78 protein-coding genes, 5 pseudogenes and 2 riboswitches (1 of these 85 running past the window's edge) are annotated in these 91,192 nt (G+C 46.9%); of the genes and pseudogenes, 61 read left to right on the top strand and 22 right to left on the bottom strand.

Annotation, left to right across the window (positions count from 1 at the left end):
* Positions 1 to 255: 255 nt before the first annotated feature.
* From thiL to tsaD, 5 genes are read left to right on the top strand one after another with little or no spacing between them, the layout of a single operon-like run.
* On the top strand, positions 256 to 1,233 hold the full coding sequence (gene thiL, locus SB847_RS18965; RefSeq protein ID WP_410578320.1) for a thiamine-phosphate kinase: 978 nt from the start codon (positions 256 to 258) through the stop codon (positions 1,231 to 1,233).
* A 15-nt stretch (positions 1,234 to 1,248) separates the two neighbouring features.
* Positions 1,249 to 1,725: a tRNA (adenosine(37)-N6)-threonylcarbamoyltransferase complex ATPase subunit type 1 TsaE gene (tsaE, locus tag SB847_RS18960; protein ID WP_045206903.1), complete on the top strand. Its 477-nt coding sequence runs from the start codon at positions 1,249 to 1,251 to the stop codon at positions 1,723 to 1,725.
* The gene (gene tsaB, locus SB847_RS18955) at positions 1,706 to 2,395 is read left to right on the top strand and encodes a tRNA (adenosine(37)-N6)-threonylcarbamoyltransferase complex dimerization subunit type 1 TsaB (protein ID WP_045206904.1); all 690 of its coding nucleotides are present in this window, start codon (positions 1,706 to 1,708) and stop codon (positions 2,393 to 2,395) included. The genes tsaE and tsaB overlap by 20 nt, the downstream gene beginning before the upstream one ends.
* A gap of 10 nt (positions 2,396 to 2,405) precedes the next feature.
* A complete protein-coding gene (gene rimI, locus SB847_RS18950; protein WP_045206905.1) occupies positions 2,406 to 2,861 on the top strand; it encodes a ribosomal protein S18-alanine N-acetyltransferase in 456 nt (151 codons plus the stop codon).
* Positions 2,854 to 3,894, top strand: coding sequence for a tRNA (adenosine(37)-N6)-threonylcarbamoyltransferase complex transferase subunit TsaD (tsaD, locus tag SB847_RS18945; RefSeq protein ID WP_410578317.1), 1,041 nt, complete (start codon positions 2,854 to 2,856; stop codon positions 3,892 to 3,894). Before rimI ends, tsaD begins: the two co-directional genes overlap by 8 nt.
* 222 nt (positions 3,895 to 4,116) lie before the next feature.
* Here tsaD and SB847_RS18940 read toward each other — a convergent pair whose 3' ends face one another.
* Positions 4,117 to 6,045 carry an ABC-F family ATP-binding cassette domain-containing protein gene (locus tag SB847_RS18940; RefSeq protein ID WP_410578315.1) on the bottom strand — a complete coding sequence of 643 codons (1,929 nt, stop codon included), beginning with the start codon at positions 6,043 to 6,045 and terminating at the stop codon, positions 4,117 to 4,119.
* Positions 6,046 to 6,184: 139 nt separating this feature from the next.
* Here SB847_RS18940 and moaC point away from each other — a divergent pair, with 139 nt between their 5' ends.
* Genes moaC through tatC form a run of 4 tightly spaced genes read left to right on the top strand, consistent with a single transcriptional unit; the run spans position 6,185 to position 8,295 of the window.
* Positions 6,185 to 6,697, top strand: coding sequence for a cyclic pyranopterin monophosphate synthase MoaC (gene moaC / locus SB847_RS18935; protein WP_003155986.1), 513 nt, complete (start codon positions 6,185 to 6,187; stop codon positions 6,695 to 6,697).
* Positions 6,694 to 7,341: a redox-sensing transcriptional repressor Rex gene (locus SB847_RS18930; protein ID WP_003155984.1), complete on the top strand. Its 648-nt coding sequence runs from the start codon at positions 6,694 to 6,696 to the stop codon at positions 7,339 to 7,341. The genes moaC and SB847_RS18930 overlap by 4 nt, the downstream gene beginning before the upstream one ends.
* 18 nt (positions 7,342 to 7,359) lie before the next feature.
* Positions 7,360 to 7,530, top strand: coding sequence for a twin-arginine translocase TatA/TatE family subunit (locus tag SB847_RS18925; protein WP_003155981.1), 171 nt, complete (start codon positions 7,360 to 7,362; stop codon positions 7,528 to 7,530).
* 6 nt (positions 7,531 to 7,536) lie between these two features.
* Entirely contained in the window at positions 7,537 to 8,295 is a 759-nt protein-coding gene (gene tatC / locus SB847_RS18920) for a twin-arginine translocase subunit TatC (RefSeq protein WP_007609791.1), read from the top strand.
* Between the two features lie 38 nt (positions 8,296 to 8,333).
* Here the strand turns inward: tatC and SB847_RS18915 are convergent, their stop codons facing one another.
* Entirely contained in the window at positions 8,334 to 8,525 is a 192-nt protein-coding gene (locus tag SB847_RS18915; RefSeq protein ID WP_003155975.1) for a YdiK family protein, read from the bottom strand.
* The gene (locus tag SB847_RS18910; RefSeq protein ID WP_045206906.1) at positions 8,522 to 9,256 is read right to left on the bottom strand and encodes a CPBP family intramembrane glutamic endopeptidase; all 735 of its coding nucleotides are present in this window, start codon (positions 9,254 to 9,256) and stop codon (positions 8,522 to 8,524) included. The genes SB847_RS18915 and SB847_RS18910 overlap by 4 nt, the downstream gene beginning before the upstream one ends.
* 236 nt (positions 9,257 to 9,492) lie before the next feature.
* On the opposite strand from SB847_RS18910, the gene groES reads away from it, so the two are divergent.
* Both groES and groL read left to right on the top strand, forming a co-directional pair.
* A complete protein-coding gene (gene groES, locus SB847_RS18905; RefSeq protein ID WP_003155970.1) occupies positions 9,493 to 9,777 on the top strand; it encodes a co-chaperone GroES in 285 nt (94 codons plus the stop codon).
* Between the two features lie 41 nt (positions 9,778 to 9,818).
* Positions 9,819 to 11,453 (top strand): chaperonin GroEL, encoded by a 1,635-nt coding sequence (gene groL / locus SB847_RS18900; RefSeq protein ID WP_003155941.1) that lies wholly within the window; start codon positions 9,819 to 9,821, stop codon positions 11,451 to 11,453.
* Between the two features lie 104 nt (positions 11,454 to 11,557).
* Here the strand turns inward: groL and SB847_RS18895 are convergent.
* From SB847_RS18895 to SB847_RS18885, 3 genes and pseudogenes are all read right to left on the bottom strand, one after another.
* Positions 11,558 to 11,756, bottom strand: a pseudogene (locus SB847_RS18895) (tyrosine-type recombinase/integrase); the annotation flags it as partial.
* Positions 11,757 to 11,933: 177 nt separating this feature from the next.
* A complete protein-coding gene (locus tag SB847_RS18890; protein WP_410578313.1) occupies positions 11,934 to 13,724 on the bottom strand; it encodes a response regulator in 1,791 nt (596 codons plus the stop codon).
* Between the two features lie 4 nt (positions 13,725 to 13,728).
* A complete protein-coding gene (locus SB847_RS18885; RefSeq protein WP_032872586.1) occupies positions 13,729 to 14,319 on the bottom strand; it encodes a sensor domain-containing protein in 591 nt (196 codons plus the stop codon).
* Positions 14,320 to 14,598: 279 nt separating this feature from the next.
* Here SB847_RS18885 and SB847_RS18880 point away from each other — a divergent pair, with 279 nt between their 5' ends.
* Positions 14,599 to 16,626, top strand: coding sequence for a serine hydrolase domain-containing protein (locus tag SB847_RS18880; protein ID WP_032872584.1), 2,028 nt, complete (start codon positions 14,599 to 14,601; stop codon positions 16,624 to 16,626).
* Positions 16,627 to 16,720: 94 nt separating this feature from the next.
* On the opposite strand, the pseudogene SB847_RS18875 reads toward SB847_RS18880, so the two are convergent.
* From SB847_RS18875 to SB847_RS18865, 3 genes and pseudogenes are all read right to left on the bottom strand, one after another.
* Positions 16,721 to 16,798, bottom strand: a pseudogene (locus tag SB847_RS18875) (recombinase family protein); the annotation flags it as partial.
* Between the two features lie 465 nt (positions 16,799 to 17,263).
* A pseudogene (locus tag SB847_RS18870) lies at positions 17,264 to 17,743 on the bottom strand (LuxR C-terminal-related transcriptional regulator); the annotation flags it as partial.
* A complete protein-coding gene (locus SB847_RS18865; RefSeq protein WP_410578310.1) occupies positions 17,718 to 20,222 on the bottom strand; it encodes an NB-ARC domain-containing protein in 2,505 nt (834 codons plus the stop codon). The gene SB847_RS18865 and the pseudogene SB847_RS18870, both read right to left, overlap by 26 nt.
* A 201-nt stretch (positions 20,223 to 20,423) precedes the next feature.
* Here SB847_RS18865 and gutB point away from each other — a divergent pair, with 201 nt between their 5' ends.
* The 8 genes and pseudogenes from gutB to SB847_RS18825 all read left to right on the top strand — a co-directional run bounded on the left by gutB (position 20,424) and on the right by SB847_RS18825 (position 28,217).
* Positions 20,424 to 21,485: a sorbitol dehydrogenase gene (gene gutB / locus SB847_RS18860; protein ID WP_088461572.1), complete on the top strand. Its 1,062-nt coding sequence runs from the start codon at positions 20,424 to 20,426 to the stop codon at positions 21,483 to 21,485.
* A 73-nt stretch (positions 21,486 to 21,558) separates the two neighbouring features.
* A complete protein-coding gene (locus SB847_RS18855) occupies positions 21,559 to 22,935 on the top strand; it encodes an MFS transporter (protein WP_020861281.1) in 1,377 nt (458 codons plus the stop codon).
* 101 nt (positions 22,936 to 23,036) lie between these two features.
* Positions 23,037 to 23,999 carry a carbohydrate kinase family protein gene (locus SB847_RS18850; protein WP_410578307.1) on the top strand — a complete coding sequence of 321 codons (963 nt, stop codon included), beginning with the start codon at positions 23,037 to 23,039 and terminating at the stop codon, positions 23,997 to 23,999.
* A gap of 233 nt (positions 24,000 to 24,232) precedes the next feature.
* Positions 24,233 to 24,549: pseudogene (locus SB847_RS18845) on the top strand (DUF4306 domain-containing protein).
* A 113-nt stretch (positions 24,550 to 24,662) separates the two neighbouring features.
* Positions 24,663 to 25,349: a PspA/IM30 family protein gene (locus tag SB847_RS18840; protein ID WP_015239300.1), complete on the top strand. Its 687-nt coding sequence runs from the start codon at positions 24,663 to 24,665 to the stop codon at positions 25,347 to 25,349.
* A 50-nt stretch (positions 25,350 to 25,399) separates the two neighbouring features.
* A complete protein-coding gene (locus SB847_RS18835; RefSeq protein WP_410578305.1) occupies positions 25,400 to 26,425 on the top strand; it encodes a TFIIB-type zinc ribbon-containing protein in 1,026 nt (341 codons plus the stop codon).
* Complete coding sequence (locus tag SB847_RS18830; protein ID WP_224224343.1) at positions 26,425 to 27,186, top strand: TPM domain-containing protein; 762 nt, start codon at positions 26,425 to 26,427, stop codon at positions 27,184 to 27,186. Before SB847_RS18835 ends, SB847_RS18830 begins: the two co-directional genes overlap by 1 nt.
* A 26-nt stretch (positions 27,187 to 27,212) precedes the next feature.
* Positions 27,213 to 28,217 (top strand): SPFH domain-containing protein, encoded by a 1,005-nt coding sequence (locus tag SB847_RS18825; protein WP_029973761.1) that lies wholly within the window; start codon positions 27,213 to 27,215, stop codon positions 28,215 to 28,217.
* 41 nt (positions 28,218 to 28,258) lie between these two features.
* On the opposite strand, the gene SB847_RS18820 is transcribed toward SB847_RS18825, so the two are convergent.
* The 4 genes from SB847_RS18820 to SB847_RS18805 all read right to left on the bottom strand — a co-directional run bounded on the left by SB847_RS18820 (position 28,259) and on the right by SB847_RS18805 (position 33,047).
* Positions 28,259 to 30,190, bottom strand: a complete 1,932-nt coding sequence (locus SB847_RS18820; RefSeq protein ID WP_410578302.1) for an acyltransferase family protein — start codon at positions 30,188 to 30,190, stop codon at positions 28,259 to 28,261.
* Between the two features lie 271 nt (positions 30,191 to 30,461).
* On the bottom strand, positions 30,462 to 31,322 hold the full coding sequence (rsiV, locus tag SB847_RS18815) for an anti-sigma-V factor RsiV (RefSeq protein WP_007609813.1): 861 nt from the start codon (positions 31,320 to 31,322) through the stop codon (positions 30,462 to 30,464).
* Complete coding sequence (gene sigV / locus SB847_RS18810) at positions 31,322 to 31,819, bottom strand: RNA polymerase sigma factor SigV (RefSeq protein WP_003155802.1); 498 nt, start codon at positions 31,817 to 31,819, stop codon at positions 31,322 to 31,324. Before sigV ends, rsiV begins: the two co-directional genes overlap by 1 nt.
* Positions 31,820 to 32,006: 187 nt before the next feature.
* A complete protein-coding gene (locus SB847_RS18805) occupies positions 32,007 to 33,047 on the bottom strand; it encodes a 2,3-butanediol dehydrogenase (protein ID WP_007408876.1) in 1,041 nt (346 codons plus the stop codon).
* A 363-nt stretch (positions 33,048 to 33,410) separates the two neighbouring features.
* On the opposite strand from SB847_RS18805, the gene SB847_RS18800 reads away from it, so the two are divergent.
* Positions 33,411 to 33,779, top strand: a complete 369-nt coding sequence (locus SB847_RS18800; RefSeq protein ID WP_014417081.1) for a septal ring lytic transglycosylase RlpA family protein — start codon at positions 33,411 to 33,413, stop codon at positions 33,777 to 33,779.
* Between the two features lie 65 nt (positions 33,780 to 33,844).
* Positions 33,845 to 34,891, top strand: a complete 1,047-nt coding sequence (locus tag SB847_RS18795; RefSeq protein WP_088461575.1) for a TolB family protein — start codon at positions 33,845 to 33,847, stop codon at positions 34,889 to 34,891.
* A gap of 30 nt (positions 34,892 to 34,921) precedes the next feature.
* Here SB847_RS18795 and SB847_RS18790 read toward each other — a convergent pair whose 3' ends face one another.
* From SB847_RS18790 to gabP, 4 genes are all read right to left on the bottom strand, one after another.
* Complete coding sequence (locus SB847_RS18790) at positions 34,922 to 35,080, bottom strand: hypothetical protein (protein ID WP_003155794.1); 159 nt, start codon at positions 35,078 to 35,080, stop codon at positions 34,922 to 34,924.
* 98 nt (positions 35,081 to 35,178) lie between these two features.
* Positions 35,179 to 35,388 carry a cold-shock protein gene (locus tag SB847_RS18785; protein ID WP_007408879.1) on the bottom strand — a complete coding sequence of 70 codons (210 nt, stop codon included), beginning with the start codon at positions 35,386 to 35,388 and terminating at the stop codon, positions 35,179 to 35,181.
* 204 nt (positions 35,389 to 35,592) lie between these two features.
* Positions 35,593 to 37,131 carry an outer spore coat copper-dependent laccase CotA gene (gene cotA, locus SB847_RS18780; protein WP_101670698.1) on the bottom strand — a complete coding sequence of 513 codons (1,539 nt, stop codon included), beginning with the start codon at positions 37,129 to 37,131 and terminating at the stop codon, positions 35,593 to 35,595.
* Between the two features lie 109 nt (positions 37,132 to 37,240).
* Entirely contained in the window at positions 37,241 to 38,626 is a 1,386-nt protein-coding gene (gene gabP, locus SB847_RS18775) for a GABA permease (protein WP_044802060.1), read from the bottom strand.
* A gap of 386 nt (positions 38,627 to 39,012) precedes the next feature.
* Here gabP and SB847_RS18770 point away from each other — a divergent pair.
* The 24 genes and pseudogenes from SB847_RS18770 to purD all read left to right on the top strand — a co-directional run bounded on the left by SB847_RS18770 (position 39,013) and on the right by purD (position 65,111).
* A pseudogene (locus tag SB847_RS18770) lies at positions 39,013 to 39,885 on the top strand (cation diffusion facilitator family transporter).
* Between the two features lie 138 nt (positions 39,886 to 40,023).
* A complete protein-coding gene (locus SB847_RS18765; RefSeq protein ID WP_007609822.1) occupies positions 40,024 to 40,986 on the top strand; it encodes an AAA family ATPase in 963 nt (320 codons plus the stop codon).
* Complete coding sequence (locus SB847_RS18760; protein ID WP_088461578.1) at positions 40,986 to 42,170, top strand: DUF58 domain-containing protein; 1,185 nt, start codon at positions 40,986 to 40,988, stop codon at positions 42,168 to 42,170. The genes SB847_RS18765 and SB847_RS18760 overlap by 1 nt, the downstream gene beginning before the upstream one ends.
* Before the next feature lie 18 nt (positions 42,171 to 42,188).
* Positions 42,189 to 44,396: a DUF4129 domain-containing transglutaminase family protein gene (locus SB847_RS18755; protein ID WP_410565003.1), complete on the top strand. Its 2,208-nt coding sequence runs from the start codon at positions 42,189 to 42,191 to the stop codon at positions 44,394 to 44,396.
* A gap of 163 nt (positions 44,397 to 44,559) precedes the next feature.
* Positions 44,560 to 46,101, top strand: a complete 1,542-nt coding sequence (gene guaA / locus SB847_RS18750; RefSeq protein WP_007408887.1) for a glutamine-hydrolyzing GMP synthase — start codon at positions 44,560 to 44,562, stop codon at positions 46,099 to 46,101.
* 103 nt (positions 46,102 to 46,204) lie between these two features.
* The gene (locus SB847_RS18745; RefSeq protein ID WP_239033864.1) at positions 46,205 to 46,738 is read left to right on the top strand and encodes a sigma-70 family RNA polymerase sigma factor; all 534 of its coding nucleotides are present in this window, start codon (positions 46,205 to 46,207) and stop codon (positions 46,736 to 46,738) included.
* A complete protein-coding gene (locus SB847_RS18740) occupies positions 46,720 to 48,162 on the top strand; it encodes a DUF4179 domain-containing protein (RefSeq protein ID WP_410578299.1) in 1,443 nt (480 codons plus the stop codon). Before SB847_RS18745 ends, SB847_RS18740 begins: the two co-directional genes overlap by 19 nt.
* A gap of 123 nt (positions 48,163 to 48,285) precedes the next feature.
* Positions 48,286 to 48,387, top strand: a riboswitch (purine riboswitch).
* 131 nt (positions 48,388 to 48,518) lie between these two features.
* Positions 48,519 to 49,841, top strand: coding sequence for an NCS2 family permease (locus SB847_RS18735; protein ID WP_007408891.1), 1,323 nt, complete (start codon positions 48,519 to 48,521; stop codon positions 49,839 to 49,841).
* A gap of 196 nt (positions 49,842 to 50,037) precedes the next feature.
* Positions 50,038 to 50,820, top strand: a complete 783-nt coding sequence (locus SB847_RS18730) for a hypothetical protein (protein ID WP_410578297.1) — start codon at positions 50,038 to 50,040, stop codon at positions 50,818 to 50,820.
* 138 nt (positions 50,821 to 50,958) lie between these two features.
* A complete protein-coding gene (locus tag SB847_RS18725) occupies positions 50,959 to 51,132 on the top strand; it encodes a Fur-regulated basic protein FbpA (RefSeq protein WP_003155777.1) in 174 nt (57 codons plus the stop codon).
* A gap of 121 nt (positions 51,133 to 51,253) precedes the next feature.
* On the top strand, positions 51,254 to 51,808 hold the full coding sequence (locus SB847_RS18720) for a DUF2179 domain-containing protein (RefSeq protein WP_007609840.1): 555 nt from the start codon (positions 51,254 to 51,256) through the stop codon (positions 51,806 to 51,808).
* Complete coding sequence (locus SB847_RS18715; protein ID WP_007609843.1) at positions 51,805 to 52,002, top strand: NETI motif-containing protein; 198 nt, start codon at positions 51,805 to 51,807, stop codon at positions 52,000 to 52,002. Before SB847_RS18720 ends, SB847_RS18715 begins: the two co-directional genes overlap by 4 nt.
* 78 nt (positions 52,003 to 52,080) lie before the next feature.
* Positions 52,081 to 52,182: riboswitch (purine riboswitch) on the top strand.
* 131 nt (positions 52,183 to 52,313) lie between these two features.
* A complete protein-coding gene (gene purE, locus SB847_RS18710; RefSeq protein WP_007609846.1) occupies positions 52,314 to 52,802 on the top strand; it encodes a 5-(carboxyamino)imidazole ribonucleotide mutase in 489 nt (162 codons plus the stop codon).
* Positions 52,756 to 53,937, top strand: a complete 1,182-nt coding sequence (purK, locus tag SB847_RS18705; RefSeq protein WP_410578295.1) for a 5-(carboxyamino)imidazole ribonucleotide synthase — start codon at positions 52,756 to 52,758, stop codon at positions 53,935 to 53,937. Before purE ends, purK begins: the two co-directional genes overlap by 47 nt.
* Positions 53,937 to 55,229: an adenylosuccinate lyase gene (purB, locus tag SB847_RS18700; protein ID WP_007408896.1), complete on the top strand. Its 1,293-nt coding sequence runs from the start codon at positions 53,937 to 53,939 to the stop codon at positions 55,227 to 55,229. The genes purK and purB overlap by 1 nt, the downstream gene beginning before the upstream one ends.
* Positions 55,230 to 55,304: 75 nt before the next feature.
* Positions 55,305 to 56,024, top strand: a complete 720-nt coding sequence (gene purC / locus SB847_RS18695) for a phosphoribosylaminoimidazolesuccinocarboxamide synthase (protein WP_375005017.1) — start codon at positions 55,305 to 55,307, stop codon at positions 56,022 to 56,024.
* Positions 56,024 to 56,278: a phosphoribosylformylglycinamidine synthase subunit PurS gene (gene purS, locus SB847_RS18690; protein ID WP_003155758.1), complete on the top strand. Its 255-nt coding sequence runs from the start codon at positions 56,024 to 56,026 to the stop codon at positions 56,276 to 56,278. Before purC ends, purS begins: the two co-directional genes overlap by 1 nt.
* Positions 56,275 to 56,958, top strand: a complete 684-nt coding sequence (gene purQ / locus SB847_RS18685; RefSeq protein ID WP_105938008.1) for a phosphoribosylformylglycinamidine synthase subunit PurQ — start codon at positions 56,275 to 56,277, stop codon at positions 56,956 to 56,958. The genes purS and purQ overlap by 4 nt, the downstream gene beginning before the upstream one ends.
* Positions 56,942 to 59,170, top strand: coding sequence for a phosphoribosylformylglycinamidine synthase subunit PurL (gene purL / locus SB847_RS18680; protein ID WP_105938007.1), 2,229 nt, complete (start codon positions 56,942 to 56,944; stop codon positions 59,168 to 59,170). The genes purQ and purL overlap by 17 nt, the downstream gene beginning before the upstream one ends.
* Complete coding sequence (gene purF, locus SB847_RS18675) at positions 59,146 to 60,576, top strand: amidophosphoribosyltransferase (protein ID WP_007609856.1); 1,431 nt, start codon at positions 59,146 to 59,148, stop codon at positions 60,574 to 60,576. The genes purL and purF overlap by 25 nt, the downstream gene beginning before the upstream one ends.
* A gap of 91 nt (positions 60,577 to 60,667) precedes the next feature.
* Entirely contained in the window at positions 60,668 to 61,708 is a 1,041-nt protein-coding gene (gene purM, locus SB847_RS18670; RefSeq protein WP_410564977.1) for a phosphoribosylformylglycinamidine cyclo-ligase, read from the top strand.
* A complete protein-coding gene (gene purN, locus SB847_RS18665) occupies positions 61,705 to 62,292 on the top strand; it encodes a phosphoribosylglycinamide formyltransferase (RefSeq protein WP_007408902.1) in 588 nt (195 codons plus the stop codon). The genes purM and purN overlap by 4 nt, the downstream gene beginning before the upstream one ends.
* Complete coding sequence (gene purH / locus SB847_RS18660) at positions 62,289 to 63,827, top strand: bifunctional phosphoribosylaminoimidazolecarboxamide formyltransferase/IMP cyclohydrolase (RefSeq protein ID WP_410564972.1); 1,539 nt, start codon at positions 62,289 to 62,291, stop codon at positions 63,825 to 63,827. The genes purN and purH overlap by 4 nt, the downstream gene beginning before the upstream one ends.
* Before the next feature lie 15 nt (positions 63,828 to 63,842).
* Positions 63,843 to 65,111, top strand: a complete 1,269-nt coding sequence (gene purD, locus SB847_RS18655) for a phosphoribosylamine--glycine ligase (protein ID WP_032871756.1) — start codon at positions 63,843 to 63,845, stop codon at positions 65,109 to 65,111.
* 169 nt (positions 65,112 to 65,280) lie between these two features.
* Here the strand turns inward: purD and SB847_RS18650 are convergent, their stop codons facing one another.
* Positions 65,281 to 65,511, bottom strand: a complete 231-nt coding sequence (locus tag SB847_RS18650; RefSeq protein ID WP_017419030.1) for a YgaP family membrane protein — start codon at positions 65,509 to 65,511, stop codon at positions 65,281 to 65,283.
* Positions 65,512 to 65,632: 121 nt separating this feature from the next.
* Between SB847_RS18650 and SB847_RS18645 the strand changes: the two genes are divergently transcribed.
* Genes SB847_RS18645 through SB847_RS18635 form a run of 3 tightly spaced genes read left to right on the top strand, consistent with a single transcriptional unit; the run spans position 65,633 to position 68,709 of the window.
* Positions 65,633 to 67,375: an adenine deaminase gene (locus SB847_RS18645; RefSeq protein WP_410564968.1), complete on the top strand. Its 1,743-nt coding sequence runs from the start codon at positions 65,633 to 65,635 to the stop codon at positions 67,373 to 67,375.
* Positions 67,376 to 67,399: 24 nt separating this feature from the next.
* Positions 67,400 to 68,395, top strand: coding sequence for a DUF3048 domain-containing protein (locus tag SB847_RS18640; protein WP_410564965.1), 996 nt, complete (start codon positions 67,400 to 67,402; stop codon positions 68,393 to 68,395).
* Between the two features lie 2 nt (positions 68,396 to 68,397).
* On the top strand, positions 68,398 to 68,709 hold the full coding sequence (locus SB847_RS18635) for a YerC/YecD family TrpR-related protein (protein WP_029326169.1): 312 nt from the start codon (positions 68,398 to 68,400) through the stop codon (positions 68,707 to 68,709).
* Positions 68,710 to 68,744: 35 nt separating this feature from the next.
* On the opposite strand, the gene SB847_RS18630 is transcribed toward SB847_RS18635, so the two are convergent.
* Positions 68,745 to 70,319 (bottom strand): FMN-binding glutamate synthase family protein, encoded by a 1,575-nt coding sequence (locus SB847_RS18630; protein WP_410564962.1) that lies wholly within the window; start codon positions 70,317 to 70,319, stop codon positions 68,745 to 68,747.
* Positions 70,320 to 70,514: 195 nt separating this feature from the next.
* On the opposite strand from SB847_RS18630, the gene pcrB reads away from it, so the two are divergent.
* From pcrB to SB847_RS18605, 5 genes are all read left to right on the top strand, one after another.
* Positions 70,515 to 71,204: a heptaprenylglyceryl phosphate synthase gene (gene pcrB / locus SB847_RS18625; RefSeq protein WP_003155740.1), complete on the top strand. Its 690-nt coding sequence runs from the start codon at positions 70,515 to 70,517 to the stop codon at positions 71,202 to 71,204.
* Positions 71,205 to 71,261: 57 nt separating this feature from the next.
* Complete coding sequence (pcrA, locus tag SB847_RS18620; RefSeq protein WP_105938001.1) at positions 71,262 to 73,481, top strand: DNA helicase PcrA; 2,220 nt, start codon at positions 71,262 to 71,264, stop codon at positions 73,479 to 73,481.
* Between the two features lie 24 nt (positions 73,482 to 73,505).
* Positions 73,506 to 75,512, top strand: coding sequence for an NAD-dependent DNA ligase LigA (gene ligA / locus SB847_RS18615; RefSeq protein ID WP_410564957.1), 2,007 nt, complete (start codon positions 73,506 to 73,508; stop codon positions 75,510 to 75,512).
* 15 nt (positions 75,513 to 75,527) lie between these two features.
* On the top strand, positions 75,528 to 76,724 hold the full coding sequence (locus tag SB847_RS18610; RefSeq protein ID WP_007609871.1) for a CamS family sex pheromone protein: 1,197 nt from the start codon (positions 75,528 to 75,530) through the stop codon (positions 76,722 to 76,724).
* 236 nt (positions 76,725 to 76,960) lie between these two features.
* Positions 76,961 to 77,956, top strand: a complete 996-nt coding sequence (locus tag SB847_RS18605) for a phosphotransferase enzyme family protein (RefSeq protein ID WP_410564953.1) — start codon at positions 76,961 to 76,963, stop codon at positions 77,954 to 77,956.
* A 38-nt stretch (positions 77,957 to 77,994) separates the two neighbouring features.
* Here SB847_RS18605 and SB847_RS18600 read toward each other — a convergent pair whose 3' ends face one another.
* Positions 77,995 to 78,687 (bottom strand): MgtC/SapB family protein, encoded by a 693-nt coding sequence (locus SB847_RS18600; RefSeq protein WP_007609875.1) that lies wholly within the window; start codon positions 78,685 to 78,687, stop codon positions 77,995 to 77,997.
* Between the two features lie 120 nt (positions 78,688 to 78,807).
* Positions 78,808 to 80,286: a sodium/proline symporter PutP gene (putP, locus tag SB847_RS18595; protein ID WP_071391410.1), complete on the bottom strand. Its 1,479-nt coding sequence runs from the start codon at positions 80,284 to 80,286 to the stop codon at positions 78,808 to 78,810.
* 421 nt (positions 80,287 to 80,707) lie between these two features.
* Between putP and gatC the strand changes: the two genes are divergently transcribed.
* Genes gatC through gatB form a run of 3 tightly spaced genes read left to right on the top strand, consistent with a single transcriptional unit; the run spans position 80,708 to position 83,914 of the window.
* Positions 80,708 to 80,998 (top strand): Asp-tRNA(Asn)/Glu-tRNA(Gln) amidotransferase subunit GatC, encoded by a 291-nt coding sequence (gene gatC, locus SB847_RS18590; protein WP_003155732.1) that lies wholly within the window; start codon positions 80,708 to 80,710, stop codon positions 80,996 to 80,998.
* Between the two features lie 14 nt (positions 80,999 to 81,012).
* Positions 81,013 to 82,470 (top strand): Asp-tRNA(Asn)/Glu-tRNA(Gln) amidotransferase subunit GatA, encoded by a 1,458-nt coding sequence (gene gatA, locus SB847_RS18585; RefSeq protein WP_060674468.1) that lies wholly within the window; start codon positions 81,013 to 81,015, stop codon positions 82,468 to 82,470.
* Between the two features lie 13 nt (positions 82,471 to 82,483).
* Positions 82,484 to 83,914, top strand: a complete 1,431-nt coding sequence (gene gatB / locus SB847_RS18580) for an Asp-tRNA(Asn)/Glu-tRNA(Gln) amidotransferase subunit GatB (RefSeq protein WP_003155730.1) — start codon at positions 82,484 to 82,486, stop codon at positions 83,912 to 83,914.
* Positions 83,915 to 83,977: 63 nt separating this feature from the next.
* Here the strand turns inward: gatB and SB847_RS18575 are convergent, their stop codons facing one another.
* Complete coding sequence (locus tag SB847_RS18575) at positions 83,978 to 84,826, bottom strand: TetR/AcrR family transcriptional regulator (RefSeq protein WP_410564945.1); 849 nt, start codon at positions 84,824 to 84,826, stop codon at positions 83,978 to 83,980.
* A 128-nt stretch (positions 84,827 to 84,954) separates the two neighbouring features.
* Here SB847_RS18575 and SB847_RS18570 point away from each other — a divergent pair, with 128 nt between their 5' ends.
* The 4 genes from SB847_RS18570 to SB847_RS18555 all read left to right on the top strand — a co-directional run.
* Positions 84,955 to 88,098, top strand: coding sequence for an efflux RND transporter permease subunit (locus SB847_RS18570; RefSeq protein WP_014417121.1), 3,144 nt, complete (start codon positions 84,955 to 84,957; stop codon positions 88,096 to 88,098).
* A gap of 152 nt (positions 88,099 to 88,250) precedes the next feature.
* Positions 88,251 to 89,162, top strand: coding sequence for a diacylglycerol kinase (locus SB847_RS18565; RefSeq protein WP_007609891.1), 912 nt, complete (start codon positions 88,251 to 88,253; stop codon positions 89,160 to 89,162).
* Between the two features lie 147 nt (positions 89,163 to 89,309).
* Positions 89,310 to 90,686 (top strand): 23S rRNA (uracil(1939)-C(5))-methyltransferase RlmD, encoded by a 1,377-nt coding sequence (gene rlmD, locus SB847_RS18560; RefSeq protein WP_410564938.1) that lies wholly within the window; start codon positions 89,310 to 89,312, stop codon positions 90,684 to 90,686.
* 193 nt (positions 90,687 to 90,879) lie between these two features.
* Positions 90,880 to 91,192, top strand: the start of a protein-coding gene (locus SB847_RS18555) for a DNA/RNA helicase domain-containing protein (protein WP_410564935.1). Its footprint extends 1,640 nt past the window's final position; the window shows 313 of its 1,953 coding nt (coding positions 1–313); the start codon lies at positions 90,880 to 90,882; the stop codon falls past the right edge of the window.

The raw sequence follows: 91,192 nt of genomic DNA, 5'->3' as shown, positions 1-91,192 counted from the left end.
CGGTAGTTCAGTTGGTTAGAATGCCTGCCTGTCACGCAGGAGGTCGCGGGTTCGAGTCCCGTCCGGACCGCCATTTTTATTGTAAACGAAACGATCATGTTTTCGTTTTTTTTGTGTTTTCTTTTAAATGCTGGCAGCTTGGTATCTAACCAAGCTTTCTTTTATATCGTTAAAGTCTTGGATATTGAAACATAATCCGATACACTAGAAAGAGCTGTATTTCACAAGAGCGTCAGAAAGGGAGACGGGAGATATATGGATGAGTTTGATTTGATTCACAGTATTACGCCGCATTCGCATTATCATCCTTCCGTCGATGTAGGGATCGGTGATGATGGTGCGGTTTATACAGCGTCACCCCATATGCAGCAAATTGTCTGCCTTGATACAATGGTGGAGAATGTCCATTTTAAATTAGAGTATTCCTCTCCTCATGATATCGGTTATAAAGCGCTTGCTGTTAACATTAGTGACGTGGCGGCGATGGGAGGCATTCCGAAGTTTTATTTGGTGTCTCTAGCGGTTCCTTCTTGCTGGCAGAAAGCTGACGTCCAGGCAATGTATGAAGGAATGGCGGAACTGGCGAAACTATATCAAATGGATTTGATCGGGGGAGATACCGTCTCCGCTTCCGGTCAAGCTGTTATTACCGTTACTGTCATCGGAGAAATTGAGAAGGATCGCGCTTGTCTGCGAAGCTCGGCAAGACCCGGGGATGTTGTGTTTGTTACGGGGGATATCGGTTCGTCTGCAGCAGGACTGTATCTTTTATTGGGAGAAACACTCCCTTCTGCTTTTCATACGAGTGATTATTTTATCCGAAAACATAAACGGCCCGTTCCGAGAGTTCAGGTCGGCCGCTTCTGCTCTCAGCTTCAGCGCGCGGCTCTGAATGATATCAGTGACGGATTGGCCAGTGAGCTGCATGAAATAGCTGCGGCAAGTTCAGTTACGATAGAAATTGAAGAACAACTTCTGCCGGTGCATCCGGATTTGCCTGAGGCAGATTCTGAGTGGGAAAAATGGGTGTTATTCGGCGGTGAAGATTTTGAATTGGTTGGAACGGTTTCTCAGCAAGAGTGGACCTCCCTGCTTGATTACTGCACTCAATCGGGCATTCCGATTGCGAAGATAGGAGCGGTATCTGAACGGAAGGAAGCCTGTGTTCTTTTGACAGCCAATGATCAGAGACAAATCGTCCTTGAGAAAAAAGGATACAATCATTTTAAATAAGACGGGTGACTCACTTTGAAGACATTACAATGGAGAACGAAAAACCCTGAAGAAACGAAAGCCGTAGCCAAGCTTGCCGCTTCTTTGGCAAAGCCGGGAGACATTTTGACACTGGAAGGCGACTTAGGCGCGGGAAAAACGACTTTTACAAAGGGTTTTGCCGAAGGACTGGGAATCACGAGAGTGGTAAACAGCCCGACTTTTACAATTATAAAAGAATACCATGACGGTTCGCTTCCTCTATATCATATGGATGTGTATCGTATGGAGGATGAAAGCGAAGACTTAGGGCTTGAAGAATATTTTGAGGGACAAGGCGTCTGTTTAATTGAATGGGCTCATTTAATTCAGGATCAGCTGCCTGCTGAACGGCTGCAGATCGTCATCACAAGAGCCGGTGATGAGGCAAGGGACATTACCTTTACGGCTTGCGGAACACGGTATGAAACGCTTTGTGAGGAGATAAATAAACATGACATTACTGGCAATTGATACGTCAAATTACACGCTGGGTGCCGCGCTCGTTCGTGACAAAACGGTGATGGCGGAGTATATTACATATTTAAAAAAGAACCATTCCGTGCGGGCCATGCCTGCTGTCAATTCATTGCTGCAGGATTGCGGCCTAACACCGCAGGACCTTACGAAAATAGCGGTGGCGAAAGGACCGGGATCGTACACAGGTGTCAGAATCGGTGTGACACTGGCAAAAACATTAGCATGGTCGCTGAAGCTTCCGGTTTCCGCTGTCTCGAGTCTGGAGGTGCTGGCGGCTAACGGACGGCACTTTCAAGGACTGATCTGCCCGTTATTTGATGCCCGGCGCGGACAAGTATATACGGGACTTTATGAATATCAGGACGGCCGATTACAATCTGTTCTTCCAGATCAGAATGTCCTTTTGACTGATTGGCTCGGCATGCTGAAAGAAAAAGCGTCTCCGATTTTATTTTTAGGGCACGATACAGCCATTCATGAAGAAACCATTCTGCATGAGCTGACATCTCAAGCAGTGATAGGAACGGCTGCACAGCATAATCCGCGGCCGTCAGAGCTGGCGTTTTTAGGCTTGGAAAAAGAAGAAGCGGATGTCCACAGCCTTGTTCCGGATTATTTGCGTCTGGCAGAAGCTGAAGCGAAATGGATGGAATCTCAAAAATAGGGTGATAGGGATGAAAACGAAAACGGCGATTCGAAGCATGCGGCCGGAAGATATTGATCAAATTTATGAAATTGAAACAGCATCCTTTACTTCTCCGTGGACGAAGGATTCATTTTATCATGAGCTTTTGGAAAATCCGTATGCCCACTACCTTGTCATTGAAGAGGACGGCTGTCTGGCAGGGTATTGCGGAATCTGGATTATTATAGATGACGCGCAGATTACGAACATAGCCATTAAGCCGGAATATCGGGGCCAATCATTGGGAGAAGCGCTGTTTCGCTCTGCGATAGAATTGTGCAGAGAAAAAAAGGCAAGAAGGCTCTCTCTCGAAGTCAGGGTCTCAAATCATCCCGCCCAATCCTTATATAAAAAATTCGGTCTTCAGGCCGGAGGAATCAGAAAACAATACTATACAGATAACGGGGAAGATGCGTTATTAATGTGGGTGACATTACATGAGTGAAAAACAAGATATTTATGTATTAGGAATCGAAACAAGCTGTGATGAAACAGCGGCCTCAGTCGTAAAAAACGGGAATGAAATTATTTCAAACGTTGTCGCTTCTCAAATTGAAAGCCATAAACGTTTCGGCGGGGTCGTGCCTGAAATAGCGTCCAGACATCATGTGGAGCAGATTACCCTTGTGATTGAGGAAGCTCTTTCAAAAGCGGAGATGGGCTTTGATGATCTTGATGCGATTGCCGTAACGGAAGGACCCGGACTTGTCGGAGCCCTGTTAATCGGAGTCAATGCGGCAAAGGCTTTAAGCTTTGCCCATCAAATACCGTTAGTCGGCGTCCATCACATCGCGGGCCATATTTATGCAAACAGGCTGATAGGAGAGCTTCAATTCCCGGCGCTTGCTTTGGTTGTGTCAGGCGGACATACGGAATTGGTTTATATGAAAGAGCACGGTTCATTCGAGGTTATCGGTGAAACGCTGGATGATGCCGCAGGCGAAGCTTACGACAAAGTGGCAAGAACGATGGGGCTTCCTTATCCGGGAGGGCCGCAGATTGATAAGCTGGCTGCTGTGGGAACGGATTCCATTCCGCTTCCGCGTGCGTGGCTGGAAGAAGGGTCTTACAATTTTAGTTTCAGCGGCCTAAAGTCAGCTGTGATTAACACACTTCATAACGCCTCGCAAAAAAATGAGGTGATTCCTCCGGAGGATCTGGCCGCAAGCTTTCAGCAGAGTGTCATTGATGTACTGACGGCAAAAACCTCTAAGGCCGCGAAAGAATACGGGGTTAAACAAGTGCTGCTGGCAGGGGGCGTAGCCGCTAACAAAGGGCTGAGAGCCGCACTGCAGCAGGAATTCAGTCATTCGGGATATCCCGAGCTTGTCATCCCGCCGCTTTCTTTATGCACGGACAATGCAGCGATGATTGCGGCTGCCGGAACCGTTGCTTTTGAAAAGGGGATTCGGGGCTCATATGATATGAACGGACAGCCCGGTTTGGAATTAACATCCTTTGATCGTCTCACGTTGTAAAACGTGAGGCTTTTTTTACTTATTAACAGACAATTCTAACATATCCACAGGATTGTGAATATATCCAGAAATCCAGGCTGGATAAGGGACTATAAGTTGTTAGTAAAGTGGATAAAGTCAGAAAATTTTGTGGATAGTGTGTATAAAACGCTTACTTACATGGCTGACAAGGAGGATAGTTGTGGATAAAAAAGCACCCCTTAAAGAGGTGCTTGACTTTTTCTATTCTTCTGAGGAGAGTTCCTCCCATTCTGCTAATAAGCTTTCGAGCTCTTGATTCAGAGCTTCATTCTCCGCGTGAATGGTCTGTACTTTTTCATGATCCTGATACACGTCAGGATCGCACAGCAGCTCCTCATTGGCGCTGATTTTCTCTTCGGCGGATGAGACGGCCGCTTCGATTTCTTCAATGCGTCTCAGGCGCTGCCGTTCTTTCTTCTTCCATTCTTTTTCTTCCTCGTAAGTTCTTTTCGTATCCTGTTTGACCTTGCCGGCAGGCTGAGCCTGCTCCTTTTCCTGCCGCTTCATTTCTTCCAGTTCCAGCTGCTGGGCTTTTTTCTCAGTGTAATAGTCATAGTCTCCCAAATATTCTTCTGCATGATCAGGTGACAGCTCCAGCACTCTTGTGGCGATCCTGTTAATAAAGTAGCGGTCATGCGATACAAATAACAGTGTTCCCGGGTAGTCGATCAGGGCGTTTTCCAGCACCTCTTTACTGTCCAGGTCAAGGTGGTTTGTCGGTTCATCAAGGATGAGAAAGTTTGCTTTTTGAAGCATCAGCTTGGCAAGCGCGACTCTTGCTTTCTCCCCGCCGCTTAACGAGCGGACCGGTTTCAGGACATCGTCTCCGCTGAACAGGAAGTTGCCGAGGCATGTCCTGATCTCTTTTTCCGGCATGTCCGGATATTCATCCCACAGCTCGTCCAGCACGCGTTTGGACGAGGTCAGTTCAGCCTGCTCCTGATCGTAATAGCCGATTGTGACATTGGAACCGTACGTGATCGATCCGGATTCCGGACTGATTGTATTCATAATGGTTTTCAGCAAGGTTGATTTGCCGATTCCGTTCGGTCCGACGAGGGCGGCGCTTTCGCCTCTTGTAATGCCGAAGGTCAGGTTTTTCAAGAGCGGAGGCTGGCCGTCATAGCTGATAGAAACATCCTGTACGCGCAGGACGTCGTTTCCGCTCTGTTTTGTAATGTCAAAACGGAAGGCGGCTGATTTTTCATCCCCGAGCGGCTTTGCCATGACGTCCATCCGTTCAAGCTGTTTTCGTCTGCTTTGGGCTCTTTTCGTTGTAGAAGCTCTGGCCAGATTGCGGTCGACAAAATCTTGAAGCTTGGCGATTTCGTCCTGCTGTTTTTCATACAGCTTCAGGTCTTTCTCATACTGCTCGGCTTTTTGTTCTAAATAGGCGCTGTAGTTGCCGAGGTATTTTTTGCTTTCTGTCCGTGAGACCTCGTACACTTGGCTGACGACTTTATCAAGAAAGTATCTGTCGTGGGAAACGATCAGGATTGCGCCTGAATATCCCTGTAAATAATGCTCAAGCCATGTAAGCGTGTCGATGTCGAGATGGTTCGTCGGTTCATCCAGAATAAGCAGATCAGGCTGGGTCAGCAGCAGCTTTCCGAGCGCAAGCCTTGTTTTCTGACCGCCGCTCAGGCTTTTCACTTTCACGGAATCGTCAAATTTTCCGAAGCCGAGGCCGTGAAGGATAGATCGGACATCCGCTTCATATTGATAGCCGCCTTTATCCTTGAAATCCTGCTGAAGCCTGTCATAGGTTTTCATCAGCGTCTCAAGCTCCGCCGGGGCGGCCGTGGCCATCTTTTCTTCAATAGAGCGCATCTCTTTTTCCATTGCTTTCAGGAAATCAAAAACGCTCAGCAGTTCTTCTTTTATGGTAAGCTGGGATTCCAAGCCTGTGTGCTGGGCAAGATATCCCATCGTTAATTCTTTCGGTTTGATTAATTCACCCTTTTCATATGAAAGGTGACCTGCGATAATTTTAAGGAGAGTTGATTTGCCGGCTCCGTTTCTGCCTACTATGGCGATGCGATCCCGAGATCTGACTTCAAGCTTTATATTGTTTAAAATAGGATCAGCGCCAAAAGATTTGGATAGCTGATTAATTTGTAAGATCATCATATTATTTCACCTCTGTTATAATAAGTTAAGTGTAGCTTATCAACCTGCTGTCAGCAAACAATACATCAGAATTGGAACATTATAGGATAAGACATCAGGGAGAAAATAGTGTATGATCAGAAGTAAGGAGAGTTTAAATATGAATGGATTTTCTCATTTTAATGAAGAAGGCCGTGCCCGCATGGTGGATATAAGCGATAAATCTTCAACAGTCCGTACTGCCGCTGCGATATCCAGCGTACACATGAAGCATGACGTGTACAGCAGAATCAAAAACCGCGAGATCGGAAAAGGAGACGTGCTGGCTGTCGCACAGGTGGCAGGAATTATGGCCGCAAAGCAGACGTCAGCGATTATCCCGATGTGCCACCCGCTTTCTTTAAGCAGCGTTGACATTTCATTCGGCTGGGAGGAAAAGGATTCCGAAGCCGTTCTTCATATACAGGCAAGCGTAAAAACGAAAGGGAGTACAGGTGTGGAAATGGAAGCGCTAACTTCCGCTTCAGTCTGCGCTTTGACCGTTTATGACATGTGCAAGGCGCTGGATAAAGGAATGGTCATCGGCCCGACCTGCCTCATGGAAAAAACAGGAGGCAAAAACGGTGATTTTAAAAGAGATGCATCTGAGTATAAAGTGGAGGACCAATCATGAACAAGGATCAATCAAAAATTCCACAGGCGACGGCAAAACGGCTGCCGCTTTATTATCGCTTTTTAAAGAATTTACACGCGTCAGGAAAGCAGCGCGTTTCATCAGCTGAACTGAGCGACGCGGTAAAAGTCGATTCGGCCACGATCCGCCGGGATTTTTCCTATTTTGGGGCGCTCGGCAAAAAAGGATACGGCTATAATGTGGATTACCTGCTGTCATTTTTCAGAAAAACACTGGATCAGGATGAAACGACGAACGTCATTTTGATCGGTGTCGGGAATTTAGGGACGGCGTTTCTTCACTATAATTTCACAAAAAATAATAACACAAAAATATCTATGGCTTTTGATGTGAATCAGAGTAAAATAGGAACTGAGGTAGGCGGTGTGCCTGTCTTTGATCTTAATGATTTAGAGCTTCACATTAAGGATGAACCCGTGGCGATTCTTACCGTTCCGGCGGTTGCCGCCCAGTCAATCACCGACCGGCTCGTGTCGCTCGGAATCAAGGGAATCCTTAACTTTACGCCGGCCCGTTTGAATGTGCCGGATCACATTCGAATTCATCATATAGATTTAGCTGTAGAGCTTCAATCATTGGTTTATTTCTTAAAGCATTATTCTGTTTTGGAAGAAATTGAATAGCGAAAGGAGGAGCTGCACATGATTGGTCCTGGAAGCCTGGCGGTTATCGGTGTGGTGGCGGTGATTATTTTCGGTCCGAAGAAGCTTCCCGAATTAGGAAAAGCGGCGGGGGACACGCTTCGTGAATTTAAGAACGCTACTAAGGGATTAGCCGGTGAAGAAGAGGAAAAAAAGAAAGAAGAACAGTAAGATAGGATGACGCGTATGAGAGTGAATCAAATGACGCTTGTGGAGCATATTGCCGAACTTCGGAAACGATTGCTGATTGTGGCGTTATCCTTTACGGTTTTCTTTATTGCCGGCTTTTTTCTGGCAAAACCTATCATTGTGTATCTTCAAAAAGCCGATGAAGTAAAAGAGCTCACCCTTAATGCTTTTAACCTGACGGATCCGCTGTTTATCTTTTTGCAGTTCGCGTTTATCATCGGCATCATTTTGACTTCGCCGATTATTCTCTATCAGATTTGGGCGTTTGTCAGCCCGGGTCTGTATGAGAAGGAACGCAAAGTAACACTCAGCTATATTCCGATTTCGATCGTGCTGTTTGTCGGCGGTGTGTCGTTTTCTTATTATATTTTATTTCCGCTGGTCGTTGATTTTATGAAGCGGGTCTCGAATGACCTCGATGTCAACCAGGTGATCGGGATTACCGAGTACTTTCATTTTCTGCTCCAGCTGACGATTCCGTTCGGGCTGCTGTTTCAGATGCCGGTGCTGATCATGTTTTTAACGAGACTCGGTGTTATCACGCCGAGGTTTTTATCAAAGATCAGGAAGTACGCGTATTTTGTGCTGCTTGTGATCGCCGCGATGATTGCGCCGCCTGAGCTGCTGTCTCACTTGATGATTACCATTCCGCTTTGCATTTTATACGAGATCAGTATCCTGATCTCAAAAGCGGCGTATCGAAAAAGGCAGACCGGCAGTGAATCTGATCAGGACGTATCAGCATAAAAAAAGCCATTTCTCAATGATGAGAAATGGCTTTTCTTTTATTTTTGATTTTTTTTCACTTTAAATGAGAAGGCGAACATTTTAAACGAGATGCTGATATTATAAGCGGCGAAAACCATCAGCAGTATGGAATAAAAAGACCACATGCTTCCCGGAGAGCTTGCGGCCAAATACGTAAAGATACAGCCGACTGCGAAATAAATCAAGCCCCAAGTCATTGGGTTCCTCATACAAACAATCCTCCAATAATTAATTGCATTTGCTCACTATGCTGTTCAATATATTTTTGGGCGGGGCCGAGCTGCATGACCACGACAATGGTATTCATCATGACATGGGCGAATATCGGCACAATAATCCGTTTCGTCTGCACATACAAGAACGCAAAGGTAAAGCCCATGGCCGTATACAGCAGCAGGTGCGTGAGGTCTTGATGCACAATGCCGAAAATGACGGAACTGATCAGTCCGGCGATAAAGAAATTCGTTTTTTCATATAATACACCGAAGATGATCTTCCGGAAAATGATTTCTTCAAGAATCGGTCCGACGATAGAAGAAACGATAATCATGAGCGGCATGGCTTTAATAATGTTGAGAATGGCTTTCGTGTTTTCGGAACCGCTGCCCACATGAAAGACATACTGCTCAATCATCCCGGCGATTCCCTGAGAAAATAAAGCGAGCCATATTCCCGCGACCGCCCAGAGAACGGACATGCCGGCGGATGCTTTCTTCCCGTTTCTTAATGTCTGCTTCGGCGCGGTTCTCAAAATCAAGAGAACGATAATCAGGCAGATAAAAAAGCTTACGACGGAATAAATCCCCTGAGCCATGGTGAGATTCGCATTCGTAGGTTGCCCGCCCGCATAGCCGAATTTGTACATTAAAGGAATGCCGATCAATGCGGAAAGCTGCATGATAACATATGTCAAAATGATATACCAATACTGTTTTCTCAAATGATATGTACTCCTTTATCCTATAAAATCAACTTATTTGTTCTTATTGTAACACAAGTGAACTTGACGTGAAAAAAGGAGAAAATCAGTGTGAGAGAGAATCATGTAAGCGTGAAAATTTTTTATTCTTATGACTTGAAATTGGAAGTGAGATTCTTTATTATAATAACTGTGTTAGCACTCTTTAGAGCTGAGTGCTAAAATTACATATTCATACTATTGAGGAGGTTATTACATTGTTAAAGCCATTAGGTGATCGCGTTGTCATTGAACTCGTAGAATCTGAAGAAAAAACTGCCAGCGGAATCGTATTACCGGATTCTGCAAAAGAAAAGCCGCAAGAAGGCAAAATCGTGGCAGCCGGTTCAGGTCGCGTGTTGGAAAGCGGAGAGCGCGTTGCTTTAGAAGTAAAAGAGGGCGACCGCATTATCTTCTCAAAATACGCCGGTACTGAAGTGAAATACGAAGGTACTGAATACTTAATCTTACGTGAAAGCGACATTTTAGCTGTAATCGGCTAAGCAAATAAATATTTTTAAAAATTCGAGGAGGTTTCGTTAACATGGCAAAAGATATTAAGTTTAGTGAAGAAGCACGCCGCGCTATGCTTCGCGGTGTCGATGCGCTTGCTGACGCTGTAAAAGTAACTTTAGGGCCAAAAGGACGCAACGTGGTTCTGGAGAAAAAATTCGGTTCTCCGTTAATTACAAATGACGGTGTGACAATCGCAAAAGAAATTGAACTTGAAGATGCGTTTGAAAACATGGGTGCGAAGCTTGTAGCTGAAGTAGCCAGCAAAACAAACGACGTTGCCGGTGACGGTACGACGACTGCGACTGTACTTGCGCAGGCTATGATCCGCGAAGGCCTTAAAAACGTAACTGCGGGGGCTAACCCTGTCGGCGTGCGTAAAGGTATGGAACAAGCCGTGACTGTAGCAATCGAAAACTTAAAAGAAATTTCTAAGCCGATCGAAGGCAAAGAGTCTATCGCTCAGGTTGCTGCGATCTCTGCTGCTGATGAGGAAGTCGGAAGCCTTATCGCTGAAGCAATGGAGCGCGTAGGAAACGACGGCGTCATCACAATCGAAGAGTCTAAAGGATTCACAACTGAGCTTGAAGTTGTTGAAGGTATGCAATTCGACCGCGGATATGCGTCTCCTTACATGGTGACTGACTCTGATAAGATGGAAGCGGTTCTTGACAATCCTTACATCTTAATCACAGACAAAAAAATCACAAACATTCAAGAAATCCTTCCTGTGCTTGAGCAAGTTGTACAGCAAGGCAAACCATTGCTTCTGATCGCTGAAGATGTTGAAGGGGAAGCTCTTGCTACACTCGTTGTCAACAAACTTCGCGGCACATTCAACGCTGTTGCCGTTAAAGCTCCTGGCTTCGGTGACCGCCGTAAAGCAATGCTTGAAGACATCTCTGTTCTTACAGGCGGAGAAGTGATCACAGAAGATTTAGGTCTTGACCTGAAATCTACTGAAATCGGACAATTGGGACGCGCTTCTAAAGTTGTAGTAACGAAAGAAAACACAACAATCGTAGAAGGCGCTGGCGACACTGAAAAAATCGCTGCACGCGTCAACCAAATCCGCGCTCAAGTGGAAGAAACAACTTCTGAATTCGACAGAGAAAAATTACAAGAGCGTCTTGCGAAACTTGCCGGCGGCGTAGCTGTCATCAAAGTCGGCGCTGCGACTGAAACTGAGCTGAAAGAGCGTAAACTTCGCATCGAAGACGCCCTCAACTCAACTCGCGCAGCTGTTGAAGAAGGCATCGTATCCGGCGGTGGTACAGCGCTTGTCAACGTATACAACAAAGTCGCTGCAGTTGAAGCTGAAGGAGATGCGCAAACAGGTATCAACATCGTGCTTCGCGCACTTGAAGAGCCGATCCGTCAAATCGCACACAATGCAGGTCTTGAAGGATCTGTCATCGTTGAGCGCCTGAAAAACGAAAAAATCGGCGTAGGCTTCAACGCTGCAACCGGCGAATGGGTAAACATGATCGAAAAAGGTATCGTTGACCCGACAAAAGTTACACGTTCTGCTCTGCAAAACGCAGCTTCTGTAGCAGCAATGCTCTTAACAACTGAAGCCGTTGTCGCTGACAAACCGGAAGAAAACGCCGGCGGCGCAGGAATGCCTGACATGGGCGGCATGGGCGGTATGGGCGGCATGATGTAATCATCGCCTAGAACCCTTGATATATAGGGGTTTGGAAGGTGGAGATTAGTGAAATGCTAACTTTTTGCTAACTTTCAGTTTTTGAAACAAATTTACTTCACCAATTAGAGAAGACCTTTCGTAAGTTCACTGAACTTATGGGAGGTCTTTTCTTCGATATTTTTTGTCATATGAGCGTAAATATTCATCGTCGTGTTGATGTCTGAATGCCCTAATCTTTCTTGAATCTCCTTTACGCCTGCACCAGCTTCAATGAGAAGGGGATGTATGAGTATGTCTAAAGCTATGGGGTGTAATATGCTTGTCTTTATATCTTTATATGATTCATTGAAAATTAAACATGAATTACTTAAAAACTTATAACAAAAACAAAACATTATTTATAGAAGCTGTAAAATCGCCTATAACACATATTTTTGACATGTGGTCCCCTGAAACCTTGAACGTTCACACACCCCTAGCAGATGAAAGTAATCCCTCTTATGAAAGTAATCCTGTATCTCTTGCCTTTTGCACGGCTTCTTCTCGATTTTTGACTCCCAATTTATCATAGAGAGTGGAAGCGTAATTTCTTACAGTGCCGTTTGATAAGTAAAGTTCCGAAGCAATTGTTTTATAACGAATTCCTTGAGACAAAAGATTCAAAACCTCTAGTTCGCGTTTCGTTAAGCCATACTCTTTTCCATCTAACTTCAATCCGGCTGGCTCTGCCTCATCATTTCCATCCCACATTCTATGGAACAAATCTTGGTCAATCATAGTGGCTCCCCGATAGACGAGGCGAATCGATTCAGCTAGTTCACGTGACTCTATGGATTTTAGCAGATAGCCGTCAGCGCCGCTTCGTATGATTTCCTTCGCCCTTTCTATATCCTGAAACGTTGACAGGATGAGGACACGAATGTCAGGCCACTTCCCCTTGATTATTTTGGTGGTACGAATCCCATCCTGATTGGGCATCTCCAAATCCATTAATACCAAATCTGGATTCAGCCTTCCACACAATTCTACAGCTTGCTCTCCATCTTCAGCCATGCCCACTACCTGCAAGTCCTTCTGTTCATCCAAGATTGTATAGAGACTTTCTCGAATAAACGAATGATCATCGACGATACACAAGCGGATTCGTTCATTGGATAATTGTTCCAACCTAGGTAACGCACATGAGATGAGCGTCCCCTCGCCTTTTTCGGAGTATATAGTGACTCTACCTTGTAATTGTGCCGTACGTTCTTTCATCGCAGTTAACCCGAAGCCATCTTTCCATTCCTCCACTCCGCAGCCATTATCTTGCACATCCAATCTCGTCTGTTGCGGCTCAAAATGCAGTGACACAATGATTTCGGTGGATTGTCCGTGTCGCACAGCATTAGTCAGTGCTTCCTGCAAGCTCCGATACAGTGTCATTTTCACTTGTTTGGGGACCGTGTACTCTTCCCCTATTATTCGAGTGCGTACATTTACTTTTGCATGTTTCTGAAACTCTTCCGCTAATTGTTTCAAGGTAACAATTAGCGGAAGTGCTTCCTGTTGTGAATCCATTTGATGTAAATACGTTCTCACTTCTGCCATACTGTTACGGGCCAATTTCAATAATGAGTCAAGCTTTTGTTCCCCATCTTTTGTCTTTAATTCCGTACGTAATGTTTCCATCCCCATAATGATTGAGGTATAGGAATGTCCCATCGTATCGTGCAAATCTTTTGAGAGTCTATCACGCTCCTCTAGCAAAGTAATTCGTTCAATCTGGGATAAATACTGTTCCAATACACGCTTCTGGTTACGAATAATTTCATTGTTACGGTAATTAACAACGAGTAAACGAAAGGAAAATCCCATTGCAAAAGCCAGACCCATTTGTAGGATAATCACCCATACATCTATTTCACGGGAAAATATTGCAATGAGAAACGGAAACAAAACAATTGTGATAGAACCCGACCAACGGTATGATTTATGGGCACTATTTGCCGCGATCATGAAAGTCGGCATTAAAAAAGCAAGATAAGCCGCTGGAAATAATAAGATTAAGTAGAAGCAAACTCCACCAAACAAAATTATCTCAGTAAACAGATAATAGCGATAACTGAACATTAAACAAATCCAAGGTACTGAAAATGAGGCTACTTCCCAAAGAATGATGATCCAAAGTGGCACAGTCAAATGGTCTTGATGTTGGATAGTAGTTAACATCATTGAGAGCCAGATGACAAAACGTATACAAAGTAATATCCAGTCATACCAAAACCATTGTTTCAAAATCCCAAACAAATTATCACCCCTTAATAGCTTTGAACATGGAAATCGTGTACTTTCCAATCATTTGAACTAAACTGTTTCCAATACAAGTACGTATCCAGGAGAGAATACCCCCAGCGATCATGACACATATAGATTCCTTCCATGAATTCACAGTTATTCCTAATAAATATACATCAAGATATTGAAAAAGTAACGGTGTAACGATAAATACAAGCGGAGCTACATACAATATAACGGCACATAAGAGGCTAATTACCCCAATAAGAAACTTCTGCATGAGCCAAAAAATAGCCCTCCAATTGTTACTATTAAGAATTGCTTCTTTCGCTTCAATCCATTTATCCCCTCCACTTTTTGTCCTTGGTAGGATTGGCTCTATCGATATATCCGTATAAACCTTCGTCTGAATACGTTCATACTGGACAAACGTGTGAGTTGTCCGCAACACACTCGCTAACAAGGGAATACCTACGAAGATAACTGTCATCACGAGTGCAAATGTAATGCTGGCCAAATAGAAGCAAAAGTAAAACAATCCAGATCCGAAGGTAAACAAAAAAAAGTAGAAATCTTGCAAACTTTTTTGAGCTGCTTCTTTCGACATTAGAGTTTCTCCTCCTTTTTCTTTACTAATACGTTATGAGCCGCTCTTCGATTCTAACTTTTCGCCTGTCACATACGGTAGTGTCAAAGTGTCATGATTTATAGGTCATGACTATAAAACTATCCGTACTACGCTCTATTTTTTATGTCATGCATGAAGATGACGAAAGGTCACTAGCTACTATGACTTTCCGATTGCTACACTCGGTTTATACACTGACGAGCTGACTACTCGTTGTGCTGACAAGAAAATTTCAGTCAAACAAAGGAGAGTCCGAAAATGAAAAAAGCAATCAATACACTCAGTCTCGCAATTCTTCTCACTTCTACTAGCATGATTTCTGCATGTTCCCCACAATCATCAGAAGTTGGAGAATCAAAACCATCGACATCCACGCCCGATGTCCAAATGACGAAAGCTCCCAATAATGCAAAAGAAATAGAATCTTTTGCTGATCCGTTATTTGAGGAAAAAATGAAGGAGTACAATGTAAACGGTTCAAGTTTTGTCGTCGTCCATGATGGAAAGGTCGTCATCAATAAAGGGTACGGTTATGCAGATAAAGAAAAGAAGATTCCCGTCAATAAGGAAACGGTCTTCCAAATTGCTTCAGTCTCGAAAACTTTTACTGCCTTGGCCGTGATGCAACAAGTCGATAAAGGAAAGCTTAAACTAGATCAAGATGTACAACAATATCTCGGTGGATTGAAAATACCCAATAAAACAGGAAAACCCCTCACCCTGTTTGATATGCTGACCTATACCAGCGGCGTGGATTTTCCCGATATCACTACAATAACCGGACCAGAATACGTTAATCAAGATATCCCGATGAAGGAGTTTTTCTCTAAACATATGCCGACGGTGGTACGGCCGCCCGGTGAAGCTTATACGTATGACAACTTCGCATTTGCACTCGCAGGATATGCAGTGGAGAATGTTACGGGCTCATCTTTCTCACGATATATGGAAAAGAATATTTTCAAACCATTAGGCATGAAGTCTACAAGTGTACGTTTTACGCCTGATCTTCTCAAGAGAATGGCTACACATTACGGTCCCACTGGCGATCCTATTCCAACAAGTGGGCATGGTCTAACAGATGCACCACAAGGAAGCATTTTGTCCACTGGAGAAGACATGTCAAAGTACATGATTATGCAGCTACAGAATGGAAAGTTTGGAGGTAAAGAAATCGTAAGTAAAAGAAGCATGGATATGATGCATGACTACCAAGTTTTCGCAGATAAGACGATTCCTGTTGCAACAATTGGATTTGAAACGCCTTTTAATGAATTTGCTAACGGTCAACACGTTGTAATAAAAGGGGGAAGCATGCCTGGACATCAATCAATGCTGATTTTAGTGCCTGAACAAAAAACAGCATTCTTCATGTCTTACAATAATGATTCAATGATGAGTATAGACATATATGAAACTCTCATGGATCACTATTTCCCTGCTAAGAAGAATGAAGTAAAAACAAGTTATCTCCCGTTAGAGGAAAAAGAAGCTCATAAATACTTGGGCTTATTCCAAAATACGCGTTTCGCTGCAATTCGCACTCATTTTACTTATGAAAATGGGAATTTGGTCATGGAGGGTGGAACAACTGGAAAACAAGTTCTCAAAATGATTCATCCGTTGTTATTTGAAGATTCGAAAGGCAACAAAGTTGCTTTCAAAAAGAATTCAGCTGGAGAAATCGCATATTTTCACTACAACTCTCCTAAAAGCCTTGATTTTGTAGCAGATGCCCAGAGAATTAACAACAAACCACCTTTTGATGACGTTCCACAAAAGAGTAACTATAGAAGTCACATTGATAATCTTCATGCTCTAAATATTATGGGTGCTAAAACAGGTAATCTATTCAATCCGATGGACATCATGACACAAGGAGAGTTTGCGGATACGTTGTTACTTGCTTATGGATGGAACGGTTTTCCAGACGACTCCAAGGAGGCAAGGGAAAAAATTATGAAAGGAATTCCAGGGTATGACCGTGCTACTCCGATTACCCGACAGGTCGCAGCAACCATGATTCAAAACTTAAAGCAAATTCATGACATGAAACCGATTCAGCCTGACAAAGCTATTAAAGTAAAATTGCTTGATGCTGCGGATGACTGGGGGGTCCAAGCCATTCAAGCACTTGCCTCACAAGGAATCGTAGACCCTGATACTACCATCCACGCCGACGGATCCTTTACCTTCCGTCCGAAGGATCTGTTACTACGTCAAGAAGCGAGTGCCTTACTCGATTTGGCTTTTGGTTATCATGCTTTGCCTATTAAGCAGAAGTAAGGATTCATCCAAACATGAATCATAGCAAATATTTAAGGGGAGTACCATCATTCTTACAATAGGAGGAAAAATAGCATTTCCTATAGGAGAGATGCTACTTTTCTTCTAACATTTCCATAAACATAACAGCTGTTATTTCTCCATTCCTCCATTTTGAATGAGTTTCTTCTATGTTTAATCAATTCAGAAAGACTTAGTATATGATTATGGAAAAAACGCATGCTAAGCCCTCCAAATTAACTGGAGGGCTTTTTGTAGCTTTGAAATAAAGTCACGATGTTTATAAAAAAGATGCGATATCAATACTTGATTTTGGACTTCCGTAATGAACTATCGGGGCAGGATAGCATTCCTGTAGTTAATCTATTAAACATTCTGACTAAGATACATATAAAAAGGGTTTAATAAGAAACGTGTTAAAAATAAAAAAACATATAAGGAGCTTATAAATTTAACTAGTGTGTTGATCCAAGAAGGACTAATGCACTTTTTTTGTTGAAAAACAGTTTAAATTTCTATAATGGTTCAAACTACTATTATGTGACTTTAGCTTGTTAAGGTTGATAAACGATTTGATTATTATGGGGAAGAAGCATTTGAAAAAAACAAGAGAAATATCGAAAAAGTTCTCCTGCTCCTACACAATATTCTCCGTTCGCGCCATTTTTATTGCTTCTTCACGGTTGTTGACGTCGAGCTTCGAGCAGTAATTGCGGACCGTTCCCTCCGATAAAAATAGCTTTGCGGCGATTGACTTGTAGCGCAGGCCGTTTGACAGATGCTCCAGAATCTCCATTTCTCGTTTCGTAAGCCTGTACGGGTAGCTGTCCTTACTTGAGCCGATCTTCTCCAACTGCTCGCGTTGACGCTTTATCTCTTCGAAAACTCGCGTAGCGACCGATTGGTCGATCCAGGTTCCACCGTTATAAATAAGTTTCAAGGCTTCCTTCATCTCCCGCGGATGAATCGACTTCAGCATGTAGCCTTCCGCCCCGTTCTCCAATGCAGTTGACGCCTGCAAGGTATCCTCAAACGTTGTCATGAGCACAATCTTCATATCAGGCCATCGTTGTTTCATCTCAAGTAAAGCCTCAAGCCCGTCCATTTCCTTCAAGCGCCTCACCCAATTGTTCCACCTCTCCTCGAATCCCAATCGCAGGCTCCCACGAATCAATCAAAAGAATTGCCTTCTGATTAAATTCCATCGCTTTCGTATGCTCGCCTTTACGGAACAGCAGGAGTGCCATCCCGTAATAATAATAAATCAACTCAACCTGATTCGCGTTATGTTTGTCATAAAGCATCTGCTCAAAAGCTTCTTCCGCTTTCTCAAACAGATCACACTTCACGTAAGCTATACCCAAATTGAAATAGGCTTCTATCGTTTTTTCGCCCCCATACATGGAGCTGATCTCATTTGCCGCTTCGTATAATTGAATGGCTTCTTCATTATGACCTTTCACAAAGCTCAGATCTCCGCGAACCAATAGAACTCTGTGCTGAATCGCAGGGGAAATCGGTTGATCTTTGATATCGATTAAAATCACTTCTGCTTTTTCATGACTTCCGGCTTTTAAAAACAGCCTCGATTGCAGTGCGAGTCCCCATACCTTTAGATCGTGAACGTCTTGCTCTTCAGTGTCTGATTGTTCCAGATTCTTCAGTCCGTCTTCAATTTGTTGAAGTGCCCCGTCTAAATCATTGACTTCCATGAGTGCCCAGCCTGCTGTGTCGATTCGGAAGAACGCTTCTAGCGTGTGTTTGCCTAATTGATGGGCGGCGTCGGCGGCTTTACGGCCGTATTCGATTCGTAAGGGCAGATTGATTCTGCTTAGAAAATGGCTGATGCGAGTGATGAGTTCAATTAGGATTTCATTTTGTCTGGTTTCGCTTGACCATTTGATCACCTTTAGGATGTTTGGCCATTCTGTTTTGATTTGGTCTAAATCACGTCCAAGGAGATAGCTCCAATAAATAGAGTTTGGCTGTTCCCGCTTTAAATGGGTTTCCGCATAATGAATATAATAATGCGCCCACCGCCTGCGCGCCTCATTTTCAAAGTCCTGTTTTTCAGATAAGTGCTGTTCTCCGTATGCGACAACGGTTTGATGCACTAAGTACTGTGTTCTTCCTTTGCTTCGTTCCGGCTGAATCAAAGCGTATGACCGCATTTGTTCAACAGCGTAATGAAAACGGCGAGCGTCTAATCCAGCTGCTGCCGCCAGACTTTTTTCATCTGGCGGCTTGCTGAAAAAGCATAGCACCTGCCATAGTTTCCGGGTGTCTTCATTGCATCTGTGCCATGTGCGCCCAAATAGAAAATCAAACAGATCTAATAGTGAGTAGCCTGCTTTTCCGAGCTCATGAATCAGCTGTTGAGCGGGAATGTCATCGTCTGACATATAGGCGATGCTGAGTGCCATGGCTTTCGGGTTTCCGGCAGTCGCTGAAATGAACTCGCTCTTCAATTCAGGAGATAGTTCCAGCAGCTGCGCTAGCTTTGCTTGTTTAGTTGGGTCGTTGCATATTTGCAGGCAGCGGTGCACTTCTTGATGAAAATACTCCAGGGCATCCGTTACTTCAAGTCCGCTCAGTTGAATGGTCACCATTTCTCCAAAGCCTTCTCTGAATGTTTGCTTCAAGTTCTCCCGAGCTGTAAGGAGGATTTTCACACCTTGGGGCAGGCTGGTGATGAATTCGAGAATGTCGCTTTCTGCGGTATCAGCGCTGTCAACGATAAGTAATACTGGTTCTTCCCTGGTGTAATTGGCTAACGCATTGCGGACGACAAACCGTTTTTCATTGATTGACTTATCAATTTGTTCCGTTCGACCCAGCTGATATGCAATCGTATTTAAAAAATCGCTGAAGCTTAATCCTTTCCAGTCAGCACTGAGCCAGATGATGCTGTTGAATGCGGGCCAATCCGAGGAATCGCCGATACAGGAATAGGCTGCTTCTAGAGCAGTTGTCGTTTTTCCCATGCCTGCCCATCCGGTAATTAAACAGACGGGTGATGGGGAAAGCATCCATTGCTGTATCGCCTCGATGTCAAATCTTCGTCCTATAAAGTGACCCGACCAGCGTGACGGTAAATTGTGTGTCAAAGGGATCTGTTCTGTAAGCGTATTCGTTTTATGGTCGGGAACCTCAGGAAATAAACGTTTGACTGTTTTTTCAATATCTTCGTCAAGCGGTGAACCGAATGATCCGTCTTTTCTTAACGTTTTTGCTTTTTTAAGGCAAGATGCTGCCCATACAGGCAATGCAGGTTTGATGACAGGTATGGTTGTGGTTTCAAGCAGGTCGGTAAACCACTGTATATTCATATCGGTTTTTTCAAGAATGATCCAGATCATTCCGAACAGTTTTCCGTCGTCAATTCTTCCGGGAACATAGTTCACACCCATCTGTCCGATCCAGCTTTTAATCGTGTTTGGGGAAACTCCCAGCTGGTGTGAAATGTTATCTAAATAAGACTGTCCTGTTTTTTCGTTCTTTTTCCTTCTGACTTTATAATCAGGATGAAGTTTTAATGACTTGACGCCCGGTGCCAGCAATTCCGCAAATTGTTTTTGATCTTCAAGTTCAGCCATAAAACCTGCACCTCCTATTAGTACTATTTTATCAATTCAGTGTTTTTTGTATATGAAAAAATAAAAAGTACAGTGCCGCTGTCCTTTTATACAGCAGGAAAGGCTGTTGTACGTCTTGAAAAGCAGATAAAATAGGGGCAGTAATAGAGAAAACAAAAATGTATGCACTTACATTTCAAAGCAGAGAAAGGATTTTGCCAAATGACTCACACAGTGCCTCAAAATATGAAAGCGGCGGTTATGCACAACACGAGAGAAATCAAAATCGAAACATTGCCCGTGCCTGAGATCAATCATGATGAAGTGTTGATTAAGGTGATGGCTGTCGGAATTTGCGGATCTGATCTGCATTACTATACAAATGGCAGAATAGGCAATTATGTAGTGGAAAAACCATTTATCCTCGGTCATGAATGCGCGGGAGAAATTGCCGCTGTCGGATCGTCTGTCGATCAATTCAAGGTGGGAGACCGTGTCGCCGTCGAACCCGGTGTCACATGCGGACGCTGTGAGGCGTGTAAGGAGGGGCGTTATAATCTTTGCCCGGATGTACAGTTTTTGGCGACACCGCCGGTTGACGGCGCGTTTGTCCAATATATCAAAATGCGTCAGGACTTTGTTTTCTCGATTCCGGATTCACTATCCTATGAAGATGCGGCTTTGATCGAACCGTTTTCTGTCGGCATTCATGCGGCCGCGAGAACAAAGCTTCAGCCCGGATCAACAATTGCGATTATGGGAATGGGGCCTGTAGGATTAATGGCTGTTGCGGCAGCGAAAGCATACGGGGCAGGCACAATCATTGTGACCGACTTGGAGCCGCTGCGGTTAGATGCCGCGAAAAAAATGGGAGCGACTCATGTCATCAATGTCCGGGAACAGGATGCCGGTGAAGAAATCACAACGATCACGAATGGCAGAGGCGTTGATGCCGCCTGGGAAACAGCGGGGAATCCGGCGGCATTGCAATCCGCACTGGCTTCCGTGCGCCGGGGCGGAAAACTGGCGATTGTCGGTTTGCCTTCTCAGAACGAGATTCCGCTCAATGTGCCGTTTATTGCAGATAACGAGATTGATATATACGGAATCTTCCGTTATGCGAATACGTATCCGAAGGGAATTGAATTTCTCGCTTCCGGCATAGTGGACACGAAGCACCTTATAACGGACCAATATCCGCTGGAGCAGACGCAAGAGGCGATGGAACGGGCCTTTCAATACAAAAATGAATGCTTAAAAGTGATGGTGTATCCAAATCGCTGAGTGAACGGGGAGGATCTTTGCATTCTCCCTCTTGCTTATCAAAAATGAAAACGGATTCTTGGGGTGGGAAATGATGATTGAAACAGAAAAAGCAGCGGCAGTAAAGACGAAATATCGCGGCCTGTCCTGGATGGAACGGATCGGCTACGGATTCGGCGATATGTCGTACAATATTATCTTTCAGTTTGTAAACGCATACTTATTATTCTATTATACAGACGTCGGCGGCATTAAGCCTGCGGTCATTGCAGCTTTGTTTCTTATCGTAAGGGTGCTGGACGCTATTTTTGACCCGATTATGGGCGTGATTTTAGACAAGACGAATACAAGATGGGGAAAGGCAAGGCCGTATCTTTTGTGGGTAGCATTTCCTTTTGCGCTATTTACGTTCTTATGCTTCACGACCCCTCATTTCGGCGAGACGGGGAACATGGTTTATGCGTACATCACTTATATTCTGCTTGGGATGTCCTTCAGCATGCAGACGATTCCGGTCAACAGCTTAACGGGGCGGATGACGAATTCCGTGGAGGAACGGACGGTTCTGACGACGACCCGGATGATTTTGGTTTATATCGGAATTCTGTTATCGATTTCCTGTGCGACACCGCTTGCAGATCTGATCGGCGGGAAAGATCAGGCGTTTGGATTCCAGATGACGGCGCTTATCTATGCGGCGGTGAGCATCGCATTGAATCTGTTCAGTTTCTTTACTGTGCGGGAACGGATTCAGCCTGAAAAAAGAAAAAAACAAGGAATGAAAAAGACGTTGTCTGTTTTGTTCCGAAACAAGCCTTTGCTCATTTTGGTTTCTGCATTTTTGGCGTTTGCGATTGGGTTTAACATTAAGCTCAGCACGATGGTGTACTATTTTACGTATAACGTCAGCCATAAGGAATTTGTGTTTTTAGGAACCGTATTGTTTTTCGGCGCAGCGCTGATCAGCAATCTGTTTATTCCTTTCTTTTCTGAGAAGCGGGGCCGGAAGCAGGTTATGATCATCACGGCGGCGCTGTCGCTAATTTCTTATGCGGGCCTTCAGTTTACATCGTATTCTTCGCTGCCGCTTATTTTCTTTTGGCTTTTCGTTTCGGGATTTTTTACGACGCCTTTAAATACGCTTGCTTGGGGAATGGTTGCCGATTGTGTCGATTATGCGGAATGGAAAACCGGAGTCCGGGCTGATGGCGTGGTGATTTCGAGCATGAGTTTCATCAATAAGCTCGGAGTTGCGTTAGCCGGGTCATTTTCGGCCGTTTATCTCGGAATCGCCGGATATGCCGCGAATACCGATCAGACGGCCTCGTCATTGAATGCGATTAAAAATATGAATGCGCTCATTCCGGGATTGTTCATTCTGCTGTCTATTATTCTTATTTCTTTTTATCCTTTAACTGAAAAAAAATATCAGCAGATGATGTCTGATCTGGAGCAAAGAGCTGCAAGATGAGTATACGTAAAATTTAAAATATTCTATGTAAACGGTTGTATTTATGACAGAAAGCACTATACTGAAACTATAATCGAGAATTGATAAATGAGTGTGATAATGTGGGAAGCCAATCTGTTATTTGTATTGGAGAATTGTTAATTGATTTCTTTTGTACCGATGTGGATGTTGATTTGACGAAAGGACGTAATTTCTTAAAAAGTGCCGGCGGGGCACCGGCGAATGTGTCGGCAGCGATTGCTAAGCTGGGCGGAGACGCGGCTTTCAGCGGAAAAACAGGCAAAGATCCGTTCGGGTATTTTCTGAAGCAGACATTGGACGCCGTACACGTCGATACCTCTATGCTCGTCATGGATGAGAAAGCGCCTACAACGCTTGCGTTTGTTTCATTAAAACAAAATGGGGAGCGCGACTTTGTGTTTAACAGAGGAGCGGACGCTTTGTTTACGCTGGAGGATATTGATCTGGAAAAGGTAAACGATGCGAAAATCCTTCATTTCGGATCAGCGACAGCATTGTTATCTGATCCGTTTTGCTCAGCCTATTTACGGCTGATGTCGATTGCGAAAGACAATGGACAGTTTATTTCCTTCGATCCTAACTACCGTGAGGATTTATGGAAAGGAAGAGTTTCAGAGTTTATAAATACCGCAAAAAAAGCCGTTGCCATAAGTGATTTTGTGAAAGTCAGTGACGAGGAGCTTGAGATCATCAGCGGTGCGAAGGATCATAAAGAAGGTGTTGCGGTTCTTCATGAGCTCGGGGCCGGCATTGTGGCGGTGACACTCGGGAAAAGCGGGACCCTTCTTTCAAATGGGAAGGATATTGACATCATTCCGAGCATTCCGGTGACATCAATAGACTCAACGGGAGCGGGAGATGCGTTTGTCGGCGCGGCGCTGTATCAGTTGGCACGCACCGATGAGATTCAGACAGCAGCCGAAGATTTTGCGAAGCTGCGTGATATTGTCTCATTTGCCAATAAGGTGGGGGCGCTCGTGTGCACCAAAATCGGTGCGATCGATGCTTTGCCGAGTTTAAAAGAGGTTGAAGTATCACTGTAAAATATCGAGGATGCTTCTTGAAAGTCATCGGACTTCGGGAAGCATCCTCTTTTATTTAGGTCTGAAACCCTTTTCGATATACGGTATACTTTAGAAAGGCATCCAGTAAATTGAACCGCTGTGAAGTACATACAATAACTTTTTTATCAGTTCTGAGTAAAACCAAGTTTCTGCTGCTGCCGTCATGTATAGTGTGACGGCCTGTGATATTGAACCGCGGAGGAATGTTTTTCATGAAACATGTTTTTCTTATTGTGCAATGCGCGTTTTCTGTTTTTTGTTTTCTTTGTCTCGCCGCTGTCAATTGGTATCAGGGGAGTGAGCTTGTATCTGATTCGTTTGATTGGAATTATACGGCTAAATTCTCAAAGCTTTTGAATGGGACGGATACGATTACAAGTCCGGAACAGATTTCGCAGCTGGATTCTTTGTGTATGCGGCGAAGCATTACCCGTTAGTGAGCGGGTTGATGATCGGGCTTTTTATTTATTTTTTGTTCTCACTGTATCTGGTCATAAAGAATTTCCGCCGGCACAAATGGGCTGAATGAGACTATTTTCATATAAAATACATAAATTCATGAGAAAATGAAACTTTTTTTGAAAAAAACAGTATATATAACTATGAACTTGTTACTATTTAATTTTGGGAGGAAAATGAAAAATGAGTATTTTAGGAAGATTTAAAGACATCATGTCAAGCAATATCAATGCGCTGCTGGATAAAGCTGAAAACCCTGAAAAAATGGTTGATCAATATTTGCGGAATCTGAACAGTGATTTAGGAAAAGTGAAAGCGGAGACGGCTTCTGTCATGGCTGAGGAACAGCGGGCGAAAAGAGCGTTAACAGAATGCCAGGCTGATGCCGAAAAGATGGAAAGTTATGCGATGAAAGCGTTGCAGGCCGGCAATGAAGCCGATGCGCGGACGTTTTTGGAAAGAAAAGCGGCTGTTGAATCAAGACTGACTGAGCTGCAGACGGCTTATCAGCTCGCTTCTTCCAACGCGTCTCAAATGCGCAAAATGCATGACAAGCTTGTCGCTGATATCGGAGAGCTTGAGTCGCGCCGAAATGCCATCAAAGCGAAGTGGTCTGTGGCAAAAACGCAGGAGAGAATGAACAAATTGGGGTCCTCTGTGTCAAATGCGGGCCAATCGATGACAGCTTTTGGCAGAATGGAAGACAAGGTCAACCAAGCGCTTGATCATGCCAATGCGATGGCTGAGCTGAACGCGTCTCCGAAAGACGATATTGACGATCTGACGGCTAAATATGACAGCAATCAAAGCAGTGTCGATGATGAATTGGCGGCGCTCAAGCAGAAAATGCTTTTCAGTAAAGATCAATAGACAGCGGGCTGCAGCTTTGTCCGATATAAAGAGAAAGTGAGAGAAACAGAATGATCATTTCTTATAAATGCCCGAACTGCGGCGATGATATGGTCTTTGACAGTTCATCCGGCATGCTGACATGTCACAGCTGCGGGCGGCAGGATCAGATTGAGAGCCTGCCAAAAGAGTATATAACGACGAGATTTTCCGAAAATGAGGCGAACGAGTACCGGTGTGAGAATTGCGGCGCGGTATTAATGACTGAGGCGGAAACGACGGCCACGACGTGCGGGTTTTGCGGAGGAGCCGCCGTTCTCGCCGACCGATTATCGGGAAGTCTCGCGCCTTCGATGGTGATTCCTTTTACGATCAGTAAAGAAGAGGCCATGAGCGCTTTTAAAAAGTGGTGCCGAAACGGCCGTCTGACACCGAAAGGATTTATGTCTGCCGATCGGGTGAAGAGCATAACGGGCATGTACGTGCCATTTTGGATGTTTGATTTAAACAGCAAGGTTCAGGTCAATGCCGTTTGTACGAGAGTGCATCACTATGATGATGGAGAATACCGGGTGACGGAGACCGAGTATTACAACGCGTACCGCGATATCAATCTTGATTATCTCAAAATTCCGGTCGACGCTTCAGAAAAAATGAGTGATGAATTAATGGACAAATTGGAGCCTTACTCATACAGTGAGCTGAAGGAGTTTAATACGGCCTATTTAGCGGGATATATAGCGGAAAAGTACAATTATACCGATGACGATCTCTTTCCGCGGGCGAAGGATAAAATCAGCCATTATATTGATTCTTATATCAGATCCACCTTCTCCGGATATACGACGGCTGACATTACGGATGAGCAGATTCAGACCGATAAAATCAGCAGCTTTTACGTACTGCTTCCGGTCTGGATGGTCAGCTACGACTATGAGCGGGCTGAACACATTTTTGCGATGAACGGGCAGACGGGCAAGGTTGTCGGCAAACCGCCGATCAGTGCCGGAAAAGTGGCCGCGTGGTTCGGCGGCATAACCGCCGGTGCGTTTTTAGCATTAAGACTCGTCTCACTTATGATAGGAGGCGGTTTTTGATGAAAGTATCGATGAAAAAAGCGTGTCTCTTCTGCTTCGTCCTTTTTCTGATGCTGTCTTTTGGTTTACATACATCGGCGTCTGCCGCGGAACAGAAGCAATATGTTTATGACAATGCTCATTTATTAACGAAGGATGAAACGAAGAAACTTGAGGAATTGGCCGGGAAGCTCGGGGCAAAGCGCCATACCGATTTTATCATTCTGACCGCAAACGGAACGGGCGGTAAGGACATCGAGCAGTACGCCGGTGATTTTTATGACAGTCATTTTAGCGGAAGCACGGCGATTTTGACAATTGATATGAAAAATCGGGAAGTATTTATCTCCGGATATAAAAAGGCGGAGACGTATTTGAATAACAGCCGGCTGAATACGATCAGAAATACGATCTCGTCAGATATTTCCGCAGGCCATTATGAAAAGGCGCTTCAGACCTACATCAAGTTGGCTTATAAAGATATGGGGAAAAGCCCGGACGACAAGTCTGACAATCTGCTGCTCACATGGTGGTTTCAGCTCATTATTGCCGCAGCCGCGGCCGGAATCGCCGTCACTGTGATGGTGTACAATTCCGGCGGCAAGGTCACCGTCACCGGCAGCACGTATATGGATCACGATACGTCTGAAGTGCTGAGCCAGCACGACACATATATCCGAACCGACGTTACAAGAGAAAAAAAGCCTGATAAAGATAATGACAATGACGGCGGAGTCACGAGGGGCGGCACGAGTTACAGCGGAAGCAAGGGTAGTTTTTAAATTATATGTAAAGGATTTGAGCATACATGGGTTTTTTCAGAAATCAGTTAGCAAATGTGGTGGAATGGGAAGAATTCAGAGACGACATGGTTTTCTATAAATGGAACAACCGTGAAATTAAAAAAGGCAGCCGTCTGATTATCCGGCCGGGACAGGATGCCATCTTTTTATACAACGGGAAGATTGAAGGGATTTTCCGTGATGACGGCGATTATGATATCGAATCAGAAATCATTCCGTTTCTATCTACACTAAAAGGGTTTAAGTTTGGCTTTAACAGCGGCATGCGGGCTGAAGTGCTGTTTGTGAATACGAAGGAGTTCACCGTGAAATGGGGCACAAAAAACGCTATCAACATTCCGGCGGCAGGTATGCCGGGCGGTATGCCGATCCGCGCAAACGGCACATTTAACTTCAAGGTCATTGACTACATCGGATTGATTGATAAGATTGCGGGTGTCAAAGACAGCTATTTAGTGGAGGACATTAAAATCCGGATTACGTCTATTCTCGATCAGCTTTTGATGAAATGGATCACCAGAGAAGGAAAAGACATGTTCAATCTGCAGTCGAATTCCTTTGAAATCGGAAAAGGGATTCAAGAAGATCTTGATATGCAGCTGATCGGAGACGGCATGTCGATTACGGGCTTCAATATTATGAGCTTTAACTATCCGCAGGAAGTTCAGGATATGATTACGAAAAACGCTTCTTACGGCATGGTGGGCGATGTGAACCGCTATCAGCAGATTTCCATGACGGACGGAATGTCATCCGGCAAAATGAACGGAAGCGGCGCTGCCTCCGACATGGCGGGCATGATGATGGGAATGAATGTGGCAAATCAAATGATGAACCAAATGAACCAAAATCAGCAGAACCAGCCGCAGCAAGATCAAAGTCAGCAGAATCAGGGGACGGCACCGGCAAACGGCTCGGAAGGAGCGGCTAAGCCGAAATTCTGTCCGAACTGCGGAACGAAAACGGAAGGCGCGAATTTTTGTCCGAATTGCGGACAGAAGCTTGCCTGACGATATGCGAAAAAGAGGCCTTTTTTGGGCCTCTTTTTTTGTCATGATTTCATTGTTTGGACGATGAGGGATGTCAGCGCTTTTGATCCCTCAGGTATGAGATGGACGCCGTCCGGTGTGAAGTATTCAGGGTGCTGCAATGCTTTTGCGTGCCAATCGACAAGCGTCACATTTTTGCGTGACTCGGCCTGCCGGCGCAATGATTCGTTTACTTTGCTTTCCCACTGCCGCGGCACACGTGTGTTGACAAGATAGATATCGGCTTTTGAAAAGGAGCTGATCAGTGATTCAATTTGGCTGTTTGTGAAATAGCCGTTCGTCCCTAACTCGATGATGACCGCTTTGTCCGGCTGATTAAATGACGCATATTCCGAAGTGAGCTGGAGTGCTTGAGAGACTTGTCTTCCTACCTTTCCGTCGATGGTGACATGAGGGAGGGACTGCCGCAGGTATGACGCAATGTCCAGCATCACCGAGTCACCGATGGCCAGTACGTCTTGCTGAGGCTGTGTTTGTTTTGAATCAGCCGCTTTTTGAGATGACCGTTCCTTTTTCTCTTCATTTTTCTTTGTTTTTGATTTGTCTGCTGGTTCTTTCTTGTTTTTGTCTGACGCGGTATCCGTTTTTTCGCCGCCGTGTTTTTTCTTGCTGTCTTCTTCTTTTGCAGGCTGATCGTGATCGGCCGTTTTGTGCGAAGAGGCGGCGGTTTCTTGCTGATCATTTTGCGCGTACGTCCATTGCGGCTGTTTTTTCTCTTCGGCTATCCCTGACAGCCCGCCCGCAAATACGAGAATGGCGGCAAGAATAAGGCCGAGCGACATTCTGCTGATGACAGAGGACGTCTTCCATTCCAGAAAGCGGTTCAGAAACACGCGGCGTAAAAATGGCCGGAAGCCCGCAGTGCGGATCGGCTGTTCAATGAAATGGTAAGACAGCTCGGCAAGAATGAAAGTGGCGCCGATTCTGACGGCGCAGTGCCAATAAACCGGATTTCCGATTTCCTGTACGGGTGTGCTCAGCACGATAACCGGGTAATGCCAAAGATAGATTCCGTATGATCTCGTTCCGATCCAGCGAAGCGGCTTCCATGAAAGGACATGTCCCAAAAAGCTGCTCGGATGGCATAAACATGCGACAAGAACCGCTGCGGTGATGCTGATCAAAAGCATGCCGCCCTTGTACAGGAAGGGTTCATATTCATCTGTGTAAAAGACGCAAAGCAGCAGCGCGGCAAAAGCAGCAAGCTCCGTCCCGTGAAGCAGGTGTTTCATGCTGCTCGGCAGCCGTTTGGAAGATAATCGTTTCATCGGCCACACTAAAGCTAAAGCGCAGCCGATCAGCAATTCAAATGAGCGGGTATCCGTCCCGTAATAAACGCGGCTCGGATCTCCGCCGGGCACATACATCATACTCATTACGACTGCCGAACATAACGCGAGGAACATGACCGCGGCCGCAAGCCGGGCCCGTGTTTTACATATGTACATTCCCGCAAGCAGCAGGAAGGGCCATATGATATAAAACTGTTCTTCAATCGCCAGCGACCAAAGGTTTTTTAATGGCGAAGGGGAGCCGAAGCTGTCGAAATAAGAAAGTTGATGAAAGATAAACCACCAATTGCTTATGTAAAAAAGTGAGGAGACCGCATCCCCGCGTACGGTATGCAGGAGCTCGCTGTTAAACAATACGACCCAAATGACCGTCGTGATAATCATGAGATAAGCCGCCGGCAGAAGCCGCCTGATCCGGCGCACCCAAAAATCACGCAAATCAAGGGTGATGGCATTGCCTTGGGCAGGCAATATAATAGATGTAATTAAATACCCCGATAAAACAAAAAAGATATCAACACCAATGAAACCGCCGTCGGCCCAGTTGAAATTCAGATGATATGCGATAACTGCGAGGACGGCAAAGGCGCGAAGTCCATCCAGTCCGGGAATATAGCGGTGATGCAGTGACTTGTCTGACATGGTATTCCTCCAATAATGTGTGCGGAAATTCTCGCTGTTTTGCGGATGGCTATGGCAGATTTCTGTACAGTCTTCCATTTGTTCCGTTAATTAGACGCATTCGGAAGGGGATTTTGTTTCAGAAAAAATGAATGAAATGCTGTGATTTTCTTAAACTTTTCAGCCCCCGTCCGGCGTCTGTTATATGAAAAGGGTCCCTTATGCATCTTGGCTGTTGCGGGACGAAAGAAAAAATCCATGATCTGCGGATATCATGGATTTTTTTCTTTCTTTATCTGATGTAGCGGTCTCCGACAAGCAGCTTGGAGATGACGGAGGTCGGTATTGTAAACTCTGTAACGCCCATATATCCGGGTGCCGCTTCGTATTCATCAAATGAAATAACAAGTTTGTGCTTATCTGTAATATAAAAATTCTGGTCGGCGCGGATGGCTTTAAAAGGCTCCGTCATATCATCATCTTCGACCCAGTATATTTTATTCGGATCTTCTTTCATCTGTTTTTTCATTTGTTCTTTAATATTCTGGCTGATGACTTTAATATAACGGTCATCTTTAAATAAACTCTTTAATGTAAGCACGGCCTCATTCTTTTTATCAATCGTGATGTAACGGCTTTGCGTATAAGAGGAAGCTTGCGTTTTTTCGATATCACGGCGGATTGAGATCAAATCCGCTGTGTCAGTAACGGTCTCATAATCGCTGTAAATACTGAGGTGGCCTTTTTTGCTTTTTGAGGTCGCCTTCATAAATTCCTGATACAGCTCTTTGCTTTCTTTCATATAATGCCGGTTGATGCTGTCTTCGAGTTTATGATCGGAAAGGCCGGACAGAGCGGGCGTTTTCACATCAATGCTTGATTGGTTCTTTTCTTCCTTCATCTCCGTGAATGTGATGGCTTGGACGACTTTGCCGATGACGGGGATTTTAGACATGGCTTGTGCGGCATCCGGGTTGATATTGACAACGGCGGTAAATAAGACGGCCGCAGCGACTGCCGCGGATGTCGGCCACATCACGATTCGTTTTTTCTTCGGTTTTTGCTGAAGGGCTTTTTCGACAATGCTGTCCAGTTCCTTAGGAATGGGCACACTTTTATACTCTTCTCTTAATTGTTCTAATCTCTTTTCCATTAAGAAAGATCCTCCTTCGTCAGCTGAATGCGCATGAGCTTCAGCCCCCTGTAAAGGCGTGTTTTGACGGTGTTGATGTTTTCCCCCGTGATGTCCGCGATTTCTTCTAATTTCAGGTCTTCAAAGAAACGCAGAATGATAATGGTTTTATATTGATGCGGCAGGTCATCAAGCGCTTCGTGAAGGTCTGTGTCCTTGTAGTGATCTTCCTTTCCGCGGCTTAAAAACTCGATCGTTTCATCGTCCATCACTTTCAGTTTTTTCTGTTTGCGGAGAAAATCAATGGCCGTGCGCACTAAAATTTTATAAAACCAGCTTTTGATCACATCGGGGTTTTTGACGGATTCGACCGATGTCAGCGCTTTTTGAATTGATTCCTGAACAATATCTAACGCGTCATCCTTGTTCTTTACGTAACTGTACGCAAGCCGGTAAAAGTCTTCCTTGCGCTCAGTTATGCACGTCACAAGCGACGCTTTGGCTGTTTCGTTCTTCATTGCTTCAAAGGGCTCCTTTTTTAAAAATACGTATCATAGGCTGCTGCCTAAGGATAGACGGGACAGGGTGAAAAATAGTTTGCGCAGAGGGGATCATTTTTAAAAGGAAAAGGAAGGAAAGACGAAGAGATGAAAAAAAGAGCCGGAACGGCTCTTTTTCGGATGTGTCTGATATTCAGCGAACGGTTTAGTTCGGTTTGACTAAGATTTTCACTTGGTTTTTCTCTTTGATTAAAGCGCCGAAGCCTTCTTCAATCAGATCGTCGAGCACGATTTTTTTCGTGACGAGCTTATCTGCTGAGAAGTAGCCCTCTTTCATCAGTGCAAGAACGGAAGGGAAGATGTCACGGTATCCGATAATGCCTTTTACGGTCCGTTCTTTGATGACGATATCGTTCGGATGAATTTCCGCTCCTTTTTCCCAGATGCTGACGATAACCGTTTCACCGGCAATGTTTGTTGACTGGATCGCCTGGCGGAGAACGACAGGAACGCCTGTTACTTCATAAGAAACATCAACGCCGCCGTTTGTCCGTTTAGCGATTTCTTCAACGACATCGTCCGTTTTTGACGGATCAATGATGATAGCGCCGAGTTCTTTCGCTTTTTCCTGACGTTCCGGTGAAAGTTCAACCGCGTAAATATCTGTGGCGCCGGCCGCTTTCAGGGCTTCAATCACAAGCAGCCCGATCGGTCCGCAGCCAAAAACCGCCGCCTTGTCGCCCGCTTTTAATTTGCTTTGGCGGACGGCGTAAAGCGCTACCGCTGACGGCTCAACAAGCGCGCCCTGTTCGTAAGAAAGCTCTTCAGGAAGCTTAAACAGCAATTCTTCGTCAACGGATACATATTCAGAAAATCCGCCGCCGCCTCCGGCTAAGCCTAAGAATCCCATTTGTTCATCAAGGTTATAGGCTCCCTGGTGTCCGTGTGTGGCAAAAATCGGTTCCACGACGACACGGTCGCCGACGCTGTAATTTTTGACGCCTTCGCCCACTTCCACGACTTCTCCTGAGAATTCGTGGCCCATCGTGACGGGCGCCATTTCGTTTGTTAACGGATGAGGTTTGCCGACCGGAATAAAGATCGGGCCTCCCAAATATTCATGAAGGTCGCTTCCGCAAATCCCGCACCATTTGACTTTAATTTTGACTTTACCCGGTTCTGCTTTAGGTTCATCAATGTTTTCGATTCGAATGTCTTTTTGATTGTGCCATCTTGCCGCTTTCATTGATTATCACTCCTAGTCTGATTGAAACGAGTATAGGTACATGATCAATATGAACCACGGTTAAAAGGAATAAAGTGCCTGCTTCCTAAAGCCTGATTTCTCAAAATATATCATATTATGCAACTATCAATAGGCCTTATAAAAAGTCCATATTGAATGCAGAAATACTCTATGAATATTATAACGCTAATGAATTAAATTTTGTAGTATAATTTACCATGGGATTATATAGAACAGGAAATTGTGCCGTCGTTATGTGCATGTCTCATCACGTTGTAATGAACATGTAAAGTGATTGAAATATTATAATCGTTTTCTTGGTGTATAATTTTGCCTAGAATAAAGAATCAGGAGGACGAAAGCTTGAAGAAGTTATTCTTAGCCTTATTGATTTTAGCAGGAAGCACGCTGGGAGCGATCAGTTACTCTTCTGATGCAAGTGCTAAAAAAGTGAACGGAAATATTACATGGTATAATGGAGTCGGTAAAAAAGGATCTTCCGGTAAAAAACTGGGACACTGGGATTGCGCGACAAAATTAGGATTTGACGTTCCGAGAAACGGAACGAAAATCAGAGCTTATGCAAAAGCAAAACCGAAAAAGGTTATCACCGTATACAAAAATGATGTAGGCCGTATGCCGAATGCCGTATTGGATGTCAGCCCGAAAGCGTTCAAAGCGCTCGGATATCCGTTAAGCAAAGGAAGAGTATCCGGACACTACAGCTATTAAAATAGACCATCTTAAAAAGCAAGGACACTGATTCTTGCTTTTTCTGATTGACGGAGAGATTGATAATGAAGAAGAAACGATGGATCTGGGTGTTGCTGGCCGCCGTTTTGGCGGCGGCGGTCATCGCGGCCGTTTTACTGATTAAAGGAAAAAGCGACGGCGGCGGAAAAGCCGTTGTCTCCGGCGGCCATGACAAGCTGCTTGTTTCCATTACAGACAAAGATCTGATGACGAAATATTACGAAGACAGCCGCGTGCTGTACGAGGAAAAGCTTTCGGCATATCCGGCGTTTGCGCTGGATGACGCCCATCAGGTGCTCTATTTTGTCGGGAATAATGACCAAAATGAGATGCGTCTGTATAAGCTTGATCTGAAGACGAAAAAGAAGACGGTGCTTTATAAAGGAACGGCAAGCGCTGACAGTCTGTTTTTATCAAAGGATCTGACGCACATTTATTTCCGTCTCGGAAAAGCGGATGAAGATATTTTCCGTCTCGCATCTTTTGATTTGAAAACGAAACGTTATGAAAATCTGTATCCCGCCGCCGATGAGAAAGACGACAGTGTGAGCAGCTTCTTTTATAACAGCAGCCAAAACGATTTTGCGCTTCTGCATTATTCCGTGAAAGAGGATTATCAAAAAACGGATGAGGCAAATGAGAAGGGGATTGACCCTGAACCGACGAATATCCGGTTTGCAGCAGGAGCGGGAGAACACCTTCAGGATCTGACAAACCTTGAACAGTTTATCAGCGACGTGGCGGTGTCACCGGACGGAAAGAACCTTGTCTTTACATCTTATACACAAAAAGGGACGGAACAAAAAGCGTCCATCCGTCTGATGAATGTCAAGTCGAAAAAAGATGAAACGATTATCTCAAACGGGAAGGACTTCACTCCGCTGATTGATGCCCAGCCTCAGTTTTCTAAAGACGGCAGCATTATTTATTTCATGGCGGAAGCAAAAGGCGCTAAGCGTCTGAAGGATGAAACGGGGCGGAATGCGAAGGTCCGGACCATTTATGCTTATCATTTGGATACGAAAAAATGCGAAAAAGTCTGGGAAAATGACAACGGCATTATCAACAGTTTTTCCGTCATCCAATCATGAAAAAAACACTCAGCGCCCGCTGGGTGTTTTTTAATGAACAAAGCTGGCTGCGGCTGAGGCGAGCCATTTGAAAAAACGGAGAATCGGAACGGCAAAATGGAGCGTTTCGATGAATGACTGTGCGGCAAGGTTCATTTTCCGCCGTTTTGCCATTTCCTTCAGATCTTTCTGCTGCCGATCGTTTTTCATGTTCATTGCTCCTTTACATCATAAAAGGACATGATAACGCAAAGGCCTCTCATGAGACATGGAGGCCTTCTCTATGTTGAGACTCGTAAAAGGGAGGTCTAACTTGATGCCGTTTGATTATTGTTTTGGAGATTTACCAACGAACGGACGCCGTCGATCATTTTACTGCCGCAAAGGGGGCAAGTCGGGGTATCACTGCCGGCAAAATTCTTTCTGCTCCAGCCGATACAGTCCTCTTTTGTGCATTCCCATGTACTGACATCTTCTTTAGGCAGCGGTTCCTGATTACGTTTGTTGTAGTAAGACATAAAGTCACTTCTTCCCTTATGAATTTTCGTGCACTCCTTCATTGTCTCATACTTTTCCCTAATCTCCTAATTCCTTTTTCTATCCAGATTTCCAATGAGGGTGCATCGTCTTCCTGTTATTACAGTATATGCAAATAAGTGTCTTCTTATTTTTTCTTTTTGGATAAATAAAAAAGCCCCTTCTCTAAAAGGGGTGATATTTGTTTACTGCTTATCCGTGACGTCCATCGGTCTCATCATGTCGTAATCTTCGTGTTCTAAAATATGACAGTGCCATACGTAGCGTCCGCTGTAAGGAGCGAAAGTCGCCGCGATTCTGATGACCTCTCCCGAGTGCGCCTGCACGGTATCTTTCCAGCCTTTTTCACTTGGAGGAGGCGGGACGGCTGGCCCTGTATACACAATGTCGCCGAATTTGTTATAACGCTCTAAGTCAAAAGGACGCCGGTCAAGGATTTGGAAGGAAACAAGGTGCAGGTGTATCGGATGGGTTCCCCCCATCGGATTGATAATCGACCAGATTTCCGTTGTGCCGAGCTTCGGCGCTTCTGTCACAGGATCATGCCATCGCTTGTTATTCAGCGTCAAAACGGGCCGGCCGTATTTGTCTTGCGTATTTGTGAGTTTAAGCGTCCTGATATTGTATATTCTCTTTGATGTCACATTAGGCATTGTTGAAAGATATTTAGGCTTCCGGCTTGTGTCTTCTCCCTTCAGCGGTTTTGTGACGCGGAATTGCATCACATTGGCGTCTGTATCCGGATCGGCGTCGCCCCCGCAGCCGGTGCCGTTCGTTAAAATGATATGTTCTCCGTCAAAGGCGGAGAAATCGATGAGCACATCATACCGTTCTGCCGGGGCTAAGCTGATAGATTGTGTTTTGACAGAGCGGGGAAGCAGTCCGCCGTCAGAACCGATCTGGATAAACTTCCCGCCGTTATTGAGCGAGAGAGAAAATGTTCTCGTATTGGAGGCATTAAGGATGCGGAAACGATATGTCCGCGGTTCAACTTCCATATACGGCCACGCTTTACCATTAACGAGAATGGTATTTCCGCAAAAAAACGGGACGATGGAAGGATCGGGCAGCGTTTCGGAAGGGTTAGCAGGTCCGCTCGGATAAGACAAGGAACCGTCGTCATTTAACGTACGGTCCAAAATCATAAGCGGTACGTCGTACTCTCCGGAGGGAAGCTTCAGCTGCTTTTCTTTTCGCTCGCGAATGATATACATCCCGGCAAGCCCGGCGTACACATTGAGCCTCGTAATCGCCATGGCGTGATCGTGATACCATAACAGAGCCCCGCGCTGTTTGTTTGGATAATGGTATACCTCTTTCTCAAAATAAGGACCCGTTTCCTTAAAATCCTTTGTGAACCATGCTTCCGGGTAGCCGTCGCTGTCCGGCGGGGTTGCTCCTCCGTGTAAATGGACGACGGTTTTGACATCGGGTTCCTGATGGCCGCTTTCTGAATGGTGAATGGTATGATCCACAGGCAGAAAATGCTTATCCGGAAGGTCATTCATCCATTTAATATAGACGTTCTCATCTTTGTTCACGTCGATCGTCGGGCCGGGAAATAAACCGTTATACCCCCACAGCCGGGTCGGCGGGAGATCGCGGTGCAGCTTGTGAAAGCATTCCTTCATGGTGACTTCATAATACGTGCTGCCGTCTGATTTCTTCTGCGGCTGGAGTGTTTCGATAATCGGCAGTTCATCTGCAAATTTTTCTAGTGCCATTTTTCATCCTGTCCTTATCAATTATTGAAATCCTGTACTACAGTTAATGCTGCCTTGAACAGGTTGGTTAAAAAAACACCCGCCCTTTTTTGAGGGGGGGTGTTTGCGGTTATTGCGCAACCCGGTTTTCGGAAGCGCTCTCTTTCGGTTTTTGTTTTTTGCGGAATACATATGAGGCAAGTACCAGCAGAGTAATAAATCCTGTCAGCAGAAATTCAGACCGCATTGAACTGATAAACAGCATAGATAACAAGATGGCGCAAATGGCGATGATCGTCAGGTAGGTTAAGTACGGATAGAACCACATTTTGATTTTAAGAGATTCAGGGTTTGTCCGTTCGATTTTCTTTCTCATTCTCAGATGTGAGACGGCGATAACGAGATAAACGAGCAGTGCGATCGCCCCTGATGAATTGACCAGAAATAAGAATACGGAGTCGGGAGAAAAGTAGTTCATAACAACGGCAATATAGGAGAAAAAGGTGCCGGCGATAATGGCTTGAACCGGTACGCCTCTTTTACTCAGTTTCATAAAACGCCGCGGCGCTTCATTTCTCTCTGCCAGTGAATACAGCATCCGTGACGTCGTATAAAGCCCGGAGTTCAGGCAGGACAGAACGGCTGTCAGGACGATAAAATTCATGATTTGAGCGGCTGCGGGAACCCCGATATGGCTCAAAACGGCAACGAAGGGGCTTTCCAAAATATTGGCTGAATCCCACGGCAGCAGTGTGACCACAACCGCAATGGAGCCGACGTAAAAAATAATGATCCGCCAAACGACTGAGCGGGTCGCCTTTGTGACGGATTCGACCGGATTTGACGTTTCTCCCGCTGCGATTGCGACGATTTCAGATCCCATGAAAGAAAAAATGACAACGACGATGCCGAGCAGAACGGAACTTGGACCTTTAGGGAAAAATCCGCCGCTGCCCGCCAGATTTTCCAGCCCGACCGGTTTGCTGCCGGGAACGATCCCGAAAATGAACGCAAATCCCGCGATTAAGAAGACAACGATCGTCGCTACCTTCACTAAGGAAAGCCAGTATTCAAATTCGCCGAACGATTTAACTGAATAAATATTCGTCAGTGTTAACAGCACGGTCAGAAGCAGACTCGTCAGCCATAACGGAATGCCCGGGAACCAGTACTGTATGATTCCGGCGCCTGCAATGGCTTCAATGGCAATGACGATGACCCAGAAAAACCAATACAGCCATCCGATCGTAAAACCGGCCCAAGGACCGATGGCGTCATGCGCGTACTGTGAAAACGAACCGCTTGTCGGGTTGACGGAGGACATTTCCCCCAGCATTCTCATAATAAAAATAACTAATAGTCCTGCTAATGCGTAGGAGACAATCGCTCCGGGTCCGGTGGAATGAATGACGGATCCGCTTCCGACAAATAATCCGGCGCCGATCACGCCGGCAATTGAAATCATAGTCATATGCCGGGTTTTTAATCCCTTTGATAAAGAGTTAGGCTGATTCATTCTTTGCCTCCTTTTGGTTTGTTTATGCTGAATATTCCGACAAGTATTATTCTATCATAAATGCCACAAACAGTTGAAAATGATGTAAGAAAATATGACATTTTTTCTCGTCCGTACAGCAGAAGGTGCCGGAAGGAAAAGAAATAATTTTCTGTTATTTTTGTGTTTTAATCGGTTTGAAAATAATTCCATGAAAACAGGATGGCAAGATGCCTTGGTGCGATTGGAATGAGAGAGGTTTCGTGAATAAAAATAAGTTTCCTGAGCACATAAATGTTCTATGCTTACTATTTTTCTGTGGAAAGTGAATCATGTTTCTATAGACCCACTGTGTCTTCGCTTTGTATGATAATGAAGGAAAAATTGAACGGGAAGGAGGATTTTCAGTGGAGAGATATCATGAATTGAAAAAAGGCGAAACCGGAGCGATTGTCAGTATTGGCGCATATGCGGCATTGTCGGCTGTGAAGCTTGTGATCGGTTATTTGTTTCACTCAGAAGCGCTTCAGGCCGACGGTTTAAATAATACGACTGATATCGTGGCATCTGCGGCTGTTTTCATCGGTTTGCGCATCTCTCAGAAACCTCCTGACGAAGATCATCCTTACGGCCATTTTCGGGCGGAGACCGTCGCGTCACTCATCGCGTCCATTATTATGATGCTTGTCGGAATGCAAGTGCTGTTCAGCGCCGCGCAATCTATTTTTTCCGTTAAAGAGGAAACACCGGATATGATAGCCGCCTGAACGGCCGCGGGGAGCGCCGTCGTGATGCTGATGGTCTGCCGCTATACGAAAGGGCTTGCCAAAAAGGTAAACAGCCAGGCCCTTTCAGCTGCGGCCGCTGATAATAAATCAGATGCGCTCGTCAGTATCGGCACGTTTATCGGAATTTTTGCTTCACAGTTCCATTTGGCTTGGGTGGATACGGTTACCGCGTTTATCATCGGATTGATCATCTGCAAAACCGCGTGGGATATTTTTAAGGAATCCTCTCATTCGCTGACTGACGGTTTTGATGTCAAACATATTTCTGATTATAAAAAGACGATTGAACAGATTGCGGGCGTCAGCCGTTTAAAAGATATTAAAGCGAGATATCTGGGCAGCTCCGTTCATATTGATGTCGTCATTGAAGTGCCATCAGATCTGCACATTAAAGAGAGTCATGAGATCGCAAATGAGGTAGAACGCAAGATGAAAGAGGAACATGCCATTGACCATTCACACGTTCATATGGAGCCTCTCCAGCTGAAATAAAGCTTCCTTTCTAAAGGGAGCTTTTTCCTTTTTTAGACTGGAAACAATTCGCTGGAAACGTTTTTTTATACTGTTTATATTTTGTGGTAAAGTTAGGTTACGATAATTGAAATTTGAGAGATGACTAGGAGGAGAAGAATGGCTTATAAAGAAGAGCTGCATCCGCTGCTGGAGAAAGCCGTTGAGCATATTGAAAACATCATCATAGGAAAACGGGATATCGCCATACTCAGTCTGGCCGCCATTCTCGCAAAAGGGCATGTGCTGCTGGAAGACGTGCCGGGAGTCGGAAAAACGATGATGGTCCGCGCTTTGGCCAAGCTGATCGGAGCTGATTTTAAGAGGATTCAGTTCACGCCGGATCTTCTGCCGTCAGATGTGACGGGTGTCTCTATTTATAATACGAAAACGATGGAATTTGAATACCGCCCGGGACCGATTATGGGGAATATCGTGCTGGCTGATGAAATTAACAGAACCTCTCCGAAAACACAGTCTTCCCTGCTTGAGGCAATGGAGGAAGGGAATGTCACGATTGACGGAAAGACAATGCGGCTGGCTGAGCCGTTTTTCGTCATGGCCACACAAAACCCGGTTGAATATGAAGGAACGTATCCGCTTCCCGAAGCCCAGCTTGACCGGTTTTTATTTAAGCTGCGCATGGGCTATCCGACTGCCGAGGAAGAGCTTCGGGTTCTGTCTTTGCAGGAAGGGCGCAATCCGCTTGAAACAATCGAGCCCGTCATTTCTAAAGAACAGTTTATCAGCCTTCAGCAAAAACTGGAGCAGGTGCGGGTGGATGATGGAATAAAAGCGTATATCGTCGGCATTACTCAGCATACCCGCCGGCATCCGTCCGTACATCTGGGCGTAAGTCCGCGCGGTTCAATCTCATTAATGAAAGCCGCGCAGGCGTACGCGCTGCTTCATGACCGCGATTACGTCATTCCTGATGACGTCCAGTATTTGGCTCCGTATACGCTGCCGCACAGAATGATCTTGACCGCCGAGGCGAAATTTAACGATGTGACACCGGAAGCGGTTATAGAAGACATCATGCAAACGGAAAAAGTCCCCGTCCAAAGGATGTCGGTCCGCTAATGAGAAAGAAGATGCATTGGCTTCTATATGGATGGAAGCTGCTTATGTTGGCCGTACTGACGGCGGCTGTCTTTTCTTATGCCATGTTTCAGGGCGGATTTGTGAGCTGGTTTTTATTTTATGCGTTTTTGCCGTTTACCGTTTACGCCGGGCTGGTCGCTGTGTACCCGCTGCGGGCGTTTCAGGTGACGCGTGACGTGTCCTCCGCCCAGTTAACCTCAGGCGACAGGCTGTCTGTCACCATCAGGCTGGCGAGGCGCCTGCCGTTTCCGCTGACATATATGGTCATTGAAGATGTGATGCCGGAAACGCTTGGCGAGAGGCGCAGTGCGAAACAGCTTGTGTTTCCGTGGTTTCAAAGGAAGCTGACGTTACAATATGAGCTGCCGCAGGTGCCGCGCGGAGAGCATCATTTACATACGATAAGAGTGCGGACGGGAGATGTTCTCGGGCTTTTGGACAAGACGGCGTCGTTTTCCGTTACGGATACGGTTCTGGTTTTCCCGGCGTACGGGTCTGTTCACTATAAGCCGCAGGCTGCCTCCGGGGAAGAGGGTGCGGCTGCCGGCGCTCCGTTTCAGGTACACCGCTCCGCAATGGCTGCGAGCGTCAGAAATTATCAGCCGGGCGACCGGTTTTCCGCACTTGACTGGAAAACATCGGCGCGGCGAAATGAGCTGATGACGAAGGAATTTGATCCGCTGCAGAGTGTGAATATGATTCTCCTTTTGGACTGCAGGCCGTCCCCATCGTTTGAAGCCGCGGTATCCGCTTCGGCATCCCTGCTTTACACGGCGCTTGTGAAGGGCTCTCCCGCAGGATTTATCTCATTGGGGAGCGACCGGACCGTATTTCCCGTCCGGGAGGGAGACCGGCATTTCAGAAAGATGCTGCGTTACCTGGCATCAGCTTCAGAATCGGAAGAAGCCGATGCAGGCGGGCGTTTAGGAAAAGAGCTGGCGGATCCGCGTGTCCGCAAAGCTTCCATTGCCGTCGTGACGGGCAGTCTTACAGAAGACCTTCTCAAACAGGCTGAGCCCGGCCGTGCTGACATGACGGTGTTTTTGGCGAAAGAAACGAATGCCGCGCTTTCGGAGAAAGAACGGAAACTCGCTCTCATCTTCGCTCAAAAAAATATTAAGGTGCAAATGATCAGGGACAAACGGGTGTCCCATGTTGTTTAGAAAGAGAGGTGGCGCGCCATGCCGCATGACGAGAACCAGGGAAGCAGGCTGAGTCTGCTGCTGTTTTATTTTCTCGCTTTTTTATTGTTATGGGAATGGCTCAGGCCGCTGCACAATTTTACGGATACAAAACATACCGGTTTTTTCATCGTTTTTATCGGTTTGGCATTTCTGCTGTCATTCTTCCGGATGAGGTGGTACGTCACCGTGCCGTCCTGCATTCTGTTTACGTTGATCAGTATTCACATCCTGTTTTATAAAGGTTCGGTTTTTCAGCCGGAATGGCTCGTTTCTTTTTTGCGGGACGTGATGCAAAATGCCCGCCACATCGGGTCCGGAAGATGGAATGACATGAACCCGTCATTCCGCACGTTGCTGTTTTTTGTGCTTTTATGGCTGCTCGTGTATTTGCTGCATTACTGGGTGATCTATCAGCGGAAAATATTATTCTTTTTTATCATGACGGTGGCGTATATCACCGTGCTTGATACGTTTACTCCCTATGATGCCGCGTACGCCGTCATCCGGATCGTCTTTATCGGCTTTTTGATGATGGGGCTTTTGTATATGGAGCGCATCCGGCTTACGGAACATATAGCGTTTAAAAAAAGATTGATACTCAAATGGTTTCTGCCGCTGATGCTGTTTATCTGCGCTTCCGTCGTGTTCGGTCTGGCGGCTCCGAAATCAGACCCGAACTGGCCGGACCCCGTGCCGTTTCTTAAAAAAATAACAAACCACAAAGAAGTGCCCGCCGCCGAAAGCAAAATCGGCTACGGCAATCATGATGAAACATTGGGCGGCCCTTTTCAGGAGGATGATACGCCGGTTTTTACATGGAAGGGAAAAGAACGGGCGTACTTCCGGGTGGAAACGAAGGATACATACACGGGGAAAGGCTGGGTGGAGACCGATCAGGGCATGTCCTATAAACTGAACGGCGGCAACGTGGAAGATATATGGTTTGACCGGAGTGTGCAGACGAGACGGTATACGGCACAGGTGTCCATTGATGAGAATTATCTCTATAATCACGTCATGTATCCGATCGGCGTCTCCAATATTAAACCGAAGCACTCGATTCAGCTTGAAATGAACGGAAACACCGAGCAAATTACGCCGGTCAGTGAACAAGTGGGCAACATCCGCAATATGGGACGGTACACGGTGACTTTTCAGGCGCCCGTCTTTAAGCTGAATGATCTCAGAAAAGTGAAAGTGAAACGATACCGTGAGCAGAATCAATTCAATGACCGGTATTTACAGGTCCCCGACAGCCTTCCGAAAAGAGTGAGACAGCTTGCGGACAGACTGACGCGGAATCATCATAATATGTTCGATAAAGCGAAGGCGATCGAGGATTATCTCGGATCTTCCGCATTTTCGTATAATACACAGGATGTCGCGATTCCGGAGCACAATCAGGATTATGTCGATCAATTTCTGTTTGAAACGAAAAGAGGATATTGTGATAACTTTTCATCGGCAATGGCGGTGCTGCTCCGCTCCGCGGGAATTCCCGCCCGTTGGGTGAAGGGCTATACATCCGGCGAATATAAAGGGGCAGGCGACCATAACGGCCACATTTATGAAGTCACAAACAACAACGCCCATTCGTGGGTAGAAGTGTATTTTCCCGATCAGGGCTGGGTGACGTTTGAGCCGACAAAAGGCTTCACCAATCCGACGGAGTTTACGTCAGAGCAAAATCATACCGCGGCAAAAGACAGCGGAGGCTCAGCGGGGGGGTCGGATTCACCGTCTGACAAGCAGCGTCAGGAAACAAAGCCGGAAAAAGAAGAAACACCGAAAAAGCGGGATCACAATGCGGCACCGCAGCCTGTGATCCGCAACAAAACCGCGGCACACCTGTGGCCGTATGCAGCCATCGTCATCGTGATTTCAGCCGCGGCGGCACTCGCCTGGCTGTTCCGGGCGCGCTGGATTCCGCACGTTACAGCAGCCAGATTGAAGCGGCGAACGGATGAAGACGTCTTTTTCGACGCATATGCCGCGCTGCTCCGCCAGCTGAAACGAAAAGGATTCAGCAGAGGGGACGGAGAAACGCTGCGCGATTTTGCCGCGAGGATTGACGAGGCATACGGTACAAACGACATGTCCGAGCTGACGCTGCGCTATGAGCGGGCCTTATACCGCAGGGATAATGCCGCAAAGCTTTGGAATGAATCGGGACAGTTGTGGGAAAATATAATTAAAACAAGATAGTCTTGACCGCATATCGTCCTGTTGTTAGAATAAATGAATGTTAAATGGGAGCCCGGGAGCGTTAAAAAGCCGGGCTTCCGTACAAGTCTTGCGCGACAGAGGGCTGAACGTTTGTCCTCCGTTTTTTCTGTGTCAAAAACTTAGAGGAGATTAGGTGACAACCATGACGAAGTTAGTGAATGAAATGATTCTTGTTCTTGATTTCGGCAGTCAGTATAACCAGCTGATTACCCGCCGGATCCGTGAATTTGGCGTATATAGCGAGCTGCACCCCCATACGTTGACAGCTGAGGAAATCAAAGAAATGAATCCAAAAGGAATTATCCTTTCAGGCGGACCGAACAGTGTATATGATGAAGGATCTTTCCGCTGTGATGAAAAAATCTTTGAACTCGATATTCCTGTATTGGGCATCTGCTACGGCATGCAGCTGATGACTCATTACCTCGGAGGGAAAGTCGAGGCGGCAAGCCAGCGCGAATACGGAAAAGCGAACATTCAGATTCAAGGAACTCCTGACTTGTTCAAAGATCTTCCGGAAGAACAGGTTGTGTGGATGAGCCACGGCGATTTGGTTGTAGAAGTTCCTGAAGGCTTCACTGTTGACGCAACAAGCCATCACTGCCCGAATTCAGCGATGAGCAAAGCGGACAAGAATTGGTATGGCGTTCAGTTCCACCCGGAAGTGCGCCACTCTGAATACGGCAATGATCTTCTGAAAAACTTTGTATTCGGCGTTTGCGATTGTGAAGGCAAATGGTCAATGGAAAACTTTATCGAAATCGAAATGCAAAAAATCCGTGAAACAGTCGGAGACAAGCAGGTTCTTTGCGCGCTAAGCGGCGGTGTTGATTCCTCTGTTGTGGCTGCTTTAATTCATAAAGCGATCGGCGACCAGCTGACTTGTATTTTCGTCGATCACGGCCTGCTTCGTAAAGGCGAAGCTGAAGGCGTCATGAAAACGTTCAGCGAAGGCTTTAATATGAATGTCATTAAAGTTGATGCGAAAGACAGATTCTTGAACAAGCTGAAAGGTGTTTCTGATCCTGAGCAAAAACGCAAAATCATCGGCAACGAATTCATTTACGTATTTGATGATGAAGCGGACAAGCTTAAAGGCATCGATTACCTTGCGCAAGGAACGCTTTACACGGATATTATCGAGAGCGGTACTGCAACGGCGCAAACGATCAAATCGCATCACAATGTCGGCGGACTTCCTGAAGATATGCAGTTTGAACTGATCGAGCCGCTGAACACCCTTTTCAAAGACGAAGTGCGTGCGCTTGGCACAGAGCTCGGCCTTCCGGATGATATCGTATGGCGTCAGCCGTTCCCGGGCCCTGGACTTGGCATCCGCGTACTCGGTGAAGTAACGGAAGAAAAACTTGAAATCGTTCGTGAATCAGACGCGATTCTTCGTGAAGAAGTGGCGAACCACGGCCTAGAGCGCGACATCTGGCAGTACTTCACGGTTCTTCCCGATATCCGCAGCGTCGGCGTCATGGGAGATGCGAGAACGTATGATTACACAATCGGTATCCGTGCCGTAACATCAATTGACGGCATGACATCTGACTGGGCGCGTATCCCTTGGGATGTGCTTGAAGTGATTTCGACACGGATCGTCAACGAAGTGAAACACATCAACCGCGTCGTGTATGACATTACGAGCAAGCCGCCTGCAACGATTGAGTGGGAATAAATGAAGATAAAAAACGTCTCTTTTTAAAAAAGAGGCGTTTTTTTTCATCTTTTTGAAACCGTTTTGCCCCGATTCATATCTAACAGCATAGGAGGTGGATAAGGTGAAGGAAGAACGATTGATCAAAAAGGCGAAAAAAGGTGATGCCGCAGCCTTTGAAAAACTGATCACAGCACACCAGGATACTTTATATAAAACAGCTTATCTCTATTTGCATCACAAGGAAGATACACTGGACGCTGTTCAGGAAACGGCTTACAAGGCTTTTCTTCATATCGCGCAGCTGAAGGAGCCGAAATATTTTAAAACGTGGCTGATCCGGATTTTGCTTCATACGATTTTTGCGATGAGGAAAAAGCACGGAGACGTCATCCCGTTTGAGCCGCAACATGATACGCGCGCGGAGAATAAGAACATTGAAGAATACATAGATCTTCGGAATGCTCTGGAAACGCTTGACGAACATATACAGCTGACCATTCAGCTTTATTATTTTCAAGATTTCTCGATTGCTATGATCGCTGAACAGACCGGTATGGCGGAAGGCACTGTAAAAACGCATCTCCACAGGGCGAGAAAAGCATTGAAGCAGGAGCTGGAAAAGGAGGATAAACAAATATGGAAAAGCATCAAATGAAGCAATTGTATCAGGACATTGACGTGCCGAAAGCTGAATTGAGAAACGTGATACATAGCGCCGCTGTCCGTGCCGGAAAAGAAGGCGCCGTCAGACGGAGATGGGGACGAAAAGTAATAAACGGCCTCGCGGTTGCTGCTGCTTTGTTTATTCTGTATCTGTCCTCAGGTTTGTTCATGCCCTCCGTTAATACGGCTATGGGAAACATCCCTGTTGCTGGGCAGATTTACAGGGTATTTCAGGATAAGGCAGGTTCTGCGCTGTTTAAAAGCAATTTGGTGACAAAACTGAACGAGAAAGCGGAATCACGCGGGATTACGGTTACAGTGAAAAGTGTGTATTACGACAGCGGGCAGCTCGTTTACAATTTTACCGTTGACAATTTGAAATCTGATGAGGAGGATATTCCTTTTGAAGTAGATTATAAAGACAGTCGGAATATATTATCTTTGGATTATGACAGTCAGGGCATGAAAAAAGTGAAAGACGGGCAGTACGGGGGGCAGCTTCGCTTTTTTGCGGACGGCTCAAAGCTGAAAGACGGTGATAAGCTTCCGCTTGTCATTACACAAATTAAGGATATCCCCGGAAACTGGCGCTTTACACTCCCGATTAAAAAACAAAAGTCCGTTTCTCTTGTAGGAACGAAAGCTGTGAATGTAAATCACGGATTATACCGCTTTTTCGATATCCGGGCGGAAAACGGAACGACGGGATCGGCTCTCCTGTATTCAGTCGACTTCTCTGATGCAGCTAAAAATGATACGATCTCGATTGACGAAGCAACGGATGATGCAGGAAACCATTATGGAACGACAGCGTCGGCTATTGAACTTGGCAGCAGGAACAATCTTCCCGGCGGCGGGAAAAGAGCACGCGGCCAATCTCAATTCAGCAAACCGATAGACCCGAAAGCGAAAACACTTTTCATAACGGGTAATTTAAAATCAGAATCAGAGCCGGGAGAAATCGTGCCTCTGAAAACAAAACTGCCCGTCAGTTATAAAACGAAACATCATCATGTCGGCATTACCATCAAAAAGATCAAACAGCAAGGCAGACGGGTAATCGTTGATTATCAATTCACCGGAATTAATGACAGCAAGGCGGATGAAGATCAGCTGATGAATATCGGTGAGTCTATCGGTCTCGGCAATACGAAAAAAATGAAAACCTGGCCATCGCTTAATGAGTATGAAAAAGGCTATTATCTGAAAGGGAATAAGGCGAAAGTCACGAACCTTAAAACGGGTGAAATGGAATCCGTTTTTGAATTGGATGATTCATCCAATAAAGACTATTCGTTGCGCGATTTCTCATTCGATTCATACGCTTTGTATGTCAATCGAACGTTCATGAACATTTTAGCAGGTGACGGCAAGATTACATTCTCGGTGCCGGTCCGGCCTGCGGACGGAAAATGATGTCGGGAAGGCGGCTTTTGCCGTCTTCCATTTTTGGTCAATTAACGAATAAACCAAATTTTTTTAACGGGATTGTTCGTTTTTTTTATTGAGTTTTCAAAATTGAATTGATACAATAGACTCAGAAATCAAATATGCAGATATCGTATAATGGCGGGGATATGGCCCGCAAGTTTCTACCAAGCTACCGTAAATGGCTTGACTACGGATCAATCTCAATCGTTTGATATAAATAATCCATTCTTATTTATTCAGACTGAACGTATGTAGTCAAGCGTCCCAAATGTATTTGGGGCGTTTTTTATTTGGCGGATAACGGGCAGAATAAATGGGAGAGAATGAAGGAGGCAATTGGCTTGAAGCAATTTTTTCAGTTTGATGAGCTGGGGACAAGCTATCGTAATGAAATCATCGGCGGTTTAACAACCTTTTTGTCAATGGCGTACATTCTGTTTGTCAATCCGCTGACATTGTCTTTAAACGGTGTGAAGGGATTTCCCGAAGCATTAAAAATTGATCAGGGCGCGGTGTTCACCGCTACAGCCTTGGCGTCTGCGGCCGGCTGTATTTTAATGGGGCTCATTGCAAAGTATCCGATCGCGATTGCGCCGGGTATGGGATTAAATGCGTTTTTTGCTTTCTCTGTCGTCCTCGGCATGGGGATTTCATGGCAGGCTGCGCTTTCCGGCGTCTTGATTTCCGGAATTATCTTCGTGGCGCTTTCGCTGACGGGATTGCGGGAAAAAATCATTAATGCGATTCCGCCTGAGCTGAAATTGGCGGTCGGCGCGGGTATCGGTTTGTTCATCACATTTGTCGGTTTGCAGGGTTCGGGCATTATTGAAGCGAACTCATCGACTTTGGTGTCTATCGGCAATATTCACAGCGGCCCTGTGCTGCTGACGGTTTTCGGTGTTATTGTGACTGTCATTCTGATGGTGCTTCGCGTAAACGGCGGCGTATTTATCGGAATGCTTCTGACGGCGGTTGCCGGCATGGTCTGCGGACTGATTCCGGTTCCGACGCACATTGTCGGCAGCGTGCCGAGTCTTGCGCCGACTTTCGGACAGGCGTGGATGCATCTTCCGGATATCTTCTCCGTACAAATGCTGATTGTCATTTTAACGTTCCTGTTCGTCGGGTTTTTCGATACGGCCGGAACGCTGGTGGCTGTAGCGACACAGGCCGGGCTGATGAAGGAAAACAAACTTCCGCGTGCGGGAAGAGCGCTTCTGGCGGATTCGACATCAATCGTTATCGGAGCCGTACTCGGTACGTCTACAACGACTTCTTATGTTGAATCCAGCTCAGGCGTTGCGGCGGGGGCTCGCTCCGGCTTCGCGGCTGTTGTGACGGGCATTCTCTTTTTGCTGGCGATGTTTTTCTCGCCGCTTCTGTCAGTCGTCACCACGAATGTGACGGCTCCGGCTTTAATTATTGTCGGCGCGCTGATGGTGGCGCCGCTCGGTAAGATCGCCTGGGATAAATTCGAGGTGGCTGTGCCGGCATTCTTAACGATGATTATGATGCCGCTGACGTACAGCATTGCGACGGGGATTGCGATCGGTTTTATTTTCTACCCGATTACAATGATCTGCAAAGGAAAAGGAAAAAGCGTTCACCCGATTATGTACGGGCTGTTCGTCATCTTTATCCTGTATTTTATCTTCTTGAAATAACGGAAAACCGGCTGAGTTCAGCCGGTTTTTTGTTTTTGTCCTATTCCGTAAAACCAATACATAATATAAAACGTCATGTGGGTGTCCGGGTGAAGAAAACCGCTTGACTGTTTAAGGACGCTTCGGTACCTTATATAAGTGTTTTATTTTCTTGCTTAACAAATTCCGCCGTATTTTTTTGATAGGAGTTGCTGACATGACGGAAGAAAGAAAAGAAACGTTGGAAGAAGAAAAACAGCATCAGGGAACTGATGAAGAACCGCTGTCGAGAATGTCCAGAAATGCGGGACGTTATCAAAAGCAAAAGAAAAAAGATAAGGAACGGCGCCCGGCTCCGGCCTTTACGGAAAAACTCGCTTCTGCATGGGCCGCGGTCAAACGTTATTGCCGTTTCGCGCTGCGCATTTTGACATCACCGGTGAAGGTCGTTGGGGAAGACGGCTTTTCCCGCTTTAAATATGCTCTTATTTCAATGCTTGTATTCAGTATCTTTTTCTCAATCGGAAATTGGTTTCAGCTGAGGGCAAGCCAGCAAAGGCCTCTCGGATACGGAGAGCGGCATCATACGTTTTTTGACGGCTTTACCGTCGTTCTCGTGTATACGCTCATCTTTTTTGCCGCTGCGGCCGGGGCGGTCTGGCTTGTATCACGTTATATGATGAAACAGAAAATCACGATGCGGGATGCGGCCGCGGGGGTCGGATCGCTTTTGGTTCCGGCTGTCGCCTGCTCTATCGTGTGGATGATTTTCGCGATATTGAATCTGCCGGTCGTCACCGTGGTGTTTACGGCGCTGACCTTGTTTCTGGCCGCCTCGGCGATGGTGCAATTTGTGCAGATTCTTTACAAATCGGCTGAAAAGCCTGCGGCTGACGTGATGTACTGTATTTCCGCGGCGGTCATCATCATGCTCATTTTTACGGCTGTGACATGGCCGCTTATTTCAGAGTACTTTACTGCCTCGCTGATCCCTTTATAAGTCGAAATTTGTCTTTCACAATGTTTACAAATTTTTCTAATAAAGCGTGTTGTTTTGAAGACCCGGCCGAGATATGATGAGAGCAACAGCAATTCGAAAGCGGCACTACTCTTTATGATTCGGAAAGGGATGATGAAGATGGCCCCGTTGTTGCGAGAAGCCATTAATCGGAAAAAACAGCACCTGAGGACAAAACTGATCCGCTCAGGGTTTTATCAAGACCATGTTCAGGAACTGTCCGGATACACGCTGAGTGAGCTTGAAAAGGAATATGAAGCCGTCAAACGATTGAAAAAAGCCGAGCTTCACTAATAAGAGCTTGAAAGTCTGCCTTGCGGGGCGGGCTTTTTTTTCTTTTGAAAATGATCAAAAGAGGGTAAACTATTCTTAATTGAAAGATTGGCTTTTCAAATTATCAGAGGAGGGGGAATCAATGATGCAGACGATTTTATCCAACAGTATAGGTATGGTTCTCATTATTCTCATCATTAACATTATATATGTCTCTTTCTTTACGATCAGGATGATTCTGACATTAAAGGGACAGCGCTATTTCGCCGCGGGCATCAGTACGATTGAAATCCTTGTGTATGTGACCGGCCTGAGTCTCGTGCTCGGCAATCTGAATCAAATTCAAAACGTCATTGCCTATGCACTCGGCTACGGTCTCGGTGTCATAGTGGGAATGAAAATTGAAGAAAAACTGGCGCTCGGCTATATTACAGTCAACGTCATTACGAAGGAGCTCGATCTGGACCTGCCGAAACAGCTCCGGGAAAAAGGATACGGGGTTACAAGCTGGGTTGCGGGAGGACTTGAAGGAGACCGGACCGCCATGCAGATACTGACACCGCGCAAATATGAGCTTCAGCTTTATGATACGATTAAAACGCTTGATGAAAAAGCGTTTATGATCGCCTTTGAGCCGAAAACGATCCATGGCGGATTCTGGGTGAAAGCAGTGAAGAAGAGGAGAATTAAGGAATGACAAAGCCAAAAAAGAAACGGTTTGAAGTAACGGAAGATGAAACGATTGACACCATTCTCACTTTAATGAAGGAAGAGGGCTATATGCCCGTCCGGCGGATGGAAGAGCCGATCTTTACAGAAAAGAAAGAAAATGGATCAATTCAAGTCGTTCCTTGCGGGAAAAAAATCGTATTTGAAGGGAAATTGATCTAAACACGAACATTAAAAGAAAGAATTTTTATATCGTTCGATAATGTCGTTGACATTATCTAAGTCCGTTGTTAAGATAAACATGAAATCAAAACACGACCTCATATAATCTTGGGAATATGGCCCATAAGTTTCTACCCGGCTGCCGTAAACGGCCGGACTATGCAGGAAAGTGATAAACAGCTGACATGGATATCGCAGAAGCGAACGACTGACGATACGCGCGCCATGCCCGGTTTGTATTGCTTCCTCATAGTTGCAATACGAGCCGGGCTTTTTTTCTGAAAAACAAAGCATGAGAAGGTGGGAACAGAATGCAGCCGCTAGCAGGAATCATCATGGGAAGCACCTCCGATTGGGAGACAATGAAACATGCATGCGACATACTTGACGAACTTCACATTCCTTATGAAAAACAGGTGGTATCCGCGCACCGGACGCCTGATTTGATGTTTGAATATGCAGAAAGCGCAAGAGACAGGGGTTTAAAAGTCATTATTGCCGGAGCCGGAGGAGCGGCGCATCTGCCGGGAATGACGGCGGCCAAAACGACGCTGCCGGTGATCGGCGTACCGGTTCAGACGAAATCGCTTAACGGGCTTGATTCTCTTCTGTCTATCGTACAGATGCCCGGCGGCGTGCCGGTCGCGACGACGGCGATCGGGAAAGCGGGCGCAGTGAACGCGGGTCTGTTAGCCGCGCAAATTTTGTCGGCATTTGACGATGACATTGCGGATAAACTAGAGGCGAGAAGAAATGCGACAAAACAAACGGTGCTGGAAAGCAGTGATCAGCTTGTCTGATAAAAAAACGATTTTTCCCGGCGCCGTCATCGGCATTATCGGAGGCGGACAGCTCGGAAAAATGATGGCTGTCGCCGCAAAACAGATGGGCTATAAAGTCGCTGTCGTCGATCCCGTGAAAGACTCGCCATGCGGACAGATCGCCGATATTGAGATTACCGCCCAGTACAATGACCGTGAAGCGATTCAAAAATTGGCCGGAGTCAGTGACATCATTACCTACGAATTTGAAAATATCGATTACAAGGCGCTCAACTGGCTCAAAGAACATGCATATCTTCCCCAGGGAAGCGAGCTGCTGCTCATCACTCAAAACAGGGAAACGGAAAAAAAGGCGATCCAGTCAGCAGGCTGTCAAGTCGCTCCTTATCGGATCGTAAACAGCGGACGGGAGCTTGAGGAAGCCGTTCAGGCACTGGGGCTCCCGGCGGTGCTGAAAACATGCCGCGGCGGATATGACGGCAAAGGCCAATTTGTCATTAAGGAAGAAGGACAGACAGATGAAGCGGCTGCGCTGTTAGAAAACGGCACGTGCATACTTGAAAGCTGGGTATCGTTCCGGATGGAGCTTTCCGTTATCGTGACGAGATCGGTGCACGGTGAGATTTCAACCTTTCCGGCTGCTGAAAATATCCACAAAAATAATATTCTGTTCCAAAGCATCGTACCCGCGAGAGCGGAGGAAACGGTTCAAAAGCGGGCAGAGGCGCTTGCCGTTCAGCTCGCGGAGAAATTGGAACTTGTCGGGCCCCTTGCGGTGGAAATGTTCGTCACGGAAGACGGAGACCTTTTGATTAATGAACTGGCGCCGCGTCCTCACAATTCAGGGCATTATACGCTCGACCTTTGTGAAACGAGCCAATTCGAACAGCACATCAGAGCGGTCTGCGGACTTCCTCTCGGCAGAACCGATCTTCTCAAACCGGGAATGATGGTGAATCTGCTCGGTGATGAAGTGAAGCTTGCGGAGGAGCATACGGAGCTTTTAAAGGAAGCCAAACTGTACCTGTATGGGAAACATGAGATAAAAAAAGGCCGCAAAATGGGGCATATGACATTTTTGCGGAAGCCTGATGAAACATGGATTCAGGACATCACGAACATATGGATGAAAAGAGACGGAGGACGAGCATAATGATCGAACGTTATTCAAGACCTGAAATGTCCGCGATCTGGACGGACGAAAACAGATACCAGGCATGGCTGGAAGTCGAGATTTTAGCCTGTGAAGCCTGGGCTGAGCTTGGCGTCATTCCGAAAGAAGACGTCAAGGTCATGCGTGAAAACGCGTCTTTCGACATCAACCGCATTTTGGAAATCGAGCAGGATACGCGCCATGACGTCGTTGCATTCACCCGTGCGGTTTCAGAATCATTAGGTGAAGAAAGAAAATGGGTTCACTACGGCCTGACGTCAACAGATGTCGTGGATACCGCTCTTTCCTATCTATTAAAACAGGCGAATGAGATCTTGCTCAAGGACATTGAGAGATTTGTTGACATTATAAAAGAAAAAGCGAAAGAACATAAATACACGGTCATGATGGGCCGCACGCACGGCGTACACGCGGAACCGACGACATTCGGCCTGAAACTCGCGCTTTGGCATGAAGAAATGAAACGCAACCTTGAACGTTTCAAGCAGGCAAAAGAAGGGATCGAAGTCGGGAAGCTTTCCGGCGCGGTCGGCACATATGCGAATATTGATCCGTTCGTAGAGCAGTATGTCTGTGAAAAACTCGGTCTGAAAGCGGCGCCGATTTCCACTCAGACATTACAGCGCGACCGACATGCGGATTACATGGCGGCACTGGCTTTGATCGCGACGAGCATTGAAAAATTCGCAGTGGAAATCCGCGGTCTGCAAAAGAGTGAAACACGTGAAGTGGAAGAGTTTTTTGCGAAAGGACAAAAAGGTTCATCGGCTATGCCTCATAAACGGAATCCGATCGGGTCGGAAAATATGACGGGCATGGCGCGCGTGATCCGCGGGTATATGCTGACGGCATACGAAAATGTACCGTTATGGCATGAGCGTGATATTTCTCATTCATCAGCTGAGCGCATCATTCTTCCTGACGCGACAATCGCGCTGAATTACATGCTGAACCGATTCAGCAATATCGTCAAAAACTTAACGGTATTCCCGGAAAATATGAAACGCAACATGGACCGCACACTCGGTTTGATCTATTCTCAGCGCGTGCTGCTTGCTTTAATCGACACGGGTCTGCCTCGTGAAGAAGCATATGACACGGTTCAGCCGAAAGCGATGGAAGCGTGGGAAAAACAAGTGCCGTTCCGCCAGCTTGTCGAAGCGGAGGAAAAAATCACGTCCCGTCTCACACCGGAACAGATTGCCGATTGCTTTGACTACAATTATCATCTGAAAAACGTCGACTTGATCTTTGAGCGTTTAGGTTTATAGAAGAAGCCAGCCGGAGGCGGCTTCTTCAGCCGCTATAGATTGAATATTCCCAACATTCGGGTTAGGAGGCCTTCCGTGAATATTGTGAACAATAATCTTCTTTATGAAGGAAAAGCGAAACGAATTTATCAAACAGAAGACGAACAGATTCTCCGCGTGGTCTACAAGGATTCCGCAACAGCCTTTAACGGTGAGAAAAAAGCGGAGATCAGCGGAAAGGGCCGTCTGAACAATGAAATTTCAAGCCTGATTTTCAGACATCTGCACGCCAAAGGAATTGACAACCACTTTGTGGAGCGTGTTTCAGAATCAGAGCAGCTTATCAAAAAAGTGAGCATCATTCCGCTTGAAGTCGTGGTCAGAAACATTGCCGCCGGAAGCATGTCGAAACGTCTCGGCATCCCGGAAGGAACTGAGCTTCCGCAGCCGATTATCGAATTTTATTATAAAGATGACGCGCTGGGCGATCCGCTCATCACAGAAGATCATATCTGGCTCTTGAAAGCGGCGGCTCCTGAGCAGGTCAAAACGATCAAATCGATTACAAACCAGGTGAATCAAGAACTTCAGCATATTTTTGAAAACTGCGGCGTCAGATTAATAGATTTTAAGCTGGAATTCGGCTTAGACGCAGAGGGACGGGTGCTTTTAGCGGACGAAATTTCTCCTGACACGTGCCGTCTGTGGGACAAAAACACAAACGAAAAGCTCGATAAAGATTTGTTCAGACGGAACCTGGGAAGCTTAACCGACGCATATGAAGAGATTTTCAAAAGACTGGGAGGCATTTCATAATGTATAAAGTGAAAGTTTATGTCAGCTTAAAAGAAAGTGTGCTCGATCCTCAAGGAAGCGCGGTGCAGCATGCATTGCACAGCATGACCTACAATGAAGTGCAGGATGTGCGCATCGGAAAATACATGGAGCTGACGATTGAAAAATCTGACCGCGATCTTGACGCGCTCGTGAAAGAAATGTGTGAAAAGCTCCTTGCCAATACAGTCATTGAAGACTACCGATATGAAGTTGAGGAGGTTGTCGCACAGTGAAATTTGCGGTGATTGTGTTACCCGGCTCCAACTGTGATATTGATATGTTCCACGCCGTAAAGGACGAACTCGGCGAAGAAGTCGAGTATGTCTGGCACGAGGAAACAAGCCTTGACGGATTTGACGGCGTGCTCATCCCCGGCGGGTTTTCATACGGCGACTACTTGAGATGCGGCGCCATCGCCAGATTCGCAAACATCATGCCGGCCGTGAAAAAAGCGGCTGCCGAAGGAAAACCGGTTCTCGGCGTCTGCAACGGATTCCAGATTCTGCAGGAGCTCGGACTTCTGCCAGGCGCGATGAGACGCAACAAAGATTTAAAGTTCATCTGCCGCCCGGTTGAATTAATCGTGCAGAACGGCGATACGTTATTCACATCTTCATATGAAAATGGACAATCGATTACGATTCCGGTTGCCCACGGCGAAGGCAATTTCTACTGTGATGATGAAACGCTTGAAAGATTAAAAGAAAACAATCAAATTGCCTTCACATACGGCGGCGATATTAACGGAAGCGTCTGCGGCATTGCCGGCGTCGTGAATGAGAAAGGCAACGTATTAGGCATGATGCCTCACCCTGAGCGCGCAGTCGATGAACTGCTCGGCAGCGCAGACGGTCTTACATTGTTCCGGTCTATCGTGAAAAATTGGAGGGAAACTCATGTCGCTACTGCTTGAACCAAGTAAAGAACAAATAAAAGAAGAGAAACTCTATCAGCAAATGGGTGTCAGTGATGACGAGTTCGCACTCATTGAATCTATTATCGGAAGATTGCCGAACTACACGGAAATCGGGATTTTTTCCGTCATGTGGTCAGAACACTGCAGCTATAAAAACTCAAAACCGGTTTTACGCAAATTCCCGATTAGCGGCGAACGCGTGCTGCAGGGTCCCGGAGAAGGCGCGGGAATCGTTGACATCGGTGACAATCAGGCGGTCGTGTTCAAAATTGAATCTCATAACCATCCGTCAGCGCTTGAGCCATACCAAGGTGCTGCGACGGGAGTGGGCGGCATCATCCGTGATGTTTTCTCAATGGGCGCCCGTCCGATAGCTGTATTAAACTCTCTTCGATTTGGTGAGCTCACTTCACCTCGTGTGAAGTACTTGTTTGAAGAAGTAGTGGCGGGAATCGCGGGATACGGAAACTGTATCGGAATTCCGACGGTCGGAGGAGAAGTGCAGTTTGACGCAAGCTATGAGGGCAATCCGCTTGTCAATGCAATGTGCGTCGGCTTAATTGATCATAAAGATATTAAAAAAGGCCAGGCGAAAGGTGTCGGCAACACGGTCATGTACGTCGGCGCTAAAACGGGCCGCGACGGCATACACGGCGCTACTTTCGCATCGGAAGAAATGTCAGATTCATCTGAAGAAAAACGTTCCGCGGTGCAGGTCGGCGATCCTTTCATGGAAAAACTTCTCCTGGAAGCATGCCTTGAAGTCATCCAATGCGACGCCTTAGTCGGCATTCAGGATATGGGGGCGGCCGGACTGACAAGTTCGAGTGCTGAAATGGCAAGCAAAGCCGGCTCAGGCATTGAAATGAACCTTGATCTCATTCCGCAGCGGGAAACAGATATGACCGCTTACGAAATGATGCTTTCCGAGTCTCAGGAACGCATGCTTCTCGTTATTGAACGCGGACGTGAACAGGAAATTGTCGATATTTTTGATAAATATGATCTCGAAGCGGTTTCCGTAGGTCATGTTACGGATGATAAAATGCTCCGCCTCCGCCATAACGGAGAGGTTGTTTGCGAGCTTCCGGTCGACGCGCTGGCGGAAGAAGCGCCTGTATACCACAAGCCGTCAGCAGAACCCGCGTACTACCGCGAGTTTCAGGAAACGGAAGTTCCCGCGCCTGAAGTAAAAGATGCGACAGATACGCTTTTTGCCCTGCTGCAGCAGCCGACAATCGCCAGCAAAGAGTGGGTGTACGATCAATATGACTACATGGTGCGCACAAATACGGTGGTCGCCCCGGGCTCTGACGCGGGAGTGCTCAGAATCCGCGGCACGAAAAAAGCGCTGGCGATGACGACGGATTGTAACGCGCGTTATCTCTATCTTGATCCTGAAGAAGGCGGGAAAATCGCAGTTGCCGAAGCGGCGCGCAACATCGTATGCTCCGGCGCCGAACCGCTTGCGGTCACGGATAATCTGAATTTCGGAAACCCGGAAAAACCTGAAATTTTCTGGCAGATCGAAAAAGCGGCCGACGGCATCAGCGAGGCGTGCAATGTTCTCAGCACACCCGTCATCGGCGGAAACGTATCACTTTATAATGAATCGAACGGAACGGCGATCTACCCGACGCCTGTTATCGGCATGGTCGGCTTAATTGAAGATACCGCTCATATTACGACACAGCATTTCAAACAAGCGGGGGATCTTGTATACGTGATCGGCGAAACAAAACCTGAGTTTGCCGGAAGCGAACTGCAAAAAATGACAGAAGGCCGCATTTACGGCAAAGCGCCGCAAATCGATCTTGATATAGAGCTGTCACGTCAAAAAGCATTACTTGACGCGATTAAAAAAGGCTTCGTTCAATCAGCGCATGACGTATCAGAAGGCGGCTTAGGCGTAGCGATTGCAGAAAGCGTCATGACGACGGAAAACCTTGGCGCCAACGTGACTGTTGCAGGGGAAGCGGCATTATTATTCTCTGAATCTCAATCCCGCTTCGTCGTTTCGGTGAAAAAAGAACACCAAGCGGCGTTTGAAGCGGCTGTGGCCGATGCGGTTCATATCGGCGAGGTAACGGCTGACGGACTTCTGGCGATTCAAAACCAGGACGGACAACAATTGGTTCACGCGCAAACGAAAGAACTTGAGCGCGCGTGGAAAGGAGCTATTCCATGCTTGCTGAAATCAAAGGCCTGAATGAAGAATGCGGTGTGTTTGGCATCTGGGGACATGAAGAAGCTCCGCAGATCACATATTACGGCCTGCACAGCCTCCAGCACAGAGGACAGGAAGGCGCGGGAATTGTCGCAACTGACGGTGAAAAACTGACGGCGCATAAAGGACAGGGGCTTATTACCGAGGTTTTTCAAAACGGCGAACTGAGCAAAGTGAAGGGAAAAGGCGCGATCGGGCATGTCCGTTATGCGACGGCAGGCGGAGGCGGATATGAAAATGTTCAGCCGCTCCTGTTCCGTTCGCAAAACAACGGCAGCCTCGCGCTCGCCCATAACGGCAACTTGGTCAACGCCACACAGTTGAAGCAGCAGCTTGAAAACCAAGGGAGCATCTTTCAGACTTCCTCCGATACGGAAGTGCTGGCTCACCTGATTAAACGCAGCGGACACTTTTCGCTGAAGGATCAAATCAAAAATTCGCTGTCCATGCTGAAAGGCGCCTACGCGTTCCTGATTATGACTGAAACAGAAATGATCGTAGCGCTTGACCCGAACGGACTCAGACCGCTGTCAATCGGCATGATGGGTGATGCTTACGTCGTCGCTTCAGAAACGTGCGCATTCGATGTGGTCGGTGCGACATACCTTCGCGAGGTAGAGCCGGGCGAAATGCTGATCATCAATGATGAAGGCATGAAATCAGAGCGTTTCTCCATGAATATCAACCGTTCCATCTGCAGCATGGAGTACATTTATTTCTCAAGACCTGACAGCAATATCGACGGCATTAACGTGCACAGCGCCCGGAAAAACCTCGGAAAAATGCTTGCCCAGGAGTCCGCGGTTGAAGCGGATGTCGTCACAGGCGTGCCTGATTCCAGTATTTCTGCAGCCATCGGCTATGCCGAGGCAACGGGCATCCCGTACGAACTCGGTCTCATTAAAAATCGTTATGTCGGCAGAACGTTTATCCAGCCGTCACAGGCTCTCCGTGAGCAAGGCGTGAGAATGAAGCTGTCCGCCGTCCGCGGTGTTGTTGAAGGAAAACGGGTCGTCATGGTTGATGATTCCATCGTGCGCGGGACGACAAGCCGCCGGATTGTCACAATGCTCAGAGAAGCGGGAGCGACAGAGGTGCACGTCAAGATCAGTTCACCGCCGATCGCTCATCCGTGCTTCTACGGCATCGACACATCAACACATGAGGAGCTGATCGCTTCCTCTCATTCTGTGGAAGAAATCCGCCAGATCATCGGTGCCGACACGCTTTCTTTCTTAAGTGTAGACGGATTGTTAAAAGGAGTCGGCCGAAAATTTGAAGACACCAACTGCGGACAATGCCTCGCTTGTTTTACGGGCAAATATCCGACGGAAATTTATCAGGATACAGTGCTTCCTCACGTAAAAGAAGCGGTACTGACAAAATAAAATCTGAAAATGATATAAAGGCAGCGGGAATTCAGGCTGCCTTTCTCTTTCTGCCTTTTAAGGAGAAACGAATTGACAAGGAGTGATAGGGATGTCTGATGCTTATAAAAATGCCGGAGTTGACATCGAAGCCGGATACGAAGCCGTCAAACGAATGAAAAAACACGTGGAGCGCACGAAAAGGCTCGGCGTTATGGGAAGCCTGGGCGGTTTTGGCGGAATGTTTGATCTGTCAGAGCTTCCGTATCAAAAGCCTGTTTTAATTTCCGGAACAGACGGTGTCGGCACCAAGCTGAAACTCGCATTTTCAATGGATAAGCATGACACGATCGGCGTCGATGCGGTCGCGATGTGTGTAAATGATGTGCTTGCCCAAGGAGCGGAGCCGCTGTTTTTCCTTGATTATTTGGCGGTCGGCAAGGCTGATCCGGTAAAAATTGAGCAGATCGTTCAGGGCGTGGCGGACGGATGCGAGCAGTCAGGATCAGCGCTTATCGGCGGTGAGACGGCGGAAATGCCGGGGCTGTATACAGCTGATGAATACGATATTGCCGGCTTTTCAGTCGGCGTCGCGGAAAAAGACGAAATCGTCACCGGTGAACATATCGAAGAGGGGCATCTCTTAATCGGACTTACTTCAAGCGGCCTTCACAGCAACGGATTTTCCCTTGTGAGAAAAGTGTTTCTTGATGACGGCGGACTTGATTTGGATACTGTCTATAAACCGTTTGCGCGTCCTCTCGGAGAAGAATTGCTGGAACCGACGAGAATATATGTGAAGCCGGTGCTTACGGCTGTGAAAAGCGGTAAGGTGGACGGCATGGCGCATGTGACAGGCGGAGGATTCATCGAGAACATCCCGCGGATGCTGCCGGACGGATTGAGCGCGGAAATTGATCACGGATCATGGCCGATCCCGCCGATTTTTCCGTTTCTGCAGGAGCACGGCAAGCTGAAAGAAGAAGAAATGTTCAATGTCTTTAATATGGGCATCGGTTTTGTCCTTGCCGTTAAAGAAGAAAACCTGACAGACGTCATCGACACGCTTGAAGCTCAGGGCGAGAAGGCTTATTTGATCGGCCGGGTCAAGCGGGGCGAAGGCATTTCTTTCGGCGGTGCGGCTCTTTCATGAAAAAGTTTGCGGTATTTGCTTCAGGAAACGGATCGAACTTCGAGGCCATTGCCAAACGCATGAGAGAAGAGAAGTGGGATGCGGAGCTCTCGCTTCTCGTGACCGATAAGCCTCAGGCAAAGGCGGTGGAAAGGGCGGAGGCTTTACACATTCCGTCATTCGCCTTTGAACCGTCATCTTTTGAAAACAAAGCGGCCTTTGAACGGGCCGTTATTGAACAGCTGCGCCTGCACGGGGCGGAATTAATCGTTCTCGCCGGCTATATGAGACTGATTGGAGATACGCTGCTTGAAGCATACGGGGGCCGCATTATTAATATACATCCCTCGCTTCTTCCGGCATTCCCCGGGATTGACGCTGTCGGACAGGCGTATCGGGCCGGTGTGAAAGTGGCGGGCATTACCGTTCATTACGTCGACGAAGGCATGGACACCGGACCGATTATCGCGCAAAAAGCATTCGAAATACAGGAAAACGATACGCTTGAAGACATAGAGCATACAATACACGAGCTTGAGCACAAATGGTATCCGAGCGTTGTGAAACAGCTGCTGGGACTAAATAACAGAGGTGAAAAGGCATGACAATCAAACGCGCACTAATCAGTGTTTCTGATAAAACAAATCTCGTCCCTTTCGTAAAGGAACTGACAGAGCTCGGCGTCGAAGTCATTTCGACCGGAGGAACAAAAAAACTTCTTCAGGAAAACGATGTGGATGTCATCGGCATTTCAGAAGTGACCGGATTTCCTGAAATTATGGACGGACGGTTAAAAACGCTCCATCCTAATATTCACGGCGGACTGCTTGCCGTAAGAGACAATGAAGAGCATATGGCGCAGATCAATGAGCACGGCATTGCACCGATTGACCTTGTGGTTGTCAACCTTTATCCGTTTAAAGAAACGATTTCAAAAGAAGACGTAACATACGATGAAGCGATAGAAAACATTGATATCGGCGGTCCCGGCATGCTGCGCGCCGCATCGAAAAACCATCAGGATGTGACGGTCATCACAGATCCGGCCGATTACAGCTCCGTGCTCAATGAGATTAAAGAACACGGCGGCGTTTCTCTTAAAAGAAAACGCGAGCTTGCGGCCAAAGTATTCCGCCATACCGCGGCATACGACGCATTAATCGCTGATTACTTAACACGCGAGGCCGGTGAGAAAGACCCTGAGCAATTCACCGTTACATTTGAGAAAAAACAATCGCTCCGCTACGGTGAAAACCCTCACCAAGAGGCGGTTTTCTACCAAAGCGCACTTCCCGTCTCCGGTTCCATCGCGGCGGCAAAACAGCTTCACGGCAAAGAGCTTTCTTACAACAATATTAAGGACGCAGATGCGGCCGTTCAAATCGTCCGGGAATTTACAGAACCCGCAGCTGTTGCCGTTAAACATATGAACCCGTGCGGAGTCGGTACGGGAGCTTCAATTGAGGAAGCATTCAATAAAGCGTATGAAGCTGATAAAACCTCCATTTTCGGCGGCATCATCGCGCTGAACCGTGAAGTTGATCAGGCAACGGCTGAAGCCCTTCACGGCATCTTTTTAGAAATCATTATCGCCCCTTCTTTCAGTGAAGAAGCGCTGAACGTACTGACGGCGAAGAAAAACCTTCGTCTGCTCACGCTTGACGTGACCGCATCAGGGAAGAAAGAAAAACAGCTGACATCCGTACAGGGCGGTCTTTTGATTCAAGATTTAGACGTCCATGGATTTGATGACGCCGACATCAGCATCCCGACAAAAAGAGAGCCGAGCGAGCAAGAATGGGAAGATTTGAAGCTGGCCTGGAAAGTCGTCAAACATGTGAAATCCAACGCGATCGTTCTTGCAAAAGACCATATGACGGTCGGTGTGGGCGCGGGGCAGATGAATCGCGTCGGTTCAGCTAAAATCGCCATTGAGCAGGCCGGAGAAAAAGCAAAAGGCAGCGCGCTCGGATCAGACGCGTTTTTCCCGATGCCGGATACAGTCGAAGAAGCCGCAAAAGCCGGTGTCACGGCGATTATCCAGCCAGGCGGATCGGTCCGCGATGAAGATTCGATTAAAAAAGCGGATGAATACGGGATCGCCATGGTATTCACCGGCATCAGACATTTCAAACATTAAGAGGGGGAACGAAGCGTGAATGTATTGATTATCGGAAAAGGCGGCAGAGAGCATACATTGGCTTGGAAAGCGGCGCAAAGCCCGCTTGTTGACACGGTGTACGCCGCGCCCGGAAATGACGGTATGGCAGACTGCGCGACGCTGGTCAACATTGAAGAAAGCGATCATGCCGCACTCATTGCGTTTGCGAAAGAACATCATGTCGGGCTGACGATTATCGGCCCCGAAGTTCCTCTGATTGAAGGGATAGCCGACGAGTTTGAAAAAGCCGGACTGCTTGTTTTCGGACCGTCTGAAAAAGCGGCAATCATTGAAGGGAGCAAACAGTTTGCCAAGGATTTAATGAAAAAATACGGCATTCCGACGGCGGAGTATGAGACGTTTACTTCATTTGAAGAGGCGAAAGCATATGTGCAGCAAAAAGGTGCGCCGATTGTCATTAAAGCGGACGGACTTGCCGCCGGAAAAGGTGTCACGGTCGCGATGACGGAAGAAGAAGCGATTGAATGCCTGCACGATTTTCTTGAGGATGAGAAATTCGGCGAGGCGAGCGCATCCGTTGTCATTGAAGAGTTCCTCGCCGGCGAAGAATTTTCTTTAATGGCGTTTGTAAAAGGGGAGACCGTCTATCCGATGGTGATCGCTCAAGATCATAAACGCGCCTTCGATGGAGACAAAGGGCCGAATACGGGCGGAATGGGCGCCTACTCACCGGTGCCGCACATTTCCGATGATATCGTCAGAAGCGCAGTCGAAACGATTGTGAAGCCGGCGGCAAAAGCAATGGTAAAAGAGGGACGTTCCTTCACGGGCGTGCTGTACGCGGGGCTGATTCTGACGGAAAACGGATCAAAAGTCATTGAATTCAACGCGCGCTTCGGAGATCCGGAAACACAGGTTGTCGTGCCGAGAATGGAATCTGACCTCATCCAGGTGCTCTTGGATCTGCTGCATGAGAAGGATGTTGACCTAAGGTGGAAGGATACGGCCGCCGTCAGCGTTGTACTGGCTTCTGAGGGCTATCCGGAAGGCTATGCGAAAGGCACGCCGATCGGCAGTTTGACGTCCGCTGAAGACGGGATCGCCGTTTTTCATGCCGGAACGAAAAAAGACGGCGGACAATTTGTTACAAACGGCGGCCGGGTCGCCAATGTCACGGCATTTGCTGAGACATTTGAAGCGGCGAGAGATAAAGTGTACAGCGCCGTTTCAGGGCTGACAAAACCCGGACTGTTTTACAGAAGCGACATCGGCGCCCGTGCGCTGAAAGCATCGCAGCGATAAAGAGGAAAACCCCGTGTCATATAAGATGCGGGTTTTCTTCTGAAAAGACGACTAAGACTGTCGGTTTGCCGTGTGACACGCAGTCATCGATGAAGTCTTCCGGCGTATAGACGGATTCTTCTCAGACTCGCGGGACAGGGGAAAATAAATAACAAGCCGAAACGGCTTGTTATTTTTCTTGCTGATGGCTGTCATCCTGATTCATTCCGGTTTGGAACATATATGTCACCGGACAGAAGCGGAGGATGCCGGACGCCGCTTTCATCGCGCCCATCATCATACAGAAGAGATGCATCTTGCACCAAGGTTTTCTCGTGTATTTCGCTGACGCAGCAGACAAAATGGTGAGGCCGCAAGTGATGCGCATAACGGCATTTAATAAACTGATATTCGGTTTCATCATTTCAGCTCCCTTAGAAAAAGTTTTTCATTCATCTTCAATAATTTGTAACGTTTTAGCCGTGCGATAATTGTGCGGATGTGATACGATGGGTCTAATATAAGCGAAGGAGAGTATGTGAATGTCCGAACGTACCTTTAACTGGAAAAATAAAGACATCAGATCACAGGCGGATGTTGTAGACTCAAAGCTGCTTCCAACGCTACTTTTACGGGATGCTCTCGTATTAAATCCTTTTTTAAAACAATGGCTGAAAAAGAATGTCTGGATTTATGGAGACCGAATTGTATATGTTGGTCATGAGCTTCCTGATGCAGCAGAGCACATTCATACCATAAATTGTGAAGGAAAATACATTGTGCCAGGTTACATTGAACCGCATACACATCCTTTTCAATTATATAATCCCCAAACGCTCGCCGAATATGTGTCTCAATTCGGAACAACGACGTTTGTTAATGATAACTTGTTTTTTCTTTTGCACAGCGGTAAAAAGAAAGCGCTTACTATATTAGAGGAACTAAAAAAACAGCCGGTGCAATATTTCTGGTGGTCCAGATATGATCTGCAGACTGAAGTGCTGAATGAGGATCAGCTTCTTTCTTTTGATGTCCGCAAGCAATGGATGGAGCACCCGGATGTCATTCAAGGCGGAGAATTGACCGGATGGCCGCGCCTCATGGACGGAGATGACCTGATGCTTCATTGCATGCAGGCGACAAAGAAACTGCGCAAGCGGATAGAAGGGCATTTTCCCGGAGCCTCTGAAAAAACACTGACGAAGATGAAACTGTTCGGAGCGGATTCCGACCACGAGGCGATGAATGGCGGCGAGGTGATGAGACGGCTTGAATTGGGCTACTATGTTTCGCTCAGACATTCATCCATCCGCCCTGATTTGAGAACGATTTTACAGGATCTTCATCAAAAAGGCTTCCGGCATTATGATCATTTCTTCTACACGACGGATGGAGCGACGCCGCATTTTTATAAAGGCGGCATGACGAATGAATTAATCAAAATCGCTTTGGAGGAAGGAGTTCCGGCGATCGATGCCTACAATATGGCGTCCTTTAATATCGCGAAGTATTATCAGATGGACGACTTTCTCGGTGTGATCGGTCCGGGCCGGCTTGCTTCATTGAACATTCTCGATGACCCGATGAATCCGGACCCGGTCACGGTAATCTCCAAAGGCATCCTGCTGAGGGAAGACGGCCGAAATATGAATGCGTTTACAGAAACGGATTGGAAAAAGGGCGGTCTTGTCCCTCTTGAGCTTTCATATGATATGACGATGGATGATTTACAGTTTTCAATGCCGATGGGTGTGGCCATGCGCAACGCGGTCATTATGGAGCCGTATATGATTGCGATTGATAATTCTGTTGACCAGCTTTCTTTTGATCATGATGAATGCTATCTCACGCTTCTCGATAAGCATGGAAAATGGCGGGTCAATACAATGCTGAAAGGTTTTGCCGATCGGGTGCAGGGCTTTGTCAGTTCCTACACGACAACCGGAGATATTATCGCTGTCGGAAAAAATAAGGAAGATATCCTGCTCGCTTTCTCACGGATGAAAGAAATCGGCGGCGGAATCGTGCTTGCCGAAAACGGGAAGATTCTTCATGAGATTCCCCTCGCCTTAAACGGTTCTGCATCTGCGGAGAAGTATGAAGAAGTGCTTGAGAAAGAGCAAAAACTGAGGACGCTGCTGGAGGAGCGGGGCTACCGATTCTGCGATCCGATCTATACGCTGCTCTTTTTGCAGAGCACACACCTGCCTTATATCCGCATTACGCCGAGAGGAATATTCGACGTGATGAAAAAAACTGTACTCTTTCCATCGATAATGCGTTAAAATATAAAAGCAGGGAGCCGACATATGAAAAGATGGAAAACCGTTTGTATGCTTTGTTTTGCGTTTTTGCTGCTTGCCGCCTGCCGGCAGAACAATGCCGATCAGGTGCAGCCGAAAGAAGCGGAAGCTCCTTTAACGGGGCTGAAAACTGAGCAGAAGCTTGCAGAACGCCGTCCGATTGCAGTCGCAGTGAACAATCATCCGAAGGCGAGGCCCCAATCCGGGCTGTCAAAGGCGGATGTTGTCATCGAAGCGCTCGCGGAGGGTCGGATTACGCGGTTTCTCGCGATTTTTCAAAGTGAGATGCCGGAAACGGTCGGGCCTGTGCGGAGCGCGAGGGAATATTTTGTCACGCTCAGCAGCGGGTTTAACAGCATATTTGTCCATCATGGCTGGAGTCCCGGCGCAAAAAAGCAGTTGGAGTCCGGAGCTTACGATTATATAAACGGTTTGGATTTTGACGGAAGCCTGTTTTGGAGAGCCGATTTCAGCAAGCCGCCCCACAATTCCTACACGTCGTATGACAATATCAGGAAGGCGGCGGAACAAAAAGGATACAAGCTGAACGGAAAAACAGAACCGCTCCCATTTCAGACATCAGATGCAAAACCCGGAAACGAAACCTACAATATTCGGATAGATTATGGAACACAAAACGTTACAAATCTTGTCGAATACGATTATGATAAAAAAGCTGATGCTTATACAAGAAGCTCTGATGGTGTGAAAGCGACAGACCGGGAGACCGGAAAGCCTTTAGCCATGCACAATATTTTTATTGTTGAAGCCGGCCATCGCATGACAGACAAAGATGGAAGGCGGGCCATCGATATTCAGACAGGGGGGAAGGGCCTCCTGCTTCAGCACGGCGATGTTATGGAGTCAGACTGGGAATATAAAGACGGCCGTATTCTGCCCGTAAAAGGCGGTGAGATTCTTCCGTTTGTGCCAGGAAAGACATGGATTAATATCGTGCCTGATCTCGATGCAGCTTCCATTAGTAAAGGAGAAGGTGTTTGACGATGCAAATCGATAAATTACGCGGAAAAGAACTGGACCAGTTATTTTTATCTATTTTATCGCTGAAAGATCTGGAGGAATGCTATCGTTTCTTTGATGATCTTTGTACGATTAATGAAATCCAATCGCTGGCGCAGCGTTTGGAAGTGGCAAGAATGCTCCGCGAAGGAAATACGTATCACAAAATTGAAAGCGAAACGGGTGCTTCCACAGCGACGATTTCCCGGGTGAAGAGATGCTTAAATTACGGTAACGACGCCTATGAAATGGCGCTTGACCGCGTAAACGAAGGAGAATCCTCCTCAGCTACGTAAAAAACCGCTCTGCCGATGACGGCAGGCGGTTTTTTTTATGCGTGCTGATTCAAAAGGCCGGGAAGTTCCCTCAGGCTTCCGTCTTCCTCCCGGTATACGATGTGTTCAGCTGAGAAATGAATCGGCGAGCTGATGCCCGCCGCCGCGGCGAGGTGAAACAGCCCTTCACGCAACGAGAGCACGTAGTTGCAGACGCGGTGCTGTTTATCCTCGATACTGAGCGCGCGCTGAAGTTTTGGGTCGGTTGTCGCCACTCCGACAGGACAATGATTGGTGTGGCATACTTGAGCGCGGATACAGCCGACTGAAAACATCATTCCCCGGGCAATATTGACAAAATCCGCGCCTAACGCGAGGGCAACGGCAATCTTATCCGGAGTGAGCAGCTTTCCGGATGCGAAAATTTTCAGCTTATCTCTTATACCGTATGTCTTCAAAAGGCCGTCAACAAGGGGGAGGCCGGTCAGAATCGGCAGGCCGACGGAATCCGCCAGCTCATGGAAAGAAGCTCCCGTTCCCCCTTCACTGCCGTCAATCGTAATAAAGTCGGGAAGTTTGCCAGATGAACTCATACAGGAAATAAGGTCTTCAAGGTCTTTGCGGCTGCCCGGGACAATTTTGATGCCGACCGGTTTTTCGCCGACAGTCCTTAATTTCTCAATGAAATCAAGCATGTCCGGAACATTTGAGAACTCGTTGAAGCGGTTTGGGCTGTCAATGGATTGTCCGGGCTGCACATTTCTGATGGCGGCAATTTCTTCGGTCACCTTTGAACCGTCAATATGCCCGCCTCTTGCTTTCGCCCCTTGCGCAAGCTTTAATTCAAAGGCTTTAATCTGCTCGAGGCGGCTTTTTTTCTTAAATTCTTCCCATGAAAATTCTCCATCTTCAGTGCGCACGCCGAACAGCCCGGGGCCGATTTGGCAGATAATATCCACGCCGCCTTTCAGGTGATACTCAGACAGGCCGCCTTCGCCTGTATTCATCCATGTACCGCCGGCCTGGTGCAGCCCTTTTGACAGGGCGGTAATTGCCCGGTCGCCAAGTGAGCCGTAGCTCATCGCTGATTGTCCGATTAACCCTTTCACATAAAACGGCTTTTTGCATGTGTCGCGGCCGATCACTTGCACATCGTCCGGATGCAGGTAATAAGGGTCCGCTTTTGTTTTTTCACGGTGTTCGCTGCGTTTCAGCAGGTTGTCTTTGTCAATCTTGTAGACCATCGTGTCGATCTTCGGCGTCTGATCTGTGCGCAGCTCCTCCCTTTGTTTCGGGAAAAGGGCGTTACGGATATAATAGCCCGGCTGATCGAAATCCCGTTCTGAGCCGAAGCCCATCATTCTGCTTTTATACTTTCCCGACATGACCGTCTGTTCATATTCTCTCCGGGAAAACGGCTGTTCTTCGTTATCATTGCTGAATAAATACTGCCGCAGCTCAGGTCCGATTTTTTCAAATATATAGCGCAGTTTTCCCGCTACGGGATAATTGCGCAGCACTGAATGTTCTTCCTGCTTTTCGTCTCTTATGTATATCCAGAGAAACAATACGGCGGGAACTAAAATAATAAAAATCAATATACAAATCAGTACGATAATGGCTTGTTCCATTCAGATCAGACTCCTTGTCTTTTTTCTCTTTGACATTCCACATATTGTCTGTTTTCAAACATAGCCATGTCCCGTCCGGCGGAGCGCAATCTTTTTTTGTGAATCAGGTGAATGACGTCTTTTTCCGTTTTTCCGGGCCAAACGAATTTGTTATAATGTTTAAATGGCAAGAAACGAATGGAGGAACGAAAACGCATGTACGATGTTAACGAGTGGAAGCATGTTTTTAAACTCGATCCGAATAAAGATTTACCGGATGAACAGCTGGAACGGCTTTGTGAATCAGGGACTGACGCCATTGTGATCGGAGGAAGCGACAATATCACCGAGGACAATGTGCTCAGACTGATGTCAAAAGTGCGGCGGTTTTTAGTGCCGTGCGTACTTGAGGTGTCGACGATTGATTCCATTGTGCCCGGGTTTGATCTTTATTTCATTCCGAGTGTGCTCAACAGCAAAAAGGCGGACTGGATTGTCGGCATGCATCATCAGGCGATGAAAGAATACGGAGAGCTCATGTCAATGGAGGAAATCGTGACGGAGGGCTACTGCATCGTCAACCCTGATTGTAAGGCGGCCGCTTTGACGGAGGCGGATACACATATAGAAACAGAAGATATTCTCGCCTATGCGCGGGTCGCGGAACATTTGCTTCATCTCCCGATTTTTTATCTGGAATACAGCGGGATGCTGGCGGACATAGAAACGGTGGAGAAAACGAAAGCTGTGCTGGACAAGTCCGTCCTGTTTTACGGAGGCGGCATTAAAGACGCGGAAACGGCGGAACGGTTCGGCCGTCATGCCGATGTCATCGTTGTCGGAAATGCCGTATATGAAGATTTTGATCAGGCGCTTAAAACGGTGGCGGCTGTAAAGACAAAGTAGCCAAGCGGACGAAAATGATTTATGATAGAACATATGTTTGATAGGCGGTGAACGGATATGAATTACATTAGCAATCAATTATTAAGCGGATTAAATCCCGTTCAGCAGGAAGCGGTCAAGACGACGGACGGTCCGCTGCTTCTGATGGCGGGCGCGGGAAGCGGAAAAACACGTGTGCTGACGCACAGAATCGCATACTTAATGGCGGAAAAACACGTGGCGCCATGGAACATTCTGGCGATTACATTTACAAATAAAGCAGCCAGAGAAATGAAGGAGCGGGTGGAGAGCATTCTCGGACCCGGCGCGGATGAAATCTGGATATCCACCTTCCACAGCATGTGCGTGCGGATTCTGCGCAGGGATATTGACAGAATCGGCATCAACCGAAATTTCTCCATTCTTGATACGGCTGATCAGCTTTCCGTTATTAAAGGGATTCTGAAAGAGCGGAATATCGATCCGAAAAAGTTTGATCCGAGAAGTATTTTAGGCTCCATCAGCAGCGCAAAAAACGAGCTGATCGAACCTGAGGAATTCGCAAAAACGGCCGGCGGCTACTACGATCAGGTCACGAGTGACGTGTATACAGATTACCAGAAAAAACTGCTGAAAAACCAATCGCTCGATTTTGATGATTTAATCATGACGACGATTAAGCTTTTCGAGCGTGTGCCGGAAGTGCTTGAGTTTTATCAGCGCAAATTCCAGTACATTCACGTAGACGAGTATCAGGATACGAACAGGGCGCAATACCTGCTTGTGAAGCAGCTTGCGGCCCGTCTTGAAAATATCTGCGTCGTCGGTGACTCCGACCAGTCCATTTACAGATGGCGCGGGGCGGATATCGCGAATATCCTTTCCTTTGAAAAAGATTATCCGAGCGCAAACGTGATTCTGCTCGAGCAAAACTACCGCTCAACAAAGCGGATTCTGCAGGCGGCTAACGAAGTGATCAAAAACAACTCAAACCGCAAGCCGAAAAACCTGTGGACGGAAAATGACGAAGGCATCAAGCTTTCTTATTACAGCGGCGACAATGAATTCGGCGAAGGCCAATTCGTCGCGGGCAAAATTTATGAGCTGCACAGCTCGGGCCGGCGGAAGCTTTCCGATATCGCGATTTTATACCGGACAAACGCCCAGTCGCGCGTCATTGAAGAAACCCTTTTAAAATCCGGACTGAACTACAATATCGTCGGCGGAACCAAGTTCTACGACAGGAAAGAAATTAAAGACATTCTCGCATACCTGCGCCTTGTGTCAAACCCGGACGACGACATCAGTTTTACGCGGATCGTCAATGTGCCGAAGCGGGGCGTCGGCGCAACTTCACTAGAAAAAATCGCTTCATATGCGGCGATGAACGGAATGTCAATGTTCCAGGCGATCAAACAGGTTGATTTCATCGGCGTCAGCGCGAAAGCGGCAAACGCGCTTGACGGCTTTGGCACGATGATTGAAAATCTGACGAACATGCAGGATTACCTGTCCATTACGGAACTCACGGAAGAAATTCTCGAGAAAACGGAATACAGAGAAATGCTGAAGGCCGAAAAATCAATCGAAGCCCAAAGCCGCCTTGAAAATATCGACGAGTTTCTTTCCGTGACGAAAAACTTCGAACAAAAAAGCGAAGACAAGTCTCTCGTCGCGTTTCTGACTGATTTGGCGCTGATTGCGGATATTGACCAGCTCGACCAGAAGGAAGAAGAATCAGGCGGAAAGGATGCCGTCACTTTAATGACACTGCACGCCGCTAAGGGGCTTGAATTTCCTGTCGTGTTCTTAATGGGCATGGAAGAAGGCGTGTTCCCGCACAGCCGCTCCCTGATGGAAGAAGCCGAGATGGAAGAAGAACGCAGGCTCGCATATGTAGGCATTACGAGGGCGGAAGAAGAACTGTATTTAACAAATGCCAAAATGCGCACCTTATTCGGCCGCACCAATATGAATCCGGAATCCCGCTTTATCAGGGAAATACCTGGCGATTTATTGGAGAACCTAAATGAGAAGAAAACACCTCGCATGCAGCCGGGAAGAAAAGTGCAGCCGAAACGCGGGCCCGTATCTCGTCCCGTTTCCTATGCGAACAAAACAGGCGGCGACTCGCTCAGCTGGGCGGTCGGCGATAAAGCGGGCCATAAAAAATGGGGCACCGGAACGGTTGTCAGCGTAAAAGGAGAAGGCGAAAGCACCGAGCTTGATATCGCATTCCCGAGCCCAGTCGGCGTGAAGCGTCTGCTTGCCGCTTTTGCGCCGATTGAAAAGCAGTAACCTGAAGAGGAAAGGAAGAACATGATGGACAAAGAAACAGCGAAACACCGGGCAGAAGAATTGCGCCGCACCATCGATCAGTACAGTTATGAATATTACACCTTAGATGAACCGAGCGTGCCGGATTCCGAGTACGACAGACTGATGCAGGAGCTGATTGCCATAGAGGAAGAGCACCCGGAGCTCAGAACGCCTGATTCGCCCACACAGCGGGTCGGGGGAGCAGTGCTTGAATCGTTTCAAAAGGTGCAGCACGGCACGCCGATGCTCAGTCTCGGCAACGCATTTAACGATGATGATCTCCGCGATTTTGACCGCCGCGTCCGTCAGGCTGTCGGTGACGGCGTCGCTTATAATGTGGAGCTGAAAATAGACGGTCTTGCTGTTTCTCTCCGTTATGAAGACGGCTATTTCGTCAGAGGCGCGACAAGAGGAGACGGAACGACGGGCGAAGATATCACGGAAAACTTAAAAACGATCCGCAACATTCCGCTGAAAATGAAACGGAATCTTTCCATAGAAGTGCGCGGAGAGGCGTACATGCCGAAACAGTCATTTGAAGCGCTCAATGAAGAACGGCTGAAACATGAAGAGGAGCCGTTCGCCAATCCCCGGAACGCGGCTGCGGGTTCACTCAGACAGCTTGATCCGAAAATTGCAGCGAAACGAAATCTTGACATCTTCGTCTACAGTATAGCGGAGCTTGACGAGATGGGTGTGGAAACACAGAGTCAGGGCCTGGATTTTCTGGATGAGCTCGGTTTTAAAACAAACCAGGAACGGAAAAAATGCGCCACGATAGATGAAGTCATTGAAATGATCGAAGAGCTGCAGGCAAAGCGGACCGACCTCCCGTATGAAATTGACGGAATCGTCATCAAAGTCGATTCGCTCGACCAGCAGGAAGAGCTCGGGTATACGGCAAAAAGCCCGCGCTGGGCGATTGCTTATAAATTCCCGGCGGAAGAGGTCGTGACAAAACTTCTCGATATCGAACTGAATGTCGGAAGAACGGGCGTCATTACGCCGACCGCCGTTCTGGAACCGGTAAAAGTCGCGGGAACGACGGTCTCAAGAGCATCCCTTCATAACGAAGATTTAATTAAAGAGAAGGATATCCGCATTCTCGATAAAGTGGTCGTCAAAAAAGCGGGCGACATCATCCCTGAGGTCGTCAATGTCTTAATTGAACAGCGGACCGGAGAAGAAAAAGAATTCAATATGCCGACCAGCTGCCCTGAGTGCGAAAGCGAACTTGTCCGCATTGAAGGGGAAGTCGCGCTGCGCTGCATCAATCCGGAATGTCCGGCGCAGATCAGAGAAGGCCTGATTCACTTTGTCTCACGCAACGCGATGAATATTGACGGGCTCGGAGAACGTGTCATCACACAGCTTTTCCGTGAACATCTCGTCCGTAATGTCGCTGATTTGTATAAGCTGACAAAAGAACAGGTTATCCGGCTTGAGCGGATGGGGGAAAAATCAACTGACAATCTGATCAGCTCCATCCAAAAGTCAAAAGAGAATTCGCTGGAACGCCTGCTGTTCGGTCTCGGCATCCGTTTTATCGGCTCAAAAGCGGCCAAAACACTCGCCATGCATTTTGAAAGCCTGGAAAATCTGAAACAAGCCACGGAAGAAGAGCTGCTTGCGGTAGATGAAATCGGCGAAAAGATGGCCGACGCCGTTGTCACCTATTTCCGCAAAGAAGAAATGCTTGAGCTTTTGAATGAACTTGAGGAACTCGGTGTGAACACACTCTACAAAGGCCCGAAAAAAGTAAAAGCGGCGGACAGCGACTCTTATTTTGCCGGCAAAACCATCGTGTTAACCGGAAAGCTTGAAGAGCTGTCCAGAAATGAAGCCAAGGCGCAGATTGAAGCGCTCGGCGGAAAGCTGACGGGATCTGTCAGCAAAAAAACAGACTTGCTGATTGCCGGAGAAGCGGCCGGAAGCAAGCTGACAAAAGCGCAGGAATTAAACATTGAAGTATGGAATGAAGCACAGCTATTGGGAGAGCTAAAGAAATAAGAGGAGTGTTTTCTATTGAAAAAGATGTTGGCATTGGCGGCGACGGCAACGGCGGCAGTACTCATGCTGTCGGCCTGTTCGCCGAGTTTCGGGGGGAACAAAGAGGAAGAGATCACGCAGAAAACGGCAAAGTCTTCTGAAAAAGCGATCATACCGAAATATAATATCTCTGATTCCTACTATAAAATGGTGCTTCCGTTTAAGGCCGGAAAAGCGCGCGGCCTGACCGCGGACCGGCTGAACACGAGGCTGGACATCGATGAATTCGAGACGGGTCTGATGCGGCTCGCTCAAGACACGTTCCCGACGGATGACTATTTGTATCAGGAAGGCCAGTATTTAGATGAGGACACGGTACTCAGCTGGCTTGACCGCAAAAAAGAGGGCAGTGATCTGAAAAAGGCGAAAAAGGCAGATGCCAATTTTCAGAATCTCGGCTTAAACCCTGTGCTGCCAAGCTCGGGATCGGCAAAAGAGAAAAATGAAAACAGCCCGATTTACTTAGCGTCCATGCTTGAACAGGATTACTTAGTAAGAAAAGATAAAAATTCCATCCAGCTTGGCGGTGTCATGATCGGTCTCGCTCTCAACTCTGTATACTATTACCGCGAAAACACAGGTGATCCGCAGCAGGAAGTGGAGCTCAGCGACAAAACGATCCGCAGCCACGGTGAAGAAATCGCCCAGGAAGTCGTTAACCGCCTTCGGAAAATGGATAACCTGAAAAATGTGCCGATTACCGTCGCCCTTTATAAACAAGCGCCGAAAACATCAATCGTACCGGGGAATTACATTGCGAAAACAGAAGTCAAGGCCGGCTCATCCACCATTTCAAACTGGGATGATGTCAAAGAAAAGTACGTCTTCTATCCGGCGGATACAGACACGGCAAAGAAATACCCTGATGATTCCGAAGTGTTTAAACGCTTCAAAAACGCCATCGACAGCTACTTCCCGAATTACACCGGAGTCGTCGGAACGGCAATGTACGAAAACGATGAAATGAGAAAAATGAAGATTGAAATCCCGATGCAATTTTACGGGAAAAGCGAAGTTATCGCCTTTACCCAATACTTAACAGGTGAGCTGATGGATTATTATTCAAAAGGCTCGGTTGATGTCGAAATTAACATTACCTCGTCTGACGGCCAGGAAGCGCTGATCGTCCGCAATGCGGGTGACAAAGAACCGACCGTCCATATTTACGATTAACCAAGATGCCCTTGTTCATTTCTGTATGAGCAAGGGTTTTTTATTGTGAATATCGTTGGAGAGAGGAATGAGGTGTGTTAAGATATTTGTATAATTAGGAATTAACAGGAAAACACATTTCGTTTCTAAGCGGATGTTACGAATCTGCTGTGAAAAAAGAAGGGCAGGAATGTTGATGAATGACATTTGCTGAGTACACACACCGCCTACAAACGTTATGAAAAGGGTGAATCAGCATGCATAAAGATATTAAAGCGATTTTTGAGGAAGATAAGGTGCTGGCTGAGGCCGGTGAAATATACGGATTTACTACGTTTCAATTTATCGCGGACGCAGAGAACTACGTATATGAAATTGTGAAAGATAATGAACCGTATATCTTAAAAATTACGCATACGATCAGAAGAACACCGGAATATATTCTCGGAGAAATGGAATGGCTTCATCATCTGGCAAAGGGAGGGCTTTCAGCAGCAAAGCCGATTCCTTCATTAAATGGCAAAGATGTCGAAGAAGTGCCGGATGGAAAAGGCGGAGCGTTTTTAGTAAGAGTCTATGAAAAAGCGCCCGGACGCAAAGTGGAGGAATCAGACTGGAACGGAACTCTGTTTTACCAGCTTGGAAAATACACGGGGAACATGCACCGGCTGACAAAAAGCTACCGTCTGAGCGACCCGGCATATAAAAGGCAGGAATGGGATGAAGAGGAGCAGCTGAAGCTGAGAAAATACGTGCCCGCAGATCAGCATCTCGTATTTGAGCGGGCGGATGCTCTAATGGAAAAACTGCGCCGTTTGCCGAAGAATCCTGAAAACTACGGCCTTGTGCACGCCGATCTGCACCACGGTAATTTCAATTGGGACAACGGAAAAATCACGGCATTTGATTTTGATGATATCGGCTACAATTGGTTTGTGAATGATATCAGTATTCTGCTGTACAACATATTGTGGTATCCGGTCATCCCGTATGAAGACAAGGCCGCGTTTACGGGTGAGTTCATGACACACTTTATGAAAGGCTACAGGGAAGAAAATGACCTTGACCCCGCCTGGCTTGAACACATCCCGGATTTTCTCCGGCTGCGCCATATGCTGATCTACGGATTATTGCATCAGGCGTTTGACCTCAATTCACTCGGGGACGAGGAACTTGAGATGCTGAAAGCCTTCAGGCGCGATATCGAAAATGAAACCCCGATTACGGAGTATAACTTTTCTGCATTCGTATAAATAGAAAAACGCCGGCTGAATCCAGCCCGGCGTTTTTTTTATAGCGTATCACACTTCACTCCGACGACACCCTGAATTTCTTTAATATCATAATAGACGTCAGTGGTGTAGCGGTTTTTGTGAACACTGACTTTCACTTCCATAATCGGAAATTCTTTTTCGCGCAGATCATCAATCCGGACGGAGTGAATGCGGAGCCGTTTGCTTTTCATTTCTTTTAGAATCTCGGTCATTTTGTCTTTATCGGAAAGAGACATTCTCACGCGGATATCCTTTTCCTTCAAGCGGTTGGGACCGATTTTTCTGATCAGCCACGGAAGAAATTCGACACTGATCAGGATAAACAAGAGGCTTGCGAACGCCTCTTTATAAAAGCCGGCGCCTGTAGCCAGACCGAGCCCGGCTGCGCCCCAGATGATGGCCGATGTCGTCAGGCCGGATATGACGTCATTGCTTTTACGCAGGATCACGCCCGCGCCGATAAAACCGACGCCGGAAATGATTTGGGCGGGGAGGCGGAGCGGATCCATCATGATACGGTAATATTTTGGGAAATGATATGCCGCATTAATGCTGACGATCGTCAGCATACAGGAGCTGACGGCGATGACGATACAGGTTTTCAGTCCGAGCGGTTTGTTTTTCAGCTCGCGTTCAAGACCGATGATCATGCCGATCAGCGTGGCAATGCCCAGCTTTAATAAAATGTCTGGTTCGATAGGCCAGCTCAATTTGCACAGCACCTCCGCAATTTTTCTTATAATAAATTGATATGATTTTCTCACAGTATTTATAGCAGGACAAGTGCGGAAGAAAAAAGCCGTCAGGGATAAAATCTGACGGCTTTGTGTCTATTTCTTGTTTTTCAAAAGAGCTTCCATCCGGCTGAACAGCTGATAAGAAGCATCGGCCGGTTTTTTGGTCAGCAGGCTGACGGCAATACCGGCAATCAGACTGAGGAAGAACCCCGGAATGATTTCGTATACGCCGGTTGAAGCGGCAAGCCCTGTGGTGATCCAGATTAAAACGGCCGCGGCCCCGGTAATCATCGCCGCAAGCGCTCCCCATTCATTCATCCGTTTCCAGTACAGACTGAGCAAGAGCGCCGGTCCGATAGCCGAACCGAAGCCTGCCCACGCATATCCGACCAGGTCAAGAATGGTGCTGTTCGGATTCATGGAAAGCAGGATGGCGATAACGGCTACGATCAATACCGACAGGCGTCCGGTCATGACCAATTCTTTATCGCTCGCTTCCCGTCTGAAAAAGGCGCGGTATAAATCTTCCGTAATGGCGCTTGCCGTTACGAGAAGCTGTGAGGAAATGGAACTCATGATCGCCGCTAAAATCGCGGACAGCAAGAAGCCCGTAATCAGCGGATGGAACAAGATTTTAGAAAAAATAATGAAAATCGTTTCCGGATCTTTTACGGAGACTCCGAAGTGATGAGAATACGCAACTCCGATAATCCCGGTCAGCAATGAACCGATAACTGAAATAACCATCCAGCTCATCCCGATTCTGCGGGCGGGTTTTAAATCTTTCACTTCTTTAATCGCCATAAATCGTACGATGATATGAGGCTGGCCGTAATAGCCGAGTCCCCATGCCAAATAAGAAATAATGCTAATGACGCTCGCGCCTTTAAAGATATCCAATAGTTTCGGGTTAACGGCGTTGATCGAATCAATCGTCGTTGAAACGCTCCCGAGCTGGGTAAAAGCAACGATCGGCACAAGCACTAATGCCGCAAACATGATCGCTCCCTGCACAAAGTCAGTCAGACTGACAGCGAGGAAACCGCCAAACAGCGTGTAAAGCACAACAACACCGGCCGTTAAAAACAAACCGAATTTGTAGTCGGCGCCGAATGCCGATTCAAATAACCTGCCTCCGGATACCATCCCGGACGATGTGTACAGTGTGAAAAAGATCATAATAATCACGGCGGAAACAATTTTCAGCAATGATGACGAGTGGCGGAACCGTTTATCGAAAAAATCGGGAATCGTAATCGCATCATCCGCAACTTCCGTGTAAGCGCGCAGCCTCGGAGCAAGCAGCAGATAATTTGAATACGCGCCGATCGTCAAACCGAGCGCCAGCCATAAGGTCGATAACCCCGTTGCGAACATTGCGCCGGGAACTCCCATCAGCATCCACGCGCTCATATCCGCCGCACCTGCGGACAGCGCCGTTACGAACGGGCCGAGTCCTCTTCCGCCCAGCATGTAATCATTAATATTCGTTGTCTTCCTGAATGCGTACCAGCCGATTAACAGCATGGCAGCAAAGTAAATGCCAAGAGATATAATTAGTTCAATACTCACGTTTTTGGTCCCTCTCTTCTTTCATGTAAATGTTGCATCACCTCTGTAGATTAGTAGTGCCGGAATATGCGCCGGCGATCCAGCCTTTAGTCATCATTCCATGCGGATCGCATGATTTAGTGCTGGCTATGGTTACTAAACCTAACAAAGTATCCCCGATCAATCAACTCTCGAAACCTGGCCCACTCAAGGAAAAAATCCCCGCCAACATAGAACAGCTTAGAGATGAAAACGCTACCAATAGATTATAAAAGTAAAAATTTTCTGACATATAATTCGTTTCTCTTTCTCCCCGATTTAGGATAAAATAGAGAGGGTTTCATCATGCCTCAGAAGGCGGCGTTTTGTTGCTTTAGAGGGCTCGTTTTTGATATGATCAGTATTATATGACGAAACGGAGAATTATGCGGAGGTGGATCTTATGTCACGAATTTCTATAGAAGAAGTAAAGCATGTCGCTCATTTGGCGAGACTCGCCATTACGGATGAAGAAGCTGAAATGTTCACAGAACAGCTTGACAGCATTATATCGTTTGCCGAGGAGCTTAATGAAGTGGACACGGATAACGTGGAACCGACAACACACGTGCTGAAAATGAAAAACGTAATGAGAGAAGATGAAGCGGGTAAAGGCCTTCCGGTCGAGGATGTCATGAAAAATGCTCCCGATCATAAAGACGGCTATGTCCGTGTGCCATCTATTCTGGATTAAAGGAGGGAGACAGTATGTCATTATTTGATCACAAAATCACAGAACTGAAACAAATGATACATAAAAAAGAAATCAAGATTTCCGATCTTGTCGATGAATCTTACAAACGGATCGCATCCGTGGATGATAAGGTGCAGGCGTTTTTACAGCTTGATGAAGAAAGAGCCCGCGCTTACGCGAAAGAACTTGACGAAGCGGTTGACGGACGGTCTGAACACGGTCTTCTCTTCGGAATGCCGATCGGCGTCAAAGACAACATCGTGACCAAAGGGCTTCGCACAACATGCTCAAGCAAAATCCTCGAAAACTTCGATCCGATTTACGATGCGACGGTCGTGGAGCGCCTTCAAGCTGCTGAAGCCATCACGATCGGAAAGCTGAATATGGACGAGTTCGCGATGGGTTCTTCTACTGAAAACTCCGCGTACAAAGCGACGAAAAACCCTTGGAATCTCGATACGGTTCCCGGCGGATCAAGCGGCGGTTCCGCAGCTGCGGTTGCCGCGGGCGAAGTGCCGTTTTCACTCGGATCTGATACGGGCGGCTCCATCCGCCAGCCGGCTTCTTTCTGCGGCGTCGTCGGATTAAAGCCTACATACGGACGCGTGTCACGTTACGGTTTGGTCGCTTTTGCTTCTTCATTAGACCAGATCGGACCGATCACAAGAAACGTAGAAGATAACGCATTCCTGCTTCAGGCGATTTCAGGGCCGGACAAAATGGACTCTACGAGCGCCAATGTTGAAGTGCCGGACTTTCTTTCTTCATTAACTGGCGATATTAAAGGCTTAAAAATCGCCGTACCGAAAGAATATCTCGGAGAAGGCGTCGGCAAAGAAGCGAAAGAATCGGTTTTAGCCGCTTTAAAAGTGCTTGAAGATCTCGGAGCGACATGGGAAGAAGTATCTCTGCCGCACAGCAAATACGCGCTTGCGACGTATTATCTGCTGTCTTCTTCCGAAGCGTCTGCAAACCTTGCGCGCTTTGACGGCATCCGCTACGGCTACCGCTCAGACAATGCGGACAACCTGATCGACCTTTATAAACAGACACGCTCTGAAGGATTCGGCAATGAAGTGAAGCGCCGCATCATGCTCGGCACCTTCGCGCTCAGCTCCGGCTACTATGACGCGTATTACAAAAAAGCGCAAAAAGTGCGCACGCTTATTAAGAAAGATTTTGAAGACGTATTTGAGAAATACGATGTCATCGTCGGACCGACAACGCCGACACCGGCATTCAAAATAGGCGAAAAAACCAGCGATCCGCTCACAATGTACGCCAACGATATTTTAACGATTCCTGTCAACCTCGCGGGTGTGCCGGGAATCAGCGTGCCGTGCGGATTTGCGGACGGACTGCCGCTCGGACTGCAAATCATCGGAAAACACTTCGATGAAGGCACTGTATACCGCGTCGCTCATGCTTTTGAGCAGGCAACAGATCATCATAAAGCGAAACCTGAACTGTAAGGGGTGAAATGAAGTGAACTTTGAAACGGTAATCGGACTTGAAGTCCATGTGGAATTAAAAACAAAATCTAAAATTTTCTCAAGCTCACCGACGCCATTCGGCGCGGAAGCGAATACCCAAACGAGCGTCATCGACCTCGGCTATCCCGGCGTGCTGCCCGTTTTGAACAAAGAAGCGGTCGAATTCGCGATGAAAGCCGCAATGGCTTTGAACTGCGAAATCGCAACGGATACGAAGTTTGACCGGAAAAACTATTTCTACCCGGACAACCCGAAGGCATATCAAATTTCTCAATTTGACAAGCCGATCGGCGAAAACGGCTGGATCGAAATCGAAGTCGGCGGAAAAACGAAAAAAATCGGCATTACCCGTCTTCACCTTGAAGAAGATGCGGGAAAACTGACGCATACGGGCGACGGCTATTCCCTCGTTGACTTCAACCGTCAGGGCACGCCGCTTGTCGAGATTGTATCTGAGCCGGATATCCGCACACCGGAGGAAGCTTACGCATATCTCGAAAAGCTGAAATCAATTATCCAATACACAGGCGTTTCCGACTGTAAAATGGAAGAAGGTTCACTGCGCTGTGACGCCAACATTTCCCTCCGTCCGATCGGCCAGGAGAAATTCGGCACAAAAACGGAGCTGAAAAACCTGAACTCCTTCGCGTTCGTGCAAAAAGGACTTGAGCATGAAGAAAAACGCCAAGAGCAGGTGCTTCTGTCAGGCGGAGTCATTCAGCAGGAGACGCGCCGCTATGATGAAGCGACGAAAAAAACCATTTTGATGCGTGTCAAAGAAGGTTCTGACGACTATCGTTATTTCCCTGAGCCTGACCTAGTCGAACTCTACATTGATGACGAATGGAAAGAACGCGTAAGAGCAACCATTCCTGAGCTTCCGGACGAGCGCCGCAAGCGTTATATCGAAGAGCTCGGTCTGCCTGCTTATGACGCAATGGTTCTGACGCTGACGAAAGAAATGGCTGATTTCTTCGAAGAAACGGTCAATAAAGGCGCAGAAGCCAAGCAGGCATCAAACTGGCTGATGGGTGAAGTCTCAGCTTACCTGAACGCCGAACAAAAAGAGCTTGAGGATGTCGCGCTGACTCCTGAAGGCCTTGCCGGCATGATTAAGCTGATTGAAAAAGGAACCATCTCGTCCAAAATCGCGAAGAAAGTCTTTAAAGAATTAATTGAAAAAGGCGGCGACGCAGAAAAAATCGTCAAAGAAAAAGGCCTCGTCCAGATTTCTGACGAAAGCGTGCTTCTGAAGCTGGTAACAGATGCGCTTGACAGCAACCCGCAGTCAATTGAAGACTTCAAAAACGGAAAAGACCGCGCGATCGGCTTCCTTGTCGGGCAGATTATGAAAGCCTCAAAAGGACAGGCCAACCCGCCGATGGTCAACAAGATCTTACTTGAAGAAATCAAAAAACGATAAAAAAAGCAGCCGCCTCTAAGGGCGCTGCTGACACGGAGACCGGTAAGCGCCGGTCTCTTTTTTTTATAAGCTGAAATAGGTTTCAATGGAAGCCCGCAGCGTTTCAATCTGTTCATTTCCGCTGCCTGCCAAGTTGGACAGCATTCCTTTAATAATCGGTTTTCGCGGCTCTTCCTTTGCGCATTCCTCTTCAATGACTTCAAGCGATACGAGGACGTCCTCAGGCAGTCCCTGCTGTGCTTTTATCTTTTGAATATCCGCAAGCAGTCTTTCTCTGTCCGCCGCGGGCTGAGTGAAGATATCCTCAGGCAGCAGCGGATCGGGGTTGTCTTTTATCAGTCCCGTAATCAGATCATCGATTCTGGCAATCAGAAAGGCCGCCACGTTTTCCGTCCGGAATGCCGTATGTTCATTAAAAATCAAGAAATGAATATAGGAGCTCACAATTCCTTTCGCCATAACGGACGCGTCCGCTAAAAACGGTGTGACGGCATCTCCGTAAACGGAGAGCAACGCATCCCGATACAGCATGTTAAATTGAATATTGGCCTCATGAAAATACTGCTTGACCTTTTGATTTTCAGGAATGACCTTTTCACTCAGCAAGAGAATGATAAAGTCCTTGTGCTCCATAAATTCCTGGAATTGATAAGCGATTTGTTTTCGGAATACGTCCTTAGGCGGTTTATGCTGGTGTTCTGTTTTGATTTTCTTTATTTCTTCCATAGACATGCCGATGTAATACTCACATGCTGACAGCAAAAGGTCTTCTTTTGATTTGAAATGGAGATAGAAGGCTCCTTTTGAAATTCCGCATTCACCGGCGATTTCCTGAATGGTTGTTGAAGAAAACCCTTTTTTGGCAAATAAATGGATGCCTGTTTTTATGATTTTCTCTTTTTTTTCGTTCATGACGTGCTTCCCCTTAATCCTGAAAAATTTAGAAAAATTTACTGCCTTATTAGTTGACGATGTTGAGTTATACCGTTTAGTATTATATAGAATGACCAGTCAGTCAATAAAAATTAACGGAGGACATGATGAACCACATTATTAACTTTGTACTGAAGAACAAATTCGCAGTTTGGCTGATGACGATTATCGTTACTGTAGCAGGGCTGTATGCCGGTATGAATATGAAGCAGGAATCCATACCGGACGTCAACATGCCTTACCTTTCAGTAAATACGACTTATCCCGGAGCTGCTCCGAGTCAAGTTGCGGATGACGTGACAAAACCGATCGAGCAGGCGGTCCAGAATTTAGAAGGAGTGAGCGTCGTAACGTCCACATCCTCTGAAAACGTCTCATCGGTTATGATTGAATATGATTACAGCAAGGATATGGACAAGGCGAAAACCGAAGTCGCTGAAGCGCTGGACAGTGTCAGCCTTCCTGACGACGCGAAAAAACCTGACATTTCCCGTTACAGCCTCAACTCTTTCCCGATTTTGACGCTCAGTGTGACAAGCGGCAAAAGCTCGCTTGAAGACCTGACCAAAAATGTGGAAAACACTCTCGTTCCTAAGCTTGAAGGCATTCAGGGCGTTGCGTCCGTGCAAGTTTCCGGACAGCAGGAAGAGCAGGTGGAATTCTCTTTCAAAGACAAAAAAATGAAAGAGTACGGACTTGATGAAGATACCGTCAAGAAAGTGATCCAAGGCTCTGACGTCAATACGCCGCTTGGATTGTACACATTCGGCAACAAAGAAAAATCAGTTGTCGTTAACGGAAATATTACGTCAATTAAAGATCTGAAAGATATGAGAATTCCGGTCACATCTTCTTCTGCCGCTCAAGGTCAAGCGGGCGGAGCCGGTGCGGCATCTGCGGCGGACGCTCAGGCTATGCAGCAGGCACAGCAAAGCGCGGCAGCAGGAGTGCCGACAGTCAAGCTTTCTGACATTGCCGACATTAAAGATGTGAAAAAAGCTGAATCCATTTCCCGCACGAACGGAAAGGACAGCATCGGAATTAATATCGTAAAAGCCAATGACGCCAACACGGTTGAAGTGGCCGATGCGATTAAAGATGAACTGAATCAATACAAAAAAGACCACAAAGGGTTCAAGTACAGCTCGACCCTTGATATGGCAGAGCCGATTACAGAGTCGGTGGATACGATGTTGAGCAAAGCGATTTTCGGCGCGATTTTTGCGGTCGTGATCATTCTCTTATTCTTAAGAGATATTAAATCAACGATGATTTCTATCATTTCCATCCCGCTGTCACTGCTGATTGCGCTTCTTGTGCTGAATCAGCTTGATGTCACATTGAACATAATGACGCTCGGTGCAATGACGGTCGCCATCGGACGGGTAGTCGACGACTCGATTGTCGTGATCGAAAACATTTACCGCCGCATGAGGCTGAAAGATGAACCTTTACGCGGGAAGCAATTGGTGCGTGAAGCGACGAAAGAAATGTTTAAACCGATCATGTCATCAACGATCGTAACCATTGCCGTATTCCTGCCGCTTGCCATGGTCGGCGGACAGATCGGCGAACTGTTTATGCCGTTTGCATTAACAATCGTCTTCGCGCTTGCCGCATCGCTGTTGATTTCGATCACACTGGTGCCGATGCTTGCGCACAGCTTATTCAAAAAATCGCTCACAGGCGCGCCTGTTAAAGCGAAAGAGCATAAGCCGGGCAGATTGGCCAATTTCTATAAAAAAGTGCTGAATTGGTCATTAAGACATAAATGGATTACATCTATCATCGCGGTTCTGATGCTTGTCGGCAGTTTGTTCCTCGTACCTCTGATCGGCGCGAGCTACCTGCCTGCGCAAGCGGACAAAACGATGCAGCTCACATACACGCCTGAACCGGGCGAAACGAAAAGCGAAGCTGAAAAAGCTGCGCAAAAAGCGGAAGACATGCTGCTTAAACGCAAACATGTCGATACCGTTCAGTATTCTTTAGGCTCGCAAAGTCCGCTCGGCGGAAGCTCAAACGGCGCATTGTTCTACGTGAAATACGAGGATGACACGCCTGATTTTGACAAAGAAAAAGACAATGTCTTAAAAGAAATCAAAAAAACATCCAGCCGCGGCGAATGGAAATCCCAAAATTTCAGTTCGTCAGGCAACAACAACGAATTAACGTACTATGTGTACGGAGATTCAGAGTCTGATATTAAAGGCACGGTCAAAGACATCGAAGGCATCATGAAAAAGCAGAAGGATCTGAAAGACATCAACTCAGGCCTTTCCAGCACATATGATGAGTACACGTTCACCGCTGACCAGGAGAAACTCAGCAAGCAGGGCCTGACGGCTTCGCAAATCTCCCAAGCCCTGATGTCCCAAACGTCACAGTCTCCTTTGACAACGGTGAAAAAGGACGGCAAAGAGCTTGACGTCAACATCAAAACAGAAAAAGACCAGTATAAGAGTGTAAAAGAATTAGAGGATAAAACCATCACATCGCCTGCAGGCCAAGAAGTTAAAATCGGCGATGTGGCGAAAGTGAAAAACGGCACGACATCCGATACCATTTCCAAACGCGACGGCAAAGTGTACGCTGACGTAACGGCAACCGTCACTTCTGACAACGTCACGAAGGTGTCATCAGCCGTTCAAAAGAAAGTTGACAAACTGGATAAGCCGGACAATGTATCCATTGATACCGGCGGTGTATCAGCGGATATTGCTGATTCCTTTACGAAACTCGGCTTAGCGATGCTTGCCGCAATCGCCATCGTATACCTCGTTCTTGTGATCACGTTCGGCGGAGCATTAGCGCCGTTTGCGATTCTGTTCTCGCTTCCGTTTACAGTCATCGGCGCATTAGCCGGCCTGTATGTATCCGGAGAGACGATCAGTCTGAATGCCATGATCGGTATGCTGATGCTGATCGGAATCGTCGTCACAAACGCGATTGTCTTAATTGACCGCGTCATCCATAAAGAAGCGGAAGGCTTATCGACGAGAGAAGCGCTCCTGGAAGCCGGCTCTACGAGATTGCGTCCGATTCTGATGACGGCGATCGCGACAATCGGCGCCCTGCTTCCATTGGCATTGGGCTTCGAAGGCGGCAGCCAGGTCATTTCTAAAGGACTCGGTGTCACCGTTATCGGCGGTTTAATCAGTTCGACTCTGCTTACCCTTCTGATTGTGCCGATCGTATATGAAGTATTGGCGAAATTCCGTAAGAAAAAACCTGGAACGGAAGAAGAGTAAGACAGCGGGCCTTGGCTCCTTAAACGGAGCCGGGGCCTTTTTTCTTCTGGCAATTCCTGTACATATTGTTGCGATTTTCTCAAGTCATAGTATAATTAAAGGTTGTTAGTGTTAATAATGGATCGGATACTCTTAAGTAGGATGATGAGATAATGAAACGTGCACGCATAATATACAATCCGACTTCAGGACGGGAGCTTTTTAAGAAAAATCTTGCCCAGGTCCTGCAAAAATTTGAACAAGCCGGTTATGAAACCTCCACCCATGCCACCACATGCGCGGGGGATGCCACCCACGCCGCAACAGAAGCCGCTTTGCGGGAGTTTGACCTGATTATCGCTGCCGGCGGAGACGGAACGATTAATGAAGTCGTCAACGGTCTTGCGCCGTTAGACAAACGCCCGACACTCGGCATCATTCCGGTCGGCACGACAAATGACTTCGCCAGAGCGCTGGGCATTCCGAGAGAGAATATACTGAATGCCGCTGATACCGTCATTAACGGCGTGGCCCGCCCGATCGACATCGGACAGGTGAACGGTCAGTACTTTATCAACATCGCCGGCGGAGGCCGTCTGACGGAGCTGACGTATGATGTGCCAAGCAAACTGAAAACGATGCTCGGCCAGCTTGCTTATTATTTAAAGGGAATGGAAATGCTGCCTTCACTTCGACCGACAGAAGTCGAGATTGAATATGACGGCAAGCTGTTTCAAGGCGAAATTATGCTGTTTTTAGTGACGCTGACCAACTCGGTCGGCGGATTCGAGAAGCTGGCCCCTGATTCAAGCCTGAATGACGGCATGTTTGATTTAATTATTTTGAAAAAAGCCAATCTCGCGGAGTTTATCAGAGTCGCGAGCATGGCGCTCAGAGGCGATCATATTAACGATCAGCACATTATTTACACAAAAGCGAACCGTGTGAAAGTCAATGTATCAGAAAAGATGCAGCTGAACCTGGACGGCGAATACGGCGGCATGCTGCCGGGCGAATTCGTGAATCTGTACCGGCATATTCACGTCATCATGCCGAAGGAGAAAGCGGAACAGCTGGATGACTAATACGCGGACAAAATCCTAAAACAGTATTCGTTTTAGGATTTTGTCATCTTTTCAGCGTGATCGGAAACCTTTGAAGGCTGACATTGAATTTGAAGGTTTGCCAGCACGCTGAAACAAGGCTATTGGTAAAACTAGAGGTGATTATAGATGAAAATGAAACCCCCGATAGAAAAAAATGAATACTATGACGTGACATTTGAGGATTTGACGCACGAAGGAGCGGGCGTCGCAAAGGTTGAGGGATTCCCGATCTTCGTGCCGAATGCCCTGCCTGAGGAAAAAGCGCAAATCAAAGTGACACGCGTCAAAAAAGGCTTCGCTTTCGGCCGCTTGATTGAACTGAAAGAAGAAAGCCCGCACAGAACGGATGCCCCGTGTCCGATCTACAAGCAATGCGGAGGCTGCCAGCTTCAGCACATGACCTATGAAGGCCAGCTCTTGTTTAAACAGAAACAAGTCAAAGACGTCTTAGAACGGATCGGCAAGCTGGATCTGTCCAATGTCACCGTGCACCCGACGCTCGGCATGGAAGACCCGTGGAACTACAGAAACAAAGCACAGGTGCCTGTCGGTGAAAGAGAAGGCGGACTCGTCGCCGGATTCTATCAGCAAAGAAGCCATGACATCATCGACATGAGCGCCTGCCTGATCCAGCAATCCAAAAACGACGAAGCCGTCCAAGCCGTCAAAGACATTTGCGCAGCATACGGTGTCAAAGCTTACAACGAAGAACGCCATAAAGGCTGGCTCCGTCACATTATGGTCAGATACGGCGTCGTCACGGGCGAAATGATGATCGTCTTCATCACAAGAACAAGCGATTTCCCGCACAAAGCGAAGATCATCGAAGACATTACGGCGCAATTCCCGCACGTGAAATCCATCGTGCAGAACATCAACCCAAACAAAACAAACGTGATCTTTGGGAACGAAACAAACGTCATCTGGGGCGAAGAATACATCTACGACCTCATCGGAGACGTCAAATTCGCCATCTCTGCCAGATCATTCTATCAGGTCAACCCAGAGCAAACAAAAGTGCTCTACGACAAAGCGCTTGAGTACGCGGAGCTTCAAGGGGAAGAAACCGTCATCGACGCCTACTGCGGCATCGGAACCATTTCTCTATTTCTGGCGAAGCAGGCGAAAAAAGTATACGGCGTCGAAATCGTGCCGGAAGCCATCGAGGATGCAAAACGCAACGCTGAGCTGAACGGCATCACAAACGCGGAATTCGCGGTCGGAGAAGCAGAAACCGTCATTCCAAAGTGGTACGAAGAAGGCATCACGGCCGACACCCTCGTCGTCGACCCGCCAAGAAAAGGCTGCGACGAAGCCCTCCTGCGGACGATCATTGAGATGAAACCGAAGCGGGTGGTGTACGTGTCCTGCAATCCAGGAACGCTTGCAAGAGACCTGCGGGTGCTTGAGGATGGCGGGTATCAGACGCTCGAAGTGCAGCCTGTGGATATGTTCCCGCATACGAATCATGTGGAGTGTGTGGCAAAGCTCGTATTGAAATAAAGCAGTGTTCTCTTTTTGAGAACGCTGCTTTTTATATTAATATGTGAAGAATCCTTTTTAATTATTAATTACAAAGGTTATATTAAAACAGATTAATTTGAAGAAAAATGGTATTCTCAATATAGCTCAATTTAGTTATTTTGAGCGGCGAATTTATAGAGATAACGCAAAAAGTTAATGAAAAGGTGAAACAATGATAGTTTATGAAGCTACAAAAGAAGAGTTTTTAAGTGATGTGTTTGACGATAAGTTGGTGATGAATATCTGTAAAAACTATAATGATAAGATTGGCAAAATCAATGAGAGAGAGGTTAGATCTTGGGATAACTCTATGCAGTATATGTATAGGGTATTAAGTGATAGAGAAATTCCTAAGGACGCAGGAATTGCTATTGAGTTCAAAATACCCCATACTTCAAAGCGTATTGATTTTCTTATATCTGGATCAGATAAGGATGATCGTTCATCTATTGTGATTGTGGAACTTAAACAATGGGAGAAAGTAG

It is taken from the genome of Bacillus sp. SIMBA_026 (assembly GCF_046535335.1).
Lineage (GTDB): Bacteria > Bacillota > Bacilli > Bacillales > Bacillaceae > Bacillus > Bacillus velezensis.
The sequence above is the reverse complement of the archived record's forward strand: the minus strand, read 5'-3'. Positions and strand labels throughout refer to the sequence as shown.

Bases quoted from the DNA above. Each gene is read 5' to 3' on its own strand.
- thiL (WP_410578320.1), top strand. From the start codon at position 256: ATGGATGAGTTTGATTTGATTCACAGTATTACGCCGCATTCGCATTAT.
- tsaB (WP_045206904.1), top strand. From the start codon at position 1,706: ATGACATTACTGGCAATTGATACGTCAAATTACACGCTGGGTGCCGCG.
- rimI (WP_045206905.1), top strand. From the start codon at position 2,406: ATGAAAACGAAAACGGCGATTCGAAGCATGCGGCCGGAAGATATTGAT.
- tsaD (WP_410578317.1), top strand. From the start codon at position 2,854: ATGAGTGAAAAACAAGATATTTATGTATTAGGAATCGAAACAAGCTGT.
- SB847_RS18940 (WP_410578315.1), bottom strand. From the start codon at position 6,045: ATGATGATCTTACAAATTAATCAGCTATCCAAATCTTTTGGCGCTGAT.
- moaC (WP_003155986.1), top strand. From the start codon at position 6,185: ATGAATGGATTTTCTCATTTTAATGAAGAAGGCCGTGCCCGCATGGTG.
- SB847_RS18930 (WP_003155984.1), top strand. From the start codon at position 6,694: ATGAACAAGGATCAATCAAAAATTCCACAGGCGACGGCAAAACGGCTG.
- SB847_RS18925 (WP_003155981.1), top strand. From the start codon at position 7,360: ATGATTGGTCCTGGAAGCCTGGCGGTTATCGGTGTGGTGGCGGTGATT.
- tatC (WP_007609791.1), top strand. From the start codon at position 7,537: ATGACGCGTATGAGAGTGAATCAAATGACGCTTGTGGAGCATATTGCC.
- SB847_RS18915 (WP_003155975.1), bottom strand. From the start codon at position 8,525: ATGAGGAACCCAATGACTTGGGGCTTGATTTATTTCGCAGTCGGCTGT.
- groL (WP_003155941.1), top strand. From the start codon at position 9,819: ATGGCAAAAGATATTAAGTTTAGTGAAGAAGCACGCCGCGCTATGCTT.
- SB847_RS18885 (WP_032872586.1), bottom strand. From the start codon at position 14,319: ATGTCGAAAGAAGCAGCTCAAAAAAGTTTGCAAGATTTCTACTTTTTT.
- SB847_RS18880 (WP_032872584.1), top strand. From the start codon at position 14,599: ATGAAAAAAGCAATCAATACACTCAGTCTCGCAATTCTTCTCACTTCT.
- SB847_RS18865 (WP_410578310.1), bottom strand. From the start codon at position 20,222: ATGGCTGAACTTGAAGATCAAAAACAATTTGCGGAATTGCTGGCACCG.
- gutB (WP_088461572.1), top strand. From the start codon at position 20,424: ATGACTCACACAGTGCCTCAAAATATGAAAGCGGCGGTTATGCACAAC.
- SB847_RS18855 (WP_020861281.1), top strand. From the start codon at position 21,559: ATGATTGAAACAGAAAAAGCAGCGGCAGTAAAGACGAAATATCGCGGC.
- SB847_RS18840 (WP_015239300.1), top strand. From the start codon at position 24,663: ATGAGTATTTTAGGAAGATTTAAAGACATCATGTCAAGCAATATCAAT.
- SB847_RS18835 (WP_410578305.1), top strand. From the start codon at position 25,400: ATGATCATTTCTTATAAATGCCCGAACTGCGGCGATGATATGGTCTTT.
- SB847_RS18830 (WP_224224343.1), top strand. From the start codon at position 26,425: ATGAAAGTATCGATGAAAAAAGCGTGTCTCTTCTGCTTCGTCCTTTTT.
- SB847_RS18825 (WP_029973761.1), top strand. From the start codon at position 27,213: ATGGGTTTTTTCAGAAATCAGTTAGCAAATGTGGTGGAATGGGAAGAA.
- SB847_RS18820 (WP_410578302.1), bottom strand. From the start codon at position 30,190: ATGTCAGACAAGTCACTGCATCACCGCTATATTCCCGGACTGGATGGA.
- rsiV (WP_007609813.1), bottom strand. From the start codon at position 31,322: ATGGAAAAGAGATTAGAACAATTAAGAGAAGAGTATAAAAGTGTGCCC.
- sigV (WP_003155802.1), bottom strand. From the start codon at position 31,819: ATGAAGAACGAAACAGCCAAAGCGTCGCTTGTGACGTGCATAACTGAG.
- SB847_RS18805 (WP_007408876.1), bottom strand. From the start codon at position 33,047: ATGAAAGCGGCAAGATGGCACAATCAAAAAGACATTCGAATCGAAAAC.
- SB847_RS18795 (WP_088461575.1), top strand. From the start codon at position 33,845: ATGAAGAAGAAACGATGGATCTGGGTGTTGCTGGCCGCCGTTTTGGCG.
- SB847_RS18790 (WP_003155794.1), bottom strand. From the start codon at position 35,080: ATGAAAAACGATCGGCAGCAGAAAGATCTGAAGGAAATGGCAAAACGG.
- SB847_RS18785 (WP_007408879.1), bottom strand. From the start codon at position 35,388: ATGTCTTACTACAACAAACGTAATCAGGAACCGCTGCCTAAAGAAGAT.
- cotA (WP_101670698.1), bottom strand. From the start codon at position 37,131: ATGGCACTAGAAAAATTTGCAGATGAACTGCCGATTATCGAAACACTC.
- gabP (WP_044802060.1), bottom strand. From the start codon at position 38,626: ATGAATCAGCCTAACTCTTTATCAAAGGGATTAAAAACCCGGCATATG.
- SB847_RS18765 (WP_007609822.1), top strand. From the start codon at position 40,024: ATGGCTTATAAAGAAGAGCTGCATCCGCTGCTGGAGAAAGCCGTTGAG.
- SB847_RS18760 (WP_088461578.1), top strand. From the start codon at position 40,986: ATGAGAAAGAAGATGCATTGGCTTCTATATGGATGGAAGCTGCTTATG.
- SB847_RS18755 (WP_410565003.1), top strand. From the start codon at position 42,189: ATGCCGCATGACGAGAACCAGGGAAGCAGGCTGAGTCTGCTGCTGTTT.
- guaA (WP_007408887.1), top strand. From the start codon at position 44,560: ATGACGAAGTTAGTGAATGAAATGATTCTTGTTCTTGATTTCGGCAGT.
- SB847_RS18740 (WP_410578299.1), top strand. From the start codon at position 46,720: ATGGAAAAGCATCAAATGAAGCAATTGTATCAGGACATTGACGTGCCG.
- SB847_RS18730 (WP_410578297.1), top strand. From the start codon at position 50,038: ATGACGGAAGAAAGAAAAGAAACGTTGGAAGAAGAAAAACAGCATCAG.
- SB847_RS18725 (WP_003155777.1), top strand. From the start codon at position 50,959: ATGGCCCCGTTGTTGCGAGAAGCCATTAATCGGAAAAAACAGCACCTG.
- SB847_RS18720 (WP_007609840.1), top strand. From the start codon at position 51,254: ATGATGCAGACGATTTTATCCAACAGTATAGGTATGGTTCTCATTATT.
- SB847_RS18715 (WP_007609843.1), top strand. From the start codon at position 51,805: ATGACAAAGCCAAAAAAGAAACGGTTTGAAGTAACGGAAGATGAAACG.
- purE (WP_007609846.1), top strand. From the start codon at position 52,314: ATGCAGCCGCTAGCAGGAATCATCATGGGAAGCACCTCCGATTGGGAG.
- purK (WP_410578295.1), top strand. From the start codon at position 52,756: ATGCGACAAAACAAACGGTGCTGGAAAGCAGTGATCAGCTTGTCTGAT.
- purB (WP_007408896.1), top strand. From the start codon at position 53,937: ATGATCGAACGTTATTCAAGACCTGAAATGTCCGCGATCTGGACGGAC.
- purS (WP_003155758.1), top strand. From the start codon at position 56,024: ATGTATAAAGTGAAAGTTTATGTCAGCTTAAAAGAAAGTGTGCTCGAT.
- purL (WP_105938007.1), top strand. From the start codon at position 56,942: ATGTCGCTACTGCTTGAACCAAGTAAAGAACAAATAAAAGAAGAGAAA.
- purF (WP_007609856.1), top strand. From the start codon at position 59,146: ATGCTTGCTGAAATCAAAGGCCTGAATGAAGAATGCGGTGTGTTTGGC.
- purM (WP_410564977.1), top strand. From the start codon at position 60,668: ATGTCTGATGCTTATAAAAATGCCGGAGTTGACATCGAAGCCGGATAC.
- purN (WP_007408902.1), top strand. From the start codon at position 61,705: ATGAAAAAGTTTGCGGTATTTGCTTCAGGAAACGGATCGAACTTCGAG.
- purH (WP_410564972.1), top strand. From the start codon at position 62,289: ATGACAATCAAACGCGCACTAATCAGTGTTTCTGATAAAACAAATCTC.
- SB847_RS18650 (WP_017419030.1), bottom strand. From the start codon at position 65,511: ATGAAACCGAATATCAGTTTATTAAATGCCGTTATGCGCATCACTTGC.
- SB847_RS18645 (WP_410564968.1), top strand. From the start codon at position 65,633: ATGTCCGAACGTACCTTTAACTGGAAAAATAAAGACATCAGATCACAG.
- SB847_RS18640 (WP_410564965.1), top strand. From the start codon at position 67,400: ATGAAAAGATGGAAAACCGTTTGTATGCTTTGTTTTGCGTTTTTGCTG.
- SB847_RS18635 (WP_029326169.1), top strand. From the start codon at position 68,398: ATGCAAATCGATAAATTACGCGGAAAAGAACTGGACCAGTTATTTTTA.
- SB847_RS18630 (WP_410564962.1), bottom strand. From the start codon at position 70,319: ATGGAACAAGCCATTATCGTACTGATTTGTATATTGATTTTTATTATT.
- pcrB (WP_003155740.1), top strand. From the start codon at position 70,515: ATGTACGATGTTAACGAGTGGAAGCATGTTTTTAAACTCGATCCGAAT.
- pcrA (WP_105938001.1), top strand. From the start codon at position 71,262: ATGAATTACATTAGCAATCAATTATTAAGCGGATTAAATCCCGTTCAG.
- ligA (WP_410564957.1), top strand. From the start codon at position 73,506: ATGGACAAAGAAACAGCGAAACACCGGGCAGAAGAATTGCGCCGCACC.
- SB847_RS18605 (WP_410564953.1), top strand. From the start codon at position 76,961: ATGCATAAAGATATTAAAGCGATTTTTGAGGAAGATAAGGTGCTGGCT.
- gatC (WP_003155732.1), top strand. From the start codon at position 80,708: ATGTCACGAATTTCTATAGAAGAAGTAAAGCATGTCGCTCATTTGGCG.
- gatA (WP_060674468.1), top strand. From the start codon at position 81,013: ATGTCATTATTTGATCACAAAATCACAGAACTGAAACAAATGATACAT.
- SB847_RS18575 (WP_410564945.1), bottom strand. From the start codon at position 84,826: ATGAACGAAAAAAAAGAGAAAATCATAAAAACAGGCATCCATTTATTT.
- SB847_RS18570 (WP_014417121.1), top strand. From the start codon at position 84,955: ATGAACCACATTATTAACTTTGTACTGAAGAACAAATTCGCAGTTTGG.
- SB847_RS18565 (WP_007609891.1), top strand. From the start codon at position 88,251: ATGAAACGTGCACGCATAATATACAATCCGACTTCAGGACGGGAGCTT.
- rlmD (WP_410564938.1), top strand. From the start codon at position 89,310: ATGAAAATGAAACCCCCGATAGAAAAAAATGAATACTATGACGTGACA.